This is a genomic window from Paenibacillus jiangxiensis (assembly GCF_046098255.1).
In the GTDB taxonomy this organism is placed as follows: Bacteria; Bacillota; Bacilli; order Paenibacillales; family Paenibacillaceae; genus Paenibacillus; species Paenibacillus jiagnxiensis.
The window spans coordinates 1-115,343 of record NZ_JBJURI010000009.1 but is presented as its reverse complement, the minus strand read 5'-3'; the positions used below and the strand labels follow the sequence as shown (position 1 = coordinate 115,343).

The 115,343-nt window shown below is 47.3% G+C and carries 107 protein-coding genes, 3 pseudogenes and 1 riboswitch; of the genes and pseudogenes, 41 read left to right on the top strand and 69 right to left on the bottom strand.

Features of this window, described 5'->3' with window-relative positions; genetic code table 11:
• Positions 1-49: 49 nt before the first annotated feature.
• Complete coding sequence (locus tag ACI1P2_RS11185) at positions 50-592, bottom strand: hypothetical protein (RefSeq protein WP_355319714.1); 543 nt, start codon at positions 590-592, stop codon at positions 50-52.
• 98 nt (positions 593-690) lie between these two features.
• Here ACI1P2_RS11185 and ACI1P2_RS11180 point away from each other — a divergent pair, with 98 nt between their 5' ends.
• The gene (locus ACI1P2_RS11180) at positions 691-1,605 is read left to right on the top strand and encodes a phosphatidate cytidylyltransferase (protein WP_355319712.1); all 915 of its coding nucleotides are present in this window, start codon (positions 691-693) and stop codon (positions 1,603-1,605) included.
• A 68-nt stretch (positions 1,606-1,673) separates the two neighbouring features.
• On the opposite strand, the gene ACI1P2_RS11175 is transcribed toward ACI1P2_RS11180, so the two are convergent.
• Positions 1,674-4,061 carry a GH36-type glycosyl hydrolase domain-containing protein gene (locus ACI1P2_RS11175; RefSeq protein ID WP_355319710.1) on the bottom strand — a complete coding sequence of 796 codons (2,388 nt, stop codon included), beginning with the start codon at positions 4,059-4,061 and terminating at the stop codon, positions 1,674-1,676.
• A 207-nt stretch (positions 4,062-4,268) separates the two neighbouring features.
• Complete coding sequence (locus tag ACI1P2_RS11170; protein WP_355319708.1) at positions 4,269-4,751, bottom strand: DinB family protein; 483 nt, start codon at positions 4,749-4,751, stop codon at positions 4,269-4,271.
• Between the two features lie 144 nt (positions 4,752-4,895).
• On the opposite strand from ACI1P2_RS11170, the gene infC reads away from it, so the two are divergent.
• The gene (infC, locus tag ACI1P2_RS11165) at positions 4,896-5,420 is read left to right on the top strand and encodes a translation initiation factor IF-3 (protein WP_355319706.1); all 525 of its coding nucleotides are present in this window, start codon (positions 4,896-4,898) and stop codon (positions 5,418-5,420) included.
• Between the two features lie 99 nt (positions 5,421-5,519).
• Here infC and ACI1P2_RS11160 read toward each other — a convergent pair whose 3' ends face one another.
• Complete coding sequence (locus ACI1P2_RS11160) at positions 5,520-6,008, bottom strand: MarR family winged helix-turn-helix transcriptional regulator (protein WP_355319704.1); 489 nt, start codon at positions 6,006-6,008, stop codon at positions 5,520-5,522.
• Between the two features lie 216 nt (positions 6,009-6,224).
• Here ACI1P2_RS11160 and ACI1P2_RS11155 point away from each other — a divergent pair.
• From ACI1P2_RS11155 to ACI1P2_RS11145, 3 genes and pseudogenes are all read left to right on the top strand, one after another.
• Positions 6,225-6,293, top strand: a pseudogene (locus ACI1P2_RS11155) (SEC-C metal-binding domain-containing protein); the annotation flags it as partial.
• Between the two features lie 15 nt (positions 6,294-6,308).
• Complete coding sequence (locus ACI1P2_RS11150) at positions 6,309-7,661, top strand: tetratricopeptide repeat protein (RefSeq protein ID WP_408976204.1); 1,353 nt, start codon at positions 6,309-6,311, stop codon at positions 7,659-7,661.
• 14 nt (positions 7,662-7,675) lie between these two features.
• A complete protein-coding gene (locus ACI1P2_RS11145) occupies positions 7,676-8,596 on the top strand; it encodes a sensor domain-containing diguanylate cyclase (RefSeq protein WP_355319701.1) in 921 nt (306 codons plus the stop codon).
• A 107-nt stretch (positions 8,597-8,703) separates the two neighbouring features.
• Here the strand turns inward: ACI1P2_RS11145 and ACI1P2_RS11140 are convergent, their stop codons facing one another.
• The 6 genes from ACI1P2_RS11140 to ACI1P2_RS11115 form a co-directional block, all read right to left on the bottom strand.
• Complete coding sequence (locus ACI1P2_RS11140; RefSeq protein WP_355319699.1) at positions 8,704-9,741, bottom strand: threonine aldolase family protein; 1,038 nt, start codon at positions 9,739-9,741, stop codon at positions 8,704-8,706.
• Positions 9,728-10,189 carry a MarR family winged helix-turn-helix transcriptional regulator gene (locus tag ACI1P2_RS11135; RefSeq protein WP_355319830.1) on the bottom strand — a complete coding sequence of 154 codons (462 nt, stop codon included), beginning with the start codon at positions 10,187-10,189 and terminating at the stop codon, positions 9,728-9,730. The genes ACI1P2_RS11140 and ACI1P2_RS11135 overlap by 14 nt, the downstream gene beginning before the upstream one ends.
• Positions 10,190-10,400: 211 nt before the next feature.
• Complete coding sequence (locus ACI1P2_RS11130; protein ID WP_355319697.1) at positions 10,401-11,669, bottom strand: PTS ascorbate transporter subunit IIC; 1,269 nt, start codon at positions 11,667-11,669, stop codon at positions 10,401-10,403.
• A 27-nt stretch (positions 11,670-11,696) separates the two neighbouring features.
• Entirely contained in the window at positions 11,697-11,963 is a 267-nt protein-coding gene (locus ACI1P2_RS11125; protein WP_355319695.1) for a PTS sugar transporter subunit IIB, read from the bottom strand.
• Positions 11,960-14,029: a BglG family transcription antiterminator gene (locus ACI1P2_RS11120; RefSeq protein WP_355319693.1), complete on the bottom strand. Its 2,070-nt coding sequence runs from the start codon at positions 14,027-14,029 to the stop codon at positions 11,960-11,962. Before ACI1P2_RS11120 ends, ACI1P2_RS11125 begins: the two co-directional genes overlap by 4 nt.
• A 277-nt stretch (positions 14,030-14,306) precedes the next feature.
• Positions 14,307-14,921, bottom strand: coding sequence for a DNA modification methylase (locus ACI1P2_RS11115; RefSeq protein WP_355319691.1), 615 nt, complete (start codon positions 14,919-14,921; stop codon positions 14,307-14,309).
• Positions 14,922-15,066: 145 nt separating this feature from the next.
• Here ACI1P2_RS11115 and ACI1P2_RS11110 point away from each other — a divergent pair, with 145 nt between their 5' ends.
• Positions 15,067-16,260 (top strand): DNA adenine methylase, encoded by a 1,194-nt coding sequence (locus ACI1P2_RS11110; protein WP_355319689.1) that lies wholly within the window; start codon positions 15,067-15,069, stop codon positions 16,258-16,260.
• A 98-nt stretch (positions 16,261-16,358) separates the two neighbouring features.
• Here the strand turns inward: ACI1P2_RS11110 and ACI1P2_RS11105 are convergent, their stop codons facing one another.
• The 3 genes from ACI1P2_RS11105 to ACI1P2_RS11095 all read right to left on the bottom strand — a co-directional run bounded on the left by ACI1P2_RS11105 (position 16,359) and on the right by ACI1P2_RS11095 (position 21,303).
• Positions 16,359-18,263 carry a DUF2357 domain-containing protein gene (locus tag ACI1P2_RS11105; protein ID WP_355319687.1) on the bottom strand — a complete coding sequence of 635 codons (1,905 nt, stop codon included), beginning with the start codon at positions 18,261-18,263 and terminating at the stop codon, positions 16,359-16,361.
• Positions 18,257-20,068, bottom strand: coding sequence for an McrB family protein (locus tag ACI1P2_RS11100; protein WP_355319686.1), 1,812 nt, complete (start codon positions 20,066-20,068; stop codon positions 18,257-18,259). The genes ACI1P2_RS11105 and ACI1P2_RS11100 overlap by 7 nt, the downstream gene beginning before the upstream one ends.
• Before the next feature lie 365 nt (positions 20,069-20,433).
• On the bottom strand, positions 20,434-21,303 hold the full coding sequence (locus ACI1P2_RS11095; RefSeq protein WP_355319685.1) for a helix-turn-helix transcriptional regulator: 870 nt from the start codon (positions 21,301-21,303) through the stop codon (positions 20,434-20,436).
• 142 nt (positions 21,304-21,445) lie between these two features.
• On the opposite strand from ACI1P2_RS11095, the gene ACI1P2_RS11090 reads away from it, so the two are divergent.
• Positions 21,446-22,186, top strand: a complete 741-nt coding sequence (locus ACI1P2_RS11090) for an SDR family oxidoreductase (RefSeq protein ID WP_408976203.1) — start codon at positions 21,446-21,448, stop codon at positions 22,184-22,186.
• 61 nt (positions 22,187-22,247) lie between these two features.
• Here ACI1P2_RS11090 and ACI1P2_RS11085 read toward each other — a convergent pair whose 3' ends face one another.
• Entirely contained in the window at positions 22,248-23,138 is an 891-nt protein-coding gene (locus tag ACI1P2_RS11085) for a LysR family transcriptional regulator (RefSeq protein WP_355319681.1), read from the bottom strand.
• Positions 23,139-23,261: 123 nt separating this feature from the next.
• Between ACI1P2_RS11085 and ACI1P2_RS11080 the strand changes: the two genes are divergently transcribed.
• Together ACI1P2_RS11080 and ACI1P2_RS11075 are read left to right on the top strand one after the other, a co-directional pair.
• Entirely contained in the window at positions 23,262-24,002 is a 741-nt protein-coding gene (locus tag ACI1P2_RS11080) for an SDR family NAD(P)-dependent oxidoreductase (RefSeq protein WP_355319679.1), read from the top strand.
• A gap of 113 nt (positions 24,003-24,115) precedes the next feature.
• Positions 24,116-24,844: a G1 family glutamic endopeptidase gene (locus ACI1P2_RS11075; RefSeq protein WP_355319677.1), complete on the top strand. Its 729-nt coding sequence runs from the start codon at positions 24,116-24,118 to the stop codon at positions 24,842-24,844.
• 4 nt (positions 24,845-24,848) lie between these two features.
• Here the strand turns inward: ACI1P2_RS11075 and ACI1P2_RS11070 are convergent, their stop codons facing one another.
• The 4 genes from ACI1P2_RS11070 to ACI1P2_RS11055 all read right to left on the bottom strand — a co-directional run bounded on the left by ACI1P2_RS11070 (position 24,849) and on the right by ACI1P2_RS11055 (position 28,200).
• Positions 24,849-26,762, bottom strand: coding sequence for an amidase family protein (locus ACI1P2_RS11070; RefSeq protein ID WP_408976197.1), 1,914 nt, complete (start codon positions 26,760-26,762; stop codon positions 24,849-24,851).
• A 55-nt stretch (positions 26,763-26,817) separates the two neighbouring features.
• A complete protein-coding gene (locus tag ACI1P2_RS11065; protein WP_355319673.1) occupies positions 26,818-27,294 on the bottom strand; it encodes an SRPBCC family protein in 477 nt (158 codons plus the stop codon).
• A 28-nt stretch (positions 27,295-27,322) separates the two neighbouring features.
• Positions 27,323-27,637, bottom strand: coding sequence for an ArsR/SmtB family transcription factor (locus ACI1P2_RS11060; RefSeq protein WP_355319671.1), 315 nt, complete (start codon positions 27,635-27,637; stop codon positions 27,323-27,325).
• A gap of 116 nt (positions 27,638-27,753) precedes the next feature.
• Positions 27,754-28,200, bottom strand: coding sequence for a MerR family transcriptional regulator (locus tag ACI1P2_RS11055; RefSeq protein ID WP_355319669.1), 447 nt, complete (start codon positions 28,198-28,200; stop codon positions 27,754-27,756).
• A 198-nt stretch (positions 28,201-28,398) separates the two neighbouring features.
• On the opposite strand from ACI1P2_RS11055, the gene ACI1P2_RS11050 reads away from it, so the two are divergent.
• Positions 28,399-29,253 (top strand): SDR family oxidoreductase, encoded by an 855-nt coding sequence (locus ACI1P2_RS11050; RefSeq protein ID WP_355319667.1) that lies wholly within the window; start codon positions 28,399-28,401, stop codon positions 29,251-29,253.
• 190 nt (positions 29,254-29,443) lie between these two features.
• Here ACI1P2_RS11050 and ACI1P2_RS11045 read toward each other — a convergent pair whose 3' ends face one another.
• A complete protein-coding gene (locus tag ACI1P2_RS11045; RefSeq protein ID WP_355319665.1) occupies positions 29,444-30,100 on the bottom strand; it encodes an urea amidolyase associated protein UAAP2 in 657 nt (218 codons plus the stop codon).
• 32 nt (positions 30,101-30,132) lie between these two features.
• The gene (locus tag ACI1P2_RS11040) at positions 30,133-30,849 is read right to left on the bottom strand and encodes an urea amidolyase associated protein UAAP1 (RefSeq protein ID WP_355319664.1); all 717 of its coding nucleotides are present in this window, start codon (positions 30,847-30,849) and stop codon (positions 30,133-30,135) included.
• Between the two features lie 88 nt (positions 30,850-30,937).
• A riboswitch (guanidine-I (ykkC/yxkD leader) is annotated at positions 30,938-31,035 on the bottom strand.
• A gap of 499 nt (positions 31,036-31,534) precedes the next feature.
• On the opposite strand from ACI1P2_RS11040, the gene atzF reads away from it, so the two are divergent.
• The 9 genes from atzF (at position 31,535) to ACI1P2_RS10995 (ending at position 41,778) form a co-directional block, all read left to right on the top strand.
• Entirely contained in the window at positions 31,535-33,259 is a 1,725-nt protein-coding gene (gene atzF / locus ACI1P2_RS11035) for an allophanate hydrolase (RefSeq protein WP_355319662.1), read from the top strand.
• A gap of 31 nt (positions 33,260-33,290) precedes the next feature.
• Positions 33,291-34,925, top strand: a complete 1,635-nt coding sequence (locus tag ACI1P2_RS11030; protein ID WP_355319660.1) for a PucR family transcriptional regulator — start codon at positions 33,291-33,293, stop codon at positions 34,923-34,925.
• A gap of 30 nt (positions 34,926-34,955) precedes the next feature.
• Positions 34,956-35,750 carry an ABC transporter permease gene (locus ACI1P2_RS11025; protein WP_355319658.1) on the top strand — a complete coding sequence of 265 codons (795 nt, stop codon included), beginning with the start codon at positions 34,956-34,958 and terminating at the stop codon, positions 35,748-35,750.
• Positions 35,751-35,781: 31 nt separating this feature from the next.
• Positions 35,782-36,585: an ABC transporter ATP-binding protein gene (locus ACI1P2_RS11020; RefSeq protein ID WP_355319656.1), complete on the top strand. Its 804-nt coding sequence runs from the start codon at positions 35,782-35,784 to the stop codon at positions 36,583-36,585.
• Positions 36,572-37,945: an MATE family efflux transporter gene (locus ACI1P2_RS11015; RefSeq protein WP_355319654.1), complete on the top strand. Its 1,374-nt coding sequence runs from the start codon at positions 36,572-36,574 to the stop codon at positions 37,943-37,945. The genes ACI1P2_RS11020 and ACI1P2_RS11015 overlap by 14 nt, the downstream gene beginning before the upstream one ends.
• 52 nt (positions 37,946-37,997) lie before the next feature.
• On the top strand, positions 37,998-39,056 hold the full coding sequence (locus ACI1P2_RS11010; RefSeq protein ID WP_355319652.1) for an ABC transporter substrate-binding protein: 1,059 nt from the start codon (positions 37,998-38,000) through the stop codon (positions 39,054-39,056).
• A gap of 115 nt (positions 39,057-39,171) precedes the next feature.
• The gene (locus tag ACI1P2_RS11005) at positions 39,172-39,744 is read left to right on the top strand and encodes a cysteine hydrolase family protein (protein WP_355319650.1); all 573 of its coding nucleotides are present in this window, start codon (positions 39,172-39,174) and stop codon (positions 39,742-39,744) included.
• 23 nt (positions 39,745-39,767) lie between these two features.
• The gene (locus tag ACI1P2_RS11000) at positions 39,768-40,337 is read left to right on the top strand and encodes a cysteine hydrolase family protein (protein ID WP_355319648.1); all 570 of its coding nucleotides are present in this window, start codon (positions 39,768-39,770) and stop codon (positions 40,335-40,337) included.
• Positions 40,338-40,344: 7 nt separating this feature from the next.
• Complete coding sequence (locus ACI1P2_RS10995) at positions 40,345-41,778, top strand: M20 family metallopeptidase (protein ID WP_355319646.1); 1,434 nt, start codon at positions 40,345-40,347, stop codon at positions 41,776-41,778.
• Positions 41,779-41,876: 98 nt separating this feature from the next.
• Here ACI1P2_RS10995 and ACI1P2_RS10990 read toward each other — a convergent pair whose 3' ends face one another.
• The 5 genes from ACI1P2_RS10990 to ACI1P2_RS10970 all read right to left on the bottom strand — a co-directional run bounded on the left by ACI1P2_RS10990 (position 41,877) and on the right by ACI1P2_RS10970 (position 46,506).
• On the bottom strand, positions 41,877-42,482 hold the full coding sequence (locus tag ACI1P2_RS10990) for a hypothetical protein (protein ID WP_355319644.1): 606 nt from the start codon (positions 42,480-42,482) through the stop codon (positions 41,877-41,879).
• Positions 42,483-42,556: 74 nt separating this feature from the next.
• Complete coding sequence (locus tag ACI1P2_RS10985) at positions 42,557-43,954, bottom strand: sensor histidine kinase (RefSeq protein WP_355319642.1); 1,398 nt, start codon at positions 43,952-43,954, stop codon at positions 42,557-42,559.
• A gap of 2 nt (positions 43,955-43,956) precedes the next feature.
• Positions 43,957-44,610 carry a response regulator transcription factor gene (locus ACI1P2_RS10980; RefSeq protein ID WP_355319640.1) on the bottom strand — a complete coding sequence of 218 codons (654 nt, stop codon included), beginning with the start codon at positions 44,608-44,610 and terminating at the stop codon, positions 43,957-43,959.
• Between the two features lie 181 nt (positions 44,611-44,791).
• Positions 44,792-45,733, bottom strand: coding sequence for an SMI1/KNR4 family protein (locus tag ACI1P2_RS10975; RefSeq protein ID WP_355319638.1), 942 nt, complete (start codon positions 45,731-45,733; stop codon positions 44,792-44,794).
• Positions 45,734-45,861: 128 nt separating this feature from the next.
• Entirely contained in the window at positions 45,862-46,506 is a 645-nt protein-coding gene (locus ACI1P2_RS10970) for a TetR/AcrR family transcriptional regulator (RefSeq protein WP_355319636.1), read from the bottom strand.
• Between the two features lie 138 nt (positions 46,507-46,644).
• Between ACI1P2_RS10970 and ACI1P2_RS10965 the strand changes: the two genes are divergently transcribed.
• From ACI1P2_RS10965 to ACI1P2_RS10950, 4 genes are all read left to right on the top strand, one after another.
• Complete coding sequence (locus ACI1P2_RS10965) at positions 46,645-47,871, top strand: FAD-dependent monooxygenase (RefSeq protein WP_355319634.1); 1,227 nt, start codon at positions 46,645-46,647, stop codon at positions 47,869-47,871.
• A gap of 310 nt (positions 47,872-48,181) precedes the next feature.
• Positions 48,182-48,994 (top strand): AIM24 family protein, encoded by an 813-nt coding sequence (locus ACI1P2_RS10960; protein WP_355319632.1) that lies wholly within the window; start codon positions 48,182-48,184, stop codon positions 48,992-48,994.
• Between the two features lie 74 nt (positions 48,995-49,068).
• Positions 49,069-49,920 (top strand): helix-turn-helix transcriptional regulator, encoded by an 852-nt coding sequence (locus ACI1P2_RS10955; RefSeq protein WP_355319630.1) that lies wholly within the window; start codon positions 49,069-49,071, stop codon positions 49,918-49,920.
• Positions 49,921-50,123: 203 nt separating this feature from the next.
• A complete protein-coding gene (locus tag ACI1P2_RS10950) occupies positions 50,124-50,555 on the top strand; it encodes a winged helix-turn-helix transcriptional regulator (protein WP_355319628.1) in 432 nt (143 codons plus the stop codon).
• 17 nt (positions 50,556-50,572) lie between these two features.
• On the opposite strand, the gene ACI1P2_RS10945 is transcribed toward ACI1P2_RS10950, so the two are convergent.
• Complete coding sequence (locus ACI1P2_RS10945) at positions 50,573-51,571, bottom strand: aldo/keto reductase (RefSeq protein WP_355319626.1); 999 nt, start codon at positions 51,569-51,571, stop codon at positions 50,573-50,575.
• Positions 51,572-51,802: 231 nt separating this feature from the next.
• Complete coding sequence (locus ACI1P2_RS10940; RefSeq protein WP_355319624.1) at positions 51,803-52,108, bottom strand: Dabb family protein; 306 nt, start codon at positions 52,106-52,108, stop codon at positions 51,803-51,805.
• 160 nt (positions 52,109-52,268) lie between these two features.
• Between ACI1P2_RS10940 and ACI1P2_RS10935 the strand changes: the two genes are divergently transcribed.
• On the top strand, positions 52,269-53,144 hold the full coding sequence (locus ACI1P2_RS10935; protein ID WP_355319622.1) for a helix-turn-helix transcriptional regulator: 876 nt from the start codon (positions 52,269-52,271) through the stop codon (positions 53,142-53,144).
• Between the two features lie 79 nt (positions 53,145-53,223).
• On the opposite strand, the gene ACI1P2_RS10930 is transcribed toward ACI1P2_RS10935, so the two are convergent.
• The 10 genes from ACI1P2_RS10930 to ACI1P2_RS10885 all read right to left on the bottom strand — a co-directional run bounded on the left by ACI1P2_RS10930 (position 53,224) and on the right by ACI1P2_RS10885 (position 63,137).
• Positions 53,224-53,934: an SDR family oxidoreductase gene (locus tag ACI1P2_RS10930; protein WP_355319620.1), complete on the bottom strand. Its 711-nt coding sequence runs from the start codon at positions 53,932-53,934 to the stop codon at positions 53,224-53,226.
• 24 nt (positions 53,935-53,958) lie between these two features.
• The gene (locus ACI1P2_RS10925) at positions 53,959-54,990 is read right to left on the bottom strand and encodes a zinc-binding alcohol dehydrogenase family protein (protein WP_355319618.1); all 1,032 of its coding nucleotides are present in this window, start codon (positions 54,988-54,990) and stop codon (positions 53,959-53,961) included.
• 142 nt (positions 54,991-55,132) lie between these two features.
• Complete coding sequence (locus tag ACI1P2_RS10920) at positions 55,133-55,711, bottom strand: TetR/AcrR family transcriptional regulator (RefSeq protein ID WP_355319616.1); 579 nt, start codon at positions 55,709-55,711, stop codon at positions 55,133-55,135.
• A 182-nt stretch (positions 55,712-55,893) separates the two neighbouring features.
• Positions 55,894-58,953: a hybrid sensor histidine kinase/response regulator gene (locus ACI1P2_RS10915; protein ID WP_355319614.1), complete on the bottom strand. Its 3,060-nt coding sequence runs from the start codon at positions 58,951-58,953 to the stop codon at positions 55,894-55,896.
• 200 nt (positions 58,954-59,153) lie between these two features.
• Positions 59,154-60,653: a malate:quinone oxidoreductase gene (locus tag ACI1P2_RS10910; RefSeq protein ID WP_355319612.1), complete on the bottom strand. Its 1,500-nt coding sequence runs from the start codon at positions 60,651-60,653 to the stop codon at positions 59,154-59,156.
• Positions 60,654-60,764: 111 nt separating this feature from the next.
• Positions 60,765-61,001, bottom strand: a complete 237-nt coding sequence (locus ACI1P2_RS10905) for a hypothetical protein (RefSeq protein WP_355319609.1) — start codon at positions 60,999-61,001, stop codon at positions 60,765-60,767.
• 127 nt (positions 61,002-61,128) lie between these two features.
• Entirely contained in the window at positions 61,129-61,629 is a 501-nt protein-coding gene (locus ACI1P2_RS10900; RefSeq protein ID WP_355319607.1) for an RrF2 family transcriptional regulator, read from the bottom strand.
• A gap of 101 nt (positions 61,630-61,730) precedes the next feature.
• On the bottom strand, positions 61,731-62,369 hold the full coding sequence (locus ACI1P2_RS10895; protein WP_355319605.1) for an HAD family hydrolase: 639 nt from the start codon (positions 62,367-62,369) through the stop codon (positions 61,731-61,733).
• A gap of 25 nt (positions 62,370-62,394) precedes the next feature.
• The gene (locus tag ACI1P2_RS10890) at positions 62,395-62,721 is read right to left on the bottom strand and encodes an MFS transporter (protein WP_355319603.1); all 327 of its coding nucleotides are present in this window, start codon (positions 62,719-62,721) and stop codon (positions 62,395-62,397) included.
• Positions 62,697-63,137: an MFS transporter gene (locus ACI1P2_RS10885; protein ID WP_355319601.1), complete on the bottom strand. Its 441-nt coding sequence runs from the start codon at positions 63,135-63,137 to the stop codon at positions 62,697-62,699. The genes ACI1P2_RS10890 and ACI1P2_RS10885 overlap by 25 nt, the downstream gene beginning before the upstream one ends.
• 257 nt (positions 63,138-63,394) lie before the next feature.
• On the opposite strand from ACI1P2_RS10885, the gene ACI1P2_RS10880 reads away from it, so the two are divergent.
• The gene (locus tag ACI1P2_RS10880; RefSeq protein ID WP_355319599.1) at positions 63,395-64,354 is read left to right on the top strand and encodes a LacI family DNA-binding transcriptional regulator; all 960 of its coding nucleotides are present in this window, start codon (positions 63,395-63,397) and stop codon (positions 64,352-64,354) included.
• Between the two features lie 768 nt (positions 64,355-65,122).
• On the opposite strand, the gene ACI1P2_RS10875 is transcribed toward ACI1P2_RS10880, so the two are convergent.
• Positions 65,123-71,368 carry a metallophosphoesterase gene (locus ACI1P2_RS10875; RefSeq protein ID WP_355319597.1) on the bottom strand — a complete coding sequence of 2,082 codons (6,246 nt, stop codon included), beginning with the start codon at positions 71,366-71,368 and terminating at the stop codon, positions 65,123-65,125.
• 542 nt (positions 71,369-71,910) lie between these two features.
• Here ACI1P2_RS10875 and ACI1P2_RS10870 point away from each other — a divergent pair.
• Both ACI1P2_RS10870 and ACI1P2_RS10865 read left to right on the top strand, forming a co-directional pair.
• On the top strand, positions 71,911-72,105 hold the full coding sequence (locus ACI1P2_RS10870; RefSeq protein WP_355319595.1) for a hypothetical protein: 195 nt from the start codon (positions 71,911-71,913) through the stop codon (positions 72,103-72,105).
• A 267-nt stretch (positions 72,106-72,372) separates the two neighbouring features.
• Positions 72,373-73,068 (top strand): MIP/aquaporin family protein, encoded by a 696-nt coding sequence (locus ACI1P2_RS10865; protein WP_355319593.1) that lies wholly within the window; start codon positions 72,373-72,375, stop codon positions 73,066-73,068.
• Between the two features lie 188 nt (positions 73,069-73,256).
• On the opposite strand, the gene ACI1P2_RS10860 is transcribed toward ACI1P2_RS10865, so the two are convergent.
• Entirely contained in the window at positions 73,257-73,622 is a 366-nt protein-coding gene (locus ACI1P2_RS10860) for a winged helix-turn-helix transcriptional regulator (RefSeq protein WP_355319829.1), read from the bottom strand.
• A gap of 170 nt (positions 73,623-73,792) precedes the next feature.
• Here ACI1P2_RS10860 and ACI1P2_RS10855 point away from each other — a divergent pair, with 170 nt between their 5' ends.
• Positions 73,793-74,329: a dihydrofolate reductase family protein gene (locus ACI1P2_RS10855; protein ID WP_355319591.1), complete on the top strand. Its 537-nt coding sequence runs from the start codon at positions 73,793-73,795 to the stop codon at positions 74,327-74,329.
• Positions 74,330-74,438: 109 nt separating this feature from the next.
• On the opposite strand, the gene ACI1P2_RS10850 is transcribed toward ACI1P2_RS10855, so the two are convergent.
• Positions 74,439-76,436, bottom strand: a complete 1,998-nt coding sequence (locus ACI1P2_RS10850; RefSeq protein WP_355319589.1) for an acyltransferase family protein — start codon at positions 76,434-76,436, stop codon at positions 74,439-74,441.
• 369 nt (positions 76,437-76,805) lie between these two features.
• Positions 76,806-77,306, bottom strand: coding sequence for a DinB family protein (locus ACI1P2_RS10845; protein WP_355319587.1), 501 nt, complete (start codon positions 77,304-77,306; stop codon positions 76,806-76,808).
• Between the two features lie 253 nt (positions 77,307-77,559).
• On the opposite strand from ACI1P2_RS10845, the gene ACI1P2_RS10840 reads away from it, so the two are divergent.
• On the top strand, positions 77,560-78,390 hold the full coding sequence (locus ACI1P2_RS10840; protein ID WP_355319585.1) for a helix-turn-helix transcriptional regulator: 831 nt from the start codon (positions 77,560-77,562) through the stop codon (positions 78,388-78,390).
• 164 nt (positions 78,391-78,554) lie between these two features.
• Positions 78,555-79,577 carry an ABC transporter substrate-binding protein gene (locus ACI1P2_RS10835; RefSeq protein ID WP_355319583.1) on the top strand — a complete coding sequence of 341 codons (1,023 nt, stop codon included), beginning with the start codon at positions 78,555-78,557 and terminating at the stop codon, positions 79,575-79,577.
• 120 nt (positions 79,578-79,697) lie between these two features.
• Here ACI1P2_RS10835 and modB read toward each other — a convergent pair whose 3' ends face one another.
• Together modB and modA are read right to left on the bottom strand one after the other, a co-directional pair.
• The gene (gene modB, locus ACI1P2_RS10830; protein ID WP_355319581.1) at positions 79,698-80,357 is read right to left on the bottom strand and encodes a molybdate ABC transporter permease subunit; all 660 of its coding nucleotides are present in this window, start codon (positions 80,355-80,357) and stop codon (positions 79,698-79,700) included.
• 8 nt (positions 80,358-80,365) lie between these two features.
• Positions 80,366-81,220 (bottom strand): molybdate ABC transporter substrate-binding protein, encoded by an 855-nt coding sequence (gene modA, locus ACI1P2_RS10825; RefSeq protein ID WP_355319579.1) that lies wholly within the window; start codon positions 81,218-81,220, stop codon positions 80,366-80,368.
• Positions 81,221-81,450: 230 nt separating this feature from the next.
• On the opposite strand from modA, the gene ACI1P2_RS10820 reads away from it, so the two are divergent.
• From ACI1P2_RS10820 to ACI1P2_RS10810, 3 genes are all read left to right on the top strand, one after another.
• Entirely contained in the window at positions 81,451-82,401 is a 951-nt protein-coding gene (locus ACI1P2_RS10820) for a helix-turn-helix transcriptional regulator (protein ID WP_355319578.1), read from the top strand.
• Between the two features lie 204 nt (positions 82,402-82,605).
• Positions 82,606-84,099 (top strand): hypothetical protein, encoded by a 1,494-nt coding sequence (locus ACI1P2_RS10815; protein ID WP_355319577.1) that lies wholly within the window; start codon positions 82,606-82,608, stop codon positions 84,097-84,099.
• 115 nt (positions 84,100-84,214) lie between these two features.
• A complete protein-coding gene (locus ACI1P2_RS10810; RefSeq protein WP_408976202.1) occupies positions 84,215-85,105 on the top strand; it encodes a hypothetical protein in 891 nt (296 codons plus the stop codon).
• 132 nt (positions 85,106-85,237) lie between these two features.
• Here ACI1P2_RS10810 and araA read toward each other — a convergent pair whose 3' ends face one another.
• The 3 genes from araA to ACI1P2_RS10795 are packed head-to-tail and all read right to left on the bottom strand — an operon-like array spanning position 85,238 to position 89,012.
• Entirely contained in the window at positions 85,238-86,662 is a 1,425-nt protein-coding gene (gene araA / locus ACI1P2_RS10805; RefSeq protein WP_355319573.1) for an L-arabinose isomerase, read from the bottom strand.
• A gap of 36 nt (positions 86,663-86,698) precedes the next feature.
• Positions 86,699-87,394, bottom strand: coding sequence for an L-ribulose-5-phosphate 4-epimerase (locus tag ACI1P2_RS10800; RefSeq protein ID WP_355319572.1), 696 nt, complete (start codon positions 87,392-87,394; stop codon positions 86,699-86,701).
• Position 87,395: 1 nt separating this feature from the next.
• On the bottom strand, positions 87,396-89,012 hold the full coding sequence (locus ACI1P2_RS10795) for a xylulokinase (RefSeq protein WP_355319570.1): 1,617 nt from the start codon (positions 89,010-89,012) through the stop codon (positions 87,396-87,398).
• Between the two features lie 342 nt (positions 89,013-89,354).
• Between ACI1P2_RS10795 and ACI1P2_RS10790 the strand changes: the two genes are divergently transcribed.
• Positions 89,355-90,473 (top strand): GntR family transcriptional regulator, encoded by a 1,119-nt coding sequence (locus ACI1P2_RS10790; protein WP_355319827.1) that lies wholly within the window; start codon positions 89,355-89,357, stop codon positions 90,471-90,473.
• 557 nt (positions 90,474-91,030) lie between these two features.
• Here the strand turns inward: ACI1P2_RS10790 and ACI1P2_RS10785 are convergent.
• The 3 genes from ACI1P2_RS10785 to ACI1P2_RS10775 form a co-directional block, all read right to left on the bottom strand.
• The gene (locus tag ACI1P2_RS10785; RefSeq protein ID WP_355319569.1) at positions 91,031-91,984 is read right to left on the bottom strand and encodes an IS1595 family transposase; all 954 of its coding nucleotides are present in this window, start codon (positions 91,982-91,984) and stop codon (positions 91,031-91,033) included.
• Positions 91,985-92,338: 354 nt separating this feature from the next.
• Complete coding sequence (locus ACI1P2_RS10780) at positions 92,339-92,551, bottom strand: hypothetical protein (RefSeq protein WP_355319567.1); 213 nt, start codon at positions 92,549-92,551, stop codon at positions 92,339-92,341.
• A gap of 202 nt (positions 92,552-92,753) precedes the next feature.
• Positions 92,754-92,957, bottom strand: coding sequence for a hypothetical protein (locus tag ACI1P2_RS10775; protein WP_355319566.1), 204 nt, complete (start codon positions 92,955-92,957; stop codon positions 92,754-92,756).
• A 206-nt stretch (positions 92,958-93,163) separates the two neighbouring features.
• Here ACI1P2_RS10775 and udk point away from each other — a divergent pair, with 206 nt between their 5' ends.
• The 3 genes from udk to ACI1P2_RS10760 all read left to right on the top strand — a co-directional run bounded on the left by udk (position 93,164) and on the right by ACI1P2_RS10760 (position 94,608).
• On the top strand, positions 93,164-93,802 hold the full coding sequence (gene udk, locus ACI1P2_RS10770; RefSeq protein ID WP_355319564.1) for a uridine kinase: 639 nt from the start codon (positions 93,164-93,166) through the stop codon (positions 93,800-93,802).
• 123 nt (positions 93,803-93,925) lie between these two features.
• Positions 93,926-94,216: a ferritin family protein gene (locus tag ACI1P2_RS10765; RefSeq protein WP_355319562.1), complete on the top strand. Its 291-nt coding sequence runs from the start codon at positions 93,926-93,928 to the stop codon at positions 94,214-94,216.
• Positions 94,217-94,233: 17 nt separating this feature from the next.
• Positions 94,234-94,608 (top strand): spore coat protein, encoded by a 375-nt coding sequence (locus ACI1P2_RS10760; protein WP_408976196.1) that lies wholly within the window; start codon positions 94,234-94,236, stop codon positions 94,606-94,608.
• A gap of 200 nt (positions 94,609-94,808) precedes the next feature.
• Here the strand turns inward: ACI1P2_RS10760 and ACI1P2_RS10755 are convergent, their stop codons facing one another.
• A complete protein-coding gene (locus ACI1P2_RS10755; protein ID WP_355319823.1) occupies positions 94,809-96,068 on the bottom strand; it encodes a glycosyltransferase in 1,260 nt (419 codons plus the stop codon).
• Positions 96,069-96,480: 412 nt separating this feature from the next.
• On the opposite strand from ACI1P2_RS10755, the gene ACI1P2_RS10750 reads away from it, so the two are divergent.
• Positions 96,481-96,918: a hypothetical protein gene (locus ACI1P2_RS10750; RefSeq protein WP_355319560.1), complete on the top strand. Its 438-nt coding sequence runs from the start codon at positions 96,481-96,483 to the stop codon at positions 96,916-96,918.
• A 51-nt stretch (positions 96,919-96,969) separates the two neighbouring features.
• Here the strand turns inward: ACI1P2_RS10750 and ACI1P2_RS10745 are convergent, their stop codons facing one another.
• From ACI1P2_RS10745 to ACI1P2_RS10725, 5 genes are all read right to left on the bottom strand, one after another.
• Positions 96,970-97,971, bottom strand: coding sequence for a 5-oxoprolinase subunit C family protein (locus ACI1P2_RS10745; RefSeq protein ID WP_355319558.1), 1,002 nt, complete (start codon positions 97,969-97,971; stop codon positions 96,970-96,972).
• On the bottom strand, positions 97,968-98,711 hold the full coding sequence (gene pxpB, locus ACI1P2_RS10740) for a 5-oxoprolinase subunit PxpB (protein WP_355319556.1): 744 nt from the start codon (positions 98,709-98,711) through the stop codon (positions 97,968-97,970). Before pxpB ends, ACI1P2_RS10745 begins: the two co-directional genes overlap by 4 nt.
• 69 nt (positions 98,712-98,780) lie before the next feature.
• Positions 98,781-100,004, bottom strand: coding sequence for an NRAMP family divalent metal transporter (locus ACI1P2_RS10735; protein WP_355319554.1), 1,224 nt, complete (start codon positions 100,002-100,004; stop codon positions 98,781-98,783).
• A gap of 25 nt (positions 100,005-100,029) precedes the next feature.
• Positions 100,030-100,797 (bottom strand): LamB/YcsF family protein, encoded by a 768-nt coding sequence (locus ACI1P2_RS10730; protein ID WP_355319552.1) that lies wholly within the window; start codon positions 100,795-100,797, stop codon positions 100,030-100,032.
• 230 nt (positions 100,798-101,027) lie between these two features.
• Positions 101,028-101,801, bottom strand: a complete 774-nt coding sequence (locus tag ACI1P2_RS10725; RefSeq protein ID WP_355319550.1) for an IclR family transcriptional regulator — start codon at positions 101,799-101,801, stop codon at positions 101,028-101,030.
• Positions 101,802-102,128: 327 nt separating this feature from the next.
• Here ACI1P2_RS10725 and ACI1P2_RS10720 point away from each other — a divergent pair, with 327 nt between their 5' ends.
• Complete coding sequence (locus tag ACI1P2_RS10720; protein ID WP_355319548.1) at positions 102,129-102,317, top strand: hypothetical protein; 189 nt, start codon at positions 102,129-102,131, stop codon at positions 102,315-102,317.
• Positions 102,318-102,426: 109 nt separating this feature from the next.
• Here ACI1P2_RS10720 and pelA read toward each other — a convergent pair whose 3' ends face one another.
• The gene (gene pelA, locus ACI1P2_RS10715) at positions 102,427-103,392 is read right to left on the bottom strand and encodes a pectate lyase (protein ID WP_355319546.1); all 966 of its coding nucleotides are present in this window, start codon (positions 103,390-103,392) and stop codon (positions 102,427-102,429) included.
• Between the two features lie 433 nt (positions 103,393-103,825).
• On the opposite strand from pelA, the gene ACI1P2_RS10710 reads away from it, so the two are divergent.
• Positions 103,826-104,713, top strand: coding sequence for a PhzF family phenazine biosynthesis protein (locus tag ACI1P2_RS10710; protein ID WP_355319544.1), 888 nt, complete (start codon positions 103,826-103,828; stop codon positions 104,711-104,713).
• 288 nt (positions 104,714-105,001) lie between these two features.
• On the opposite strand, the gene ACI1P2_RS10705 is transcribed toward ACI1P2_RS10710, so the two are convergent.
• The 3 genes from ACI1P2_RS10705 to ACI1P2_RS10695 all read right to left on the bottom strand — a co-directional run bounded on the left by ACI1P2_RS10705 (position 105,002) and on the right by ACI1P2_RS10695 (position 107,228).
• On the bottom strand, positions 105,002-105,262 hold the full coding sequence (locus ACI1P2_RS10705) for a type II toxin-antitoxin system RelE family toxin (RefSeq protein WP_355319542.1): 261 nt from the start codon (positions 105,260-105,262) through the stop codon (positions 105,002-105,004).
• Positions 105,228-105,479, bottom strand: a complete 252-nt coding sequence (locus ACI1P2_RS10700) for a hypothetical protein (RefSeq protein WP_355319540.1) — start codon at positions 105,477-105,479, stop codon at positions 105,228-105,230. The genes ACI1P2_RS10705 and ACI1P2_RS10700 overlap by 35 nt, the downstream gene beginning before the upstream one ends.
• 357 nt (positions 105,480-105,836) lie before the next feature.
• Positions 105,837-107,228 (bottom strand): MATE family efflux transporter, encoded by a 1,392-nt coding sequence (locus tag ACI1P2_RS10695; protein ID WP_355319538.1) that lies wholly within the window; start codon positions 107,226-107,228, stop codon positions 105,837-105,839.
• Between the two features lie 281 nt (positions 107,229-107,509).
• Between ACI1P2_RS10695 and ACI1P2_RS10690 the strand changes: the two genes are divergently transcribed.
• The gene (locus tag ACI1P2_RS10690) at positions 107,510-107,872 is read left to right on the top strand and encodes a hypothetical protein (RefSeq protein ID WP_355319536.1); all 363 of its coding nucleotides are present in this window, start codon (positions 107,510-107,512) and stop codon (positions 107,870-107,872) included.
• Positions 107,873-107,912: 40 nt separating this feature from the next.
• On the opposite strand, the gene ACI1P2_RS10685 is transcribed toward ACI1P2_RS10690, so the two are convergent.
• The 10 genes and pseudogenes from ACI1P2_RS10685 to ACI1P2_RS10640 form a co-directional block, all read right to left on the bottom strand.
• Positions 107,913-109,034 (bottom strand): acyltransferase family protein, encoded by a 1,122-nt coding sequence (locus ACI1P2_RS10685; RefSeq protein WP_355319534.1) that lies wholly within the window; start codon positions 109,032-109,034, stop codon positions 107,913-107,915.
• A gap of 506 nt (positions 109,035-109,540) precedes the next feature.
• A complete protein-coding gene (locus ACI1P2_RS10680; RefSeq protein WP_355319532.1) occupies positions 109,541-109,771 on the bottom strand; it encodes a hypothetical protein in 231 nt (76 codons plus the stop codon).
• A gap of 551 nt (positions 109,772-110,322) precedes the next feature.
• Entirely contained in the window at positions 110,323-110,733 is a 411-nt protein-coding gene (locus ACI1P2_RS10675; RefSeq protein WP_355319529.1) for a hypothetical protein, read from the bottom strand.
• A gap of 9 nt (positions 110,734-110,742) precedes the next feature.
• A complete protein-coding gene (locus ACI1P2_RS10670) occupies positions 110,743-111,468 on the bottom strand; it encodes a hypothetical protein (RefSeq protein WP_355319527.1) in 726 nt (241 codons plus the stop codon).
• A 59-nt stretch (positions 111,469-111,527) separates the two neighbouring features.
• Positions 111,528-112,318: pseudogene (locus ACI1P2_RS10665) on the bottom strand (hypothetical protein); the annotation flags it as partial.
• A gap of 121 nt (positions 112,319-112,439) precedes the next feature.
• Positions 112,440-112,869, bottom strand: a pseudogene (locus ACI1P2_RS10660) (SMI1/KNR4 family protein).
• 221 nt (positions 112,870-113,090) lie between these two features.
• The gene (cdiI, locus tag ACI1P2_RS10655) at positions 113,091-113,465 is read right to left on the bottom strand and encodes a ribonuclease toxin immunity protein CdiI (protein ID WP_355319525.1); all 375 of its coding nucleotides are present in this window, start codon (positions 113,463-113,465) and stop codon (positions 113,091-113,093) included.
• An 11-nt stretch (positions 113,466-113,476) separates the two neighbouring features.
• Positions 113,477-114,004 carry a CdiA family toxin C-terminal domain-containing protein gene (locus ACI1P2_RS10650; RefSeq protein ID WP_355319523.1) on the bottom strand — a complete coding sequence of 176 codons (528 nt, stop codon included), beginning with the start codon at positions 114,002-114,004 and terminating at the stop codon, positions 113,477-113,479.
• Positions 114,005-114,130: 126 nt separating this feature from the next.
• Positions 114,131-114,592 carry a hypothetical protein gene (locus ACI1P2_RS10645; protein WP_355319521.1) on the bottom strand — a complete coding sequence of 154 codons (462 nt, stop codon included), beginning with the start codon at positions 114,590-114,592 and terminating at the stop codon, positions 114,131-114,133.
• Positions 114,593-114,604: 12 nt separating this feature from the next.
• Positions 114,605-115,343: hypothetical protein (locus ACI1P2_RS10640; protein WP_355319519.1), on the bottom strand; the 739-nt coding region annotated here is incomplete at its 5' end.

The window sequence follows — 115,343 nt, the reverse complement described above, 5'->3', positions numbered from 1 at the left end:
ATGGGACTATCCGAAGGTAATCACCTATGGATAGTCCTTATACTTTCGTTCAAGCCGATGGATCATACTCGCTCAGCCTGCCCTCGTAAATCAGCCGCAGCCGCTCGCTTTGCCGGAAATCGTCCGGCGTCACGAGCGCGGGCAGCTTGTTCCAGATATGGATACCGGACCGCTGCAAAATTTCCGCGACAAACTGTGAGCAAAAATAGGAATTGCTGAACTCGACCGGCTCCTTCAGGGCAACACCGATCACGCCCAACAAGTTGTACATATATCTCTGACGGCTGCGGATAAAGATGTGCAGGACTCGTCTCATTTTCTCGACCTCGCGCTCGGTGACACGCAGTTCATAAATGACACAGGTTGTGTTCGGGTACTTGCTGAACGTGCCTGTCTTGATATCCTCCTTCACGAACCCCCCGTTCAGAGGATTGCTGGGATGCTTTCTGCCGAAGCTGTACAGCTCCGACAGCTCGCGGTCGAAGGAAATCGAAGCATGGTTATAAGGCGCTCTTGTATAGGTTTGAATGACCCTCGTGAATAACGTTCCGGTATTCGTAAGCAGTATAAAAACCGATCTCTCCGCTTCCATTTTACAAAATTTCCCCTTACCAACTTTGAACTGTTCCTTCATAATAACATAAGATTCTGTAAATTAATCTCATTTTGCGACAAGTTGGTGATTTGCCTTTGAAAGGTTCGTATTATACGTTAGCTCTTATATTTGCCGCCCTGCTCGCTATCCAGTTGATTTATTATATTGTGAGCAAATTACAGTCTGGCAAGGATTACACCGCCATCGGCTACCGGATCAAAACCTGGTGGGGCATGTTCTTCATCTTCTGCCTGGCTACCCTGTTCAACTCGGTGGTGTCGCTGCTCTCGCTCATGGTGCTTACCTTCTTCGCACTGAAGGAGTATTTCTCCATGATCAAGACGAGAAAGGCCGACCGGCGGCTGTTCCTGTGGGCCTACCTGTCGATTCCCGTGCAGTTTTATTGGATTTATATCGGCTGGTACGGCATGTTTATCGTCTTTATTCCAATCTATGTGTTTTTGTTCCTTCCGCTCCCTCGCCTGATTAACAAAGGCACGGTCGGATTTCTGCGCAGCGTCAGCTCGACCCAGTGGGGGCTCATGCTGATGGTATTCGGGCTCAGCCATCTGGCCTACTTCCAATTCGCGACGCCGGAGTACGGCGCAGGGCTTGTGCTTTATCTGGTCGTGCTCACACAGCTGAACGATGTGGCGCACTACCTGGCCTCGATCTACTTCGGCAAGCGCAAGGTGGTGCCGACGGCCAACCCGCATTTAACCTGGGAAGGCTTTGCGAGCGCATTTGTGATTACAACCGCGGCTTCTTATTTGGTCTATCCTTATCTGACGCCGCTTGACTCGACCTTTGCGCTCATTTTCGGCATGCTGATCAGCCTGAGCGGATTCTTCGGCAGCCTGACGGTGTCCGTGCTGAAGCGGGACCTGTTGATCGCCGATGATGACAAGTTTGATGCGCTGAAGCAAAGCTACTTAAGCCGAGTCGACAGCCTGACCTACACCTCGCCGATCTTTTTTCATGCTCTCCGTTATTTCGTTGATTTCATGTGATACAGGTTACCAAGGAAAAAAGGTGTTCTCCGGTTTTATCACCAGGGAACACCTTTCTTTTATTCCTTTTACACCTCGTCCGGTATTTTAACCAGCACATTATATTCGGTATCCGGCTGCAGGTCTTTCAGAATGCCGTCGGCAACGGGAGCACCATCGGCATACACCTCTATGGCGTTAAGTCCCGGTTCCTTCTTCATGACGATATGAAGATTGGCACCCCTGAAATCCCGTTTGACCGTAACCTCTTTCCACCCGGCAGGAAGCTGCGGCTTGATCTGCAGCCCCTCCGCACAGCCCTGCAGCCCGAACAGCCCGTCGATCAGGCAGCGGTACACCCAAGGAACCGTCCCCGTATTAAAGAGATGGCTGGAACGACCCGCAGTGCGCGGGAACTGGCGGTAGGCTCCGCGATAATAGTTCGGGATAAATACAGGCAGCTGTCCGCGCTGCACAATATCCTCCAGATCCGGACCGGGAAGCATTTTGCGAAGCAGCCGGTAGGCATCCTCCTTCTCTCCGACAGCATAAAGGGCGTAAATGTAGAAGGCCGCAGCATGATTGTAAACCGCGCCGTTCTCAGCAGAGCCCGGATGCTTCTGCGTGACCCTGCCTACATCCTCACGCATTGAGGTGAAGGATGGGGCCAGCTTCTCCACACCATATGGCGTCTCCAGCTGCTCCGCGACTGCTCGCATCAGCTTGCCCTGCTTCTCCTGGTCGGCAGCGCCGCTCAGCATGGACCATCCCTGCGGATTGATGAAAATGCGTCCCTCGCGGTCTGTGCTGATCCCGAATTTGACGTTGTCATCAGTGATGCCGCGCGCGTACCATTCGCCGTCCCACAGATACTGGTTAACGACCTCATTGGTCCTCTTCGCGTCTGCCCGAAATTCCTGGGCCTTATCCGAATGGCCGCTGCTCTCGCAAATCCCTGCCCATACGTTGAAGGCATAGGCCGTCGCGATGGTCAGCCAGCCGGAAACCCCTTTGCCCTTGTAACCGACCATATTCATCGGGTCGCACCAGTCGCCCTGGTTAATATAATTCAATCCCCGTTCATCCCGGTCGTTCATCAGCCAGTACATGGCCTTGTTGATATGCTCGAATACGGGTTCCGTTTCCGAGCTGTCGGCATAAGGAAGCTTTTCCTCCAATATGGAGTAATCGTTCGTCTCATCCAGATAGGTGCTCAAGCAAATGGGCAGCCAGACGCAATGGTCCGTATGCGGAACCTGATTAATGTACTTCAGCTCCGCATCCTTGTGCAGAATGATGCCGTCCGGCATGGCACCGCTTGCATTTTGCTGGCTTAGGGCTATGAGAAAGGCCTCCCTGGCCGTCTGCGGTTTGATATAGCTCATGCCCATATGGTCCTGCAGAAAATTGCGCGTCTGCGGATCGGTTGTGAGGCGGTTCGTTTGTCCATGATAATACATCTGCCGCGGCAGCCAGTGATTGACGAAGTTGTCCAGATCCGGGTCCGGCGTTGCAATCTCGATGCGGCCTCTGCCTTCCCGTATGTAGCGGTCATATTCCCGTTCAGCCGCCGTGAAGCCGTCTTCGCCATCAGCATTGGTATTCAGCAGGTAGCTGCTGCGGATATGGGCAACCTGTTCTTCATCCTTGGCCGGTCCGAAAATGAATCTGTAGGCCTCCTCTTCGCCTGGCGCCAGCTCTATCCGATACTGCAGGACAGCTGCGGGCGTTTCGTATCTTGCATCCCCTTTGGACAGAAGCTCCTGATCCCGGACCGCTGTTGGCATGGCAATGCCGCCCTCTCCTTCGAAGGCCTCCTGGTTCACTTCCCAGGCCGCAGGCTTCCGCTCCGCGATCAGGAAGGTTTTGTCGCTGAATTCCTTGATTTTAGAATAATCCTGATATTTCTGATATGGGGTGATCGAAGTACACACAATGGCTTGCAAATCCTCGTGGTACTGACCGGACTGGTTCATCCATGACATATAACCTACGGTGAAATATGGGTAAATGCTTAACTTCCTTGGCGCTCCCGACAGGTTCTTCACCTTCACACGCCACAGCTCCATAGCGTCTTCCCGCGGCAGACTCAAGCTCATCTCGACATGAATCCCCTTACATTCCACCCTCCATACAATTCTGCTCTTCCCGATTGCAAAAGTGTATTGATCCGCCGGTACGCGCACAGGCTCATACGGAGCAGAGAACACTTCGCCGCTTTCCTCATCCTTTATGTACAGAAAACGTCCGGGATGATGCGCATAATACGGCTGCTCGGGCTGCATGAACGTCTTCGCCTCCAGATTTGGCGCGTGAGAGTACTTGGCAGGCTCCGGCTGCATAAATTGGGCCACGGCATAACCGCGGCAGTTCATATGGATCATCATCTTCTCATTCCAGAGGAACCCTGAAGCCTTGGGGAGGGCGGTAGGGCTAGACAGCTCATAATACTCTTGATCTTCCGAAGCTCTAATCATTTTTCATACCTCATTTCCATAGGTTTCAACAACGATTCAGCAGATTGGAGGCGATATGTGTCGGTGCAGGTTCTATCAATCTACCACGGGTTTCCTGTTCATTATATTACACTGGACCGGACAATAGATAATCCCGATAAAAATAGATGCCTGACTTTCGGCGATGCCGATTGAAAGATGACCCATGCCGGCTGCTGGTTATTTTTCTTATTCTATTATGTTGTTCTCTAGTTGCAGCTTTCGGATCAGAACGATTTGCCCAATATGATATGAATTATGGATTGCAGCATTACTAATTACTTCCCACCAGGCTGCAGACATCGGGAACCCAAGCGCCGGTGCCTCAAGGCTTTCTTTACTCAGCAGATCTTGCCATCGCAGCAGCGCTTGAAGAAGACGCTCTCTCAAATTACTGAATGAAGTATGCTCCGGCAGGATAAAGCTATCGTTGTTGTCTTTTACCGCTACCGCTGCATCCGTGCGGCCTTGCTCAAATCTGGTCAGCCATATCTCATTCCAATACAGCAGGTGCTGCGTGATCTCGGCTATGCTGTAACATTGCGGAGCAGGCTTCCAAAAAGCTTCTTCCTCGGTAATCCTTTCAACCGCCTGTTTAAAAGGCAGATGCCAGCTCGGGTCATCCGCATTAGCCAACAACTGATTTGCAAGAACATCCTTCGCGTGCACCATCCGTACCCGCCTCCTTCTATTCATGTTTCAAGGCATTATCTTCTGATTATACCTGCTGTTTGGAATTAAAGTGACCTGGAGTTTGAATATTAAACTGCCAATGGATATGATAGCTTTATCATTGTTTTGGGGAGGCTTCGTTACGTGGCAGTCTTAATCAACGAGCAAATTAGAGCTTCCGAGGTGGTGCTCACCGGAGTTAACGGGGAAAATCTCGGTGTCGTCTCCAGAGAAGAGGCGCTTGCCATGGCCCGCTCTCAAGGGCTGGACCTAGTCTGCACCTCGCTCATGAGCAGCCCGCCGCCCTGCAGCCTGGTCGTCAAGGGCAAAGGAAAGGCCCTCGCTCAGAAGAAAGCGGGAAAAGCAGACAGCGGCAAGCCTGCGGGGAAGAACGCAAAAGGGAAGAGCGCCACGGAGAAGGTCAAGGAGCTGCGCTTCACCGCTCATATTGAGGAGCATGACTATGATACCAAGCTGCGGCAGGCGGACAAGCATCTGCGCTCAGGCAAGCCGGTGCAGCTGGTCGTCAGAGCGACGGGCGCCAAAGAAGCCGCTGCCGCCAAGGCAGTGCTGGAGCGGCTGCTGGCTGATCTGAAAGAGGCCGGAGTGAAGGAAACGGGTATCCAGACAAGCGGCAAGGGCTCACAGGTGAAGGTCAATCCGCGTTGAACGGCAAAAGCCGCAGCATGGCATTCATACCCATGCTGCGGCTTTTATGTTATACCCGCTCCCTCGGCTCCGCTGGCACAGAGCTGCCCTGGATCATGACTAATCATCCTTTTCGATGCTGGATGAAATTTTGTGGGACAGCTTCACCAGCAGCTCCTTTTCCTGCTCCGTGAGATCAGCGGTCGTCGCGCTCTCCACCTTGCTCCATACCTCTATCACTTTGCTCTCCAGATCGCGGCCTGCCTGGGTAAGAGATACAATCGTGACACGGCCGTCCTCGGCCGAGCGGCTGCGGGACACGAGACCGGCCTCCTCCAGCCGCCGTACCGATTTGGCTACCGTGGAATGATCGAGCCGCAGCGTACGGCCAAGGCTCTGCTGGGATTGGTGATCCTGATCCCACAGCTGCATAAGCATCAGCTCCTGCCCGACGAACAGGCCTATTTCCCGCAGCAGCTGAGCCGCTAATGCCCGGTGCGAACGGGCCAGCGCAAATATCGAAAAACTGACTGGAAAACGCTCCTTTGCGCTTAATTCAGGGTAAACTTCTTTTTCGGCATCGGCTTCGTGTTTCTGTTCCTTGCTCATAAGCAACCTCAACTTTCATGATTTGTTCCGAACACACGTTAATGGATGCCCCAAGACTACCATTTTGAGTGGATTGAGGCAAGCGCGGGAATGTTATGGCTTATGCCGGATTGGGACAGGCCGTGCCTCATTCGCTTTTATTTATTCGATTATACTGTTATTCTGATTACAAAGCTTGTCTAACCGGCCAGAATAAAACATTGGAGTGAATTTAAAATGAGCAGTATCGGAAGGAATGAACCCTGCCCTTGTGGAAGCGGAAAAAAATACAAAAAATGCTGTTTGGAGCAGGACCGTGCTTTGGCGCAAACGAAACAGGCTGCCCCTCCTGCCAGCATGAAGGAAGAAGAAATCAACAGAGAGCTCGCTTCGTTTGCCAAATCCCCCGCCAAGCTGCGTGAATTCGTAGGCCAGTTTGATTGGCCAAATCAGGCGCAACGGCAATTGGCGGAAGAACTGGCACTGGAGCTGTATGCAGAATATAAGCCCAGCTCTGAAGAAATGCAGGAGACCCTCGCCGGAACGATTGTGCTGTGGAACAGCTTTTGCAAGGATATAAACCCCGGCTTCCGTAAACCAGGCGGTTATAAAGGAGCTTTAGAGTTCTTTTTTCTGATCGATTCCACAGATGAGTTGGCAAACCAAAGCAAGCTGGCTGCCAAGCACAATGTTTCTGTCTCCACACTGACCAATTGCCTGAACAGGATGAAGGATTATTTCGAAGAAAAAGGACTGATATTGAATGAACTCGAGAATGACCCAATTCAGCAATCCCCCGCTTTTTCAACGATGGAGCATGAAGCAAAGATAGGCGAAATAACCCGTCTGCTGGAAGCCCAAAATTTTGAAAGCATAGAGGACGCTCAAGCCTTTTTATCCGCTCAGCTTAACAATCCAACAGCTCAGCAGGCCTTCTCACCTGCGACAAGTACGGATAAAGTCCTTGAACTGCTGGTTGCCGCCGATAAAGCGTCATCTCCTGCCAAACGCAAGAAGCTGCTGGATCAAGCGATTCACATGGACCCTGAGCATCCCGACACGCTCCTCATGTTATCAGAGGATGCGCCAACCATGGGAGAGTCCATGAAATTGGCCCACTCTGCCATAGAATCTGCAGCCAAAAAATTGGGCGAGGCTTTCTTTGAAGAAAATCGCGGATATTTCTGGGGTCTTATCGAAACCCGGCCGTTCATGCGCGCCAAAGCCGCTTATGCCCATTTATTAGCATTGTCCGGCAGGCTGAGCGCGGCTTGCGAGCATTACGAGCAGCTCATGGAATTGAATCCGAATGATAATCAGGGGAACCGCTACGACCTGCTTATGCACTACTTGGAATTGGAGCGATTGGATGACGCGGATCGGCTGCTTAAATCTTACGGGGATGAGGTTGCCTGTTTTATTTTGTATGATAAGCTGATATTGGAATACCTGAGAAACGGTGTGACTGAACATCTTACTTTCTTATATCGATTGGCACGGAAAGAAAACAAGCATGTTCCCGCCTACCTTCTCAGCCAAAAAAGGCTTCCTGCGGACATGCCGTATGCTTATTCTATGGGCAGTACGGAGGAAGCTGTCACCTACGCCATTTCACACGCACGAATTTGGGACCGGCTGTACGGCTTAAAAGATTGGATGGCAAAGACAAAATAAGGCGAGGGGTATATGTGAATAATGATGATCTCGCTGCCAAACTGGCTTGCAACCCTTTTGATGCGGAAAAACTAAAACTGATTATTGACTCGATACCGGCAAACGTCTTTTTTAAGGATACAGATTGCAGATATCAAATGGCCAGCCGGGTATGCGAACAGCTGAATGGCGGCGATGAAGACTGGAGCATTGTTGGCAAAACGGATCTCGAAGTCCAAAACGATCCTGAACTGGCGAAGTTTTATTATGAAGACGACAAAAAGATTATCGAGTCCCGCGAAGGAAGTCATTATATCAGCGAGATGATTTTTGATGGAGAGAAATACTATTACGAGATCACCAAAGAGCCCGTTATCGATGCCGGGGGAAACGTCATTGGGGTGGTTGGCCTGGTCAATGACATTACCGAGTTAAAGAGACTTCAGGAAGAATTACGCCTGATGAGCGTTACCGATACACTCACTGGAGTATATAACCGCACCTATTACGAGCAGAAACTGGCCGAGCTTTCAGCAAACGGGTGCACCTCTTTGTCCATTATCATGTGTGACGCCAATGGTTTAAAGTTTTTCAACGATAACTTCGGGCATCAAAAAGGAGATGCACTGCTGCTCGAAACTGTGTCCATGATGAGGGATACAGTGGGCGATACCTGCGAAATCATGCGAATTGGCGGAGACGAGTTTGTGATCTTTTGTCCGGATTACTCCGAAGATGAGTGCAAAGCATGGATTGAAGAAATGCGGAAGCTGGAAAAGGAAACTAAAGTATTCGGTTTGCCAATAAGCAATTCATACGGCTATGCAGCAGTCAAGGGAGACGGATCCGATTTGCAGGCTGCCCTTGGGGCGGCTGAAGAAATGATGTACAAGGAAAAGGCCAAGATCAAAGCGGATTATCTGCAAAGGTTGGAGGAACTCTGTTCCCTAAAATAGGGAAAGGTTACGCCTCGCATTTCGCGACCCTATCAAAGCTTTCTTGTTAATATGGGAAGATACAACGGCACTTTGATGGTATTACCAAGGTGCCGTTTGTTTATTTGCTAGTACAGCCGCTTAATATCCTCAATCAGCATTTCAATATTCTCCCTCTTCGTCGCCCAGCTGGTGCAGAAGCGGACCGCGCTATGCATCTCGTCTGCTTTTTCCCAAAAAGAAAAAGAATAGTTCTCCTTTAGCTCTTCAAGCAACTTGTCCGGCAAAACCGGGAACTGCTGATTCGTGGTGGAATGATATTGAAAAGAAATTCCCTGCTCAGTCAGTGCATCCCGGAGCAGTACGGCCATATCCACCGCGTGTTTGGAAATTTCAAAGTATAAGCCGTCCTCAAACAAGGTTTCAAACTGAATGCCAAGCATTCTGCCTTTGGCCAGCAGTCCACCCTTTTGCTTGATATGGTAGCGGAAGTCTTTCTTCAACGCTTCGTTAACGATGATCACGGCCTCACCCATCATTGCCCCAATCTTGGTCCCGCCAATATAGAACACATCGCACAGTCTGGCGATATCGGCCAGAGACAGATCATTGTCCTCCGCAGCCAAAGCATACCCCAGTCGCGCCCCGTCTATGAACAAAGGCAATCCGCTCTCCCGGCAAAGCCGGCTCAGCGCCTCCAGTTCGGATTTGCTGTAGATTGTTCCGTTCTCGGTAGGCTGGGAGATATACACCATGCCAGGCTGCACCATATGCTCATGGGTAGCGTCGTTCCAATGTGCCTCCACCAAATCTTTTACCTGCTCTGCCCGGATTTTCCCGTCAGCGCTCGGCAGGGTTAACACCTTATGTCCGGTGGCTTCGATGGCTCCGGTCTCATGTACGGCGATATGCCCCGAGGTTGCGGCAATCACGCCTTGATGCGGACGCAAAATGGATGCAATAACAGTCGTATTGGTCTGCGTGCCTCCAACGAGAAAGTGCACATCCGCATGCTCTGTGTCACATGCTTTTTTAATATAAGTCCTCGCCAACTCACAGTGCGGGTCCGTGCCATATCCGCTGGTCTGTTCGTCATTCGTTTCCAGCAGCCGCTTTAAGATGCGCTCGTGGGCGCCCTCTGTATAATCGCATTCAAATCTGATCATCCGGTTTTCTCTCCATTCTCTCCAGCTTGTCCAGCTTTTTCTGTATTGACATGATTGAAGCATGCAGCTCTTTCATTTCTTTGGCGGATAATTCACGAAATAATCTTATAATCTGTTCGTCAGATCTTTCGTTGAGCTGGTTATAAAATTCCGTTCCCTTAGGTGTTAAACGCAGCAGGCTGATTCTCTGATCCGTGTTGGAGCTTTCCTTGACCAGCAGCCCTTCTTTGCAAAGCTTGTTCACGATTCGGCTCATATAGCTGCGGTCGATATTGAGCGCATCCACCAGCGTGTTGGCAATGCAGGCCCCGTTCAAGCCAATCTCGATAATTACGCGTGCTTCTGTAAAGGTATATCCTGTGTCCAGCACGTGTCTGTTCAACACACCAAGAATATTCGTATACCGCCTGTTAAACCGCCGGATATCCGCGATCACGTCAGCATCGATATGGATGGGAACCCCTCCTATTTAGTGGACTAAGTCAACATAATAATATTTAATTTTAGTGGACTATGTCAACATAATGATTTGAAATATATATAATCCACAGTGCAAAAAGGGGCTCCGACTGCCAGACAGCGCAAAAAAACACCAGAGGTTATTCCCCTGGTGTTCTGCTTGAAATTCCACAATAGCTGCCGATGTGAAAGCGGTCTTATCAAGCCGCGCCGAACAGCTTCATAAAGCCCATAATGATAATGCCGACTACACCGAAATCCGTATCGCCGAACGTCGTGCCGCTGAAGCCTACGCTGGACATGAAAACGAGCATGATTGCAGGCAAGAAGCTGATCAGCAGACCGTTGGCGAACGCGCCCAGCATCGCTCCGCGCCGTCCTCCGGTGGCGTTGCCGAATACGCCGGCGGTCGCGCCGGTGAAGAAGTGCGGCACAAGGCCCGGAATGATAACCTTCAGGCCGACGAGCGGCAGGATGAACATGGACAGCAGACCGGCAATGAAGCTGAAGATAAAGCCAATGATAACGGCGTTAGGCGCGAACGGGAATACCGTTGGGCAGTCCAGCGCCGGCTTGGTGTTGGGCACCAGCTTTTCGGCAATGCCTTTGAACGCTGGCACGATCTCGGCGATCAGCATGCGCACGCCTGCCAGAATGATGTAGACCCCGGCAGCAAACGTAATCGCCTGCATCAATGAGAATACGATAAAGTTCGAGCCGTTGGACAGTTCGGTTTCGATATATTCACGTCCGGCGAACAGAGCGACCACAATGAAGAACAGCGTCATCGTCAAGGAAACCGCTACCGAAGTATCGCGCAAGAAACCAAGCTGCTGCGGCACTTTGATCTGCTCGGTTGTCTTTTCCTTATTGCCGAACCATTTGCCGATGGTAGCGGCAGTAAAGTAGCCGACGGAACCGAAGTGACCGACCGCAAAGTCATCGCTGCCGGTGATCTGGCGCACATACGGCTGCAGCAGCGCCGGGAAAATCACCATACAAAGACCGAGAATGATGGAGCCGACCACAACGAGCGGGAATCCGCTCAATCCGCCGATGGTCAGCGATACCGCGATCAGACACGCCATGAACAAGGTATGATGGCCTGTCAGGAAAATATATTTCAGCGGCGTGAAGCGTGCCAGAATAATGTTGACGATCATGCCGAATACCATAATCAGGGCCGTCATGGCACCGAAATCACTTTGGGCGGCTGCGACAATCGCCTCGTTCGTAGGCACAACACCTTCTACCTGGAACGCATGGTTGAACATTTGACTGAATATATCCAGCGAGCCTGTCAGCACCGTAGCGCCGGCGCTGATAATCACGAAGCCCATGATGGTCTTCAGCGTACCGGACACCACCGTGGCGGCGGGCTTACGCTGAAGCAGCAGTCCCGCCAGGGCGAACAGTCCGACCAGGATGGCCGGAGTGCCCAGTATGTCATTCATAATTAAGTTCATCATATCGGCTGGACCTTCTTTCAGTGATAATTAAGATAAATGAGGTTCAAGCTTGGATTTGATCTCCGGAATGCTCATCATGTTCTCCAGCGATACCACCGTACGGCTGCCATCGTTGAGTTGGGCCATAATATCTGCGGCGCCAATGAAGAGATCCGCCTGTTCCGTTTTGGCTGAAGACAGATCGGTATGGTCCACATCAGCCGTTTTGCCCATCTCGCCGAGCGCCTTCTTGATATTCATCTCCATAATGAAGCTGCTTCCCAATCCGTTACCACATACGACCATAATTTTCATTGTTGTTGTTCCTCCTTGGAATATTGTTGGATATAGTTCAAAACGACCGACTTGTCGCTGCTGTTCAAAATGTCCTCGATATTGGACGGCTCGCCAAGCAGCTGCGTCAGCTGTACGAGCGCTTTCAAATGCGAGGAACGGTCTGCCGCCGCCAGAATGATGACCAGTCTGACCGGCTTGCCTGGACCGAACTCCACGGCCTCGTCCAGCCGCATGAAGCTCATGGACAGCGAGCGTACCCCCTGATCGGGCCTGGCATGGGGAATGGCCACACCTGGCGTAATCACCACATACGGACCATTTTCTTCAATGGATCGAATCATGGCCTCGACATAACGGGGCTCAATGGTCCCTATCTCCAGCAAAGGCCGTGATGCCAGCCGGATCGCCTCTTTCCAGTCGGAGGCCCGGGTTTGAAATATGATATTCTGCTCTGTGATTAATTCATCCAGCACTGGTTTCTCCGCCCCCTCCAAGGAATGCTTGTTTGTTTTGTGTGCCTGCGCATAAATATGCTGTTGGAGCGCCTTTCCCAGCTCCTCCTCATCAGAGATGACCGCATACTGCGCTATGATTTTCATTAAAGACGACGTATCCATGTTCTCCACCGTATAACCGTACAGCTCGTTCATCACCTGCTGGCGCAGCTTCTGCTTATCCTGCAGCTCGAGAATCGGCGGCACTACGAACAGCGATTTGTCTGTTCTCAGATGCACGGTGGAGAAGACCATGTCATATTCCAGATTGCTTTCGGCAGCATCGCGGACGGATAGCGCATCCAGAAAGAGAATATCCGGGAACATCTCGCGCAGCGTGTAGATCAGAATATTGCTCATCCCGATGCCATTGGCACAGACGACAATCGCGCGCTTGCGGTCATCCAGCATCGTGCCCTGCCTGCGCAGCCAGCCGCCGAAGTGAATCGTGAAATAGGCGGCCTCGCTCTCCGGCACTGGATGGCCAAGCACCCTCTCCAGCGGCTGCAGCGACTTCCGGGTCAGATGATACAGATCCGGGTACACCTTGCGGATGCGTGCGGCCATCGTGTTCACGACATGAATGCCATAGAGCATCCGGTAATAGGCCGGGCGGAAATGGATATACAACTGCCGGTAAAAGGTCTCGCGGTCGTGCAGACTGACGCAGGCCCAACGCTCGAACTCATCGGTAATCTCCGTCATCAGACGCCGGATCTCATGGTCTTCCTGCAGCGGCGAAATATCGCGGGTCCGGTTCATGCCGAGCAGATGCAAGGTGGCATACAGACACTCGGTCCGGCTCCATTTGGCGTGAAAGGCACCGCTGGAGGTCATCCGCTCCACCAGCTTGTATTCGCCGGATGCCGTTAGCTCTTCCCAGCTCTTGTTGTCGTCCAGTACTTCTCCTTTGCCGATAAGCTGATCCGTACAGAGCATCAGGTAGGTCAGCTCCTGCAGCCGCTCATCCGCGAAGGTCATGCCGAGCTGGCGCTCGATCTGCTCCAGCTGCTGTTGGATGGCCTGAATCTGCTCCTCCCGGTCGGGCCAGAGGCTGCGGATCATTAGCTCCCGGCTGGCACTGTGCAGGATATCCGGCACCCACTCTTCGACCAGCCGTCTCTTCGCCCGGCTGCTTCCCTTGAAGGAATAGCCGTCTATCTTCGAATATTGCACCTGCAGCTTGCGCTCCTGCATGTTCCGCTTGAGCCGCTGCAGATCTTTGAGTACCGTATTGCGGGAGACTGAGGCAATGGACTGAAAATGAAACACCGATAAGGGCTCTTCCCCGAGCAGAATCATCAGGCCGAACATTTTCTCCCGGTCCACCTCGGAAAAAGTATACGAACGCCGGGTCAGCTTCTCCGGCAGATCCTCCTCCCGAATGCGGTCCGTTAAAAAGTAGCCCACCTGCCGCTCATAACCAACGGGTTGATATCCATGGTATATCAGCCAATCGTTGATTTTACCGATGCTGTACTGCAGCTGTCTTCTGCTGAGCTCCGTCCTTTCCTGAAGCTCATCCATCTTGAGAGAGGAAGACTGCTGCAGGAGCTGCAACACGTCAGCGCTTCGTTCGTCCAGGTTCATCTTGATGCCTCCCTTGATTCAAGCGTACAACAGAACCCGCGAAATCCCCACTGTTTTTGAGTCCCATTCTTGTTGTCACGTTTGCACACAATTATATACTTCAAAATTTTAGGAATAGGTTAGGGTTTGCAATTAGGAGGGTTATCATTTATCATTTATTCTTCCAAACACCGAGAGATTTAATATTCCCCTTATTACTTTGCAAATAAAAAAAAGAATACCTTATCTCCACAGGTATTCTTTCTCGTTCTTTTATAAACTGTAAAGCCAAAGCTAGCTAGCCCTTCTTAAATATCAGTAAGTGTTCATGGACAATTTGTATGAATTTACCATTATATTCCTTTCGGCTAGAAGCAACATTATGTTGTATTTTTATTATATGGGATTCTAACAGGCCAGGATACCTCATATCTTTAATAATTGAGTGATAATTTCCTTGCTTTCTATAATCTCCTACCAAAACAGCCAGTCTACCATCAGGGTTCAAGTTATTTAAAAGTTTTGCATTCACCAGGTCCAACTTATCAATGTAATCTTGATAGCTCTTAGATCTTGAAAGGTCATCTTCATGAATAGCACCCCATATATATCCAGAATATTCAATCATATTGTAGTACGGTGGGTGACTAAAAATGAAATCTGCATTTGTCGGAACTTCATCCTTCAAAGCATTCCACCCACCCCATCGAGGGTTCAAATCAAGGTGAATGGAATCAGTATAACCCAACTCTTTCGCTACATCATAACCTGTTCCTCCACCAGCAAAAACCTCTAAAAAAGTTTTTGGTTTGTAAAATTTTAAAAGATCACGAATTATGTACCCCGAACAATTTCCTCTATATCTTGATTCCCCCCATCTGCCTCTCTCTGGATAAGAAACTACACTCTTCATGCCTTCTCCTCCAAACGCAAAAAAGCACGCCCAAAATAAAAGTAGGCATGCTTTGCTCGAATACTTTATAATTAGATTTACTTTATACACAATATATCACTCCAGCATGAAAAAATAAAGATTAGATTTGAGGCGAATAACACTTATGGATAAAATCACTATGCTTGATCTCAATGTAGAGGTTCCTCACTTTATTAAATATATGGGCTCAAAGAAAAAAATTATTAATTTTGTTATAGAAGCTTTAAATGAAGTCAATACAGGTGGTCCTGTTTGCGACTTATTCGCTGGCTCAAGCGTACTTTCAGGTATTCTACGAAATCAAGCAAATATTATAAGCAATGATATTCAGTCCTATTCTGCTGTCCTTGCAAAAGCGTATCTAACCAATTACGATTGGAACTCTCATCCATTCTTAATACAAGAAGTAGTTGAGTCAGCAAGCAAGAGGGCCAATAAATTTCTAGAAGCTTTTTCGATGCTGAAGTTTGATTACGAAAGAGACTTTACAGTAAAAGAATTTGTAGATCTGGAGGATAAGCAACGCCAGCTTATTCATAAAGACTTCGGTTCTTTTGATTATCATCTTTTCACAAAGAACTATTCCGGGACCTATTGGTCCTTCAATCAATGTGTATGGATAGATGCTTACAGAGCTACTGCTGAAGAGTTCAGAGAAACTCCTTTTTATAGTTCTATCTTGGCTTCTTTAATGTTCGCCATGTCATATAATTCTCAAAGTACAGGACATTATGCTCAGTTCAGAGATGCTACAAGCCAATCTTCAATGGAGGATATCCTGACGTATAGAAGAAAAGAAATTACTCCTTACTTCATTCGAAAAATGGAGGAGTTGCAACATACGTTGGGTAAAAACTGTTATTCTTTCGATGTTTTTTCTCTTGATTACCGAAATTGTCTTGACCAAATACCTGAAAATACAGTGGTCTATGCTGACCCTCCTTACGCCTTTGTACATTACTCAAGATTCTACCATGCAATTGAAACATTAGTGCGATACGATTATCCAAAAGTTCGTTATAAAGGGCGTTATAGAGAAGATAGACATCAGTCACCTTTTTGTATTAAAACACAAGTAGAGGAAGCATTTTATGAAATGTTTTTAAAGATTAGAATAAAACAAGCCAATCTTGTTTTAAGTTACAGCAATACTGGTATGATTGATCTTGATGATCTCATTAGATTAGCTAAAACAGTACTGGGTAAACAGTATACATTAGAAGTAAGGACCATTGATTACCTTCACAGTACAATGGGCAGAAGAGAAGACAAAAGTAGAAATGTACAGGAAGCATTAATCATTGCTAAGAGAATATGACCAATGAATTAGAGAGGACGGCACCTGCCGTCCTCTCACACTGCATATACAATTGAAATTGATAGAAGACCCCTCACTATTGTTGAAACCAGTATAAGTTATAGACTAAATCCAGTCTCCTCGTTATATTGAGTATCTTTCGCTACAAGTGCATCAAGTACCTCTTTTAAGTAAGATTTAACCTCTGCAAGCTGTCCCTCACAACTGGGACCCGGTCGTAAGGGGAATGCACCTACTGAAGGGATTCTATAAGGATAATCTTCCTCAGGTTGCCGAACGAAAATGAAATTATCTGTTAAGACAATATCATCAGGATAAAGAATGTAAACTCCCCTAGATCCTAATATAGCATCTCTGTAAGCATGCGCCGTATGGATATCATTTTGTTTAAATGCACCTTTTTCTCGCTCCTCCCGAAGCATAGCGTTCAACTTTGTATAATCGACCTTATATTTTGAGTCAAAATGAAGCCAATGAACTTGATTTTTACAAATAATTTTAATACTGAAATCAGGGTGGTAGATTCCACCGTCATATGATCCTTCCCATTGATTTTCAAGAGCCTTCTTAAAGTCCCGATTGTAATACAAATAGATTTCTATTCCATTGTATGATAACGGTATTCTACACTCTACTCGATGCTTTAAAGTAAGCAAGAAGCCCTTATCTGTGTTTTCGATTAAGTATTGTTCTACATTTGAATCATGGTCGCATAACTCCTCCAGTACCTCCAGTAGTTTAAAAAAACACCAATATTCGTATAACTGGTGTATTGGGCGTAGATCTCCGTTTATCGTGTCAAATTCTTCAACTTCACTCTCCAGTTTAATGCCCATATCAAACTGTTGCATATATTGAAGCATATCCTTATACCCCATTTTTTTCTGCATAACCATAGAATTAGGCAAGTAAGTGAAGGGACCTATCTCTTTGAAGAGGGGTAACTGCAAATATTCTTCAATAACCCTCTCACAAGATTCCAAAAAAATATAACTAGGCTCAAACTTACCTTGGTCTAGACTAGTTTTCAATGTATAAACTAAAAATTCCAATTCGTTTAAACAAAACTTAACATATCGATTCTCAGGAGTATCTATTGTTGAAACTATTATTTCTTCAGGTATTAATTCAGGGGACAACCCGTTAAAATAATTCTTAAGAGATCCACCAAAATTAAATGGACTATTTATAAAATTACTTTGCAACTCAACAAAATCTACATTTGTTACATGGGAAGGTAAATCCCATTCTACATCATGAATAGTTTTATTATGAGGAGAAGAAAATATTGTTTGTAGAGCTGTAGGTAATCTTTCCTTTTCCATAAGCCTTCGAAGATGCAACAGAAGAACCTGATTGGACACATCCTCAGTTCCTCTTAGACCTAACTCAATTTCTGTGGGATTATCTAATTTAAGAATCAACTCCGAATGAAACCCAGCCAGTTCTGATAACAGAGCCCGGAAATCCTCCTCGTAATTCAACTTATAAGTGATGATCTCAACTTCAACTTGTTGGTCAGTAAGTTCCTCTGAAAAAATAAACTTTAAAACACCAGCAAAACTTTTAATTTGCAATCGACCAGAAATTAAAGTACTTCCGTCTTGTTCGACCCAGATATCCTTATTATTGAAAGTCAAATGTGGTTTCAATTTCAAATTATTGAATGGGAATAATGGATTATTCGTTTCAATTCTTCTTCTCACTATCTCTTGTTTAGTTAATGGGAGAAGCATAATAAAGTCATAGTTACATTCCTCCCGCATCCTTATAGGTTGAAATAAATCTGACCCTTCATCTTGAACGGCCATAAGCGAAAAGTGGTTACTAAACATATGCATATCAATATCTGGTATTGAGTAAAATCCAAAATTTGGTAAGTCCGTTATTTTAAAAGGATCTCCTTCACCGAGCAGGCCATTAACTCCAACACTAAATATTATAGGTTTATTATGGATAAGGGAGCTCATCCGAACTGTCCATTTTGAAATAGGTCTTAACATACAAAACCACTATATCCAAGCGTCATTAAATTTACCTCCATTGATTCTATTTTAGCAAGTGTCTTAGGAAAACGAATATTTCCATCAAGCTTACAAAGCGATTCAATTTCTTTCAAGGTTTTGGAAAGCTGTTTTCTATTTCCATGCATTTTGGGTAGTATTTTTTGGAGTAGTATTTCATCAAATATGCGATTGTCATTATTTAACCAAGAAATTGTTTCGTTTGAACAATAATACAATTCCTTGGCTTTTAAATAATATTCTGAGCATTCAATAACGACTCTATATCCAAAAGGAAAATTCCTCATTATGAAATAAACCTCCTCTAAAAACTCAAGAACACAACTAGGAATTAATGTTGATTGTCCGCCTAACTCTACGGTTTCATAACCATCTTTACCTACAAATCCTTGTCGAAATTCTTCAAATGTTGAACCAATTAGATATTCATGCATGTGAGAGAGGCTTAACTCACAGTTGAAATCTATTCCTCCAGATCTTAATGTTATTGGAGATAAGGTGTTCTTTTCGATAACAAATGCTCTATCCAAAACTTTAAGGGAAAACATATATGTGGTCTCATCGATATTAACCGTTCTTACAAAAAAAATATTTGGTGGAACAAATAATCCATTGTTAGTTTTAGCTTCTAAAATGTAGGAGGTAAATTCGTGATTATTTTCATAGTATTTAAGCATTAAATCCAAATCAGCAACCGAAAGTAGTGGATGTGCATGTAATCCTCTATGTCTGGATGTTTCCATCAATGATAGAAACTTAGCAAAATACATTTCTACGTGTGATAGATTCATCTCGTCAAATAATACAAAAAAGGGAATGTTTTGGTGTCTTTTCGAGTTTGCCTTTAGCAACATATTGATAAGCGGTGTTGGTTGATACACTTCACCACTACTTCCAAAAGGATTTCGATATCCTACAAGATGGCGACCATCCTTCCATCCAGCCTCTACTGCAATAAATGTTAAATTAAATTCAGGATCATCCGTCGGATTTAGCGCAGCAGCAAGTTTCCTGACCCCATATGTTTTACCAGTACCACTCGAGCCAGTTATTATTAAAAAAGGCTTGGTAGAGAGTGAGACTGCGAGGTGAGAATCCATTTGCCTGGTCTCTGTTTCCCAACCAGCCCGGAAAGTAATTTTTGAGGTTTCCTCCATTTTAACACTCTGCCCATTCATCCAATTACTAAATTCTTCAAAAGGAATGTTGAAAACCTTGTGGAATCCATAAAATTTACATTGATCCAAAAAATTACGATAGAACTCTTGATTCGTATACGTAGGCTCATTCCAACCAATCTTAGCTAATCTATCTCTAAGAAGTCGCATTACTAGAAGCCCTACTTCTCCGGACGAGAGTAAATCGCTAAAGTCATAAGGAACTTTATCAAACTCTAGCGCCCACTGAGGCGAAACACCAGAGTCCACCATTAAACCTCTGAGATTTGTAAAAACCTTTTCACTCAGAGAAACCTTTTTAATTATACCTTTTCTGAGTTCTGTACCGGAATTTTCAAAAACATTTATAAGCTCAATATGCGAAAATATAACTGCTGTTAAGCAAAAGGCTCCTAATTGTTCAGTATAAGGGCGAATTTCAGTCCAATAGGTGGGTAAGTCTTCTGCTATATTTGTCCCTAAAGCAGCACTAATTTGAGGCATATCTATAGAACGGCTAGGAGTATACAAGCCATTCAAAAAGTTCTCCAATTGATCATTTTTTAAAAGGGGAATAATTTCCCTTACACCATATTTGGTTAATGAAACTCGTAGATTATTGATCATATGTATCTCCTTTGTAAATTTACACCGTAATTTTGTCAAAATTTTTGGGGAGTTATATGTGATTAAACCCTTAACATTATACCACAATGAAATATTTGGTTATTTCTAACTTTTCTAAATGATCATTATTTTTAAGTAACTGAAGTGGTGAACACGTGTGGATCTTCTGTTTTAAAAGACCTTAGTCTTTTAGCCTAAAGGATCTTAAAAACAGAATTTATAGTAATTGTCCAACTAGACCAGAAAACGTACAGAATCACACGTTCCTCCGTTCACTTCATGCTAAGATATCCCCGTCATAACAACAATCATCGTTGTTGTTTCCCGTTCAATCCACATCTCATAATCGGTTTTATGGTTCTACCTTACAAAACTCTTTCACCCTGATCCTCCATCAGCGATTGAATCTTCTCGGCCGTGCCGTCCGGGAGCGGCACATGGACCGATATTTCAAGCTCCGGAGATTCTAAAGGCTGCAGCGTGAGATGGTCAAATTTCAATATGCCTGCTTCCGGATGATACATGATTTTATGAGCATCATAGGCATCCAATATGTCATAGCTCTGCCAATATTCTTTGAATTCGGGGCTTGCCTCGCTTAACAATCCAACCTGTTCAGCCCACCAAGGATCATCCACATATTTGGCATATTCCGCCCGGAATCTGGCAATGGTCCGCTTGGCGTGAGCTTCCCACTGATCCCCTTTCAATGCACGAAAATATTCCGATGTGAACGTGATCCAAAGAAAGTTCCGCTCTCTTTCCGACTTGCCCGCCAGATCCACAAAATCGCCCTTCAGCGCACGGAATGCATCATTCCAGGCAAGAATGTTCATTCTGACATCCATAACCGTAGCGGGAGATGTCCCCAGGCTGTCCAAATGCCGCTGAATCACCGGGCTGACCTGCCCATTCAGAGAACGGGGGCGTTCTGGAGGAAGCTGACGGTGAGCCAGCAGAAACATATGCTTGCGTTCCGTTTCATCCAGCTGCAGCACTCTCGCCAAGCTTTCAAGCACTTCAATGGATACATGGATTTCCCGCCCCTGCTCCAGATAGGTATACCATTCAAGACTGATGCCTGCCAGCGTCGCTACTTCAGCCCGCCGAAGACCCGGAGTACGCCGCCGCCCTTCAGGCAGGCCAAGCTGCTTGGGAGATATACGGGCCCGGCGATTACGTAGGAATTGAGCCAATTCACTGTAGCGGTTCGGTTGTAATTCCGATATGTTCATCCCCCTCCTTATGTTCATCCATACTAACTTGGTAGTGACAGTACTAGAATAAATGCACCTCTGAATATTCATTCAACTTGATTATACAATGGGTATCGAACAGATACAGCGCAAAATAATAAAGGAGCGATTCCCAATGACCATGAACCTGCAAAATAACACCATCCTGATCACCGGCGGTGCTACCGGTATCGGATTTGCGCTTGCCACCAGATTCCTGAAACATGGCAATAAAGTGATCATCGCCGGCAGAAGAGCCGATAAGCTGCAGGAGGCCCAAGCCATCCATCCTGAACTGATTACGTATGTAAGTGATGTATCGAAAGAGGAGGAGCGTGTTGCACTTGTTGAAAAAGTAACCCGCGATTTCCCTCAATTGAATGTTGTACTCAACAATGCCGGAATCATGCATTATCTGAATTATGATGGTGTGGAGCCATGGCCGCAAATTGAGCTGGAGATCAAAACAAACCTGGCCGCACCCATTCATATCACCCGGTTATTCACATCTCATCTGCTTAAGCAGAAAAATGCGGTGATTTTAAATGTGACTTCCGGGCTGGCACATGTACCGCTCGCTGCAACGCCCGTGTACAGCGCCACAAAGGCAGCCCTGCATTCCTATAGCCAGTCGATGAGACACCAGTTCAAGGGCCAGATTAGCGTCATCGAGATTTCCCCGCCGCTTACAAATACTGACTTGGGCATTCCCAGGGCAAATACTGCAGGGATTTCTGTGGACCTCTTTGCGGACGAAGTTATGGCCGGATTGGCAAGAGGCGAAGAGGAAATAACTTATGACTTTTCCAAAATTTCCGCGAATGCTTCCCGCCAGGAGCGGGACGAGCTTTTCAAACAGCTGAATGCCCATAACCTTGCCTAAGAAGAGTGCTTTATTTTCCTCAACAGCGTTTCCTGTTAACCCATTTGAATCGCCTCGTCCATCATAAAAGTGGTCGGGGCAATTCCTCTTTCAAATACTGATACAGCCTCTGGCCCGATGATTGGAACGGATACGCCGATTCCTTGCACAGCATCCCAATGGTCATATGGATGAGACTTCCGCCGACTCTCCTGAACGTGATCCTCTTCGCTTCCGGCTCCACCATAATTTTTGGTACCAGTGCCAACCCTAACCCGTTCTCCACATAAAACTTCAACGCCGTCATGCTGCCGATCTCCATGGTGTCGAGCATCATGTTTCCCTTTTCCTGCAGCACCATCTCCAGCTTTCTCCGATACGGACAAGTCGCTGATGTAATCAGCAGCCGATACCCTTGAAAATCCTCCGGTACAATTACCTCTTTATCAGCAAGCGGGTGTCCCTCGGGCATTAATGCCACAAACTCCTCCTGAAATAAAGGCTCATAAAATAACCCCGATCCCAGCTCCGGTGCCGTACAAAGCGCAAAGTCGATTTCCCCGTTAAGAATTCGCTCGCTAAGAGATGGGGTGTTCGAGATATCCACGGAAATCCGCATATTCGGGTACATAGACATGAACCTGCCAAGAATCGCAGGCAAACGGTAGCTGGCCGTTGGCTCCGTGACTCCCAGCCGTATATGCCCTGATTCACCTGATTTCAGATCCGACAGGCTGGTCTGAAGGTGCTCCATATTTTTTATAATTTGCAAGCTCTGATCGTAAAACAACCTGCCTGCTTCCGTCAGGCCGATTTCTTTACCTCGTTCTATCAGCTGAACGCCCAGCTCCGATTCGAGCTTTTGCATTTGCATTGTGACTGTGGATTGCGCATAATTCATTTTCTGCGCGGCACGTATGAAGCTGCCATGCTTCACGATCATCTGAAAGGTTTGCAATGCTTTGAGGTCCATGGCCCAGCTCCCCTATTACAATTCAAAAAAATTGAATTCTTCCTTCAAATAGTTCAATTATACAAATCACAGACTGCAAATTACAATGAAATCATCTTAAGACAACTGAAGGAGTGAGCTCCTATGGAACTGAAAAACAAAGTGGCTCTGGTTACGGGTGGCGGTACTGGGATTGGCAGGGCAACCAGCTTTGAGCTGGCTAAACGTGGGGCGATGGTGATCGTAAACTATTCACGCTCTCAATCCGACGCAGATGAAACGGTGCATCAGATTAACAACGAAGGAGGGCAAGCTATTGCCGTTCATGCTGATGTATCCAAAGACGAGGAAGTGCGGTCTATGATCCAGGCTGCCGTCCAGCATTTCGGCACAATCGATCTGCTGGTGAATAACGCAAGTATAACCCGACATATTCCGATGGATGATCTGGAATCGGCAACGGAGGAGATATGGGATGATCTGTTCGCTGTGAATGTGAAGGGCATGTTTTACTGTGCACGGGCTGTTGCCCCTTTAATGAAAAAGAAGCAAAAAGGCGCCATCGTCAATGTTGGCAGCATCGCCGGACAGACTGGACTAGGCTCCTCGCTTCCCTACGCCGTATCCAAAGAGGCCGTTCACGGCCTTACGAAATCGTTGGCACGGGCCCTCGCCCCCGAGATAAGGGTGAACTGCATCGTACCCGGAGCTGTAGCGACAAGATGGTGGACGGGCAGGGAAGCACAAATGAGCAGCCTCGCTCCCCATCTTCCTTTGCAGCGCATCTCGACACCCGAAGGCATTGCCGCCATGATCTGCACCTCCTTGGAGCAGGAGGCCATGACCGGCCAAATCATCACCGTGGATAGCGGTCAGACACTGTAAATTATTGCAGCTGGCCAAGGGTGGAAGTCCGGCAGAAGGTGACAGCAATCCGGTTCATGGTCTGAATCCGCTGAATAGCTTGGTATATAAAATGAGACAAGGCGGTGGATCATATGAACCGAAAACGATGGAAGGGAACAACTCCTTTCAAGCCGGCTTCCTCCAAAGGACACGTCAAGCCAAGCGTACACCCGGGATGGAACTCTGATAACTGGTCGGGATATGCGATCAAGAAAACGAAAAATAACTCGTACACCAGCATTTCCGGGTACTGGATCGTTCCCAAGGTAAAACCCACGAGAAAAAACAGCTACTCTTCGGCCTGGCTTGGCATCGACGGCTTCAGCAATCCTTCGCTGATACAGACAGGAACCGAGCATGATTATGTAAACGGCAAAGCTGTATATTATCCATGGTGGGAAATCCTGCCCGCCCCCGAAACGAAAATAAATTATCCTGTCTCCCCCAGGGATCTCATGTATGCAAAAATCGAAAAGCTGCGCAACGGAAAATGGTTAATCGTGCTGGCCAACAAAACAAAGGGCTGGGTCTTCAAAAAGGTCACACCATACACCGGACCGGCTGCCAATGCGGTATGGGTTATGGAGGCCCCATCTGTAAACAACAAAATAACGAGGCTGGCCAACTATGGGAAAATAAACTTTAAAAAGTGCCGTGCCAATTGCAAAAATCCGCTGCTGAAGCCTCGGAACCGGGGGATTATGCTGCAAAACGGCCGGGTCGTGTCCACACCTTCCCTGCCCGGCAAAGCCAAAGACAGCTTCTCCGCCGCCTACGGCTCCAAAATGCCGCAGCCGCCCAAAAAGGGCTTCTGCGGTTGACCATTTATTCAAAAAATCGCGGCCACCAGACATCATACAGAACCGCATACAAAGCATCGGCCGCTGCATCCACTTCACGCTGGGTGGCAAGGTTGCTGTGATAGGCGGCGAGCGCCGTGTCCAGCTCTTTACCGCTCACATCGGTTGCTTCGGCGTCATCGATCAGCGCTTTGAGCCGCTCTTTTACAGCCATACCTGGTGCAACGCGGGCTTGCGTCGCCTGCTCGAGCGCATGTCCCATCCCGATCAGATCGGCCTCGGTAAAGGCATCCCCCGTAATCTGCAGATGAATCGGGAGTCCATTACTGCCATCCGCTGTACGGTACCCAACGGGAACCGTAATGCTGGGATAACCCGCCATAGCAGCAATCATCGTTGTTACCTCTTTAAATCCAATCAGCGCGTCCAGGTTGTACTTGGTCAACAGATAATTAATGCCGTTCTTCCTCGAAAACCGGATGTCCGCCGCTCTATGCTCCTGCGCGGTCAGATCGTCCTTCGAGCCTGGCGTCATGTCATAACCTGCGCACTCCTGAAGAGTAGTTTGACCATATATTAGTACATCGAGATGCCTGGCGTTATAATCAATGACGTCCTGCAGGCTCTGGATCACCGTCTGATTGTCGCTCGCCAGGATCGGTTTTGTTTGGGAATGGATATATTTTTCAATATCCTGCTTGAAGTCGTAAAACAGCACCTTCGTATCCGGGGCTGCAGGCAGCTCATCCTCCATATCGCCTCCATCCGCCGCATAGACAATTTTAGCCCCTTGCTCTTCAAGAACGCGCAGCACCTTTTGAAAGGCGGCATAAAGATCAGGGGCGTTCTCTTTATCCGGGGACTTGTAAACGCCAAGAGCTTTGCCTTTAAGACCGTCCTTGCTCAGATATTCTGTATAGTCCTTCATATGCTCTTTCAAATAAGCCTCATCCACCACAATCTCATTGTCCACACCCATGTTGACATACTGGTCGCCCGGGTCATATCCCTGCATCGCGGTAAGCAGCAAGGCCACATCGGATACGTTCCGCCCCATGGGTCCGGCCGTATCCTGACTGTGCGCCAGCGGGATGATCCCGCTTCGGCTGATGAGTCCGACCGTCGGCTTCAAGCCGACCAGAGAGTTTTTGGTTGCAGGCGACAGAATGGAGCCCGAGGTTTCCGTACCGACTGTAATCGCGGCAAAAGCGGCAGCTCCGGCCGCACCGGAACCGGAGGACGACCCTCCCACATTCAGTACACCAGGCAAATAAGGGTTCAGCACCTGACCTTTCAGGGTAGAGTAGCCGTTCCGCATGCCTTCCGTAATGAAATTGGCAAATTCGGAAAGATTCGTTTTGCCCAGAATGATGGCGCCGGCTTTTTTAAGCTGAGCAACCATAAATGCATCCCGTTCAGGAAAATGGTTCGCCAGCGCAATAGAGCCTGCCGTCGTGGGCATGCCATCTGCCGCCGCCGTACCGATGTTATCCTTGATCAGCACAGGGATGCCAAACAGCCCCTCAGCTTTGGAGGCATTTTCTCGTACGGCCGCATCACATTGCCTGGCTAATTCTATGGCGTGCGGATTGATAATAGCAATAGCGTTCAGCTTGACGGTATGCCTGTCATACAGTTCAATTCTGGCCAAATACATTTGCACCAATTTCTCATAGGTAAGCTTCCCGGCCTTCACCATAGCCTGCAGGTCTGCGATCGTGGCTTGATCCAGATCCGCTGTCAGAGCATCGAGCGCAACGCGCAGGGTGAGCCTCGCTTCATTTATCTGTGCAACCGTGCAGTCCGGTGTAATAAGCTTTGCCCTGGCCATGGTGTACTTCACATTATCCGAATAAGGTGCTGGAACATTGTCCAGGTTCACATTTCTTGCTTCTACAACGACAGCTTTCAAGTCATGCAGGGCGGCTGTTATTGTCAAAACATTCGTCCTAAAGCCGCCTTCCGTTCCCCCTCGTCCCATCCGAACCCATCCTTTACATGAATTTTTTCATATAGTCAGCGTATTCCTTATACCACTTTTCCCATTCCGGTTTTCGCGGGCCGAAGTCTTGTTCATCCAGCAATGCCTTGATCACATCCAGACATACATGCCACCCCGCAAGATCCCTAGGCGTGTGACCTATGATCTTCTTAATCTTCTCGATCAGCACCAGCCTGCAGCCCTCCGGCTCGGGATACAGCTCAAACCGCACCTGGTCCTCTCCCCACGTGTACTCCAGCACCGAATGTATTTTCAGTTCGAGAATCCGCATCTCTTCATAGGTGCCGTCCTGCATGTCGAACTTGATGAGTCCTCCTTCGCGGAGATCAGCGACCTCAAGCTCGGAGAACCATTTCTTCAGCTTGTCATTCTCCGTGAGTGAGGCCCAGACCTTCTCGACCGGATGCTTCAGATGACGCTCGAAGCGGGCAACATACCCGTCCCCCTGTTGCTCTATTACCGCTAACATATGTCTCCTCCTCGTCTTTGATCGTTTTTTATTCTTCCTGATCCAGGTGCCTTTCCAAAACATTCAACTTGTCGGACCAGAATTGACGATACGGCTCAAACCAATGATGCGCCTCCTGCAAAGGCTGAGGATTCAAGCGATAGATGTGATGCTTGGCATCCTTGCGCAGACTGACAAGGCCGGCTTCTCTTAATATGCGCAAATGCTTGGAAATACCCGGCTGGCTCAAGGACAACAAATCAACCAGCTCGCTGACAGAACGCTCCCGGACCAGAATCAAGTCCAGAATCTTTCTCCGGTTTGGTTCGGCCAGAACTTCAAATATTTTGTCACTGTTATTCATAATTTCATATTACCCATTGGTTATATTTCCGTCAAGTTATGTGATGAATTCCAAAGCAACAAAAAAAGAAACCTGAGCGCATTGAGTTCCATATACGCGACTCGGTTTCTTCTTGTTCAATTTGTAACTTTCTGGTGCAGGTTAATGCTGTTGAATCTTTCCTTCGGCGGACCTGCCGGTTCTCTGGACGCTTCCTCTGTACATTTCCTGTCTGGCAGTAAGCCTTCCTCCATCTTGGCATCGATAAAATCGAGCACCGTTTGCAGGTCCTGCATCTGTTTTTGAATCCGTTCCCGGTGGCTCATCATCAAATCGTACAGCTCCGGAAGCTCCTCCATTGTGGCGTCGGGGGGCATATCCAAATAAGGCTTCATATCCTCCAGCGGCATGCCTGTTTTCTTCAGGCAGTTGATGAGCTGCAGTTTGTACAAATCCTCCTGACTGTATATACGGCGTCCGTTGTCCATTCGCTGCACACGCGGCAGCAGGCCGATCTTTTCGTAGTATCGAAGGGTATCCTCTGACAGTCCGGTCAACTGCGAAGCCTTTTTGATGGTAACCATATCAAGCCCCTCCTATCTGCTCATGTATGTATTATAAAACCTGGAGTCAACTCCAAGTCAACGGAAAATACCGGATAAAAGCTGGAAATGCCGGATAAAATAGTTTGGCTCAACCTGCTTGACCTGGAGCCGACTCCAATATATATACTAGCCCCAGCAACCGGTTTTACAAGGTTTCATAATGAGGAGGAATCCATAATGAGTGAACATAAATCAACCAAAGTTGCACTGATTACAGGAGCAGGGGCCGGAATCGGTCTGCAGTTGACACGCCGCCTGCTGGGTGAGGGCTGGGAGGTTGCGGCTCTTATCCGGTCCGGATTTTCCGAAGAAGACAGCATGATCCGCGAAGCCATCAGCAAAGGCCAGCTGCGGGTATATAAAGCAGATCTGACGGACTTCAGCCAGCTGCGGCGGGTGCTTAACGAGGTCAATGGCAAAGAAGATCATATCGACGTTCTCTTCAACAATGCCGGGGGAAGCCTGCCCGAGCTGCGCTTCTCTCCACAAGAACGGGAGCTGCATTATGAGCTGCAAACGGTCGTGCCGTATATCGTATTCATGGAGCTGAAAGAGCTGCTGCAAAAAGGGGCCTTAAAAACGGTGGTGAACACCTCCTCTGTAGCTCTCCGTTACGCTAAACGCTTCAAGCCTGATGAATTGCCGCGCCCGGCAGGATTTAAAAAGCTGACCGGTCCCTATGCCACGACCAAGCTGGCCCTGTCGCTTTGGACCCGGGAGCTCGCCGCGCCGATGGCGGCAGAAGGGTTTCGTCTGATCAGCGTAGACCCTGGTTCCAATAACACCTTGAGAAAGACGAAAGACTCCGGGCTCCCTCCTGTTGTGAAGCTGTTGATGGGGCTGTTCTTTTCCCATCCGAGCCAAGGGGCCAACCTGTTGTGGGATGCGGCGTTCAAGGGAACCGGCTACCCGCCGGGCTCGTTTGTGGTGAAAGGACGGGCAGCGGATCTGCCATACGCAGAGACCGGCCCCAAAATTCTGAGCATGATGCAAACGATTTATGAGCAGGAATTTCAACCTGTCGCAAACTGAGTGAGAAAGCGTGTTCCAACAATCAGAGCGCTCATTTCCCTTGTACAGGAGAGCGGCCGGAATTACAGCTGGTTAATCGCGCTTGAAAAAAACTGCTTTGCAGCGAATCACACCCTTACCATACAAAAAGACCCGGTTAGTGCTGCTCTCATCGCAGGCTGACCGGGTATGCTTTTGTTAAAATATGCTTCTATTCATTCCAGATCAGTACACGAATCGGTGTTGGGTTGTAGGCGTTACATGGGTTGTTCAATTGCGGACAATTGCTGATAAGCACCATGGAACGGCAGCTGGATTGAACCTCCACGTAACAATCAGGTCCGGACACGCCGTCTTCGAACGTGAGTCCCCCCTCCGGTGTAACCGGCACATTCATGAAGAAGTTGATGTTCGGCGATAAATCACGCTTCCCGTACAAGTGGCCTTCCGGATGCATCGATAACTCCAGCATAAACGTATCCCGGCAGTTGTGCATGTAGCCCTTCTCATGCGCATATCGGACCGTGTTGCTCTGAGACGAGCATGAGCCCCCAAGCGTATCATGACGGCCGCAGGTATCCGCTACAATGCGGGCAAGTTCCTTGCCGGATTCAGCGAACAGCGAGGAGCCTGTCGTCAAATAAATGTTATTTTGCGCATTAATCGTTTGGACTGCACTGTAGTGATCCTCCGGATTATCCGCGTCGTATAACAGCGTATCCGCCGCCTGGTTCCCTTCCAAATCAACAATACGCAGCACTTGTCCCGGCTGCAGTTCATGCATCCAGCCCTGTCCTGCAGAAATAATCTTGTCGTAAACAGCCGCCTCGGCCATCCGGGGGCTTTCCACCCGATAAAATGCCTTCATACTTTTAACCCTCCTTCACTTTTTGTATATACTCAGCTTTGAAGCGCGTAGTAATTCCAGGTATTATCAAATGCCCGGCGGTTCTCTGGACGATAATTGACGCAGTGATCCTGGGAATCGACCGGCAGCGCAGGAAGCACTTCGATTTTGACCGGCACAGACGGATATTGCCCGCCAGGATCAAGCGGATGGGGAGTATTCGAAAAAATAACGAGAACGTCCATTTCTGTACGGAATGTAACGACTTGTCCAGCCAAGCAGTGGTTTTCAGCAAAATGCATATTTCCTTCTTCATCGCAGAACACCTTGGAGAACCAATTGACTACGGGTGACATGTCCCTGTTGCCAAGTCCGCTGCGCACCAGCTCCACCGCCAAATTTTCCTGGCCGCTGCGCAACCATTCGTTGCGCTGTTCCTGATAGCTGCTTGGCCCGTATTTTTCATCGGTTGAAGCACGCGTCGTATAACCTCCGAGCGGATCATGCCATCCCAGATCGTCTTGGACAATGCTCGCCAGCACCCGTCCATTGTCGCTCATCAGTACGTTTCCCTTCGTTAGATGCGCCGTGTGCTGGGCCTTCAACGTATCCGGCATGTTGTACCTCTCCGTCAAATCACGGGCATGATACATCAGCATCGAAACATTTGCTCCCTTGTCAAGAGCTGTCAGACGGACCAGCCTGCCTTTTCCGATCACGCCGGACCACTTCCCTCCCGGGTGCATCGTTTCACTCCAGATTACCTTCATGGTGGTTCACTCCTTTTCCCTGTGATTTACACCGAATATGAACGAAAAAACAATAAGGAGACATCTTGAGGCATGACGCCTTTCCGATATCTCCCAGGTTTTTGTCCTTCCGTGTAGTCTCGCTTTCGAGACCGTTTACTCTCGGACCAGACTCTGTTTCCAGACGGAACCCTAGTAAACTAAAAAACTATTCGGTTTACGTCGACGGACGTTATGTTAGATAACATAACAACAAATTCGTCCGCTTGTCAAACAATAAAAATTTTCCTTAGTTATAAAATAATTTTTATTTATCCTTTATCAATTACAACTGAACCGCCTTGAATCCAACTCTCCCTCCCTTTACTTCTTATCCAAAATCTTGATTTACCACTCATATTCAACGCTTCAATACAAATGCGAGCCCATTTTTTTGTGAAATCTTCACAAAAACCGATCAGTAAATCAGATTCATTCTGTAAATGAACAATAAAAATAATTCAGTTTATTTGTGATGTATTGACAGCTTTCGACAACAGGAACAATAATTAAGAGCATAATTTGATGTCAAATTAACTAACAAAAATCCATCAGAAACAAAAGAAGATTAACACCAAAGTTTTTTCGTGTCATAAATAATGACCTGAAATCCGATTCATTCTTTTAAAACCGCAGCTTGCGAATTTCATTAGAAAGGGGTTCACAGTTGGAGAAGCTGACCATTGCCACATTGAAGACTATGTATAAGAACAAAAAAACAACACCACAAGTCCTGATTCAGTCCATTATTGAAAGAGCGGAACAGAACCAGCATTTAAATATCTGGATCGTCCCTCCTTCCCTGTCATTCATTCAGCCTTATTTGGACGGTCTGATTGACAAAGATCCGGAGTATCACCCGCTCTGGGGAGTTCCTTTCGCGATTAAGGACAATATCGATCTGGCCGGGATACCCACTACAGCGGCATGTCCCGCTTACGTCTATACGCCCGAACAAAGCGCGGAAGTTGTTGCAAGGCTTATCGAGGCCGGGGCCATTCCGGTCGGCAAAACAAATCTGGACCAATTCGCCACAGGACTGGTCGGCACTCGAAGTCCTTACGGGGAGACGCATAACGCTCTGATACCCGAACTGATCAGCGGCGGCTCCAGCAGCGGCTCGGCGGTGGCGGTCGCCAGTGGACAAGCCGTCTTCTCGCTCGGCACTGACACGGCTGGCTCGGGACGCGTTCCTGCCGCATTGAACAGTCTCATCGGCTACAAAGCGTCGATTGGCGACTGGCCGGCGAAGGGGGTTGTACCGGCTTGCGCCACTCTCGATTGTGTGACCGTATTCACGTCCGCGCTTGAGGACGCCTATCTTGTCGATTCCGTCGTGCGCGGAGTAAAGGACAAAGATAACAGCTCCCACATTTACCCGACTATCGCTTCAAGCAAACCACGAAAACTACTGCTGCCGAAAGAGCCTCTCTTCTTTTACGGAGACTATCAGGACAGTTACCGGGCAGCCTGGGACAAAGCGGTCAAGCGTTTGGAGCAATGCGGAATTCCAATCGAATATATTGACTGCGATATTTTCAGTAAAGTATCCAGCATTCTGTATGACGGTCCCTGGATCGCCGAACGCTGGTCCGATTTAGGAGCATTTGTGAACTCGCATCCCGGCGAGATCTTCCCGGTGACGGAGCAAATTCTCCGCTCCTCGCTTGACCGGGGATATGATGCCGCCTCGGTATTTACGGCACTGCACCAGCTTCGCGAATACAAAGAGCAGACGGATCAGATGATGCAGGACGCCATTCTCGTGATGCCGACCTGTGGCGGAACATATACGCGGGAGCAGGTGGCGGCCTCCCCGATTTCCACGAACAGCGACATGGGCTATTACACCAACCATTGCAACCTGCTTGATTTAAGTGCTATTGCTCTCCCATCCGATTACGCGGATGAGCGACTGCCTTTTGGCATTACCATGTTCGCCATGAGGGGTCAGGACCGCATCCTCAAAGGTGCAGCCATCGAATTTATGAAGACCGATGCCATCGAACTGGCCGTGTGCGGCCTGCATATGCGGGGCTTCCCGCTGGAGAAGCAATTATTGGAATGCGGCGCCGCCTTCGTTCGGCCTGACCGAACAGCCCCCTGCTATCGCCTCATCCGACTGGATACAATCCCACCCAAGCCCGGCCTGATTCGTTCCGAGCTTGGAAGCTCTATTGATCTTGAAGTGTGGCGGATTCCCCTGCATCAACTGGGTGAATTCATTCGCAGAGTCCCTGCCCCCCTCGGACTTGGAAAAATAAAATTACAGAGCGGCAGCGAAATCACAGGCTTCATATGCGAGCCCTATGCCGAGATTGACGGAGAAGATATTACTCAATATGGCGGCTGGGCGGCCGCAGAGCGGAGCAGCAAGCCAGCGACGGGATAAACATTCACCAAAAGGAAAGAGAGCGAGAACCATGACAACTACCGGCACCTCCCCCGAGCATACGTCCATCGCCTTCCGGTGCAGAGACCTGTTTCATATGACATCTCTGCCCAATCTGAGACTGCTCGCGGGCGAAACTCGACTGGACAATATCATCAGCCGGGTCAACATCATGGAAGTTCCCGATATCCAGAACTGGGCACAAGCCAATGAATTCCTAGTAACAACGGCTTATTCGCACCACCACAATATGGATGCTTTTCTGGAGATTATTCCGAAGCTCGTCGAGCGGGGTGTAGCAGCGCTTGGGATTAAGCCCAAGCGGTTTATTACGGAAATTCCCCGGCAAATCATTGACTGTGCGGAAGCACATCAATTGCCGCTATTCGAGCTGCCGGAGTCAACAATCTTTTCCAATGTAGTCCGCGAGGTCATGGAGAAGGTCATTTCACTGGAGACGAGAAGTGTCCTGCTGCTGCAGCGTCGGCTTGAACAAGTATCCGAGTTGATGCTGCACGGACGGGAAATCCCGCAAATTATCGAAACGGTCGAGGACATGATTGGCAACCCGCTCTGCATTCTCGACGCCTTCAACCAGCTTATCGCTTCACCCCGTCATGAAGCCTATTTCCAACCGTTCCACAGCCGCTTGCAAAGCTTTGACTCCAAGTCGTCCCCTAGACACAGCGTGATTACGGTTCCGGAGAAGACCTCCCCGGAAGGCAGCGTCAACCTTCATGTGTTTAACCTTTGGGAAACGGAGAGAGATCCAGTGCTCGTATTGCTTGCCGAGAAGAATGGAGTATGCAGCGAGCTCGATTTATCCACCGTTTCCCGTATCCTGCTGCTGCTGAATATCAGATTAAGCGGAGAGAACACGTACAAGCTTGTTAAAGCCAAGTACTTTGATGATTTTTTGAAGGATTGGCTGGCAGGTGTCATCCCCAGCCCAGAGGATCTCGACATTAAAGGACAGCTTTACGGCTGCGCCAACCTCTCCTCCAAAAGCTACCGTGTAGCCATCGTCAAGTTTCATTCCGGTTCGCCGCCAGCTCCGGATGGCGCGTTGATCGCCGAGTTAAACCGCTCTACAGTAAATAACACCCTGTTTACCAGCATTGGCGGAAAGATCGTCGCGATCCTTCCGCAGCTTTCAGAGGGCGGCATATCGCTCTCACCGGAAGATGCCGAACGGCTCCTCCGCCAGATTGCGGATGCATGCGGTACGGACGCCTTCTCCTTATGCATCGGTGAATCCAGCGAGCCCATGTCCATGAACAAAGGCTATATCGACACGGAATACTTATATGTCGCGTCCTGTGTCAGCAAGGAACAGGTCAAGCTGATCACCTGGGAGCAGCTCGGTGTATATGCCATCTTGAGCCTGCTGCCCAAGCATCCGAACATCGATAAATTTCTGGAACGTTACATCAAACCCATGGTTTTATACGACGAAGCACATCATTCCAGTCTCATCCAGACACTGAAGGTCTATTTTCAAACGCGCTGCAACATTAAGCTTACCGCTCAGGCGATGTACACCCATTACAATACCGTCGTGTACCGTCTCGACAAAATCAAGTCTATGCTGGATATCTCGTTTGACGATCCGGATGCGCTGCTTCAGCTCCAGCTGGGCTTAAAGATCTATGAAATGGGAGAGTAGAGCAGACAACTTATGAAAGGGGATTTTTGAATGAACCATCGAAGCCTGTTTCGGATCCGCCGGGATATCCATCCGCGCCTGTTCAACTCCATTATGGCCACTACGTTTTTATTGCTGATTGTTCTGTGGTATGTAGGAAGCAATTTCTCTGGCATTGATTCGATCTTTCTTCCGACTCCGCAAGCAACCTTCTCTTACCTGTTCAAAACAATTCAGGACGGAAGCATCTGGCAGGACATCGGCATCAGCTGCTACCGCGTGTTGATGGGATTCCTGATCTCTGTCGTCATCGGTGTGCCACTGGGGCTTCTCTCCGGCACCTACAAGGTTGTGAACGCCGTTATGAAGCCGCTTATTGAATTTTTCCGCTACTTGCCGGTATCGGCTCTAATCCCGTTGATCATGGTATGGACCGGGGTCGGTGAGACCGCCAAAATCACGATCATTGTCATAGGCGCCGTTTTCTCCATGACGGCCATGATCGCGGATATTGTCAAGGGCATTCAAATTGACCTGATCAACACCGCTTATACGCTCGGTGCTTCACAAGGACAGGTCATTGGGCACGTGATCATTCCCGCCATCATGCCTAACGTCATGGATACGATGCGTATGGTGATGGGCTGGGCTTGGACGTATTTGATTATGGCAGAAATGCTTGCCTCCAGCTCCGGCCTTGGCTACAACATTATGATTGCGGAACGCTTCATGAAAACCTACATCATTTTTGGCGGTATATTCGTGATTGGCCTGCTCGGGCTGCTGTTCGACCGTATATTCGCCCTGATCAACAAGCGCCTTTTCCATTGGGCGGAGGATATCTAAAACAGCAATTTCGCAAAAGGGGGAACCTTCTATGCTGCAACAGGCGCCAAACGCAAAAATCTCCTGCAAAAACCTGAACAAAATTTACCGGTCCAAAAAATCAGAAACGTTCGCGTTGAAGGATATCAATATGGATATCGCAGACAATGAATTCATTAGTGTGGTTGGTCCTTCCGGCTGCGGTAAATCAACCCTGCTCCGCATCTTTGCTGGACTGGATGAAGCTACCACCGGTGACGTTATGGTGGATAACCGGATTATGACAGGACCCGGTGCGGACCGCGGCATGGTGTTCCAGGCTTATACGCTTTTTCCGTGGCTGACGGTAGAGAACAACATACGCTTTGGCTTGAAGGTTAAAAAGATGCCAAAAGCCGAAGCCGACCAGATTGTCGAGAAGTATTTGAAGCTCGTCGGCTTGACTGATTTCCGCCACAGGCTGCCAAAGGAGCTTTCCGGAGGCATGAAACAGCGTGTGGCTATCGCCAGGGCACTTGCGAACAGCCCCGAGGTGCTGCTTATGGATGAACCGTTCGGCGCACTTGATCCGGATACGAAGGGAAACATGCAGCTGCAGCTGCGCGAACTATGGGAGAAAGAAAAGCATACCGTCATCTTCATTACACATGACATCGAGGAAGCGGTCTTTCTGTCCCAACGAGTATACGTCATGAGCGCCCGCCCGGGACGAATTATTGCGGACATTCCGATTGATCTGCCTACCCGCCGTGATCTTGATTTGAAGGATACCCAGGAGTTCATTCAAATCCGGAAAAAGATTCACAGCCTGCTGCACTCCGGCGATTTCAGGAACGAGCTTCATGCGGCAACCTAATCTGATTTCAACCTTCCGCGAGGATGTGCCCTTTCTGAGGAGCTTCCTGCTGCTGTCTCTGCCGATTGGGCTGCAGAGTATGCTTACGAGCATAACGAATACGCTCAGCTCGTTGATGGTAGGTCAGCTCGGAGACCTGCAGGTATCCGCCACCACCCTGGCCGGTCAAATCTTTTTCATCTTGAACCTGATCATTGTCGGGATCGTCAGCGGAGCTACCATTTTTGTGTCGCAATATTACGGCAAGGGAGACTTGGAACAACTTAAAACCGCGTCTGCGCTTGCCTTTTCTCTCATCCTGGCCGTCAGCGGACTGTTTACGATCATTGGGCTGTGCTTTCCCCAGCAGGTGCTGAAAGTATTCTCTAATGAAAATGAAGTGGTCCTCCCGGCTGCGCATTACCTGCAGGTTGTCTGCCTGAGTTATTTGCCAACAGGAATGTCGCTCGCCTGCACCATGATTTTTCGCAATATTGGACAGCCGGGATTCCCGCTGCGCATTGCCGTCCTGACCATCTTCGTCGATGTAGTGCTCAGCTACGGGCTCATCTTCGGCGTCTATGGCCTTCCGGCTCTCGGTATTCAAGGTGCAGCTTGGGCAATTGTCGCTGCGAGAATGATTGAAATGCTCATCATGATGAGCGTGCTGTACAGCAAATTCAGGAGCTTTGCACCACGGATCAACGATTTGCTCTCAGCCAGAAAGCAGTTCCTGTCCGTCTTTTTCAGAACCTCCTTCCCGGTCATTATGAACGAGACGATATGGAGCATTGGCTACGCCTTGTACAGCGTAGTTTTCTACCATATGAGCTACACGGTAGGCGCGGCAGTAGGCATTGCCAAGGTGCTGGAGCAGCTGCTTATTGCCTTCTTTATCGGTGCCGGACAAGCGGCTGCGATCATTCTCGGCCAGACGATCGGTGAAGGCAGCCCGGAGAAAGCCCCCTACTACTCGAGGCGAATGGAGTCTTATACCGCCATACTCGGTGTTCTTACCGGCATTCTTATGGTCACGGGCGCACCGTTTATGCTCCAATTATATCAAGGAATTTCGGACGAAGTACGCAATAACATCATTCTCATAATTATTTATCTGGCTGCTATTATGCCCGTCAAAGGCATGAATTTCATCCACATCATGGGCACACTGCGAGCGGGTGGAGATACGAAGATGTGCTTCATCATTGATAATTTGACCCTTTGGTGCGTATCACTCCCGCTGACATTCCTGACTGGCTACACGCTTGGTCTCGGGATTGAAATTGTGTTTCTCTTCGTCATCATTGACGATCTTTGCAAATTCGCCCTTGTCCGGATCAGGATCCGGAGCAACAAATGGATTCGCAATCTGGTGAATTAACTTGCCGGATGATAATCAACTATAAAATTTTTGTATTGGAGGCGGAGAAACGATGAAAAAACAAAACAGACCCGGATTAATAAAAGCTGGAGCCACCCTTCTGCTATTGGTGACGATGGTGACCAGCTTGCTCGCATGCGGAAACAGTAATTCCGCGAGCGGGACGGCAAGTACAGGGGGCAGCAGTTCTGCAGAGGCCCAAGAACCTGTCGTTGTAAAAACGGCCTATGCGCCGTTTATCGGGGGCATCGGGGTATACGCAGTGAATGACAAGCAATTTGATCTGGCTCATAATGTGGATTTGCAGATCGGCGCCTTCGGCAACACTTCGCCGCTCATGAGCGTTATGACCGGGGATGTCGACATTGCTTTTACAACCCTTCAGTCCTACCTCATTTCGATTAACGCCCTGATTGAAGAAGGCTCCGATATTTCCAGTCTGCCGAAAATCGTTTATCTGCACAACGCTTCTACGGGAGCTGACGGGATTGTAGCCGATGCGAGCATTAAAACGGTTGCCGACTTGAAAGGAAAGTCCGTTACTGCCCAATACGGGGAAGTCACGCACTATATGCTGGCGAAGGCACTGTCAACGGCCGGACTTACGGTCGAAGATGTCAATCTTGTCGACATGGGGCCTGGCAAGGGAGGCTCTGCTTTTGTCGCAGGCAGCGTCGATGCCGCAACGACATTCGAGCCCTACCTGTCGCAAGGTACAACTGCCCGAAACGGCAACATTATCATCTCGACCGCAGACATGGAGAATACGATCCTAGACGTTATAGTCGTGTCCGCCAAGAACGCGGAAGAAAAACCGGAATGGCTGCAAAACACGCTTAAAGCAGTTGAGGATGCCACGCAGTATGTAGAAAGCGATCTTGATGCCGCCGCCGAGCTGACAGCCGACGATCTTCAGGTTAGCGCCGAGGAAGTAAAGACGATGTTCCCGACTGTTCACCTGTACACGCTGGAAGATAATCATGAGGGGATGGACGCTGGTGGATGGCTGTATGAAACGATGCAGGATGTCGTGAATTTCTATAATTCCATTGGTGTCATTAAAGAACCTTTTGACGTAAATGAGCTCGTGTCCACAGACTTCCTGTGGTGACAGAGGATCGAAAAATAACCATTCCTTTCACAGTAAGACCAAAAACATAAACGCGGGCCGGGCTGACGTTGTTTCACCGAATGGCCCGCACCCAACCATATTGGAGGCGGTAATTATGATTACGATTCCCGAGCATAGCGTATATATCCTCATCGACGTACAAAATTCCGATCCGGCCAAACATCCGCGTGGAATTCCGGAAAAACGGCTGGCCTACTTAAAAAATGTGGAGCGCGTCACCGAATATTTCCGGTCACGCGATGACGTGCCGATCATCCATATTCGCGAAATTCACCGCAAGGATCTGGTCGATTTCGGACGCGAGCTTGACGGGGCGGAGAACATCCACTGCGTCGAGGGCACTCCGGAAGCAACCTATTATGAGCCAACCGCCCCAATCGAAGGTGAATATACGATTGACAAGCGCCGGTACAGCGCCTTTTTCGGCACCGATCTTGAAATTCTGCTGCGCGGACTAAAAGCCGTGCATCTATTCTTGGTCGGAGGCATGACCGACATCTGTGTTCACTACACAGCCGTTGACGCGCATCAGTACAACTATCACGTTCACGTATTCAAAGAAGCCTGCGGTACGCCAAGCAGCGACGAAGTCGCACAGGCGGCCCTTGACAACATTGAGTATTTTCAAACCGGCTCCGTAATTTCCGTGGAAGACTTGTTCAATTAGTACCCCAGAAGGAGGAGACTTGTATGGCTAAAATACCTGAACATAGTGCGCTTCTTGTTATCGACATTCAAAACGATACGGAAAGCGACGCCATTCCCATCATGGAAGGCGGCACATGTATGCTGAACGCCCCGAAGGTTATTAAACATTTCCGTGAACTTCATTTACCGGTTATCCAAATCCGCGAGCTTCACCGCGCCGACCATAGCGATTTCGGACGCGAACTGGACGGTATAGAGAAGGTTCACTGTCTGGAGGGAACTCCAGCCGAAGAGTTTCATCCATCCACGGCGCCAATCGAAGGAGAGTATATTATTACAAAGCGCCGGTACAGCGCCTTCTTTGCGACTGATCTTGATCTGCTGCTCCGCTGCCTTGGTATTAAGCGCCTTTATCTGATCGGCGGCATGACCGACATCTGCGTCCGCTTCACCGCTGTGGATGCCCATCAGCATGATTACCATTTCCACGTCGTATCCGACGCCGTTATAGGTACAAGCCGGCAGGCTCACGACATGGCGTTGAAAAATATGGAATATCTGCAAACAGGCGCAAATATCACAACCGCAGACGTGCTTGCACTGATCTGTTAACCGGCATATGGAACATTCAAGAGAGCTTATACAGGCAGGTTGGAAACGGATTGCCGACCTTGTTGACTTGCGCCGGCAATCCATGACGGAGCTGAGCAATCGGATATGGGAACTGGCCGAAACGAAGTTCGAGGAATTCGAATCAGCCAAACTGCTGGCGGACAAGCTGGAGCAGGAAGGGCTTGTGGTCGAGCGGGGCATCGGCGGGCTGCCCACGGCATTTAAGGCCTCTTATGGGACTGGCCGCCCGGTTGTTGCGATACTCGGCGAATACGACGCCTTGGACGGCTTAAGCCAGAAAGCAGGTATAGCCTTTCAAGAAGCGATTTTGGAGAGAGGCAGCGGCCATGGATGCGGCCATCATTTGCTGGGAACGGGATCTTTGGCTGCAGTGCTTGCCCTGAAGACTTTTATGGAAGAAACCGGACTCTCCGGAACAATCCGCTATTACGGATGTCCAGCCGAGGAAGGCGGCTCCGGTAAAACATTTATGGTAAGAGAACGAGCTTTTGACGGTGTGGATGCGGCCCTGACCTGGCATCCGGGCTACAGCAATGCCGTCGTTTCCCAGACATCCTCGGCCAATTTTCAGATCCGCTACCGATTCCATGGACGAAGCTCCCATGCGGCGGCCAGTCCCCATACGGGAAGAAGCGCACTGGATGCGGTAGAGCTGATGAACGTAGGAGCCAATTATCTAAGGGAGCATGTTCCTCCGGAAGTGAAATTTCATTATGCCGTTACGGATACCGGCGGATTCTCTCCCAATGTCGTACAATCGACAGCAGAGGTCATGTATTTGATCCGTGCTCCGGAGGTGCCTCAGGTGGAGGATATTTACGCGAGGATTAACGATATCGCCAAGGGGGCTGCCCTCATGACGGGAACGGAGCCGCAGATTCACTTCGAGAAGGCTTGCTCCAACCTCATACCGAACGTGACACTGGAGCAGGTAATGTATCAATGCTTTGATGCCCTTGGGGTACCTGAGTTTACTGAGGAAGAGCAGAGTTACGCAAGCTCGATTGTATCGACACTGCAGCCAGAACATGACGTCCCGGAATTCAGCCTGCCGGCGACATTGGAGCCCTATGAGCCTGTGACGGGACGTATGCTCGGATCGACGGATGTCGCCGATGTCAGCTGGGTTGTTCCTACGGCTCAGCTGGAAACAGTATGCTATGCCGCCAATACGCCGTTTCACTCATGGCAGATGGTCGCGCAGGGCCAGTCAACAGCCAGCCACAAGGGTATGCTGCATGCTGCCAAAGTAATGGCAGCAACTGCAGCGGAATTACTTGCTCATCCGGATATCATCGAGGAGGCCAAATGTGAGCTGCAAAACCGGGGCGGCATGGAGGGTTACGTTTGCCCGATTCCCGCCCATATCCAACCAACTGTAAAGGTGTCCGGGGAAAGCCCAAAACTGACAAAATCATAGGTGGATCAATTATCGGAACAGGTGCCCCCCATTTCCTCAGAAGGGAGGGCACTTGTTCCATATACAGAGATAAAGACCTTTTTAGTTTAGGTGTGCTATTAGTTAGATGGCTCAACCGGCACTGTTGGCGCGGTTGTATCACTTTCAGCTGTCGGGTTTTTTTCAAGGGAAATAACTTCGCCGGTTTTGGAATTCACAAATGCGATGTAGACATCCACGTTGTCATCCTTACCTGCAACAAAGATATCGACAGTCTCACTGGCCTTACTGGTTTCACTGGATCCGATTTCTCCGTTATTAGCCAGTACTGCCCGCTGAGCTTCCACGATCTGAGCATCGGTGAAGGATACAAAATAAAACGTTCCTTCCATATCCTCTCTCGTGCAGAAGATCGGGAAAGACTTCATGCCGTCCAGGGATACATCAAATTTCTCTTCAAGCGCTTCCTTGGCAATGTCCACCGCTTTGTTCTCGCTCATATCCTCGCTTGTTTTCTCAGGGACGGCCGCGAAACCTAGAGCTTTGGCGGCAGGGACCGCAGGACGGAATTCGCCCTCGAACTCTGTTTGCTGATGCTGACCGGTCACCTTTACACTGGGAGCCGTATCATTGGCAAACGCATAGGTTGACAATACACCGTTTCCCGCGATTAAAGTAACTGCTGCTCCTACCGTCAGTGCTGTGGCGTAAAGCTTTTTTTTCATTTTTTCATACCTCCGACATAAAAGGATTGGGATTTCGTAGCTACAAGGCCATTATGAGGGGGGCGTATTATAGACTAGTGTTCGAGTTGTAACGAAGCTGTAAAAATAACGGACACCTTTGTATACTCGTGTTCTTTGGATTCAATGTGCAGCCGAGCATGATGGAGCCGGGCAATCTGACTGCAGATGGACAGCCCCAGCCCGATACCTCCCAGCGCCCTGGAACGGGATTTGTCCACGACATAGAAGGCTTCGGTAATTTTTTCGATGTCCTTGTCCGGGATGCCCTTTCCATAGTCCATGACCTCAATGAGGATACCCTGCTGCCGCGAATAGCCTTTTAGGTGGATTTCCCCTCCGTTGTCAGAAGCCTTAATGCTGTTTTCAACCAAATTCATCAGCAGTGTCTGCAGGAGGATGGGATCTCCGTATATCCTCTCTGCCACGCACTCCTTCACCAGTGTGATCTGTTTTGCCTCCAAGTAATGCCGTTCCATCTGTTCCACATAAGCAAACAAGGCTTCAATCTCCACAGGCTGCAAACTAATCTCCTCGTTCTTCAAATACAGCAGCTCCATCAATTTTCCCGACAGCAAATCCAGCCGGGCCACATGCTCATGAATGTAATCAACCGCCATCCTGCGGTCTTCCTCCGTGCTGTTGGCATGATTTAAAAACTCGCTGTACCCCTTGATCGCCGTAATCGGCGTCTTCAGCTCATGAGTCAGGTTATTGATGAAGGTTTCCTTGTCTTCGTTCGCTTTTTGAATCGTTTCAATATTCGTGGACACCGCATCCACCATTTTGTTGAAATCCCCAGCCAATTCGGCAATTTCGTCGCTTCCGCTGACCTTAACTCTTTGTTGATAAGCTCCGGCAGCGATGTCCCTTACCCCTTTGTTAAGATTTCGAATCGGGACGGTCAGCCGGAACAGCAGCAGAATGAGCACGACGGATAAAACCACGGAAATGACCACACTCAAGGCAATAAAATAGCTGATCAGCGTATTGTAATAATCCTGCAAATAAGCGGAGCTCCTGGATATGACCAGCTTGAGCCCGTTAAACTCCATGCTGCCGCCCACGAAAATCCACAGTTTCCCGTCGAGCTTCCTGTATACAGCTTCGCGCTGTTCCCCCTGCAGCTCTTCCCGCATGCCCGCAAATTGATAGGCATTGGAAAAGACCAGCCGATCCCCGTCATACACCTCAGTCAGGATGCCCTCTTCATAATAATTTTGGGCGATCCCGGGAATAACGATCTCATAGTCCATACTGCCGGTATTGCTGGCAAAAGCCTGCAGGATGTAGCTTAACGTTTGCTCAATGCTCTCATATTCGCTTACACCTCTGGACATATCCATCTGCTCGTTTAATTGGTAGCTTTTTTGCAGCAAGGCGTAGGCCCCGATATCAAAAGCGATCAAGAAAACCAGCAGCACACACAAATACGTTTTCTGCCAAAATTTCACCTTTACACCTCTAGCCTGTAACCGTATTTGTACACCGTCTTGATGTGGTGCTCCCAGTTCAGCTTTTTTCGCAGCCGCTGAATATGCACGTCCACGGTTCTCGTTTCCCCATAAAAATCAAAACCCCAGGTCTGCTCGATGATCTTTTCACGGGAAAGCGCGATATTTTTGTTTTGAATGAGAAAGTCGAGCAGTTGAAACTCTTTATTGGTCATCTCCACGACCTGTCCGTTCACCGTGACGATATGCTTGTCCAGATCCACTGTCGTCCCGTCCAGACTGAATTCACTTGTGTTCTTCTGGTTTCGGCGCAGCACCACATGAATCCGGGCGATCAGCTCCACCGCCTCAAACGGTTTGACGATATAATCCTCCGCCCCTATCTCCAGGCCGTGCACTTTATCTGAAACGGCATTTCGCGCTGTCAGGAAAATCACAGGAATGCCCCGTTTCACAAAGCTTCCCACGAGATTAAATCCATCTCTGCCCGGAAGCATCACGTCCAGAATGACCAGATCAATCCGCGTTTCATTTAACAGCCCCGGGATTTGCTCGCCGCTGTACAATTGAACGTACTCATGCCCTACCATTTTCAGATTCACAGCAATCAAGTCATTGATTGCCTTCTCATCATCGACGATCAAAATTTTGGCCATCATATCACACTCCACCGCCATAATATCAAATCAGCGATTGAAAGTTATTATAGAGTTGTAAATTTTTTGGGAATGTGGTCCAGAGAAAGCATATATTCATCTACCAGTGATGCCGCGAAGCAGCGTGAAAGTCTGAATCTAAAAAAAGAGCCTGAACTTGTCAGACTCTTGAATATGATGCTTATTCTTTTACTAGTCCACGAACAAAAGCCTCGAAGCTGGATGCAAGCCGAGTGATTTTGGAATTGTTCTCCTTATTAACATGGACAACCTCCGGTTCGCCGTCATTGCCGGATTCGCGGTAATCCAGCATGACTACCTCGGATTCGGAAGGGCAGTCACAGATGATCACGCCAAATTCCGGGTAGCCCTCCTGCTCAATTCTGAAGCGGCTGCCCGCTTCTCCGCACAGCGAATGCTTTTTCTCCCGTCCAATGCCGAGAATGCCAGAAATGATAATATGCTCATTCTCGCCTGAGACCGGATCAGCCACAGGGAAGCTGCGGCTGCGGGGGATGCCCCCGTTATGCTGCTTCATCATCTGAACATAAGAGGCGGGCAACCTAAAGACGAGCTCTTCTTCCACAGAAGCGATCTGCTCATCGGTCGGCGGGGCCATCACATATTGTCTAATCGCCAGGTCACTGTCCTCCCAGAAGTCCGTGAAATCAACCTCCGATTCCAGCGCAGCTTCAGGTGTGCCATCAGCATAGGCGGAGACACGGGCACGAACATCGGCAGGGTCTGGGGCCGCTTCTTCCACCGGCTGCTGCGGCATCTTATCCCGGATCAACTCCAGAAACTCCTGAATTTCCTCATCCCCGGGCTCCAACCGGTCTGCCGCTTCGAACGCACACAGAGCCTCTTCATATCGATCCAGATAATAGTAGGCAAAACCTATACGATACTGCCATAATGGGTCCACTTTACCCTCATCCGCCACAGACAGGAACTGCTCGACCGCCTCTTCATAGCGCTCCAGATTATTCAACGCCCTGCCCAAATGGTTGGTCAGCTCATAATCCCTTTCCTCCGCAGGAATGCCCATCACGGCATTTACGATTTCCTCGAATTCATCCTCTTCATGCCACGCTTCCAGCTTTGGCAACAGCTCGTCCTGCATCCACTCGGCCTCCTAGTTTCGTTCTTTGTACAATTTTAACATTTCCGGCGGCCCCATCTCCAGCCTGCAAAGCATATATAATGGCTTTCACTTCTCTCTATCATACCCTTAGTCTGGCAGGAGAGCGGCTATTTAAGGACAAGCGGTAAAAAAATATCGTCCACAATTTCTGTAATGATTTGTTCAGATAACTCCTCATGGGTGACAAGCACTTCGTAACGAATCAAATCAAAGGGAAGGGATATAACTCTCTCTTTCATGGTTTGCAGAGTCACCTCTCCCCGTGCCTCAGCATTTTTCAATATCGTCTTCATAGCCAGGGTCAGCTTGTCCTCCTTGCTTCGACTCACCGTTTGCGGCAGAGAAGAAATGATCTCCTTATCCGGATCATCGACCAGAATGCCGTGTATCGTTTCAGAACCGATCGCTCGCATAGCAGCCGCTATTCCGTTAAGCAAAGTGATCACATCACTACGCAGTTCACCTGTGTCGGGAGCTTCAAGGGAAGGTCTTGGCACAAATTTGACGGCTGCGGCGACGATAAGCTTGGTTTTATTGGGCCAGCGGCGGTATACCGCATTTTTGTTGGTTTTCGCTCTTGTGGCAACTGCATCTATAGACAGACGGGCATAACCAACCTCCTGCAGCTCGTCCCAAGCGGCCTGCAAAATTGCATTCTCCAGAACCTCTCCGCGCCGCCGTGTCGCTGTATTCCGGACCTCGTCCTGTGGCGGTTCGGGAGCTGCGGAGCTCTCATTTCTATTTCTCTCCATCCTTATTTCCCCCTATTTCAAAATATTTCCATTCACTTCGAACATTTTTACATTTGCATTTCTGATGAATCTATAATAACATCGATTTAGGATACTTGTAGTACCTTATTATAAAAAACAAAGAGAGGTGCTTTAACAATGACTGATAAATCAATCTCCCGGGCTTCCGGAAAAACGGTACTGATCTCCGGCGCAAGTATTGCCGGTCCCACTCTTGCCTATTGGTTGTGTAAATATGGCTTTGATGTCACCGTGGTCGAACGCTCGCAGACGATTCGGGGCGGCGGCTATCCCATCGATGTGCGGGGAACGGCGATCGACGTGGTCGAGCAAATGGGATTACTTCCGCAGCTTCAGGAAGCCCATATCCATTCGAAGAAGATTTCTTTTATCCATACCGACGGCAGTATTGCCGGTGCAATTAAACCAGAGGATATCTCCGGCGGAGTAGAGGAACGGGACATCGAACTGCCGCGCGGCAGACTAACCGAGTTACTGTACGATCTGACAAAACAGCAGCCGGTCCGCTACCAGTTCAATGATTCCATCGCCATCCTGAACGATGACGGCAGCGGTGTAGATGTCACCTTCAAGAGCGGCAAAAGCGGCAGATATGACATCGTCATCGGGGCGGATGGCTTGCATTCGAATACGCGCCGGCTCGTGTTCGGTCAGGAGGAGCCGTTCACCCGATACCTCGGTTACTGTTTTAACGGTTTTACCGTTCCGAATGATCTCGGTCTGTCCCATGAGTCTATTGTCTACGCCACACCAGGGCGGTATGCGATATTGTCGGCCGCTCGCGACAGCGACACACTGCATGCTTTCCTGAACTTCGCGTCCGAGAAACCACCGATCTCAGATCGGCATGATGCCGACCAGCAGCGCAGGCTGACTGCAGAGATGTTTGCCGGGCACGGCTGGGAAGTTCCCCGGCTTGTACAGGCGATGATGGAAGCGGACGATCTGTATTACGACGTTGTCGCTCAAATTCACATGCCCCATTGGTCGGCAGGCCGCATAGCGCTGGTGGGCGATTCCGCCTTCGCACCCTCTTTCCTGACCGGACAGGGAACAAGTCTTGCGCTGGTGGGCGCGTATGTTCTGGCCGGCGAGCTGGCTTCCCATGATGAGCCCGAAGAGGCTTTTGCAGCCTATGAAGAACGCATGCGCCCGTTTGCTGAAGCTAATCAGGCCTTGGTTGATAGCGGTGCAGCCTTCCTCTTCCCACGCACCAATGAGGAGCTCGATGCCCGCAATCAGGCGCTCGCTACCGTCCAGTCATCAGCTCGGGACAGCATGCCTGGGGATGAATCCAGAGACGTTCACAGCTCACTTCGCCTGCCTGATTACCCTGTAAAGTAAACATTTTTAAGAAAAACGTCTATCGACATACATTCAAAGAAACCAGGCTGCGCTTGGCGGAAGTTTTGCTTGGAATCAACCTCTACCTTCTACCTGACACGTTCATTGGATCGTTCTGTTCCCATCGGACAGGTGCTCCATGAACGTCTTTTTGTTTATCCATAGCCAAAGCAGTGGCAGCAGCTTATAGAAATTGTGGTTCATTAAAATACAGACAGGCGTTATAATCTGGAGTGGGTGGCAAAATTCTGAAAACAACGTGGGGGATCATGTCAACCACTCAAATTATTCAGATAGGGGAAGAACACATTTGGCCTACACCATTAGCAATTTAAAAGAAAACAAAAATGTTGTGATCAAGGAACAGCTTGGCGGTTTTTCGGTCATCGAATACAAGGAGGACTTGAGCAGCACGACGCTCGCAGAGGCACAGTCCAACTTCTTCATGAGCCAATCCAACATGCGCAGCAAACAGCTCATGATCGAGCTCAACAACAACGAAATTATTTTGAATGCAGGGGCAATGCAGTACATGGTCGGAAATATCGAAATAATCTCAGGCGTTAAAGGCGTAGGGGGACTGATGAGGAATCTCGTATCCAGTGCAGTGACTGGAACCAGTGCCATCAAACCGCTCTATAGAGGAACCGGTACGATCTTGACTGAGATTACCTATAAATACATATGGCTAATTGATATAGACTACGATCATATTGTGATGGAGGATGGAATTTTCCTTGCATGTGAAAGCTCGCTTCAGCTCGCGGTGACCGCGCGCAAAACGCTGTCCTCGGCAGCATTAGGCGGAGAGGGAATGTTCAATCTAAGTGCCAGAGGCAAAGGAATTCTGGCTGTAGAGGCGCCGATTCCCACCGAAGAGGCAGTGGTCATCGAGTTGCATAATGACGTGCTGAAGGTGGACGGCAACTTTGCCATGATGTGGTCTGACTCACTGGACTTTACGGTCGAGAAATCCAGCAAAACCCGCTTGGGGTCTGCCATGTCGGGAGAAGGGCTGGTCAACGTATACCGAGGAACAGGTATGGTCTGGCTGGCTCCGCAGACTCCATACACGAACATTATATTCCAGTCTAATGTGCCATTTTCATCTGGAGCTCGCTGACTGGATATGCTAAGAGAAAAGTACTCCGAATATTCGAGGATGTGCCTGCTGATTTTACCAAGGTGGTGACATATATGAAAACAACTCGATCTACATCCGCATTGGGCGAGTTCATCAAATCACGCAGGGAACGGCTTCAGCCTGAAGAAGCGGGGATTGACCCGCTGCCGGGACGGAGGCGCACCCCCGGGCTGCGCAGGGAAGAAGTAGCCTATCTCGCCAATATCAGTGTGACTTATTATACCTGGCTGGAGCAGGGCCGGGAAACGAACCCGTCACCAGAGGTGCTACTGAATATCGGCAACGCGCTCCAGCTGGACGAGGATGAGCAGAAACATCTGTTTGATCTGGCAAATGTCGACCCGGCGAGCGCAGGTGCTGAGCTGAACAGCGGAGAGCCGGATATCGGATTTTTGCAAACTGTTGTAGATCAGCTGCATTATCCTTCTTTCATCACGGATGCAGGCACAGATGTGATCGTCTGGAATCGGGCGGCAGAGCTGATTGTAGCAGATTTCGGCAGTCTGCCGGAGAGCGAACGGTATATGATAAACATTACGTTTCTGCATCCGGATTACCGTGAACGACTGGTGAACTGGGAGGGCTTTGCCCGTTACACCGCAGCGGTGATGCGTGCCAGCTTCGACCGTTACAAAGAAAACCCGCTCTATATGGAACGGTTCGAACGTTTGAGACGGGAAAGCGAAGAATTTAATTATTACTGGGATCTCTATGAAATTAAGCAAAAAAGTGTAGCAACCTCATTATTTCGCCTTCCCAACGGACAGGAGATGGAGTTCGTAATCCATTCCGCAGGAGTGATTGATGGCAATCCGGACTTGCACTGGTGCTTTTTTGTTCCGGTACCCGGCACGGACACGGAAGAGAGGCTGCTGCGTGTTCTGGGGGAAGGCTCGGCACTTTAATAGAGCAATTGTTACCGTAATCTCTGATGAACCAGTTGATATTTTACCCATGAGCGATCCTTAATAGCACTCTCCGTTCAGCGGTTCAATGGTCCGATTGATCCTTCCATCTTGATGACCCCTGCTCTGCCTTTGAGTTGCCTTCCCTTTCGGATTTGACGTATGCTTTGAAGAGAGACTTCTGTGGGAAAGGGGCTTGTGCCATGACGAAGGAAAGCCGAATTATTGACGGTAATTCGCCGGATCTGATCACGGAAGCCGACGAAAAGCAATCGATCCTCAATATTGAAGAAGAATGCGACATCAATATTGGAGAAACAATCCGCGTGCTTGGCGGAAAATGGAAACTGTCGATACTATATGAATTGGTTGATGGCCATACCCATCGGTTCAATGAGCTGCGGCGCGCGCTTCCGGGAATATCGCAAAAAATGCTGACACAGCAGCTGCGCGAGCTGGAAGAAGACGGATTGGTTATCCGGAATGTTATTCCGGATAACCCCCCTAAGGTAGAGTACTCCATGGCTCCTTACGGGGATACGCTGGTTCCAATGTTTGACGCCATGTTTGAATGGGGTTCCAACCACCGCAGGCGTAAAGCCCAATCCGAAAAGCTCTCAGGAAAACCATCCTGAGAGCTTTTTAATACTGCTTATTTTTCACTATCCAGCAATGCCATCTGATGCTTATCATAGCGATCCCCCGCCACATCCCTGGGATCAAATAAACTGCCTACGGCCTGCAGTTCTTCAGAGGTAAGATCGATTTCCGCTGCCCGCAACGCATCGTCCAACTGGGGCCGTTTGCGGGCGCCAATCAGCGGAATAATGTCCTCCCCTTGTCCGAGCACCCAAGCGATCGCCATCTGCGCAACATTCATTCCGCGTACTTCAGCCACTTTGCGCAGCTTCTCCACAAGCTCTAGATTACGCTCCAAATTATCCCCCTGGAAGCGCGGGCCAGACACCCGGAAATCACCCGGATTGGCGGAGCGCTCCTTCGTCCATGTTCCACTCAGGAGTCCACGGTCCAGAACTCCGTAGGGATTCAGCGAGATCCCCAGCTCACGTAATACGGGCAGGATCTCCCGTTCAATGCCGCGACTGAAGAGTGAATACTCAATTTGCAGCCAGGAGATCGGGTGCACGGCATGCGCCCGGCGGATCGTGTCTGCGCCTGCCTCGGACAGTCCAATATGCCGCACATAACCTGCCTGTACCATTTCAGCAACCGCGCCAACCGTCTCTTCGATCGGCACATTTGGATCCAGCCGGGCAGGCTGGTACAAATCGATATAATCGGTGTTCAAGCGCTGCAGCGTCATGGTCAGAAAATTCTTCACGGACGCCGGCCGGCCGTCGACACCGCCAAAACCGCCTTGGGGATCGCGCAAAACACCAAATTTCACGGCGATAAAAGCCTGCTCGCGCTTACGCCCTTGCAGCGCTTCGCTGATCAGCATTTCATTATGACCGGACCCGTAGAAATCTCCAGTATCCAGCAGCGTAATACCTGCCTCCATCGCGGCATGGATTGTTGCAATGCTCTCCTGCCGATCAGCATTTCCATACACGCCCGACGACATCCCCATGCAGCCCAGCCCGACGGCTGACAATTCCACGTTGCTATTTCCAAGTTTGCGTGTGCGCATCCTTTTGTCCTCCAAGATTATAATTCTAATCGCGATTAGTTCAACCCGGGTATGGTCCCAGTATAAAACCCGCATCAGACTCCCACAAGGAGGCACTATTTCTTCATCTGGTAACATTCAGGTGACTTACTGCAGATTCCTAAGCACGTACAACAAACAAAAGTAATGCCACAGGTACGCGAAAGGAGCTGACCATTATCACTCGGCCAGCTCCTTGCCCTATTTCTCTGTTCAATTGAACGGATAGTCTGCCACAACAACACCATCCACCCAAGGACCGATGTTCTGCAATAGCTGCAGATGAAGCGGATGCTGCCCATAATCCCGGCAGGCCTGCTGATCCTCGAACGTTACCCGAATGGCCAGAGAATATCCGTGTGTATTCTCTGTCTCCTCCGATACATTGATCCCGGCGCTAAGATCAACGATGCCCGGAATGGATGCCTTGAAGGAATTTACGGTTTTCAGAGCATCTTCATGGTCGAGGACCGTGCCGTTGTGCTCCTTGAATTTCAATAGAACGATATGTTCATACATGGTTTGCAGCCTCCCTGTCTATATTAGAAAAAAGTGAATCTTGATTTCATTCCTGCAGATCACATAATCTATTTTATATACAATAAGTATAATCAGGAAGAGATCCAGCGATCCTGGGATTGCGAATCCCACTCTTCCTTCGGATAGGAGGCATACCAGCATGGCCAATATTCCGCTGGACAGACACCAGGAATTAGCCCGTTTCTTGCGAATACGGCGGGAACGGATTACACCCGGACAGGTTGGGCTGCCGGACAACGGCCGCAGACGTACTCCTGGACTTCGCCGGAGTGAAGTCGCGATGCTGGCTGACGTGGGGCTGGACTGGTATACCTACCTGGAGCAGGGCCGCCATATCAACGTCTCCGACGAGATTCTTGGGCGAATAGCCGAAGTGCTCATGCTGGATGCGCCGGAACGAAACTATCTGTTTTATCTGGCCCGCAAGCGCCCTCCTATTGAGGAAACAAAATCGGCTTCCCAGGTTACTCCTGCCCTGCAGGGCTTTCTGGACAGCCTCGGAACCTCCCCTGCAAACGTCATGGATTCCCGCATGAACATCATTGCATGGAACCCGGCCTACTGTGCCATAAACGGCAACCTTGCAGCCTTAACCGACCAGGAACGGAATTTTGTATGGATGACCTTCACATCCGAACGCTTCCGCTACATCAAAGGAGAAGAATGGGAGCAACATGCGCGGCGGATTGCGGCTCAATTCCACGCCGGGTTTGCCCGGCACGTTGATGATCCCTGGTGGTCCGAGCAGTTCAATGCTTTATCCCAAATCAGTCCGGAGTTTCGTGAGTTTTGGGAAGCTCATGATGTGCTGGATGCCATTGATGCCCCCAAAACTCTTCGGTGTCCCAACGCCGGCATGTTAAATTTTGACCATGTGTCCTTTCAGTATCTGGAGGATCCAAGCTTGACGGTATCCATACATGTTCCTCATCAGGATGGCACCATCGAAAAAATGCAGCGGCTCCTGAGCGACTATGAACTAAAGAGCAAGGAACGGCATGCGCTCTCTACCTGATTTAATATCTGGTGACAACTAAAAAAGGGTGTGGATTAGCGGCCTAATTCACACCCTTTCAGTTACAACAATTTAGGTTTTACCATGGAAGCTGGTCATCCATGTAAAAGAATCCGCCCGTCGGCCCATCCTCAGGCAGGGTCGCCAAGCGAACCGCCGTTTTTGCTCCATCCTCCACGGACAATTCCGCCTTTTCTCCACCCATGCGGGTTTTGACAAGGCCTGGATGCACGGAATTGATCTTCAGACTCGTGTCTTTCGTTTGTTGCGCCCAGTAGGCGGTCAGCATGTTCAAGGCCGCCTTTGAAGCAGAATAGGCCGGGGTGCCGATCCGCTGCACAAGCTCATTGGAGAGCATGAACTGGATGGAGCCCAAGGCGCTGCTCTGGTTGACGACTCTGCCCGCCTCACTCTTCAATAACAGCGGCAGGAGCGCTTCTGTAATATAGAAAGGCGCAAACGTATTTACCTCAAACGTATCCCTGAACGCATCCCCGTCGTATTCCATTTTTTCCGCATGGATACCCGCATTATTGACCAAAACATCCAACCGGCCGTAAGTATCTTCAATAAATCGGGCCATCTCCGCGATGTGGGTGGCATTCGTAACCTCAAGCTCTACGCCAACCGCTTGCAGGCCTTCCTGTTTCAGTTCCGCCGCCGCCTCATCCGCTGCCGCTTTCGTGCGTGCGGTAACCAATACGGTCATGCCCTGTTGGCCCAACTGTCTTGCAACTTCCAGTCCCAGTCCTTTGCTTGCACCAGTGATTAACGCGATTTTGTTTGTCATGATTCCCATTCCTCCTATTTTCGATTAAAAGCCTTCAAGAACCACTTTGCCGACCGTCCGGCCCGTTTCCAGCATGGCGTGTGCCTTGCGCAAATTTTCCGCATTAATCGGTGCAAGCTTTTGGGCTGCGGTCGTCCGGATAACACCCCGATCTACGAGCCGCGCCACTTCATTCAGCAGCTTGTGCTGCTCGATCATGTCCGCAGTTTGAAACATCGAGCGGGTAAACATGAACTCCCATACAAACGTTGCGCTCTTGTTCATCAGCAGTGTCAGATTCAGCGCTTCGTCAGTCTCCACAATAGAACAGATTTTCCCCTGTGGCGCAATTGCTTCGGCCATGTTCTGCCAATGCTTCTCTGTGCTGTGGAGACAGAATGTATAGTCCGCCTGATCGATCCCTAACGCCTTAAGCTGCGGAACGAAGGGCTCGAAATGGTTGATGACGTAATCCGCGCCCAGCTCCTTCACCCACTCGGCGGATTCCGGACGGGAGGCCGTGCCAATCACCGTCAGCCCGGCATATTTGGCCAGCTGAACAGCAATTGACCCGACACCACCACTGGCGCCGACAATCAGAAGGGTCTTGCCGGCATTTCGGGATGGATCCATCGGCACACCCAGCCGGTCAAACAATCCCTCCCAGGCCGTAATCGAGGTTAACGGCAATGCCGCCGCCTGAGCAAAATCGATGCTGGACGGCTTCGCACCAACGATCCGTTCGTCGATGAGATGAAACTCGCTGTTTCCTCCAGGCCGCACAATGCTGCCGGCGTAAAAGACCTCATCGCCTGGTTTAAACAACGTGCTGTCCGGCCCGACCTGCTCGACCACCCCCGCAACGTCCCAGCCGAGCACTTTAAGCTCGCTCTCGACCCGATCCTTCGGGGACCGCACTTTGTAATCCACCGGGTTGACGGAGATGGCCTTTACTTTCACAAGCAAATCCTTTCCCGTTGGAACCGGCTTTTCCAGTACGGCGTCAACGAGACTCTCCGGATGCTCAATCGGTAAATATTTGAACAGCCCAACCGCTTTCATGGTTTCTTTCGTCATGGATAAACACTCCTTCGGAATCTTGTCTTTTTCGAGAACGATCATTCTACATAGACCAAACGATTAGTTTGGAGAAAAAGCAACCAACCGGAAATTGAGAATGACCATTCTAATAAGTTTAAAAAAAATAATTTGCGCCGCCTTATGGCTCCAGGATTTGCATCGTCATTTCAGCAATCCGCCAAAGCTTCTCTTTCGGAACCGAAGTCCGCGTCATGACTCTAATCCCCGTCACAGCATTATGAAGATACTCTGCCAATTCCATGGCTTCGTATTTTTTTGTGAATTCGCCGGAATGCTGCCCCCAGGATACGATTTCCGCAAACAACCTTTCTGTATCTGTAAATACTTTTACAGCCTTTGCGTCAACGTCCGCATCCCGCGCCGCCATTTCGACGGCCGAATTTACACACATGCAGCCTGGCGGCGAATCCTCCTCGCCGTTAATGATGAAGCTGAACACGGATTGGAGTGCTTCCTTGGCCGTCTCGGACTGCTTAACCCCCGCCGCCATTCTGGTGCCGATTCGCTCTCTGAACCGATCCATCGCTTTGAGGAACAAGGTGTGTTTATCGGTAAAGGTATCGTAGAGACTTCTGCGATGAATTCCCATATGCTCGACAAGATCATTCATCGAGGTCTTCTCGTATCCTTGCTCCCAGAACAGCTTCATGGCCTTCTCCAAAACTTCGTTCTCTTCAAATTCTTTGCTTCTGGCCATTTCATTTCCCTCCTGAAGCGATCATAGCATATTGAGAATGACCAGTAAAGAATTATTTTTACCGATCGTTCTCAAATTAAGTGTGGGCATATTCTATTGATTCTAGGCAGCTCGTATTGTCCACCAAAAAGGCAGGACTCTCACTAATGAGAGCCCTGCCCTTGGGGTAAAGAACAAGCAGATTAATTCCGCAGACGATTCTCGTTGTTAGAAGGCCCGAAGGCTCTAGCGTCCGGAATCTCAAAAGACATGGTTGTTCCTTCGCCGCGTTTGCTTACGATGGACAATCCCCGCCCGTATAACTGCTTTAATCGCCGATTTGTATTGATAATGCCGATGCCGCCTTTTTCACTAACCGCGGTGCTTAGCAGCCTGTCCACCTGCTCCTGATCCATGCCTTTTCCGTTGTCGATGACTTCAACAAGAGTACAGTCGTTCCGGCGTGAAATGGAAATTCGCACTGTCCCTCCTGCCTGCTGGCTCAAGAGGCCGTGGTTCACGGCATTTTCCACCAAAGGCTGAATCGTGAGCGGAGGGAGATACAAGCGAATGCCTGGCTCTACCTCCCATTCAATCGACAGCCGGTCACCAAACCGCACTTTTTCGATATACAGATAGGCTTTGACTAACTCCAGTTCATGAGACAGGTCAACCAGTCTGCCCGTGTTGAGAGAATTAAAGCTGATCCGCAAATAGGAAGCAAAGGCTTCGCCCAGTTTGATCATCCTATCCGTATCGATCTCACCTAACGCCATCAGCGAATTTAGCGTGTTAAACAGAAAATGCGGCTGAATTTGCGCCTGTAAATAAGCGGCTTCCATACGCAACCGCTCATGAACGGATTGCCTTAATGTGACCAAGGCTCGAATCCGGTATTTCAGCTCCAGCGCATCTACGGGTTTGGTGACATAATCACTCGCTCCCGCCGAGAAACCTGTGTAAATATCGGCCGGCTGGCTGCGGGCGGTAAGCAGCAGGATGGGAAGCTCCGACATAGGGAACTGTTCCCTTACGTTCCGGGTCAATTCGTATCCGGACATGTTCGGCATCATCACATCGGCGATGAGCAAATCCCACTGCTGCGTGCCCAGCAATTCCAACGCTTCCTGACCTGATTGCGCCGTCACGATGACATAAGGCTCTGTCGACAGAATGCTGACCAGCACTTTCAGATTGATCGGATCATCGTCAACAGCAAGAATACGGACCCTGCTCTCTTCCAAGAGCGGCGGAGACATCGCTGCGGAGGCTTCCTTGTCCCCAACGTTCAAATCGGGGAATAGAAAACCTGCAGTCGTCTCATCCCCTCTTGCCATCTCCTGCACTGTAGAAATGGACATTTGCGGCACGGAAAGTGCAGACTCATCCGCCACGGGCAGATCAAAGCTGAAAACAGACCCTTCGCCGGGCTCGGAGCGAACCGTCAATGTGCCGCCGTGCAGCTCAATGAGCTGCTTGCTGATGCTTAGCCCCAGTCCGATTCCCTGCCCGTCATTGACTCCATAAGCACCACGCTCATAAGGAAGAAAGACACGTGCACGGGTTGCTTCATCCATGCCTATCCCGGTATCGGCGATATGTACATGTACTCGCCCCTCCCCTATTTCGACCGACACGGAGACCGTCCCTTCTTCTGTGTATTTCAGGGCGTTGTGCAGCAAGTTATAAAACACCTGCACCAGCCTCTTTTCATCGGCCAGAACGGGAGGAATTACTTCCGGTATATCCATATGCAGGCTGACCGGCTTGGCTTCTGCCATATACTGCAGCATGGAGAGGATGCCTGGTACGATGGACTGTATTTTCAAGGGTTCCTTCTGCAGCACAAGACGATGCTCCTTAAGCCGGACCACATCGAGAAGATCGCCAAGCAGATGGGACATCCGCCTGCTGATCGTAATAAGCAGCTGCATATCATCAAGACTGTTTTTCTCCAGCCTGTCTTTTTCCTTGGCGACCACATGATGGGCGATATTCATAATGCCGTGCAGCGGAGTCCGCAGCTCATGCGAGGTATTGGCCAGGAATTGGTCCTTGATCCGGTCGGCCTCTTTCAGCTTTTCGTTCAGTTCAATATTTTCCCTGGATTGCCGGAAATACTGCTTGAACCAATAAGAAGCAAAACCGATAATCGCTATAGCCAGGTCGATCGGATAATAGACGGTGGTTACATCTCTGAAAGCCTCTGCCGTACTCCAGATAAAATTAGAAATGATTCCTGCCGAGGTGAGCAGCAGGAAGATCATGTCATGATCCGTCTGCTGCTTGATGACCATCATTCCTATAATATAGAGGAACCAGGCAAACGACATGAAATAGAGAACGTAAAACAAGCTGGAAAGCACGATGCCTTCCACATAAGCGAACGGTATGATCAGCAGCAGAAGCGTAAAGCCCATACTTATCGCAAAAAATACGCGCAGCCATCCTTTATGAAAATAGGCCGGCATAAATTTTTTGAACAACAGCAGAATTAACGGAATTTGCCACAGCATGCTGATCCATTTAATTTTGATCGCCCATGTATAATGGATCATCGGATACCAATTCAGCAGGATGGTATCGTAGTTGCTTAGAACCACAATGCTGGTGATCAGCAGCAGCAACCCTGTAATCAGCAATGTCTTCTCTTTCGGATTGAACGCATAAATAATGAGAACATACACTTCATGAAGCAGCAGTACCAAAAATATAAACAGCTGTAACCCGATGGAGTTCCAGCGGACAATGTCAATGGACGCTTGAGAGCCAAAGCGTACGGGGTTGATGATTCCACCCTTGTTGGGATTGTCGAAGTTGGCCGCACGGACCCGTACATCGATCTCGGTAGTTCCCTTTATATCATAGGTTGGCGTAAATGAGACGCTTTTGGGGGCATAATCCTGTTTGGAGGTTGCCACCCTGCCAATGCTTCCCGTCATTTCTCCGTTGATTTCAACTTCAGATGCCGTCGTAACCCCCCTGAACCAGAAAGCGATGGGCTCCCGCAGCGGATCCATCAAAATTCGCAGCCGGTACGTTCCGTATCCGATGGAGTTCCCGGTGTCCGGGTGAAGCACATCTCCCCAATCTCCCGGAACCGTGATATTCAGAGGTTCCGGCCCTTTCTCAAGCAGTTCTTTTCCAGTGTTAAGTGATTCGGGGTAGAACTTCCATTCTCCATTCAAATAGACGGGGGAAGACTTATCCAAATCCGTCCCGCGGAGGTCAAGTACACCGTCAATGACACGAGGGTGATTCATAACAGGGAATATCTCGGACCACATCCACCGCATTCCGGTCAGAGCGCCCAAGATCAGGAGCAGGATCAATATATATTTGTATCGGTTTTTTTTGTTCGTTCGCATATAAACAAAATTCGACACGAACGCGAGAGACTCCTTTATGGCAAAGAAAGGAGCATGCCGCAGCAGCTCCTTTCACCAACTCTCACTATAAAATTTTAGCTAAAAACCGTCTTTTTTTCGCTCAGACCTAGCGCCTGCGATGTTGCCGTATGAATTTCACGGAAAAGTTCAGGGTTTTCCGTCAGTGACACGCCATAAGATGGAATCATTTCTTTTATTTTCTGTTCCCACTGTTTCATGTGCTGCGGGAAGCATCTTTCCAATATCTCAAGCATCACGTTCACGGCAGTAGAAGCCCCCGGCGAGGCGCCCAGCAATGCAGCCACTGAACCGTCTGCGGCGGTCACCACTTCCGTACCAAATTGCAGTGTTCCTCTGCCGGTTGCTGTATCCTTGATCACCTGCACACGCTGACCTGCTACTACGATGTTCCAATCCTCGCTTTTGGCCGTCGGGATAAACTCGCGCAATTCCTCCATCCGCTGTTCATTCGATAACATAACCTGCTGGATCAGGTATTTGGTCAATGCCATCTCTTTAACACCGGCCGCCAGCATCGTGATGAGATTGTCCGGTTTTACAGAGAGGATCAAATCCAAATTGGAACCTGTTTTCAAAAACTTGGGTGAGAAGCCGGCAAACGGCCCGAACAGCAATGCCTTTTTACTGCCGATATATCTTGTATCCAGATGCGGTACTGACATGGGGGGAGCGCCCAGCTTGGCTTTTCCGTATACTTTGGCATGATGCCGCGCCACAACCTCCGGATTGTCACAGACCATAAACAGCCCGCTTACCGGAAATCCTCCAATATGCTTTGACTCGGGAATCCCGGTTTTTTGCAGTAAAGGCAGGCTTCCGCCCCCGCCGCCGATAAAGACGAATTTTGCAGTATGGTGTTCGATGTTACCGCTATCAATGTTCTGTACCTTCACTTTCCATAAGCCGTCGTTGGTGCGCTTGATATCCTTGACACTATGCTTGTAATTGACTTCGACGTTTCTACTTTTTAAGTGGTCAAACAAAATGCGTGTTAAAGCCCCAAAATTAACATCCGTTCCGGAGTCGATTTTGGTGGCTGCTATCGGTTCATTGGATGTACGGTCCTCCATGATCAGCGGAATCCATTCCTTCAGCTTATCAGGATCTTCAGAAAATTCCATACCCTGGAACAGAGGATTTTTTGATAGCGCTTTAAATCTTTTCTTCAAAAAATTTACATCCTTTTCACCCTGCACCATACTCATATGAGGTATAGGCATGATAAAATCCTGCGGATTACGAATTACGCTGCTACTTACAAGATAAGACCAAAACTGTCTGGAAAGCTGAAACTGTTCATTAATGCTTACAGCTTTGCTGATATCTATAGATCCGTCGGATTTCTCGGATGTATAGTTAAGCTCGCACAGAGCAGCATGCCCCGTACCCGCATTATTCCATTCGTTAGAGCTTTCTTCTCCAGCGCCTGCCAGTTTCTCAAACACTTTGATTCCCCACTCGGGCGCCAACTCTTTCAGTATTGATCCCAAAGTTGCGCTCATGACTCCTGCACCAATTAAGATAACGTCTGTTTTTATCTGTATGCTGCTCATTACAACCCTTCCTTATCGCCTATATTTGAAAAAAAGGGTAGACGCTCCGGCTTAACTGTTACAAAAGCAAGGCGCCACCTAGGAACACACAAAATCTTTCTTAATTATAAACTATTTAAATGTGGTTAAAAAGTGACAATTCCGATCTAATCCCTCGGAGCATGCAAAAATCATGCCAAAATGCAAAAGAGCCTCGGCCGGAATAACTTTATTGATCAGGATATCCTCCGGAATACCGTCACCAGATGGCAGTTCACCGCTTATTCGCGCAACATGTGCTTCTGCTCCCTTAGGAATGCCAAAATATAAATCAAGTGCAATGAAGCGGCGCCAGCTTCTTTGCTCCACAACGACATTGCTGTGCCAAAAAAAGCACAGTATAACCCGAAAATAAAATGCAGTTATGGAAACTGCAATCAATTATGTAACAGTATGTGCCGTTCAAAAAAATAATGCAATCAGTTTTCGCATCCATCTACTGGTTGAACTGAAGATCCTTCATGACCTCTGCTAATGTATGCTGCTTAAGCAGCATAATCGTTTGAATTTGGATATCGTCCATAATGGAATGCAGCCTCGTTTCGAGCTCTTTCAAGCCAGGATCGCTATTGATCTGTTCTTCCGATACACAGCAGTCTTCCATCGATTCATCCTGCTGCTTGCGATTGGCAGTGCAATCGTTATTGTTGTCCGATTCACCGTACGCCGAATTTAATGCCAGAAAAATATCCGCAAGGGTAATTTGATCCGGATCACGCTGCAAAATATATCCGCCATCGCGGCCTTCCTTCGCTTCGACAATCCCTGTTTGCACAAGCTGTATTAGAACTCTGCGTACAAAAGTAGCATGTGAGTTGACCTTTTTGGCAATAGCGGCGCTGGACATCGCTTTACCGCTTTGCGCAAGACAAATCAGGGCATGAACGGCAATGCCAAATCGAGGCGGTCCGATTTTAATGCTGTGACGTACACTCATGTTAATTCCCCCTCTGTGCAGTTTACCGTAATTTCGCAAGTCAAATCAAGAAAGAGCGGGAGTTGCTTCTCCCGCCCTAAACGTTCTTCAGCACTGCATTATTATACTATCTGCTCAATGTACTGTTTAAATTCTTGTATGGTTGTGAACAGCTGATCGGGCTGAAGCGACCGCAGCAGCTCCGGATCGGCCGTCTCCGCCCACGCGGCGGATACAATGGGAACTCCCGCTTCCCTTGATGCTTCAATATCGCTTGGAACATCTCCTACGTACACACTTTCTGCTGGCATGATGCCTAGCTGCTCCAACACGCTACGAATCCCCTGCACCTTTCTAGGCCCTTCCGGAGACCCGGTTTCAATTACGTCAAAATAGGAACGGACACCGAAAATGTCCAGCGTAACTTCTGCGCTTCGCGCTCCCTTCCCTGTAACCATCGCCAGCCTTATATTCCGGCTTTTGGCGTAATCGAGCACCTCGGTTATCCCCTCAAACGGAGCACCGCATATCCCATGCAAATCACGGTAATGGTTCAAATAATCCTCAATACCCTGATCATAATGGGCCGGAATCAACGCCCGGATCGTTCCCTCTTCCGAAGGGCCGAACGTATCGATAATTTCCTGGTCGCTCAGCACTCTGCCGGCCAGTGGTTCAATCGCTTTCTTGAAAGCGGCAATACACAAAGGCAGTGTATTTCCAAGTGTTCCGTCAAGGTCAAAAATGATGCATTTCAGCATGTTCATTCTCCTTTTCATCTTTAATTCAAGCCGATTCAGTGCCTGCAAACCATCGTTTGTCCTCTTTATGATAAGTCATCACTGTTAACGCAAAACCAAGCCCTGTCAAACCTGCGGCGATCCACGTTAAGCCTGCAAATCCCAGTCCAAGCTCCAATAGAAAAGCTCCAAGCGTCGCCCCGATCGCATTTGCCAGATTGAATACGGAAGAAGCTAATGTCCCCGCCAGCGCTGGCGCCTCTTTTCCGGCGATGACAAACTTGGCGTTCAAAAGCGGAACCGCTCCAAATACTCCTGCACCAAATAGAAAGCTGAATACAAACACGGTCACGGAGGACAACGGGATAAACATCGAAGCAGTATGGCACGCTGTCGCCTGTCAGGCGCACTCAGCTGATAAGCAGCAACCAGAGTTATGCCAAAAAACGGGGCATGCATGGCTGCAGAAATCAGCCTGGCCAGCAGCAGTACGGTAAAATTGGGGGACAAAGACGCAACAAGATTGCTGATCACAAACACAGCCATTAACCAGCTTAATGAAGTCCTGATCGAAAATCTGTTCGTCAATAAGCTTATTAAAGGTCCGAACAGAGCAACACTGATCGCATAAATGCTGAGCAGCAGACCTGCCTGGGAAATGGACACATCCAAATCTGCGGATAGCTGTGACATCAGCCCGGTAATTACAAATTCAGTCATTCCAATCGCAAATGTCCCCAGCATAAAAACCACGAGAATGTTGGGCACAGAAACTGGCAAACGCTTCATTCCGCTTTCTCCTCTTACAGCACGCGCGCGGCGAAAATGTTTCTTTGCAAGGCTTGCAAAAACAATCTAATTTATGAAATGCATTTCATGTCAAGCCTTTCATTTTGTTAAAATATCAGAGAGTATATGCTTCGTAGGAATAGCTCCCTGATATCTCAAGAAAAACCTCAGTTAAACGCGGTCGGGTTTCTTTGAATGCACGTCGATAGACGTTTTTTCTATACTATTAACATGCTCGGAGAGAGGGAGAGAGGGTTATGGCGAATATCAAAGATATCGCAAAGATGGCAGGAGTGTCGGTCACGACGGTATCACGTGTAATCAACGGCCACCCTTACGTAAGCGAAGAAAAAAGAGAAGCTGTTATGCGTGCCATGGAGGAAACGAACTATGAGCGGAACATCAATGCCGTTCATTTAATCAAAGGAAAAACCAATCTCATAGGCGTCATGGTTCCTTCTATCAAAAGGCCCTATTTCGGCCTTGTCGTCGAAGGAATCGCCGAGGAAGCCTTGAAGGGCAACTATAAACTGGTCCTCATCCAGACCAATTATGAAGAGGAACGGGAGCGGGAAGCTTTAATGATGCTGAAGCTCAAGCAAATAGATGCCTTGATTATCTGCTCGAAAATCAGTGATTGGGACATTGTAGAGGAGTATGCAACATACGGTCCGATCATCGCATTCGAAGACGCAAGAGGCCGCAACGTATCCTCCATTTTCATCGACCATTATAAAGGTTTTATGGAGGCGCTCACATACTTGAGCGGTAAGGGCCACCGTAAAATCGGCTACTGCCTGGCCCGCAAATCCGGAACCAGCAGCAAGCAAAGGGAAGCGGCGTATTGGGATTTTTTGAAAAACTCGGGTGAGCCCTTCGATCCAGGTTGTGCATTTTATGACGCCATTCATTTCGAAGATGGTGGATGGATCGTAGAACGATTAATGACGATGCAGGACCCGCCGACAGCCCTGCTTGTGACGAGCGACCAGGTCGCGGCCGGCATTCTCGCCTGCTGCAACGAACGAAACCTTGAGGTCCCTTCCAAGCTCGCCATCGTCAGCTTTGATAACCAGCCGATAGCCAAAGTCCTGAATATCACGACCTTCGCCATTCCTTTAACGGAGATTGGGAGAGATCTGTTCCGCAAAGTAATGACCAGAGAGTTCGATCAGCAGGAAATTCCGGTGAAGTTGATTGAGCGACTAACTGTATGAAGCTGGGGGCCTTTAACTTAAGGAGGGACTACAGAGAAAAGATAATAAGATTTGAACGGACAAGATGTCTGGTGCTATGAGTAAAGTCCGAATTTATCAGCAACGAGTTGTCACCAGAATTCGTTATTACCGGAACAACCCCAATCTGCCCCCACAAAAAACTTTCAACCATTTGGGTACGTTTCAGTTTTAACGGATCTATCGACGGAAATCCAAATCTAAACAGAAATTTCCATTTCTTAAAGCTTAAATTTTTCAAATAACTTAAAATGATATTGGGGGTTATTATTTGTAGTCAATTTTTATTCTCAAGTTACTAATCTCACCAGGAGAAGCAATAGGTTGTTGCTGTTTGGCCCATCGTTGTTGCCACCCCCGTCTCGCTGTGTGCTTCTTAAGATTGTTGGAATAAATGAGTCATCATTATAATTATTTTACATTATCTTCTTTTCTCAAAAAATGCTTGGCCTGGGTCACGCGAAAACCTTGCTTATTAATATACTAACTGTTGGGATGCTGATTATGGATAGAAGTGCACAAGCTAACGATAGTGTCATACAAAACATAGTTGTTTGCCCCTCTCGAGGCCTTCTAGCAACAGATTTCAATACATATCATACTCCCCCTTTCGAATACTCTCTTAGATAAAAAAGAGGCTAGCCAGTTTTCTTAGCTAGCTAACCTCTTAATACTGGTATTATGACAATCCCTCTGGATTATATCCATAATGGATTCCAGGTCCCTTTATTAAGTTTAATTTACAAATATTTAGCTCATCAACCAATCCGGTATATTCCACTTTGATCTAGCAATTTTAAACCTATCTTTATAATTAAAATTATCTGGATCACGAATAATATTATGCTTTACTAACCAACCTACAACCAAATGCCCTTCGCTATCGTCTCTCTTTTTTGCTGTTTCATACCACCAATCTGCTGATTCCGAACATTTAAACAAATTCTTGATAAGTAAGTCTGCGTACTTCCAATTAGTATCTTCCAAATCATTATCCCCAATTACTGACAAAGCCAAGTTTATAACGGCTGTATCACTATTAACTCTCAAAGAGTATTGTAATAATAAATAAATATTGTAAGTTGGAAGCGTTCCTCTTACTTCATTTCTTCTAAGCATATATGCTAATGAAGTACCAGATTGTAAATATCCTTTATTATAAGATCTCACAAATAGTTTAGTGGCTATATCATAGTCATCAAGTCTATAAGCCAGCATGCCTAGCGCATGACATTCATCTGATGACAAATTTTCTATTGCATTGTTAATAAATTTATTAGCCTTTTTTATATTTTTTCCCACTTTATTACCTTTTTTCAATCTTATACCATATTCTAACATTGCTTCTTTTACTCCATTTTCAGCGAGCCTTCTTAATCTGTTAATCCCATTGGAAATGTGCTTTTGTACTCCATCTCCATTAATTAATCGTGTAGCATATACAAGGCTCGCTACTTGGTCACCTTCTTGAATTAGCTGTCGAATAAGCTTTTCTCCCTTATTCATATCTTTTTTCAAGTAAAAGCCATCAAGTAAAAGTTCAGAATAGACTAATATTGCTCGATTACTTTTTTCAGCAACTAGCTCCTCAAATAATTGGGTGGCCTTTTCATAATTTACCTCCATCTTATTACCAAGAGCCAAATATCTTGCAAATAACAATTTCGCTTTATCTTCCCCATCATTAACTAGTTGAGAAATTAAACTTAATCCTTCTTCATACTTATTCGTTATTACTTCTGAAGATAAATAAATCTTTGCCAATTCATACTTGCCTTGAAGAGAACCTCTTAACACCGTTTCCTGTAATAAAGATATTCCCCTCTGTATATCTTGTTTTACGAACTCCCCTTTAATTAATTTCAATCCATAATCCACCATGCACATATGGTCTTTACCTTTAATTGAGTTTTCTAAAAGTTCAATAGCATATCCTGAATTAGGTTCAACCTTGTTACCTTCTAGGTGATACTCAGCTAAAATTTGCATTGCTAAGTAATCATTTTCTTTTGCTGCTTTTTCTAAAAGAAAAATACTTTCGGAGTCATCAGTGGCTTTTATAATGCCATCACTTATCAATTTAGCTAAGAGTCTCCTCGATTCCTCGTGATTCTTACTCTCTGCTTCTCTTAATAATTTTTCGCCTTTTCTAAAATCTTTGGGAACATCTTCAGGACCAACTAATATTGTTTGTGCTAAATAATACATAGCATCGAGATTTCCATTATCCGACAGAGTATTTAATTGCCCTAACCCTTTTATAATATTCTTTTCTAGACCATTCCCAATAATTAGTCTTCTTGCTTCTTCTATAAACGCTTCTTCGTGTTCTGCATCAATTAACTCAAATAAAATTCTTTTTCCTTCGTCAACATTTTTTTCTAGGTAGACCCCATCTAACATCAAACGAGCGAGCTGAATCCCCGCACCTTTATCACCTTTTCTATATGCGTTTCTTACCAGTTCTTCTCCCCGTTCTTTATCTTGTTCAACACGATTCCCAAATAAAAGCATTTTACCCATTATTCTCATTGCGTTTGATTCTTCAATTGCTGATTCCTCTAACAGTTGTATTCCATAACTGACATCAATATTTAATTTATCTAAGACTACCGCATGACCAAGCACTGTTTTAGCCAATTTATTTCCTAAGAGCATTGATTTATTTAGAAGTTGCAATGCATCACTTTCCTTACTTGGTAAGCCTAAACCATGAAGATATCTATAGCCCAATTCTCGCATTGCTTCAGAATCATTTAATTCTACAGCGTAGTTTAGGTATTCTAGTCCTTTTTCTATATTTTTATTAACATAATCACCATCAATATAAATTTCCCCTAGAAAAACCTTAGCCTTAACACTGCCCGCTTTTTCTGCTTTTTCTAAAAGATTAATAGCCTTCTTAATCTCAGTTTCATTAGTACTTTTTGAAGTTGTTAACAGTAGCTTTGCAAGAAGATATTCTGCATCTCCATCTCCTAAAGAAACCAATTCGTATAAAATATTCATAGCTTGACGAAGATCTTTATTAATACCGTATCCATATGCATACCTTAAAGCCAAACTTTTCTTTGCATACTCATCACCAAGTTCTGCAGTTTCGGTCAGTATGGATAACCCCAATTGAGTATTCTTAATGTAGTATTCTCCATCAATAAGCAGTTCTCCATAAAACGTTTTGGCATTTAAATAATCTCTTTCAACAAGTCTATCCAAAATGTCTTTTGCTTCTTCAACATCTTGTTTAATAAATTCCCCATTAAACAAATGTATAGCGTAGTCAAGTTGACATTCTTCAACTCCCTCATTCGCTAGTTCTTTTAACAATTTTATTCCACTCGGAACATCTCTTATTGAAATCGGCCCTGTAATCAATACTTTTGTGTAATATACTTTTGCATCAAGATTATTGTTGACAATTAATTCTTCAAGTAATTGAATACCTTCATTAACTTCTTCTTCTGATTTTCCTAACCTGACTTTATATCTTGCTAATGCAAACTTTGCCTGAACATTACCTTTTGAAATCGCAATATTTAGTAACCTGTTCCCTTCATCTAAATTTCTTTCAATCCAGTGACCGTATAGATATCTGGTTCCCATGATTCTTATGGCTTCTACGTGACTTTCTTCTATAAGTTCAAAGAAAAGTTGGTTTGCTCTTTTAAGATTTTGTTCAAATTTTCCACCAATAAGCAATCTTATAGCCAACTGTATTTTTCCTGATTTGTTACCTAAATTGGTTGACTCTTCAAGCAATTTCATAGATTCTTCAATCTTGTAAATATCCTCACTTTCCTCAAATAGAAGCACACCCAATATTGCTTTTGCATCAGCATCTCCTAAATTTGATGCTTTTCTCAACAACTCTTCTGCTAACGACAGATTTTTTTCTACCTTTTCACCTTTCATATATATTAAACCTAAAAAAACCATTGCTCTAATGTTACCACTTTCAGATGCCTTTGTTAGAAGCCTAAGCGGTAAAATTAAATTGTTATGAGATTCCTGAAGCATATATTTCCCAATCAAATATAGTTTATTTTCTTTCTTAATTTTAATTAGGCTTTCTATAAAACACTCTACCATTTCCTCATATATTGTATTCTCGATTAGTTTCTCAGTTTCTATTTTTCTTAAAAATTCACTAATAAACCTTGTATCAATTTTTTCTTCAGTTGAGATCCATTCAAAAATATATCTGATAAAATTCTCTACATCTCTAGGACTAAAAAAAGTAGTCAAAAGGAATCTGGGTAAATCCTGTCTAATGAATCTTACTCTGCCAAACTTTATATTGCTTAATTGATTTTCGATTTTCCTCAATTCATATCTAATGGTTGGCATTCTAACAGCAATATCTCTGAATTCCAAAAAGCTCTGAACATAATCCAGTGACAATGGCTCGATATTCTCGAAAACAGAAAATAATAATAATGATTCTTCAAGTATTCTATTATTTAGACTGACCCTTTCTACCTCAGCATATTCTGGATCAACTATGAGGTGGGCATTACTAATATCGTCAATAGTCCCCTCGGTTAAAGGCGAACTGGAATTTAATATTTTATTTAATTCTAAAATTTTACCTTTAGTTTTTAGATAAACTTTATCGTTTAAAGCTTTCTCACTAGAGTCTTCATCCGATAGTTTCGTAAATAGCGGAATTATATCTCTATTAAATGGTTCTACATCAATGACATTTGCGTGCTCTCCGTTAATAAGCCAATTAATACATTCATTATTATTGTCACTTACAAGTATTATCGAACACATAGATGGAAGATCTTCTATTAAATATTTAATTTTATCCTCTAAATGTCCAACCACTTCTAGTGAATCTAACACCAAGCAAATTTTTCCATTTTCTTTCATTGCCCGTTTTATTGCTTCGTAAAAATAAGGTTTTAAAAGCATATAATTTGAAACGAATGACTCTTTATCGGTAAATTTAGTTTCCTTATTATCTGGTTTAATAACTTCCATAATTTCATCCATATCAATATTATTGATTATGGCTAGATTGCATTGTTCTATAACAGTAATGATAAATTCTAGGATGTTATTTGAGTATTTGAACGAAAACAATAAAAATAAAGGATTCTTATACCTTTTACCGATGTCTTCCATAACCGAAGATATGATTGCCGATTTCCCTACACCCCTAATACCTTTTACCAATGTAAATCTGTTTTTTTCTAAACTTTGTATAATTGCATTAATTTCATTTTCTCTTCCTTTAATGGAATTTTTATGGCTAGAATATTCTTCATAAGTTAATTTTAAAATTTGAATTATTTCTTTTGATTGAATTAGATTAATATCTCCAGTAACCCCTATTCTCCTAAATGTCTCTATATTAACTATAATAGGTAAAGCAAATAACAAAATTACCTCTTTAATAAGACTATGTTTACTTTTTAATTCAATTCTGATTTCATTGTTTTGATTTATATACTTAATGGTTTCTTTTGAATCTGATAATAGTATCTCCACAAAATCATCACTTGAACTTTCAAATTCGTTAAATAAAGCAATACCAAAAACATCATCATCATTTTTAGTTTCTGTGTTACCCCGATTTATTGTTTGTAGTTTATTTAGCCATATTTTGATTATTTCATATAATTCTTTTATATTTTTTATCAAATTGATATCATTCTCTATGTTTGAGAAAATCTGATCGATATTTTCAATATAATTGAATACTTTGTTATCAAGATCTTTAAGTATCTTGTCCATCATTAGCAAACATACTTCAACATCGTTTTCATAAATTGCGTATTTACTACTCTTATTAAAAATCTCTTGCATATGCTTGTTAAAAAAAATACTTTTGGAAAATTTTAGATATTTACTGTTGTTAAAAGTAGGCTGGTGAGAAATAATATATTGATCGGTGTATTTTTCAGTGCTTATCTCACTAACAAAATTGTCATAACTTAACTGATAGTTCAATGAGTCTAGCTCTGATTGGTTATAATCATTTTTAACTTTTCTATTTTGTTTTTCTTTTTTTTTAATATCATAAATCCTCACACCATTCTGCAGTCCCAACTCAACATTTGGTAGATACTTTTCATGGTTTCGAGAATATTTTCGGTTATTTACAGTGATAGTGCCTTCATAAGGACTATAATCTATAATTGCGTATCCATTTAAATATCTTTGATCGTCAATCCATATGTTGGCGGATGTGTTTGAAGGTGATATTGACACAAACACTTCTCCAAAAACATCACTTTGACTGTAATTACTCCCTTTATGAACATGACCACAAAAAACCATGTCATATTCTCTTTCAATAGACGGTTTGACTGCTTCTATATCAAAGTCTTTAAGAAAATCAAATTGATGATGCATCAATGCTATTTTAATATCACAATTCTCTATGTAGTTACGGGATTCAGTAATCTGACGTGTGCCCAATAAGATGTTTCCATGGTCTTTATCGCTATCGTAGCACCTCCAAGCAGTATTAAAAGCAGATATACCAACTTCGACACCTTCCAAATTATGGATATAACTGGAATGGAAATTTGTTATATGACCAACAGTATTTTTATGAATTTTTCCTTCAAATTGTTTAAACGGTAAAATTCTTTTAATTCCCTTAGTCATATTCTTATCAATGAAACCAGACACTTTCGGTTCATCGTCTAAAAAATTCGAAAGACCAATTTCATCAATTTCATCATCTGCATCTCTGTCAATATCATGGTTGCCGGGTATGAATATAAACCTCCCCATATCCATTTTAAGAGATGTAGTTAAGGGCAAAATAACATTTTTCTCAAATTCTTCAAATGCCCGATCTATGCTCTCGAAACTTTTTCCACCTTGATCAATTAAATCGCCGGTAAAAAAAATAAAATCAATTTTCTTCTGCGAATTAAATTCACTTAAGTCTCTAATAAGAGCTCTAACAATAATTTGTGATAAGTCTTTAATCCCCTCTTTTTTAATATGGAAGTCTGACAAATGAACAAATCTCATATTTATCCCTCCTATCCTTCATACATATTTTAGTATATCAATGCATATAAAATAATTCCATCAGTTCTTATAACATGAGATTCAAGTCAAACCTAACATTCTATCGAGACACTGCAGGCAAACTTCATAAAGTGGTAAGAGACTCATATACTTTCTAAAAGAAGAAAGCTAGATTTACATATATTAAGGAGAAAAAAGCAAATTATTAACCGATAAGTTAATTCCCGTTACATGGTATTTCGATGTTCTCATAAAAAAAGGGAAGAAAGCACTTCAACAATTTGAGTAGAGGTAAATGATCTGATTTGCTTGAGTTTGAAGTAGCTTGGACTATCGTGTCGACCGGTTCACGGGCCACAAAGGTTACATTGCTGCCTTCTCCGTATCCTGTAAAACCTTCATCCGTTTCAATCCTGACGATGCTCGTTTTTTAATAATCAAGATTACCTACTATCCTTTGTGAGGGGACTCCTTCGACTAAATGAATCAGCTATCTTTTGGGAACACTGCTAAAGACGCACGAATCCAAAGGAGGTAAATCGATGAACGAGAACGAGAAAAGAAAAAAGCAGCTCGAACAAGCTCGTGCTAAAGATTCGACAGATGAAGGACGGAGCGGCGCCTTCATGATGCTTGACGCATGGAATCAGGATGGTAATCCCGGCGCAGTGGACGACGAGTTCGGCCCGGAAATGAAACAAGAGGATCCGCCGACACTCAATGGCAAGCCGACGTAATACATGAGTTTTCGTTTTATCCAGATGCACGAAGAGGGGCGGCAACGCCCCTTTCTTTTTATGATACGGCTCACAAGGTGAGTCCCTATAATATTTCGCTGTCATTTATAGTATGGTCCTAAAATCATCTCCAGGTCGTACATTGTTGCGCAAAAAAGTTCTCCGGATGATTCCCCTCTTTTTACGAAAATTCCAACTTTTTGTTCAGTTTTTGTCGATTTCCTTCGTTTATAATGGAATTGATTGATATTTTTTTAGGAGGTAGTTATGAATTCTTCGTTCAAAAAGTATGCAGCCGAATTCATTGGAACATTCGTGCTTGTTCTGTTCGGCTGCGGCAGTGCCGCTACGGCGGGAGGGGATCTCGGAAATTTGGGAATCGCCTTGGCATTCGGGCTGTCCATTGTAGCCATGGCCTACGTGATCGGTCCGATTTCGGGGTGCCATATTAATCCGGCGGTTTCACTCGCCATGCTTATTAACCGTAAACTCACAGGTGCCGACTTCATCGGATACGTTGTTGCGCAAATCGCCGGTGCTATTGCAGGCTCTGCCATTCTGTACGCCATCTTCGTCTCTGCGGGCATGCCCACAACGGGGCTCGGCCAAAATGGTTTCGGTCCTGGCTACGGGATCGGGATTTCAGCGCTGATGGCCGTCATCGTCGAAGTTGTGTTGACCTTCGTATTTATTTATACAATCCTCGGTGTGACATCCAATGAGAGCAATGGAAACATAACCGGCCTGGTGATCGGGCTGACGCTTGCTTTTGTACATATTTTGGGCATTGGCTTAACGGGAACATCCGTCAACCCTGCAAGAAGCCTGGCACCGGCGCTGCTGGTTGGCGGGACAGCTTTATCCCAAGTGTGGGTGTTCCTTATCGCACCGCTTGTCGGCTCCGTACTGGCTGCTGGGGTATACCAGTGGCTGAACATCAGCCGTAAGGGGAGCCGGGCGTAAGAAGAAAGGCGTCTGTCGACGGTATTCACACAGAAGGCAGACCGTGCTAGTGGAAGTTTTTCTTGCGATATAAGAAGAATGCTTCGGCTTTACTGAAAACTTATATATTCTCCAATCTAAAAAGAGGGGCAGTCCCATAAGTCATTGAAAATGGCTTATGGACTGCCCCTTATTTTATAAAAACGGATTCACTGGCTAACCTTTTCCACTTCTTCGCCCGTCTCGTTCCTATCTTCCTTTAGGTATGCGCCGTGCTCCTGAGTCCACGTCCACATGGCCTCAAATATCGGCTGCAAACCCTGCCCGGATTCGGTAAGCTCATATTCCACATGCAGCGGTACGCCAGGATAAAGAGTACGAGTGACGATTCCCTTCTCCTCCAGCATCCGCAACCGATCTGTCAAAGTTTTCGGACTAATGGGCTGCAGCTTGCGGCGCAGCTCTCCAAAACGCCGGGTCCCGTTAAACAATTCGAATAAAAGAAGAAGCGTCCATTTGCCGTCCAGAATCTCCAGGATAGGTTCAACGGTACCAGGACAGGATCGGTCCATCATAGCGATCACTCCGTAGTTCATTTTTTGAAACTATTGCACTTTTTTGTAACTACTTTTCAAATGTACCACAGCTCAATTATTATGTAAATCGAGAGATGGGGGGCTAGCCCGAACCGGGTGGCCGCATCCATCCGAAAAATATTGAACAGAACACAAGGAGGAATATGATTATGAAAACTATATTATGGGCAACTTTAACCGCCAACGGCAATTATGCGCAGTCCACCCCTGATAACCCGCCTAAAAAAGAAGCGCTGGACGACTTCGCGGCACATGCCAAAGCTGCGGGAAATTTCATTGTCGGACGCAGAACGTTTGAGCAGATGCAAGCCCCCGGCAGAGTCTCCCAGGAGGAACAGGCCAACGCGGATGGACCTTTCGCCGGGATGGATATCGTTGTCATATCCAACAGCATCCATGACATTCCGGGTGCAACGGTCGTAAGGTCTCCTCAGGAAGCCTTGAATTACTTGCAGCAAAAAGGCCATCAGACCGCTCTTATCAGCGGCGGAGCGGATATCCATAACTCCTTTCTAAACCAGGGACTTGTAGACGAAGTGATATTTAATGTGGCTCCTGTGCTCGAGGGCAAAGGGCTGAATCTTTTAATCGACCAAAACAACTACGGATATAAGCAAGTTCAATTGTTGGACTGCAAACCTCTGGGCGGTGGAGTCGTTCAACTGCGCTATTCGATTGACCGATAGATCAGCCTCACACGTTTACTCGCAGCCTCTATTGGAGCAAAAAAAGCCCTGAGCCCTTTGCCGATATCGGCAGGAAGACTCAGGGAATGATAGAGCATTATAATGTCCATTACTTACCAGCCACTACGTTCGCCACCAGGGTCGCATATGCTTTTGCTCCAGACGGATTCAAATGCACACCATCACTGGCGAAGAAGGCATCCTGTCCTTTGCTTGCGCTGTACCAGTCGACCACCGTTACGCGGGGGTCCTCTGCGGCAGCGGTGTTCAGCGCACTGTTGACAATGCTTTCCCATGGGCGGGGCACACGGGTGTTCACGAGAATAATTTTCTTGGCGCTGCTCAGCTTGGACAGCAGGTCATCCAGCTGTTCCTTTGTGAAGGAGCCATTTGTACCCAGCTCAACAATCACCTTGGAACCGAGCTGTCCATTGCTGCTCAGCTGCCGAATAACTGCGGAGGCTTCATTCATCTGCCTGCCTACCTTGCCGTCAATGATAATGCCTGGCATCGTCTGGCGAAGGTATGGCTCGATATCCAGCATAACCGAGTCTCCGATAGCGGTAACGCCTTTGCCGGAAATGATCCTGCTGAGCTTCTTCCGATTGTCCGCTGAGCCGGAATCTGCAGCTGTGCCGCCTGGATGTGTTGTGTCTGCTGGATCCTTCACGCTTGCCGGATCCTTCGTGCCTGCTCCGCCGGATGAAGAAGCTTTGGAACCGGATGAATCTGAGTCTGTGTCCTTTTTGTCCGTATAATCCTGCTTGCCGTCAGAGGTATCCTTCTTGCCCGCCGCTTCGGTGACATGATCTTTATTCTGTGCAGTCGTTTCATGCGACACATTCGTCGGGGACGTAGAAATGACGGGTTTTGCGGAAGAATCCGTCGGTACATCCCTATCCTGTCCTCTTACCGTCAGTGCATGACCAAGAGTCGCCGAGAACAGAATGAATACCAGTGCTGCCACGCCGCCGTACAACCAGAAACGTGTCGCGCGCTTCTTATATGTACGCTGCAGCACATGGCGAAAGCCCTTCTGCCGGATCGGCTGCTCGACATACCGCCAGGACAGCTCAGCCAGCGCCAGGCTGACGGCAACCTGGATGACAGCCTTCAGGATGGACGGATCGTCCGTATTTACCTGCGGTGTACTAAGTATAATGACCGGATAATGCCATAAATATAGTCCATACGATCTCTTGCCCAGCCAGCGCAGCGGCCTGCAGCCAATGATAGCGGCCAGACGGCTCGCCGGATGGGCGAGCACCGCGATCAGCAGCGCGGTAATGATGGCGATGATCAGCATGCCGCCGCGGTACAGGAAGGTCTGGTATTCATTCGTATGCCATACCAGCCAGATAAGCAGCAGCAGGGAAAGCGCTCCTGCCGTATCCAGGAAAGTCAGCGCCGGTGGCGACACCTGGGTCTTAAGCTTCCTGCTTGGCCAGACAACCGCCAGCGCCGCTCCGACCAGCAGTGCAAAGATTCGCGTATCGGTGCCGTAATAGACACGGCTTGGATCCTCGCCCGGTATGTACAGTAAGGCCATAAGCAGCGCCGAGATCAGCGACAGGCTGAGAATCCAGACCGACAGCTGCCCCCGCTTCGACAGGAACTTCAGGCCGAGCAGCAGCAGGAACGGCCAGATCAGGTAGAACTGTTCTTCGACGGCCAGCGACCACAGATGTCCGAGCGGTGATGCCGGCCCAAAGCTCTCAAAGTACGATACTTTATGAAAAATAAACCACCAGTTGCTAACATATAACAGGGCTGCCGGTATGTCTCCGCCAAGCGCTGACAATCTGGAATGGTCCCCGATCAGGCACCACAGCGATACAACCGCCACCATGACGAACATGGCCGGAAGCAGACGGCGGGCACGCCGCACCCAAAAGTCAGCCATATCAAACCGCCGATTGCGTTCCCACTGACCAGCCAGAATATCCGTGATCAGGTAGCCGGACAATACAAAGAATATCCCTACACCAAGCAGCCCGCCAGGCGCCCAGTCCGTGTTCAGATGATAGATTACAACAGCCAGCACCGCAAATGCCCGCAATCCATCCAATCCCGGCATATAACGATGAGGCTTGAGCGGCTTAGTCATAAATTAACCGCCCTTTATGTATAATCACTCCCGATAATCCGGTGAAAATGCTCGTCTGCGTTGACTTCTCTCTTTTCTCCATCCATGGAGTTCTGTCTATGATGCCACTCATTATTCTTATCCTCTCTTCGGGTAATCCTGTTCAGGCCCCTCGCGCCCGAACCAACCATTTCTCATTATATCTAAGTACACTATACCATTGATCTCAAACCAGTTAAAAATGGTTTACAGCAAAGCAACAAATTAGCAAAAAATAACTTCCGGTTTTCAAACAAAAAAGGAACCGTTTTCCGGTTCCTGCTCCTTTTTTCCTATTATCATCGTACGCGTTAATAGAATGACTGTTAATACGATTCTTCTTATACATTTTCAAAGCGGAGGCGTTTGTACCCCAAGGTGTATCCAGCCTTCCTTCGCAGGGCCGTATACTGCAGGCACTGGCAGCCCCGCTTGGCGCATAAGAACGGTAACCTGTCCGCGATGGTGAACAATGTGTTTGATCAATCCCATCAAGATCGTGGCATTCGACTCCATTCTGCCGAATGCATTTTGTATTTGCACCAAAGAATCATCCGTCCATTGCTCTTTAAGAGCGTTCACAACATTAGCGCTTACCGTTTGAAAGGTTTCCGCGATTTCCTTCGCAGAGGGCACCTCGCCCGGATTCGGGACCTTATCTATCGAAAGTCCGAACTCAGTCAAATAATCCGGGATATTCGTTACAAAATGCCATGCAATTCTTCCCAGCGTCCGGCCTTCGGGATATACTTGCTGCTGCAGCGCCTCATTTGTCAAACTGTCTAAAACTTTCCGGGTTAATGCGGCCTCGTTCTTCCATTCTGTGATAAAACCCTCAACTGTCGTATACATCCAATCATCCCCTCGTTTTTTATATGTTCAGTGTCAAAACATAGTTTAGCCTTGCTAACACCAATCTTAATCTCTAATAGTGACAATCGCTGTCATAGTTATAATTTTTTTTGCGACATGTCTGTTGCCAGATAAGCAGTCGACAGCAAAGCCGTTTGTATTGCAGTGGAGGGGTATTTTTTCTATAATGGCTTCGTAACCTGTTATTGATAATGAATCTCATTTAGAAGCAATGGATTGGGAGGCTCTCCGGATGTCGCGGACCTATGAGGAACTTGCACAATATTTTGCCACTACACCCCTTCAACTGTTTGGTGTGTACCGTACACAGCTGGAGTGCAACCGCATCTATAGCGGACATGTTCATAAGCCTACCGCCAAATGCGCTGTCATCGTCCCGCTCGAGGGGGAAGCCACATTCGTCTTCGACGAAGTGGAGCATTACATGATGAAGCCCGGCCGCATCCTGATCGGAGGAGCAGGCAGACGGCTGCAGGTTATTTCGGGTGCACATGGCTTCCGGTACTGCCTGACTCATTACCTGCCGGGCGGGGTTGACGAAAAGAAGGGTTATCGGCGGCCAGGAGACATTTCCTTTATGGAGATAACACTAGATCCGGAGCTGCTGAGGCTGGTGGAGCTGCTGCTGAACGCCGCTTCCTCACCTGATTCGATGGACAAGCTGAAGCAACGCTCGCTATTTTATCAGCTTATCACCAAAGTGCTGCAAGCGGAGCGCTACCACCAAAACAAGGACAGCTATCCCGTTATTGAGGACGCCATCCGGTACATTCAGTCTCATTTTGCCGAGCCGCTGACACTGACCAAGCTTGCCGAACGTTACCAATTAAAGCCCAAATACTTCTCCTATCTGTTCACCAAATATACCGGAACAGGCCCCATTGAATATCTGATCCATTACCGGATGAATAAGGCACACGAGTGGCTGTTAACAAAGCAATTTTCCGTAGCCGCTGTTGCCAAGAGCATTGGATATTCCGACCCGTACTATTTCAGCAGATTGTTCAAAAAATATAAAGGGGTTGCACCCAGTCAAGTAGACCTCAACAGCACAGAAACATGAACTGCGGCAATGTCATCTTGCCCGTACGATACAGTCTGTCGCGTGAAATTGTCCATCATCGTTCAGGAATCTCTTCATTCTCATTGGATGCGTGTGATGATACTATGAAGAATGTAATTGATAACGATTATCATCTTCCAAAAATAGAGAGAGGGCACACAACTATGAAAGTTCGTCACACCCCATCGTGGTCTGTCTTTTTTACTGGCATGATCAGCTTGCTGCTGCTTCTGAGCGCCTGCTCAAGCAATACGCAATCTGCTGATGGAAAAACGTCCAGCCCGCCGCCAAACACGGCCGGGCAAGAAGCAGCGGGTTCCACTGCATTCCCGCGCACGATCGAAGCGGCCAACGGCAGCATCGTCATTAAGAAGAAGCCGAAGCGTGTCGCCGTCGTTCATTGGGGATACGTCGATTCCATCCTGCTGTTCGATTTGAAGTCGGTCGGCCTCGCGCTGCCGTTCACGAAGAACGACTCTTCCCTCGGTACCGACACGTATAAGCCATACGTCGACAAGCACGAAGAACTTGCTATCGTTGGTGAGAACACGACTGTCAACATGGAGGCACTACTGGAATATGCGCCAGACCTCATCATTGCAGGCAATGCGACCAATGCCCAGTTGACGGATCAGTTGGAGAAAATTGCGACAACCGTTGTCATTGATGAAGCATACACCGACGTATGGAGCAATTGGCCGGCGCTGGTCACGATGTTCGGAGAAATATTAGGGCAGGAGGATGTCGCGGAGCAGTTCATCACCGGTTATCAAGCCAAGCTGCAAGACGCCAGGGAGAAGCTGGCCGATGTCAAGGGAACGGTCGCATTCCTTCAGGTGCGGAACAACGCCGTATGGCTGGGCGGAACTAACTTCTTAACCCCCTATTATGACAAAGGCCTCGGATTGAAGGCACCGGACAGTCCGGTGATGACGAAAGGCGCCGAGCTGACAATGGAAGGATTAAGTGCGCTGAACCCGGACCATCTGATTCTGGGCTATTTCAACGATGACAATCCGTCGGCAGCCTCCCTGACAGACGAGTGGGAGAAGACCGATGTCTGGAAAAGCCTGAAGGCGGTTAAGAGCGGGCAGACACACGCCGTCAACGGTGCTCTCGCCATGAGCTACGGCCCGCTCGGCAATACCTATGGCATCGAGGCCGTACTGGAAGCATTGGACAAATAAAGAACGGTATCACAAAGAAGCTTTCCCCTTCGGCGGGGAAAGCTTCTTTTGCCTGCACCTACGCATCAAGTTACTGACGCCACGCTTAACGTTAATATCCCTCTCTAACATAATCCTGAACTACTCCTTCTGCCTGGTCAGAAACAGCAGGATAAAGGAAATGATCATCATGGAGCCCGTCCAGGCCCATGCCATCGTCATATTGCCGGCATCCACCGCCACAAATATGGCCGTAGGAATGGTCTGTGTTTTCCCCGGAATATTGCCCGCTATCATTAATGTCGCCCCAAACTCGCCAAGCCCGCGAGCAAATCCGAGAATATAGGCGGAAGCAATCGAACGGTAAGTCAAAGGAAGCGTGATGTACCTGAACACCTGCCATTCATTAGCTCCGGTGGAGCGCGCAGCCTCTTCCAAAGCCTGATCTACGGCAGAAACCCCCACCTTCATCGTTTGATACACCAGCGGGAAAGCCACTACGACCGCAGCGATCACGGCTGCCCACCAGGTAAATATAATTGGCGCGTTAAATAGCCATTCAATCCATTGTCCAAACCAGCTTTTGCGCCCCAGTATGACCAATAGGATAAAACCTACCACTGTAGGCGGAAGAACCAACGGCAGCATAAAGGCTGTCTCAACCACTGTTTTTCCTTTAAACGTTTGGCGAGACATCCACCAGGCGGCAGCCACACCAAGTACAATAACAATTAGACTGGACAGCACCGACACCTGCAGAGACAGCTTAATCGGTACCCAGAATCCCTCCCAATTTATCATGGCCACAATCAATTCGGGATGGAAAATCCGTACTTCACAAAAACGTCAAGCGCTTCTTGGGTCTGCAAATAGTTGTAAAAATCTTCGGCCTCTTTATTATGCTTCGTCGCCTTTACAATGCCAATCGGATATTCAACTGGTGTGTAGGATTTGGGATCCACAGTAAAAGCAACTTTTACTTTATCCGAGGTTAATGCGTCTGTTTTATAGACAAACCCAGCATCTGCATTTCCTGTTTCTACATATTGAAGAACCTGTCTTACGTCTTTCCCTTGCACCATTTTGGACTGCAGAGAATCCCAGAGCTTCGCGTTTGTGAGCGCTTCTTTGGCGTAGCCTCCCGCAGGTACACTTTCAGGAATGCCAATGGCAATGTTCTTCACATCGGACTTGGACAAATCGGCGATGCTTGCAACGGGTGCACTTCCATCTGCCGCAACAACAGCTACCAATTCGTTGCTTAATAAGTTTTTCTGTTGATTGGCATCAATAAGTTGGTTATCCACGAGTGCTTTCATGTTCTTGGTTGCGGCAGACAGGAACAAGTCGGCAGGCGCTCCCTGCTCAATTTGCTGCTGCAGCGCGCCGGATGCGCCGAAGTTAAAATTCAATTTGATATTCGGATTTTTCGTTTCATAAGCCTGCTGAATCTCCTTCAGCGCATCTGTCATGCTTGCTGCCGCTGATACAGTCAATTCAACGCTTTCAGCCGCTTCCGTGGTTTGAGCATTCGTCGTTTGAGCATTCGTGCCTAAAGCTTGTGAACCGGCACTATCTTTCGCTGCCGTACCGCAACCCGCCACCACTAACATTAGGGCTATAACAATCGATAAAACCACACTAATCTTTACATTTTTAAACATAAGACCCCTCCGAAAAGATACCCAATTATAACTAAACAAGGATATTATACTTTTTCGGAAGATCTTTTGTAAACCAAATATATCTACTTATATCTAATTTTAATATAACATTAAAATTTTAAACATTTGAGCGAGCAGGGATTCACGTACAGCGCTTGGCTTCATTCAATTGTGTTATAATTAGACTCAAAAACCAACCAGCTTTTACAGCTAACCGGGAGGATCATGATATGTCCAGCGACATGTCTTATACAACAGAAGAAATCGCCAAGCTTTTAAAAATATCAAAGCTCACCGTATATGATCTCATCAAAAAAGGGGAACTGCCCTCATATCGGGTCGGCAAGCAAATGCGGGTGGATGCCGCTGACCTGGAGGCGTACAAACAACGGACAAGAATGGTTCCGATACCGGGCCCATCTGCTGAGGTTCATTCACCCGTACATGCCCAACCGCCGGCTTCCTTCAGCGCAAACCGCCCCATCGTGATCACCGGGCATGACATTAGTCTGGATATTTTGGCCAAGCACATGGAACAGGCAATCCCCGGCGTTCGGCCTTTGCGTTCGTTTGTCGGCAGCCTCGACAGCCTGATTTCCATGTACAAAGGTGAGGCAGATATCGTGAGTACCCACCTCCTGGACGGAGATACCGGGGAATACAACCTTCCCTATATCCGAAAGCTGCTTGTCGGTTCTTCCTATGTGGTCGTCAACCTGCTTTCCAGAAATGCAGGACTGTATGTACAGCAAGGAAATCCATTCGGTCTTACGCAGTGGTCCGACTTAAGCCGTCCAGGATTGCGATTCGTGAATCGGGAAAAAGGGGCGGGGGCCCGCGTATTGCTTGACGAACAGCTCCGACTTCACGGTATCAAGCCTGAGCAGCTTGCCGGATATGACAATATACAGACCAACCATCTCGGTGTGGCGACGAAGGTCGCCTCCGGCGAAGCCGACGTTGGCGTAGGCATAGAAAAAACCGCCTCAATTGTCGGGCAGATTGAATTCATTCCTTTGATCCGGGAGCGCTATGATCTTGTGATGCTTAAAACACCGTCGAGTCAGACCTGGATTCCTGCTCTCTTGCAAATTCTGCAATCCGACACCTTCAAAAAAGAGCTGCAGGCGATTCCAGGGTTTGATTTCTCCCGTACGGGAGAAATCTTGTTTGAAGCCTGAGGACCAGCGCGTTAGTAGGCTCAAAAAAGCAAAAGAGGACACAGCCATTTTCACGGCCGTGCCCTTTTTTGCTTTATATGAAAATCAAAGGCGGATAAGACGAAATAGTGAAATCTTCCTAGGACCCTCTTCCCAATCTAGTAAAATAGGGATATAATCATCTCGAAGTAATATATTTCCAGAATAGAAAGGAGTTTTGTGCCAATGAGGAAAACGCTTTCTATGTTTGTCGTTATGACTCTGGTTTTCACCTTTGCTTTTGGCTTCAATGCGTTTGCCGCCGAGCCCGCGCCGGAGGACAGGAATATCCCTGATGCCCTTGCCGCACAGAAGGTGCAGCAGCCGAGCGAAGAGGTTATTTCCACCCTTGCCAAAGGCACTCCTGAGATGGATTTATCTAAATTGGAGCAGCATCAAGTAAAGACATCCGCAAGTTTGGAGTCTTCCTCAACAGATTTGGAATCACAAGACGGACTGATTGCGGCAGCACGCTCAATCAGCGCTGCAGAAGCGACTTATACATACACGGACAACATCAGCGCTACAGCGGTGACTTATACGTACACGGGCTACATCGAACGAGAAGGTTCGTCCGCTTATTTATACCCTTATTACGTACAGCCGGGAAGTATTCTTCAAGTTCAACTGGATAGTCCGGCATCGGCGCAGCTTGATTACGATCTTTACCTCTACGAATTTGATATGACCACAGGCGAGTTGAACCCGAATCCGATAGATTACTCCATTTACGGAACATACTTGAATAATTATGGCAATGGAACGAAAACCCTGGCCGAAAATGTGGGCACAAAGAATGCCACTTCCGGTCAAAAAGCCTACTTGATCGAGGTCCATGGTGCAGTTGGAGGCAGCATTAACGAGCCGTTTTATTTAACCGTCTCCACCAGCTCAACCTATGATGCTTACGAGACGGACGAGAATGCCTTTCATGCCTATTCTCTCACGGTAGCGACAGGAGGTTCTACTCTTGCAAGCCGCTCCATAAATTCTGAGGTGGATCAGGATTGGTATACCGTTACCGTTCCGGCAAGCAGAAATTATGACACCATGCATATTGATTTAGATCAGGCGTCCGTGGGCAATGGCTACAAAGCAGAATTGTACGGCGCTTTAAGCAATAACCGGATGGCTTTGCTCCCCTCCAACAATGGCAATGTGTCACTGGGAACAGGCACTTATTATCTGCGCGTATATACGACAAACACCTATTCGGATACCAACTATTCGCTCCATCTGCAGCCGGTATTAAGAGCTGACAAAGTAATAATAACGGGCTATAACTCCCAGGGTGGCCCGAACGATTATCCGGGCTATGCATACGGACGGCACTACCGGATTACAGGAAACAGCTTTACTGTAACAGGTGTTGCCACTACCTCGGATGGCTATGCCGTTGCCAATACGGAAGTCGAGGTCACCTGGGTCAACGACTATTGGTCTGAAGGCAGCGGCAACAGGGTTCGCAGCGGGAAAGCAATGACCGGCAGCAACGGTCAATTTTCCGTGACGTTATCCCTGCCCCCTTCTACCGGCAGCATAAGCCAATTCCTGCCTGGTGCAATAAGCTTCACTCACTATTATGACCTCTGCGGTGTGGCTGCGCAGGTAACAAGTCAACCAAGCGCGATCACCACGGATGTTGTATATCATTTTGCCTATAGCATCTACGAGGGTTAATTCAACAATAAAAGAGCAATGGCGGTGAAAAAAAGCCGCTCATTGCTCTTTTAATATAAATGATTGAGAAGAATGTTCCGATAACAATGGATAGAAGAGGAAAATCATATTGATTATGAAAGGGACGGTGCAGGATTCTATGAAGATTTACAGCTCAACTCAGCATAGCCTGAATTTATACGAAAACCTGAAAAAGCACACCGAGAAACCCGACTTGGTCACAGGCACGGTTCCCGGACTGTGGCATGCCCCCGACACAGTGGAAATCAGCCCTGCTGCCAAACAATTGGCAGCATCCGATATCGTGAATCATTCCGCCACCTATGTTGGATCTGCTCAAATCCATGATTCGCTTAACCGCCTTCTCCAGGATCAGCCTTCAGCGGTGAAAGAAGCTGTGTACGGCATTATTCAATCCAATTTCATTACAAACGTAACCGGCGAGGAGGAAAGAGCAGCATTATTGGAGTTGGGACTCACTCAAGCCCAGTATATAGCGGACAATTACATGAAAGAGGACAAAGCAGCGGAATTTATGGACACGATCCGGCAAATCGGAGCCATCTCCAAAACCGGAACCGTCGATCCTGAAACGAAAGCGGTTCATTACGAAACACCCCCGCAAAGACCTGTCGGGGCCCCGGACGACTATATCAATTTGGGCGATATGATGCGGAAATTCGAACCGGAAACGCTGGACAAGCTCGAGGAAGCTGTGATGAACGGAAAGGATTGGAACAGCATTCTTCAGTCTTTTGCCAAGAAAGTGGCGGCTCGCGAGGATTGGGTGAAGCAGTACAGAGAGGAAACGGCCAACCGCAATGAGCAGTTGAAGGAAAGCCTCGGCGAAAACAGATTTGCGAATGCTTCTACTGCCGGTTTGACGGACTTTTCCAACGATATCAAGGGTATTATTTCCAGTATCGGACTTGGTAATACGGGATTCCTGAGAGATAATCTGGAGGCTTTTATCCGAACACTGGGAAGCACAAATAAGGTAAAATGAACGGAAGCCGGAATACGAAAGGAGCTGCCATGGCAGCTCCTTCGTCTTTTACATGAAATATTGCAATTTTCGCCCGAAGCGCTCGCTGCTTCAGTTGTACTTTTAGCTTCGAGTCACCGTAGTATATTTTTATTACTTAATGACTACATATTCCAGGTTAACAAGCTTGGCATAGGTCACAATTTGGTCTGTTGTCAAATTCAGTGAAACCACCGTATGGTGACCGCCGCCATTTTCGATCCAAGCTTTTACCCCATCCTGGAAGTTTGGCTTCACTTCCCAAAGCACACGGGCCACCGGAAGTTTGGGCGCCGGAACCGTCGGCTCAAATGCAGTAACTTCGTTAATCAGGAGCTTATAATGAGTGCCAAAGTCAGCCATGGAAACAACAACGCCGTCTCCAGCCTTGCCGTCAAATACCAGGCGCGCCGGATCTTCACGATCGCCAATCCCCAATGGAGACACGATAATTTTTGGTTTATTGCTTGCCAAAGTCGGATCAACTTCAAGCATATGAGATTGCAGGATGGCTTCCTGACCTGCAGCCATTTCATAGGTGTAATCCTCCATAAAGCCAGTGTTCTGGTTATGGCTCATCACTTTAAGCAAGCGATCAAGGGCTGCCGTCTTCCAATCTCCTTCACCGGCAAAGCCATATCCCTGTGCCATCAAACGTTGGACAGCAAGGCCGGGAAGCTGCTTCATGCCATGCAAATCCTCGAAATTCGATGTGAAGGCATTGTAACCGCCAGCATCAAGGAAACGCTTAAGGGCGATTTCATAGCTTGCCTGTACTTTTACACTGGCTTCCCAGTCTTCCTTGCTGTAAGTACCGTAATCAAATTCATACAGCTCCGCATATTCCGCAAACAAAGTATCGATCTCTTCATCTGTAACCGCATTCACATATTGAACAAGGTCTCCGATCCCAAAGTAATCAACGGTCCATCCAAATTGAATTTGGGCTTCCACCTTATCCCCTTCGGTAACACCAACGTTGCGCATGTTGTCACCAAAACGAGCGACCTTGATGTTAAAGCTTTCGTTATATGCAACGGCTACGTCCATCCAATCTGCAATTTGCTGTTGCACTTCAGGGCGTTCCCAGTAGCCTACTACAATTTTATTTTGTTTCTGCAAACGGGCATTGATAAAACCATATTCACGGTCGCCATGAGCGGCCTGATTCAGGTTCATGAAGTCCATATCAATCGTTGCCCAAGGGATGCTTTCATTGTATTGTGTGGCCAGATGAAGCAGAGGTTTTTGCAGCAATTTGGTTCCGCGAATCCACATTTTCGCAGGCGAGAACGTATGCATCCAGGTGATGACCCCGGCAACCTCGTCACGATAGTTGACTTCTTTCATGATGCTTGTAATTTTATCTGCACTCACCGCCAAATCCTGCAATACAAGTGGGTAAGGCAAAACACCGCTGTTATTTAATGCATCCGTCATGGTTTGGGCATGTGCTTTGACCTCCGCCAACGCTTCTTCCCCATAAAGATGCTGTGAACCTACGACAAACCAAAACTGTTTTGTTCCTGCTGCTGACATCGTGATCATCCTCTTTTCTTCATTGGATAGTTTGGATTATTTCTGCCCGTAATAGGCGTCTTTACCATGTTTTCGCAGATAGTGCTTATCCAGAATAGGCTGCGGCAGTTCTTGAGCAAAGTGGTTTAATTCCCGTGCAAATAAGTTCATTTTACAAACCTCTTCCAGCACAACACTGTTTACTACCGCTGATTTGGCGTCTTTTCCCCAGGTAAACGGTGCATGACCATGGAGCAGGACACCGGGAATGGCCATAACATCCAGCCCGCGCTGCTCAAAGGTTTCGATGATGACACGGCCCGTTTCCGCTTCGTAACCACGGTCGACCTCCTCTTGGGTCAGGAAACGGGCGCAGGGTACGGGACCGTAGAAGGTATCTGCATGCGTAGTCCCCATCACGGGAACATCAAGGCCGGCTTGAGCCCAAATGGTCGCCCAGGTCGAATGGGTGTGCACGATGCCGCCGATTTCCGGGAAATGCTTATACAGTACGGCATGAGTCGCAGTATCGGATGAAGGCCTCATTTCGCCTTCAACAACATTTCCGTCCAAATCAACCACGACCATATCGCCGGGTTTCATCTTTTCATAACTGACACCGCTAGGCTTGATCACGAATAGCCCGCTTTCACGATCAACAGCACTTACATTTCCCCAGGTATATTTCACGAGTCCGTGTTTGGGTAATTCCAGATTCGCTTCATATACCTCTTCTTTCAGCTGTTCCAGCACTTCAATCCCTCCAATTCTCCACCAAATGGTCCACAGCGGCTTGCTCAATCGCCAGACCTTTTTTGTATCGTTCGATAAATAGTTCAAATCCCTTAACATCAAATCCATCCGGGTACATTTCTTGCGCCTCAACGTCTTTAAAGACCTTTGTGTCGAGGAAATCTTCCAGACTTTCCTGCTGATCCTTGTTCGACATGTAAGAAGCCAGGATCGCCATTCCCCATGCCCCGCCTTCGCCGGCGGTTGCCATCACGGAAACTGGAACATTCAGTGCAGCAGCCACGATCTTCTGGCCAACCACAGGGGTTTTAAATAAACCGCCATGGGCCAGAATATTATCAATCGCGACGTTTTCTTCTTTTGTCAAAATATCCATACCGATTTTCAATGCGCCAAAAGCAGTAAACAGATGAGTCCGCATGAAATTGGCTAAATTAAAATTACTCTCTGGTGAGCGGACAAACAGCGGCCGCCCTTTATCCAAGCCTGTAATATTTTCACCTGAGAAATAACCATAGCTGAGCAAACCGCCGCCATCCGGGTCTGCTTCCAAAGCTTTATTCAGCATCACACTGAATATTTGATTCGTGTCCGCCTTTTGTCCCATAGCCTCGTAGAATTCACGGAATAACCCGATCCATGCATTGATATCACTTGAGCAGTTATTCGCATGTACCATGCCAACCGGACTGCCGTTTGGCGTAGTGACCAGATCAATTTCCGGATATACTTTGGAAAGCTCTTTCTCCAGTACAATCATGGCAAAAACCGAGGTGCCTACGGAGACATTTCCGGTCCGTTTTCTCACACTGTTCGTAGCAACCATCCCTGTGCCGGCATCACCTTCTGGAGGACAAAGCGGAATGCCTGGCTGTAAATTTTGTGATACATCCAGAAGTTTGGCTCCAGCTTCACTTAATTCACCAGCTTGCTCGCCTGAAATGTAGACCTTGGGAAGAATATCCTTAAGCTTCCACGGATAACCCTTGGCTGCAATGAGTTCATCAAACTGCTTAAGCATCGATTCATTGTAATCCTGTGTGGATTCATCAATGGGCAGCATGCCCGAAGCATCCCCGATACCAATGGCTTTATTCCCGGTCAGCAGCCAGTGGATGAATCCCGCCAAGGTCGTTATAAAATCAATTCGATGCACATGCTTCTCTTCGTTTAAAATGGCTTGATAAAGGTGAGCAATGCTCCATCGTTCAGGGATGTTGAATTGGAATGTATCCGTTAATTCTCGGGCCGCGGCACCGGTGGTTGCATTACGCCAGGTCCGAAACGGAACAAGCAGCTCACCTGTGCTGTCAAAAGCCATATATCCGTGCATCATTGCAGAAAATCCGATAGAACCAATGGTTCGAATCGTGATTCCGTAGTTTCGTTCAACTTCCTGCTTCATTTCACTGTAAGCTTCTTGCAGACCCGTGATGATGTCCACCAGGCTGTACGTCCAAAATCCATCTTCCAAGCGGTTTTCCCACTCATAACTTCCGGATGCGATAGTTTCAAAATGATGATCAATTAACACGGCTTTGATACGTGTGGATCCGAATTCGATGCCAAGTGATGTTTCTCCCTTGGTAATCGCTTGTTTAATGCTCGATTGATTCATGATCACGTTGTCCCCTCTCTGACAGCGTTTTTCAAAAGAAGGCGCTTTCCTTTGTAGACAGCCTTAGTATAGTTTTCTGTGCGTACATTTGTCAATATTAATTATATGTTATACATACAACTATTGAGACGATAATCCCGCTGTTTTCTCCTTAATCATTATATAAAGATACTTATGTGATTATGAAAGCGGATCATAAATATAAACATTTGCAACATTTTTACAATTTGTACGTACTTGATGCAAATTCTTTTCATCCACTTAAAATAATGCTAAGATGTACATACAAATTTTCTGAATGAATCCATTATAATGCGAACAACTTTGAAAGAAGTGAAAGAAGTGAAGCCAAAGTATCAGGTCATCATTGATGATATAAAAAGCAACATCCTTTCAGGGGCATACAGCTTGGGAGAACAAATTCCTACGGAAGCTGCCTTGCAGGATATGTATAAAGTTAGCAGGCAGACGGTCCGCAAGGCCATTTTAGAATTATCTAACGAGGGTTTCTTAAGAAGTGAAAAAGGCTCCGGCACTTATGTCAGCAATCAATATCGATCCAAATCCGCCGGGAGCGCCAATAATAAAACGATCGGTGTAATCACGACCTATATTTCGGATTACATATTCCCCTCCATTATCCGCGGAATTGAGGGCAGATTGAATGAAGATAACTATTCATTGCTGTTAGCCAGTACAAATAATGATGTTGCACAAGAAAAAAAAGCTTTGGAAATGATGCTGTCCTATGGTGTGGACGGTTTGATTATCGAACCTACGAAAAGCAATCTGTACAACCCTAATATCGCTTATTACCTGTCGTTCAAGGAACAGGATGTTCCGTTCATCATGATCAATGCTTATTATGAAGAATTGGAGGTTCCTTTCTTTTGTCTTGATGACGTGCAGTCCAGCTATCTGGCAACTAAAGAATTGATCTCTAAAGGACATACTCAAATTGGAATCATTGCAAAAATGGATGATTTACAAGGAAAGTATCGAATGAAAGGCTATATCAAAGCGCTTGGAGAAGCCAAATTACGATTTCACCCGGAGCAAGTGCTTTCATTCGATACAGAGACGAAGCAGAATCTGTCCGCCAACTTGAAGGAATTCTTAAATGAAAATCGGGAAACGTTGACCGCCATTGTGTGCTACAACGACGAGGTAGGATTGGAAGTCGTACATGTATGCAGACAGCTCGGTATATCTATTCCGGACGAACTATCCATTATTGGCCAGGACAATTCTTACATTGCCAAAAACGCGAATATCAAACTAACAACATTGACCCACCCGCAAGAACAAATGGGACGAGATGCAGCGGATTGGGTGATTAAGAAATTGCAAGGAAAAAAGGACCTGCCAAACAACACCTATTATCAGCCTGTGTTAATCGAGGGCGAAACGGTAAGAAAAATGTCTATCGACGTACATTCAAAGAAGCCAGACCGCGTTTAGCGGAAGTTTTTCTTGTGATTATAGAATTGTTCAGCTCCGCTGAAAACTTATAACTCAACTTTCGCAGAGTCTAAATCCACTTAAACCTTTGTAGCTTCTGGGTTCTGCCGCCCGTCGATCGTGGCAAGGCATGTGAACTCGCTGCCCGGAAGCTTTGCACGATTATCCCATTGGATCAGGTGAAGAAAAACAGAAAACCAGGAACCGAAAATATACTTTAGGCGCGTTAAAGAAAATAACAGATCCAATGAGGCGCAAAAATGCCTGTTGTTATGCTATTCAGGACCATCGAATGGGTCTATTATTCTTTTGATCGTGCCTTATGGAGAAGTAGATCGGTTCGAGATCATGAGGCGATCTTAGGAGAAAGCAGCGCGTTTAGGTGGTGTGAAGCAGACCGAGAGAGAAGGAGGGAGCGGAGAAAAGCCCTGAAAAAATAAAAATCCTGGCCCTCGTTGCCGCTTGAACCTGAATTTTTCCGATGTCCTCGTTCATCCTAATCCACACCGTTCAAGCCACGCACATCATGCTCACCTTTCCTCGTTCAAGCCCTGTGATCAGGACGCAGCCGCAAGAGGCTGAACCGGCTGGCGCGCGATCAGTCGGCGGTAAGGGATCGCCGGAATCGCCACGCCCATGTACAGCAACTTCTGCCACATCGATTCTTCCGCTCCGGGCAGGCGCAGTCGGCGGCGTACGGTGTACTCGTTGAGGTACGCCTGCAGGTGCTTCGGACCCAATGCTACATACGTACTCTTCAGCGATTTCCACGCCTCGCTCACCATACTCCGCAAGGGTCTATACAGCCGATAGACTTGAGGAAACGACTGTACCACCGATGCACTGACATCTACCTGTTCATGGATAAACGCAGCGAGTTCAAGTCGATTCGCTCCGTTCCCATCTCCCCTCATCTGCGGCACCAGGTGGATTTTGACCTGCTCCGGCTCACCCGACTCCGTGACCGTGCACCCGGCTACGACTGCCGAAGCCAGCGGATGAGGAAACTGTGGCCGGGCCGGATTACGCCCATACAGGTCGCTGTTCACCTTCACGTCTCCGCAGAGCAGCTCCCGGGCATCGAACTCCCCGATGGCATGGCGGATTTTTTGCAGCGTCAGCCAGGCGGTCTTGTAGGTGACCTGGATCACCTCACTCAGCCGCATCGCCGAGATGCCATCGGGCAGCAGAAACAACTCCAGCGCCTGGAACCACTTGGTCAGGGGGAGATGGGTTCGTTCAAAAATCGTGCCGACCAAAGCCGACGTTTGATGCGCACACCTGGCGCACTCGAACATGGGAATGCGCCGGGAAGTCAGACGACTGCAGCGGGTGTGAGCGCAACGCGGGCAGACGAAGCCGTTCGGCCACTTCATCGCGATCAATGCCTCCATGCAGTCCTGCTCGTTATGATAACGACTGCTAAAGGATTGAAGTTCCGTTTCCGCTTGGATTTCCATGTCTGCTCGCCTCCGAATCAACAAAATACGAACATAAGTTCTTTTCTCCATTATACCAAACATATGTTCCTGTTTCAAGCCAGACATCCCACTTGAGCCACCTTTTTTTCTTATCTCGTTTCTCCTTCCCCTTTCCTTCCCCTAGTTCCCCAACCCCCACATTCTGAACAAAAGGGATAATCATGCAAAGCTGTATGGAGAGGCAACAGGCAACAGGCAACTGGTAACGGACACCAGACACCAGACACCATACCTTATACACCCATCTCACTCTGGATAATAGACTCTGAGCGGGGCGAATCCCCTTCTCCCAAGATAGCTAAAAAAAGCTGTCTGCTGATTCAGCGTCAACTCCAGCTGTGGATCCCCGTTTTGCCCAGTTACACCATGGCCTGTTTGCCGATTTCATGCTGCGAAAGTTGAGTTAACACTGCCAGTACTCAACGCATAAATATCAGATTCAGTAGCAGGATTATTTTCCAGTTCCAAAGTACTCTTCATAATCTGAGTAGCAGCTTCTTCTATCATTATCTCCGTTAGTCCTCTATCCATTGGATCTAAATCCTCAAGAGCCTCGGTACAATATCCAGGAAAGCCGAACATGCCTATACCATTCACTTTCTCCACCCCTTTCTAACCTTCGGACCGTCCTTTGCGTTTCTCTACCCCATCTCATCTCCTCAACCGTGCGTAGCATTTCTTCTCCACGTTCTTCACTTATCTTCCCTGCGTGTCGCAGCAATACTCGTGCAAGAGGGTCTTCTACGTTATCCACAGAATCATTTAGTTTCCTATTCTGCATAACCACACCTCCCCAGGATTATCCAATTTCCACGCCATTATTTAAAATGTTAGTCTTTAAAGAACCAGGGACATCATCAGAATTCCATTTACTCTTGGTAAAAGCTATAGACATGACGGGTGCATCTACCGTCTTTCTGGAAAGAGTGTCCACCATTTTTTGTATCACTTGTTTATCACTTTCAGTAAGTGTTTTTATTTCGCCAAACTTCCTTTTAATCACGACAGAACACCTCCGTATTAAAGATCGGTTAACTCAATTATAGGAGATTCAAATGGCTGATTCTACGTTAAAAAAGCAAAATCTCCCCGTGAATTTGAAGAGGCTTTTAGGCGAATTATAATCGTTATCTAATGGGTGAAAAAAAGTTCATGCTGTGCTACAATACTCTAATTGTAATGTAACTTAGGGAGGGTTATTGAAACACCATGCTCATTATTGGTATAGCCGGCGGCACCGGCTCCGGCAAAACGACGGTAGCCCGCTCCGTCATTGAACGTCTTGGAACAGGCAAAGTGACCTTCATATCCCAGGATAACTATTATAAAGATCATTCCTATCTCAGTATGGCCGAACGCGAACAAATCAATTATGATCACCCGTTTGCTTTTGACAACGAGCTGCTGATCGAGCATCTCAAGCTGTTGAAGGAAGGACAACCCGCGCAAGCCCCCGTATACGACTTCTCGGTACATGCCCGCTCCACCACCGAGACTCTGGAACTCAAGCCGAACAATATCGCTATTATTGAAGGACTGCATGTGCTGTCCGATGAACATCTGCGCCGTATGCTGGATATCAAGGTGTTTGTGGACACCGACCCGGACGTGCGCATTCTGCGCCGTGTGGTACGGGATATTCAGGAACGCGGACGGACGATTGAGTCTATTCACAACCAGTATCTGACTACCGTGAAGCCGATGCACGAAGCTTTTATCGAGCCCTCCAAAAAATACGCCGATCTGATCATCCCCGAGGGCGGCGAGAACGAAGTAGGCATTCAGCTGCTGTCCGTACTGACTGAAAAATACCTGTCCGGTGACCGGCAATGGTCCGGGAATCAGTGAAATTTGTCATTAAGCTGCCATGGAAAACTCCAGGGCAGCTTTGTTTTTTGGGATGATTGTGCCTGCTTTGAAGCATGCTAAATAGAGGAAGGGCAAATTTTTATGGAAAAGGAGTCCTCAAACATGCAGCAAAACCAGACACAGGGCCAGGGACAGCAGCAGCAGTTGGTCATGACCGTTCCCCCGCAGGTGATCACAACTAAGGACCATTTATATTTGAAGGATCAGCTATCGTGGGAGCTTGTAGCGATGAAAAAATGCAGCCACTTTGCCGCCGAATGCTCCGACCCGGAAATCGCACAGGCCATTGAACAGGCCGGCCAGATGCACCAGCGGCACTACAATCTGCTGCTCAAGCATCTGCAGAATGACAATTCCGCGGAAATGGAATGGGTACAGCAGCTGCAACAATGACAAGGAGGATGAGCGGTATGAACCAAAACCAGAATCAGAACCAAAGCCAAAACGCCAATATGATCAAAAACCCGAAACCGCCATACGAGCCCCAAGTCAAGGGCCCCGCAATGAACGACCGGGATCGCCTCAACGATCTGCTGGCAACGGAAAAATACCTGACAGACAGCTTTAACGTCTCCGCCCGCGAAGCAAGCCACCAGGCTCTGCATCAGGACATCATGACCGTGCTGAACGAGACGCACCAATGCCAATACGACCTGTACCAAATGATGTTCCGTAAAGGGCATTACAAGCTGGAAGCGGAAGAGCAGCAGAAGCTGGATCAAACCTTTCAGCAATTCAGCAACTATTCCTCACAGTTCCCCTATCAGGGGACGAATGTGCAATAAGACAATCGACATTTCGTTGATTAAAAAGCAGGCTGCCGGCAAGATCCCGGCAGCCTGCTAAAGTATTTACCCACTTCCCCATCCTTCTGTATTAAATCCTTAAGCCTTTCTTACTCCGCTTGACGACCGTCGATTTCGGCCCGGAACCACATTCATCACATATTGTTCACTTTTCCGGCCGAATCGATTCTTAAGAAGTGTTATGAACTGCGTTTTAGATAGCTTGAGCTTTTTTTCAGAGATCTCCCTCTGATCACATAAATGATCTTTTTCATGACAACCGGCGACTTTCTCGCTGCCGGCCGCGCTTTTCTCCTTAACACATGCTGACGCTTGCTCCGTCTTAATTTTCTTATGGAGCGGCAGGAGCGGCATTTGCCGCAGGTTATTCTTCTCTTCCGCAGTCCTGGTCTTAACCGTAGCCGTAACTTTCTGCGGCGCTTCGGCTTGACAGGAGTTGCGGGAATTTGCGGCAGGAATCTGACCGGGATTGGAGGAACCGGATTCACCTGAGGCTGAATGACCACCGGCTGGGCTGCTGAAGCCGGCGGCCCAGGATGGATATTCACCGGCCGGGTTTCCGGTGCAGGCGTTTCAGGCCGAGCAATCACCGGAGGCTGTACTGCAGCGCATTCCTTCTGCGGCCCGCACTGAGGGTTAGCTGCAGGCGCTGGTGTACATGTTTCAGCCCAAGGCGTCATGGCAAGAAATGCTTGGTACATCGGTGCCGCAGGTGAATGGTCATCCCACCACTTGCTGTCTTCTCCGGCGAAATGCACAATTTTATTGACCGGATCGAGATCATCGTGAGCGAATGTATTGAAGCGCTGATCCAATTGCATATAGTTGGAGCCAAATATGAAATTCAAAGCATCCTGATCAGGCATGGTCGTCGCAGGATAATGGCGCAAGAAATGAAGCAGTTCATCATACCACGTCTCTTTTTTGCGGATATTGTCCAAATGAAACAGAATGACGCCCGAGTTAAAATATACGTCTCCGTTCAGCCCCATGGTGAGAAAATAATCGCCCAGATTATCCTTCCCCTGGTCCAGGATCGCTCCCAGATAACATTCTCCCAGATCAATATTCCACAATTCGCTGATATCCATATTGACCCACACGTCGCAGTCCACGTAAATGACCCTGTCGGCCTGAAGAATGTTCGGCAGCAATAAACGGTACATACTGGCCTTAGTCCAATGATCAATTTTATGCACTTGAGCTGAAGCTTGAAGCATATCCTCAGGAACCGTAACATGATAGAAAAAGATATAATGATGGAAGCCCTTGGCGAGCTGAGCGAGCTTTAATCTGCCTTCTTCAGTTAAGGTTTCATCATGCAGAATATGCACATTGATCGTTTGCTTAACATTAGAAAAAATGGATGCAAGTACGACAGCCGCATGTTTCGCATATTTCCCGTCCCGGTCATTGAGCGTTAAAACCAGTTCAACCATCAAGCATCACCAACTCCTTAAAGTATCATTGGGTATAGCCATCTGTTTCATTGGACTACTTTAAGTGTATGTTTGCCCTTGAGACCGGATTGGACTACTCCCCAGCAGCCTTCGATTTATTGTGAGACCTTGATATTAAATACTCTGGAGTTCCCATAAAACAAAGAATATTATTTTTAAAAAAAGGGGGGAAGTTCTCATGAAAAATATATCACCGCTATGGATTGTATTTGGCATAATGATTATCTTAATTGTACTTTACTTTATGACCTCATCAAGATCCGGGTAAAATTCTATAATCAAGAAACGACTTGATTGCGTAATTTTATTGCATTTAAATTACGTAATAACGTTCATTTTTATAGTGCGCATGATATAATTTCTCCATGATATCTATGAGGAGTTGATTCCCGTGAACGAGGAAATATTGAAACAAATACTTCAGAAGCTGGAATATCTTGAAACTACGATGGCCACAAAAGATGACTTAGCCATGATGGCTGACAAGATGGCTACGAAAGAGGAATTAGCCGCGATAGCTGCGAACATGGCTACGAAAGAGGAGTTAGCCGCGATAGCTGCGAACATGGCCACAAAAGATGATTTAGATGCCACGAATGAAAAATTAACTCAGCTCACAAGTGATGTGGCCTTGATTGCGAAAAAGCTGGATCTAACCTTCGAACAGGTGGCTAAAAGTGCGGAGGCGATCTATGAGACCGCAGCAACACAAGAAGAACATAAGGACATCCTGGATGAATTATCTATTCGATACATCGAACAAGCAGCTGCTGTACGCCGAGTAAAAAAGAAACAAGCTGATGCCAGTCAAGTACCGACGCCAGCTTGAGTCCGAGAGCTTTTTCAATATCTACTAATTCTTTTTCAATGTCTACTAATTCTACATAACTCTCATACTAACGGACGCCCTCAACCCGCGTATCTCCTCTTCCCGCTCCAGATAGAGCCGTTCCGCCTCTTCTCTCGTAATTTCCCGGAGCTTCAATCTTTGTCCGGGCTTTAACTGGGCGATGAATGGCACATCTGCGGCGGCGATTTGCGCAATGCGCGGATATCCGCCAGCTGTCTGTCTGTCGGCCAGCAGGATGATCGGATTGCCGTCGGGTGGCACCTGCACCGTGCCCAGGGCGACTGCCTCGGAGATCATTTCGAGTGGCTGCTGCAGCTTGAAAGCAGGCCCCGACAGCCTATAGCCCATGCGGTCCGATTGCGGGGTCACCAGCAGCGGCTCCTCCCACAGGCTTTGTCTGCTGCTCTCATCAAAATGATCAAACTCGCTGCCCCGCAGCGCCCGCACGGTTACCCATCTGCCCTGTCCCGGGATGCCTCTCTCCTTTGCTGACCAGGATACGGAACGGAAGGAGCTTCCGGGAGCTGATTCGAGCTTGCGCATAATGCGCAGAGAGGCTTCCTGCGGCGGCTGAACCTCCAGAACATCGCCCGTCTGCAGGGCCTTGCCCCGAAAGCCCCCGATGCCGGCCCGCAGGTAGGTGCTCTTACTGCCCATCACCTTCGGCACGGCGTACCCGCCGGTCACCGCCAAATAAGCGCGGCAGCCTGATTTCGCACCGCCAAACTGGAGGACGCTGCCCGCCTTGAGCAGGACGGGCCGCCACATGGGGACAGGCTGACCATCCACCGCCGGTGACAAATCTCCCCCGGTAATGGCGACCAGCAGATCCTGTTCGACCCTCAGGGAAGGCCCCATCAGGGTCATCTCCAGCGCCGCCTCCCCTTCTTCATTGCCGACCAGCAGATTCGCCACTCTCAGGGCGTACATGTCCATCGCTCCGCTCACAATGACGCCATGCTTCTGGTATCCATATCTGCCAAGATCCTGAATGCTGGTGAGCATGCCAGGACGCATCACCTCAAGGCTCATGCATTCTCCCCCTTATACCGTACAAATTCCTCCGGGGAGATCGCCCGAAATTTAACGACATCGCCGGATTGAAGCAGGCTCGGAGGATTGGCGTTCGGCCGGAACAGCTGCAGAGGCGTTCGGCCGATCAGCTGCCACCCCCCGGGGGTGGAGATCGGGTAGACACCAGTCTGCATGCCTGCAATTCCGACCGAACCGGCTGGAATGGACGCGCGCGGGGTGGAGCGTCTTGAAGTAGCGATGCTTTCCGGTAAGCCGCCCAGATAAGGAAAGCCGGGGGCAAAACCGATCATATATACAAGATACTCGCCGCCGGTATGTATATCGATGACTTCCTCCGGCCGCAATCGGTGATGTTCCGCTACATCCGCCAAGTCCGGTCCAAACTCTCCCCCGTAGCACACCGGAATTTCAACCACATTGGGTTCCCCATGGGCGGACTTCCCCATGCCGGACAGCAGCTGTTCCAGGACCAAGGAGACGATTTCATAGGCTGACCTGTTACCGAATTCAGGCTGGTCCTGGTGTGACATTTTCACTTGAAACGGATCGTAAAAGACCGTAACGGCTGCAAATGCGGGCACACATTCGATCATCCCCGGAAAAGGATGCCGTTCAAGGTGGTCATGCACCATTTTGACCCTGCGGTGAATCTCCGGATGAATGCGGTCCCCAAGTTCCAGACGTATGGCCGCTTCCCCGAGGGGAGACATGCTCAATAGCAGTTCGTTGTTATTCATATTTATGAGTCCTCTCCTCAAATCGCAAGCAGGAACTACAAGACGCCGGATTATTCATCCTTCCATCAATCATTCAAACAGTTTTGGAATTTCGTTAACCAGCGTGTATCCGCTCATATAGGTCATAAGAACAACGACAAGTCCTCCAAAAATAGCAAGCCACAGCGGATGCTTATAATCGCCGATGATTTTCTTTTTGTATGCGGCGATCAGCAGTACCGCCAGAGAAATCGGCAGAATCATGCCGTTAAAGGCTCCGGCCAGCACCAGCACTTTGACCGGTCTGCCGATGAGCACAAAAATCAGCGTGGACACCACTATGAAGCCGATAATGTACCATTTCTGATTTCTCTCGATCTTTGGGCTAAAGGTGCGAATAAAGGATACGGAGGTGTAAGCAGAGCCTATAACCGAAGTTATCGCCGCTCCCCACATGACGATGCCGAAAATCTTGTATCCGAGCTCGCCCACCGCCAGTCTGAACACGGAAGCCGGCGGGTTCGCCGGGTCAATTGCCAGCCCTTGGGCGACAATACCGAACGCGGCCAGAAACAAAATGACACGCATGACGCCTGTAACCAGAATGCCATATATGGAGCTTTTGGTTACCTGTGGCAGGGCCGATTTACCGCGTATGCCCGCATCAAGCAGCCGATGTCCCCCTGCAAAAGTAATATAACCTCCAACTGTGCCGCCAACGAGCGTCACAATGGCCAGCATGTCGATTTGATCCGGAACAAAGGTTTTTACGACCGCTTCCCCCACCGGAGGAGCGGAAGAAATGGCAACATATAACGTCAGAAGAATCATGACGATCCCGGCGATCTGGGTAAAACGGTCCATCGCTTTCCCGGCATCTTTAATCAGGAAGATAGCGATCGCGATCACCGCGCTGAGTATGGCTCCCATTTCCGGAGAGATGCCGAACACCACGTTCATGCCCAATCCGGCCCCGCCGATATTCCCGATATTAAAGGCAATACCCCCGAATACGATCAGAAAGGCCAGAAAATAACCGAGCCCCGGCAAAAGTGCATTGGCAATATCCTGCCCCCGTTTCTCGGACACGGCTATAATCCGCCAGACATTCATCTGAACCCCGATATCCAGCAGAATGGAAATAAGGATCACAAAACCAAAGCTTGCCGCAAGCTTTTCTGTAAATACGGTAGTCTGGGTTAAAAAGCCCGGACCGATCGCCGACGTAGCCATTAAGAAGGCCGCCCCCAGCAGTAAGCTCCAGTTCGTCTTTACTTTCGGGCTCTGCCCCTTGTCATTCGTCTTCAACTCCATATACGACAACCCCTTAACCGTATAATTATGATGTTGTGCCTGCAGCCAGCAATTCAATGCCTGCTTCTTCACAGCTCTTCCGGATTTGCTGGGCAAACTCCAGCGCCTGCGGACCGTCGCCGTGGATACACACCGTGTCCGCTTGAATACGGATTTCCTGCCCCTCTCTTGAACGCACGACGCCCTCCTGAATCATCCGGATCACCTGCGAGATGGCCTGGTGATGATCCTTGATCAAAGCATCCGGCTGGCTGCGCGGCGTTAATGAACCGTCCTCTTCATAGGTGCGGTCCGCGAACACCTCCTGCGCCGTTTGCAGCCCTATGGCTTCTCCCGCCCGAATAAGCTCGCTTCCGGAAAGGCCGAATAAAATAAGGCCGGGATTCACCTTGTACACCGCTCTAGCAATGGCATCGGACAGGTCCTTCCGCTTGGCGGCCATATTATACAGCGCTCCGTGCGGCTTCACATGCTGCAGGCTTCCGCCCTCCGCCTTGACCAAGGCCTCAAGCGCCCCGATCTGGTAAACGACCATGTCATAGGCTTCCTGGGCGGTAATCTCCATATTGCGGCGGCCAAAGCCGATCAAATCCGGCAGACCGGGATGCGCCCCGATCGCGATGCCGGCAGCAAGCGCAAGCTGTGCTGTTTTCCGCATCACTGAAGGGTCCCCCGCATGAAAACCGCACGCAATATTCACGGATGTGACGTACGGCAGAATCTCTTCGTCCATGCCAAGCTTATAGGAGCCAAAGCTTTCGCCGAGATCGCAATTCAAATCAACACGATACATTTTCTAACCTCCCTTTCCACAAATTATGATTTCCATCCTACAAAAATCTTTCGGAGATGCAGATTTGTTCCGAATTTCGAAACAATCATTCCGTTTTTTAGACTGATTATAGCGAATCCGCTCCACTTCGACAATAAGATGTAAGAAATTATTACAAAGTTACGATTTGAAGCAAAACAAAGAGCCCGCCTTCCCGGAATAAAACCAGGAAAACGAGCTCTAAAGGCCTCTCACATCCCCGCATGAGCGGACGATGGATAGCCCATTTTCAGCGAAATGTCATGTGCGGCCCGCGTGACCTTCCGAATCAGCTCCGGCATACGGTCCTCCCCGAACCGGGAATCAGGTCCGGCAACACTGAGGCCGCCAACGATACGGCCCTTATAGCCAAATATGGGCGCCGCCACGGCTGTAGTGAAATTTTCAAGCTCCGAATGGCTGATGCTGTAGCCTTTGCGGCGTGATTCCCGCAGCGTTGACCGCAGCCGGTCCTTATCCGTAATCGTCCCTGTGCCGATGGGCTTCAGCTCAATCTCGCTCAAATATTGTTCAATCTCCCGCTCAGGCTGGTAAGCAAGAAGAATCCGGGAACAGGCTCCCGCATATAACGGCGCTCTGCGGCCAATCCGTGTATATAATCTGACAGGCTGGGTGGATTCCAGCTTCTCCACATATAGCGATTCGTTGCCATCCTTCACGATCAGATTGACGGCCTCCTGCACATCATCACGAAGCGCTTTCATAACCGGGAGCGCAGCCTGACGGATATCCAGCCGATCCGCTACGAGCTGCCCGAACTGCAGGAACAGCAGCCCAAGCGAGTAGCCTCCATCCTCGTCCTTGTGCAGAAAACCCATATCCTCCAGCGAGCCCACCATTCTGTGCACCGAGGTTTTGGGCATGCCCGTCAGATTCACCATTTCATTTAGACTTAATTTGCTGCTGGTGAGAAACAGATTAAGGAGGTCCATGGATTTCACGACGGTCTTATTTTTGCTCTGCATTTTCCATCCCCTCATCTTGATCCGGTTCTTTGAAATACCGTAATTATACCTCGTAAAACCAGTATGTTTCAAACGCTTCTCTCTTTCTTTCTCTTTTCTCGTTGGGCAGATTCTTCCTATCCATGGCTCCTTGTTTTTAAAGAAAATATGGATCTTTCACAAATGACCACGTAATAACGCCATTTTCTTATACTGAAACAACTTCGCATATGCTATAATATCCCCATGATATCGCCAAAAGCGGGTTTAAAAATATTGCTCTAACGAGGTCAGATGTAAGGCGGTCATTTTTAAAATTTGTGAAAATGTTAATAGGAGGGGTGCGACATGACAACTAAGGTATATGTTTCAAAAAATGGTGTTGTATCAGAGGCGATAGGTTCGCAGCCGAAAGATGCTCTTTTGTTTGCACCTTCCAAGAAGAGCACCTCACAGGTGATTCAGGAGCAACGCGCCAGTCGGCTGAGAAACAGTCAGTTTATTAAAGAACGCTTCGCAGAAGCTTTTAAGAGATAAGTCAACAGCTTGATTCAATAATGTATCCGCAAATTCTCCAATAGGCCACCCTACAGAAGCTTATCAGTTCTGAAGAGTGGCCCTTATTTTTAACATGGTGTTATTCCATTTAATTTACCAGTCCCGAAGGCCAGTTGCCGTACCAGGAGTAACCTGTTCTTCTCTCCTGGTCGATATCGCTGAGCTTGTATTTTACCACACCGTCGCGGCCCACAAAGATCGGCTTATTCGTTCCGATTTCGTAGAAACGGGCCCAGATCGGCGGAGCGCTGGGATCCTGCACCACGATCACATCATCACTGCTCTTGACCACTTTGATGCCGGTAATCTTTACCTGCTTAAACCAATTCTCGGCGGCTTGAATGGCAGCGGTAATTTGCGGCGTGGCAGGTCTTGTTTTCAGGAATTTGACAATTCCCACGCTTTCACTGGCACACAGCGATGGCACTTCATAGGCTCTGGCCCCTGCCGGTTGCAATGTGACAGAATCATGCTGCTGCCCCCAGACGGTTAACTGTCCGTTCACCTTCACCTGGGTTGCCAATATAGCGCTCACTCCTTTGGCAACCGCCGCTCTGCTTCGATCGGCCACAGCTGTGTCTACAAAGGAAAAGTCACCCTTTTTGCTGCTCACCTCATCCAGAAGAATCATGACGTTAATCATGGCGTTGTCATTGTAGGTAATGTGCTTGTGATAGCCTGTCCCCTGGTACACCTGCGGCCATCCCCCGTTGCTGTACTGCATGTTCAGGAGGAAATTGATGCCTTTGATTGCTGCTTGCGAATATTTGCTGTCTTTTGACTTGGTATACTCGCTGGCCAATCTTCTGATTTCCGTATATGTAGCTTTGTTATCGATCGTTGATTTGGCCCATTCCCCGCTGGTGACAGAGTAATCCTTTTTCCAGCCCCCATTCGGCTGCTGATTTTTCAGAATATCCGCGATGCTGGCCGTCGTGCCCGAGGCATCAGCGGCGAGTACCGGTGAAGAAGGCTGAAATGCGAATGCGGTGACAGTCAGGACAAAGGATAGAACCAATACCAGAGTGCGTTTGTTCCGCTTTACTTTTAACATCATACTCAGCTCCTTTTTGTATTTGTAAGCGATTTCAATATTGCTTGTACATTATCTTAGTTCAGCCCTTTCTATTTGTCAATGTTTCCCATACGTGGTTTGAATTCCATTCGGTTATTGACGCTTTAGACGTTCTATTTCGCGTTCGTTAGTTACTTGTTTTTTCCTATTAATTTCTGTATCTGTCTTGTTCATTCTGATATCCTTCTTAATATCATGTACTTCTGCTTTCAAGTTGTGAACCATTTCATTCGTACTTTTAACGATTTCGATCCATTCATAACCGCTGACAGTATTTTATCATTTGACTTGCCATTTGCTCAAAGCATTGGGACTTGGCAGCGATTTGTCAAATTGTTGGTTATAATTGGGGTATCCATATTTTCAGTTATAGGTAATCTGTTGTTACAATCCAATCATCCGAGGTGTACAAATGAAAACAATACAGGTCTGCCACTATGACGCATTCAGCAATGTTCCCGATAAAGGAAACCCGGCTGGAGTTGTGCTGAATGGGGAAAATCTTAACGAAGTGCAAATGAGAGAGGTAGCGCAAAAGGTAGGGTTTAACGAGACCGCCTTCCCGCTTGCATCGGACAAGGCCGATTTAAGAATCCGCTATTTTACGCCAGGCCACGAAATCAATCTGTGCGGCCATGCGACGATGGCATCGATTTACGCGCTGAAAACAAAAGGCCTTCTGGGAGACAAGACTGATCTGACCATTGAAACAAAGGCCGGGATACTGCCGGTGAAAATTGCTGCAATGGAAAAGGATCAACTGTATATCACGATGCGCCAGGCTGCTCCCGAGTTTCGGGAATTCAAGGGCTCCCTACCTGCGCTGGCCCATTCGATGGGCATTGAAAAAGAAGACATTGAGACAGATCTCCCGACCCTCTACGGCAGTACCGGGACGTGGACTTTGCTGGTTCCCATTAAAAGCCTGGCTGCCTGCAAACGGATGAAGCCCGACAACAAGCTTTTTCCGGATATTTTGCAGGAAATGCCCGGCGCCTCTGTCCATCCTTTCTGTCTGGAAACCTATGATGCGGGCGCACATATGCATGCACGCCATTTCTCCTCGCCCTTCTCCGGCACGGTTGAAGACCCGGTTACGGGCACGGCCTCCGGTGTCATGGGAGCTTATTATGCAAGATATATAGCGAAAAGGCCAGAAGCCCCGCTCCATCTCCTCATTGAGCAGGGTCAGGAAATTCAGCGGGATGGCAGAGTCCGGGTGGCCGCCCACGGTGAAACGATCGAGATTACGGGAAATGCCGTGCATGTTAAGGATTTCGAGGTGACCATTCGCCCGTAAACTCCTGTTCATCATAGGCAAAAAAAAGCTGTCCAGAATCTCCTCGCGGTCATCAAGGAAAAGCTGGTCCGCCAACCTCCGCATCCCGCGGCTTGTAAAGGCAAAGCCCGGGGCCAGATAGGGATGCGCATCCAGCAGCTTACATTGGAAAGGTGGCTGGGCTATTGCCAGCTAACTTACTTTCTGCCCTATTTCATCTATCAGTGGTGATTCGAAGCGGCTGTACGTCCGAAAACTCAAAAAAGCCGGTTTCTCCTACTTTAAGGATTGGCCGGCTCATTATTGGGGTCAATAGATATCCCCACGATTAGCGATAGTCACTATGTAAACCATTTGTTCCGTATGATTGACTTCAAAAATTACCCTGTATGTACCCACTCGTAGGCGCATAAGTTTTTCTCTTCCCTTGAGTGGTTTAATATCTCCTATTGGCGGGCGAATAGCTAGTCCAGCTATCGCATTTCTAATGCGCTCTTGTACTTCTCGTTCCTGTTTAGCAACAAACTTTACAGCATCACGGCTTAGTGTCAGTTGGTAAGTTAAGCTCACTCATTGCTTCCTCCCATGACATAAATTCAGTAGCACTCTTCAATTGTCGTTCTTCCTCTTCGCTCAGAGGAACATCATCTGGCTCCATCCGTGAAATTTCATCCCAATCTGGTCGGTGTCTTATAGTTAGATACTTTAGATAGTCATATGCTGACTGGCTAGCATCGTCTGGAAGAAGTTCAATTAATTTGATTAACTCCTGTTTGCTGATGGCCATGGTAACCCTCCTCTAAACAATGATCACTATCCGATAAGTTTCAATTCATTATAGCATATCACTCACGATGATTTCGAAGTGGCCATTCGCCCGTAAACTCCTCAATATAGGCAAAAAAAGCTGGCCAGAATCTCCTACGGTCATCAAGGAAAAGCTGGCCCGCCACCGCTGACAACAGCTTCGGAACCGCATATTTTATGCCGGACGGCGCTGAGGCCGAAAGGCCACAGCTGATCAGCACAGAGTAGTTGCAGGAAAAGAGTCCGTGCAGCAGCGAAAAAAGGCCAATCAGAAAAACTCTGATTGACCTTTATCCTATGCGGCAATTTGCAGAAAACGCTAGTGGGCTTTGTCCGCTCAGTCGATCAAGCGATGCGCGTACCACTTTTTACCCCGGAAGCGCCACAGGAAGACCGCTCCCCGCACGCCCCATTCCAGGTTCATCGCCAGCCACACGCCGAGAATGCCAAAGCCCAGCACAATGCCCATAATGTAGCCGAGCACGACCCGGAACAGCCACATCGACAGCATGGAGGTGATAGACGTAAATTTCGAGTCTCCCGCCGCCCGCAGCGCCGAAGGGAGAATGAAGCTGATCGCCCAAAGCGGAACCTGGGCAATGGCATTGATCAGCACGACCCAGAATATATCGTCCACAATCTCCGCCGGAGGCTGAAACAGACCAACGAGCGGATAGAACAAGGACATGAGCAGCACGCCCATGAAGATGAAAGAGAAAGTTCCCAGCCACAGGAAGGCTTTCGTGAATTTCTTCGCATCATCAATGTTTCCCCGTCCCATACACTGGCCGACAACGGTCACTATGGTGAGGGACAAGGCATTCGCAGGAATCTGGAACACTCCCGCCAGCGAACCGGCAATGGCGTTGGTTGCGATGGCATACGTGCCCAGGCTGACAATAAAAATCTGAGTCAGAATCTTGCCGCCGTTAAAGAACATTTGCTCCGCGGCAAAGGGAATGCCAATAAACATAATTTTCTTCAGCATAGCATAGTTCACACGCAGCAGATCCCTGATCCGGACGTGCAGCTCGGCGTCCATTCTGACCAGATAGAAAATGGCACAAACGGCCGCAGCGTATCTGGCGATATTGATGGCCAGCGTCATCCCCTGCACGCCCATATCCATGATATTGATGAACACGACATTCAGGAGCACGTAGGACAGGTTCATGATCAGGGAAAGCGCCAGCGCCGCCCTTGTTCTCCCGATTCCCCGCAGCACACCGCAGACCGCCTGCTCTATCGCAACCCCCACATAGGATATACCGCTTCCGATCAGATACACTCTGGCTTGATCCAGCACATCCGGCGAGGCTGTGCCGAACAGAAGGTTCAAAATCGGGCTATGGAGCAGGATCACCAGCAGGCTGATCGCAACCGACAGCAGGGTTACTGATGCCACCGAGCCGGAGGCTGCCTTCGATACCATCAGGTCATTGCCGCTGCCCTTATACTGGGCCACCACCACCGTTCCCCCGGTAGCGACAGCGACAAATACACTCACGAGAAAAATATTCAGCGAGTCGATCATATTGACCGCACTGACCGCCGCCATGCCCGCCGAGCTGATCATCGCGGTGTTGACAAGGTTCAGGCCGATCAGGAACATCTGATCAATCAGCAGCGGGATAAATAAGGCCCGGATCTGCTGGTAGTCAATGGACTCCCCGGTCAAATATTTTTCCAGGAAAAACGGTTTTCTGTTTTTTAGCTTGGGCTTACCCATATCATCACATTCTTTTCATCATTTGGGAAATACGCTATTTTTATATATGCCGCGCATTGCAGTTTTGGACCCCGTAACTTTACATTCTTATAGGAGTATACACCCAAATGGAATCCTGTCAATGATTAGGAGGCAATTCATTAATTTCAGCATACATATTTCGCATTGATACGTAGATAGGTACCACATATAAAACGATTACACGCTACACTTGGCATATCAAACGGACTCAGGTTATACATCCACATTGAAATTTCACATTTATTATGGAGTGAGCGCTTATGCTGGAACCAGTTTGTATTGTCTTAGGTCCTTACGATGAAGATGACCTTGGCTATGATCTGACCCGGGGATTTTTAATTGATGATCACCATGCCATTTATGTTTCGGACGGTTACTTGTGGCTTCGCAAGGTTAACCCTGCAGTTCAACATCACCGCTTGTATCTGGACGATCCCAGTGCTGCCGGATTAATTCTGGATAGTAATGTTACGGCGTCGGACAAAGACGTTGTCAGTCAAGTTTGCAACAAACTCACATCGATGAATGCCTTGGAATTTCTTATTACAGAGTTACATAGTTTAGCCGCCGGCGATGTTATTTTTAACGTCCGAGACAAAAAAGCTTATCTCCCCTCATGTTGAAGTGGAGATAAGCTTTTGAAAGTTCATTTAAGCCGTGTCTTTACTTCGGCTGACTAATTTCTTTTCCGTTATTTGCAACTAATATGGATGGGCCACTTCTACGCGTGCCATTTGCTCTATTTTGAACATTACCGACAATAAATTTCCCGAACGGCAGCTTATTGATCAGGAATGAAACGATGATGGCCCCCGCCACTCCTACAATAAAGATGTAAATCTGATAGCCGAGCATACTCATATACGGCAACGGCTTTAACGTGTAAAAGAAAAGCAAATGGAGCAAAAAAATACTGAATGAATAATTACTGATCAGATATATAATTCTGGGGACCGTTTTTATTCTCGATGACAAATAAATAATCAAGAAAATCATTGAAGTTGTGTACAATAACATGTCGAACCGCTTGGATGTGCCCTCCAAAAGCAAGGACTGCTGCAATACTGCCGACAGGCTATAAAACAGAATTGGCGCCAGCAAAACTAAAATCCGGTATTTCTCAAGTTTCATTTTTAAAGCGTCATAGTTCTTGCCACAGTAATAACCCAGAGCAAAGTAAAAAATCCAGCCAGGAAACGGAATCCAGTAACCCTTCCCCCAAATATAACCATGCATTGGAAGCGCAGAGCTTGGCTCCACTAAATTGAAAAACATCAAGTACCCTGCATTGATTACAAACGATACTGTCAATACCACGGCCGGGGACATTTTGAGCAAAAACCTGGATAACAATAAGTGCAAGATATGGAATTGGATGATGATAAGTATAAAATAAGCAACGTAGTCGCCAAAGATCAGATTTTTGGCAACCGCAAAAATGTAAGCCCCCATTGCACCAGTGTACGAATGAATACCTTCCAAATATGTATGATCTGCCAGCGGATAAACAAACCCCAAAATAATGTAGGGCGGAAGCAGAATTTTAACCCTCTTCTTCAAAAATCCATCCGGGACAGAGGAACTATAGGACTTGGCATTTAAGAACTCGGAAATAAATACAAAAGTCGGAGTCGAAAATAAAAAGGCCATTCGAATTAAATCTGTAAGACCGCTTCTCTCTCCCGGGAAAAACTCATATCCAAAGTTATAAGTGTGGATCACCACGACCGACAGACAGGCTATTGCCCGCAACCAGAAAATTTCGCCAACTAACTGTTTCTGCACCCTATCCTGCCTCCCTGCTAAAAAATACCCTTGTATCATTTAGCATTTTTATTTAAATTGTTTTGCGCTTGCAAAACCAATTTAGTGAATTCACGTTCACGACAGATCGGCGGTTTGACGGTATCAGGCTTTGTCCTGTAAAACGAATAAATCCCAAAAGAACGAGCATCTTGGTACAACGGGTCTAGGAAAAAGGTCATGTGAACCAAATAATCCATCATATGGTAAGTTAACTATTGAAAAGTATAACCCCCATAGCAACCAAAATCAACCCGTTGAAAGCAATTTCTGATTTCGTTTCAGAAAAAGTCCCCCTGAATTTCTGCTCGTTATCAAAGGAATGCATTTGTCTGTGTGCAGGCAAAAAAGGCTCATTCCTCCTCATCAATTGAGTTGGAATAATGAGTTTACACATAAATCTTGACAGGCCCCGTTGCAATGATATTGCGTTATTTAGGGTATAAGATTCAAGCATTGATGCACGTACAAGCGAAATGACGAAATCTTTATACAGGTATTACATCGATCATAAGTGTTTTTGGTTGAATGATAGGTTCATTCATCCCCCCTCCAATAAAGAAACCTTGAAAGGCATAGAGCCAATCAAGGTTTCGCAATACAGTACTTAACCTTATTGATGTTCCTTTTTTTGCTAAATCAATCGCCACGGCTAGTTTAATTTGAAATATCTTACTCAACCGTTTTTGGAAATCCTTCAGATTATAAGCTTCAATCAAAGGAGCTTCCGAATGATTGACTCTGCTAATTTCAACTTTAGCAATTTTATCAAGGTCAACTAAAATGGTGAATATTTCCTCACCCTATTCAGGTGTCCAATTCAAAATATATGCACTTTTTAATTCTCCAAAAGTAGCCCTTAACACATTCAATATTGTTTCTGCTTTTCTGTCTTGAACCGAAACCAAATTTGAGGCTTCTAATTCCTTTCTGAAATCCTGTTCTTGTTTACTTCCTATAAGTTTCTCTTTATCACCCCCCGGTGTAGCAGTAACTAGATTTCCAGTAATACCGCTGCAAGGAAACACAACAACAGCAAAAAAACAGGTCAATTACGGTTGTATTTGACCATAATCGACCTATTCAATGTAACGGAATAGCGTTATTTAGGTTATAAAATTAAAGCATTTGATGTGCGTACAATCGCAATGAAGAAATCCTTATACGGGTACTACATGGGTTATATGTGTTATTGGTTGAATGAAGGGTTCATTCGGCACTGGGTAACTCGGTAGCCCCCACGGAAGAAATACCTTTAAAGGCAAGTAAATTAGAACTCCTCTAGTGAAATTGCCTCAATGGAACTGCAGTAGAACTCAATAAAGTTATACCCATCATTTTCACCATAACCACTATCATCATGCACATGGTATCGTTGATTTGTATCCCATCCTAATTCTTCTTTATCGTGTACTATTAAACTCCTTGTCAAATAAAGATTCGTTATTTTCCTTACACTAAAGTCGGAAACATTAGCATACCTTATTTTTATTTTAAATCGTCGCCCTGTCTCAATAACCGAGACGAAAAAAGACAAAGTGAGTACAGTCGTATAATTATCTTCAAAATCAATGTCTACATCATAATCAATTCCAATTATTTCCTTGTATGTCCAAGAGCCAAGAGCATTTAACTTATCAGTAATAGTATCGTAATTTTTTATAGCAGTCAAAAAACACATCTCCCCTCATTAATCAATAAATTTTATGGTATTTGTCGCTTCATCAATTACACCTTGTCTGAGTCTGCCTGTAGAAAAGTCCATAAAATACTTTATCTCTGATTTCACACTTTTCCCTGCATCTTGATAAACGTATTCATGCATATGTGGGTTTGTATGATGAGCAGAATTCCCGTGGTCAGAATAATCGATTCTATACTTTTGCTTGCCTGCTTGGTCATAAATCACCCGAGATTTCTCAATCTGTCCACTTGAACCAAGACGACTAAAATCGACTCTAGCCCCTGGAGTTCCTTGCATGGGGGCGTAATTGTTTTTATAGTACTCATCAGGCAGGAACGGTTCTTTAGCAATATCGTCAATTTGACCCGTCCCCTTAGTATTTTGATTATTTTGGGTGCCATGGTGATTTACTCCTGAACCGCCCGCTGAAAATCCATTGGCTCCGGGTGGAACACTATTGCCGGTTGGCTTCCCACCACGGCCACGACCTCCACCAAATCCAATCCCCATCTCATTCTGTAGTGCACCAGCATAAATGCCGAGCGCTTGTATGACTGATACTTCTTCTCCTGTGTTATAATTCTTACCCTTTAGAGCTGCTTCCATTTCTTTCTGGTAAAGACTATCCGCATCAATTGAATTGTTTCCTTTGGTAGCTTCATTATAGGCTAAGGTAAGTTGGAGCCCCTTCTGATCTGCTAGTCCAGTCTCATCATTAATAAAAGTCCACATATCGTCTTGCCATACCCGAGTGTATCCGCTAGTATCGCTTAGATTAAAGGAATCCTCGGTTGAGCCACGTAGTTCTCATATTCCGTTTTCCAGCGTTTCCTCACATCTCCCGGAACTTGCTGATACGCATTAGTTATAGCTGTTGATTCTGTCAGCAGGTTCTGAACCAGCTCCAGCGTGCCGTCAGACTGAGCTATATGACGCGCACTCGTATACACTTTCCCCAAAATCCACTTGTTATAGTACGCTTGCTTGGCCTGCACGTGCTCATACTGGCTGATCAGCCCCTGCATCGCCAAACTGGCCAAATGTTTCAGCGGGTGCAAACCGCCTTTAGCAGCTCCACCTCCAGAACGACTCGTTCCTGTGCTGCGGACAGGAATAGCTGCGGTTGCCATCAGAACCACACCTACTGTCACTCCTCCAGGTCCTGCTGCCATCGCAGCTCCCGCCACCGCTCCCATCGCTGGGATGGAGCCGAGCAGCTTGGACACCGTACCCAGCAAGGAGTTAGCTTGCTGCTTCTCAGCGGGTGTCGTCACTTTGGCAGTGACGGGCGGGCTGCTGTCGAAGCAGCGCTTTCTGCTTTCGCAGCTTGTGCCGCTTCATACGCTTTGATGCTCATGAGCGGCGGCTCTGGTACAGGCGGAAGATCTGCCACAAAGACAGGAGCCTTCACTGTCCCCTCTTGGTAAATCATCGGCGCCCTGGCATCCGTCTCGCCGTCGAGCACCATGCTGCTGGCCCCGCCTTTTAAATACAGCCCCGTCCCGGCTTGAAGCGACAAGGTCTGGCCTGTATCCAGTTTGATGCTGCCGCCTTTTACCTCAACATCCCTCAGGCTGCTTACTGCAAAGAACACAACAACTGAAAAAAGCAGGTCAACCACGGTTGTATTTGACCATGTTTAACCTGCTCAATATTTAAGTTTTACTCTTCTTTTACAAATTTCTTATTCCCAGACATAGAAATCATACATATCCGCTCATTACTACATCAATACCAATATTGTGTACAAGCAAATCTGTGAGTGATGGAGCGATTTTAACTGCATCTTCCCTATCTAAATCTCCAAAACCAACCATATACAAACCAAAGCCTTCCTTACCATCTAAATATAATAGCACATTACCACCCTCATCATCCCCAACTGCAAGTGAATTTGGAATATATTTTTGAACAAAATAAGATTCATTCATTTCTACACAGTCGGATGGCCCCCAGATACGTATATACATTTCATTTTTCACATTAATCTCTGCTTCTGTTGCTATCCGTACAATCTCTAAGTAATCTAAGGGTACCTCTATAGGTGAGAAGGTGATTAATTTCTTCCTCAGTCGCTGGGGACTCTTTGGCATCTACTGAAAACAATGTACTCATCTGCTCAAAAATATTCATCTCAATCAATCCTTTTATATGAAACTTTTAACTTGTCCAGCATTTTATACTGTTTCTCCATTACTTTTTCAATTTTTTCCCTTTATAAACCAGGGGCAATCGATTACTCTCCCTTACATATGTTCCCCTTAGAATCTAATCACATAAAAAAGCTCACTCCCTCTTATTGATTGTTCAAGTTGGAATGAGCTTGAAAGTTATTTTACTTCTCCACTTTAGTTTTATTTTATTTTATTCTCGATTTTTGAAATATAATCCTCAACTATAGGATGTTGATCAGGGTAACGAGTAAGATAGTCAACAGATGCTTCTTTTAAATACTTAATAAAAGCATTATTATCTAAAATTACAGACTCTTCCTCTGGCACAATAGGATACTCAAAATAATATATAACCCCTGTATCACCAAAATAATCTTCTTCCCATGGCTTGAACTCATGAGCAAACACACACCATACTGCTTCTACTCCATATCCTTCTCCTTTAGAGTAACTCTCTAAAATAGTTAAAAACCTAGCATCACCTAGTACTTTATAATAATAATCTAATATCAATTTTTTATTTTTTTCAAAACTATATTCTATCTCATGCTCCACTACTATCACCTCTACTCATTTCTTGGGACTATAGGAAAGACATTGGTTATTTCTCCTGTCGCTTCATCTATATAACCCTCAAACTTATAACCCTCAAACTCTAATCCATTCGATGAACTTCCCCTAACGACACGTCCGTCTACTTTACCATTTTCCATAGCCTCTTTCCCCCACTTAATTATATTTGCATCCGATATCTTTTTGGGATCATAGACAGTTTTTGGTTTTGGAATACTTTTCAATTCCCCTACAATAATATTCCCTTCCCGATCTAATGCCGGAATTCCATACTTTATCTCAGTTATTCCATCAATATCAGGATGTTTCCTTTCATAAATTATACAATCTTCGAGATTCCACCCTTCATCGTTAAATGCTTTTTCGAAGTTCTCCCTATTATGTCCCCCAACAACTCCTTTATTTTTCTTTCTCACAATACCCTGTACATTAATTATATGATCCTCGAAATCAACAGAATAAGTGAAAACATTCTTCCCTTCCACCTTAGCATTCCGACCAATTTCGGCATTTTTATACATCTGGGAGTCATCCATATCAGAGAATGAAAAAAGACCACAACACGGGCGGTTAGCTCGTATTGTAGCTTTGTTTTGTATTGTACAGTTTTGTTATTGGGTTGTAAAACTGAATCATTGGTTTCCATATTATTCAGGAAGTTTAGGTTTTGCGTCCTTCAGGTTAAACCATGCCTCAATATGATTGCACAGAGGTTCTATATCTTCAATTGCTGTTTCACATATATAGCCATACCTTTCTTGTAAAATCCTCCTCACATCATAATGCTCATAATATTCATTTGTAGATTTTGCCTCACAAACTTCGCTGGGTTCAATAATATAATTTTGATGCTTTGTATCTCTACTCATATACATACTCCATTTTAGTTTCCCTTCATACTCCTCTATACACTCTTGCAATCTATTGTATATATTACCGCCATTAGAGAATCTAAAGTAAAATCCTGGAGTTGTTTTATATATATCATCTTCAGAATACATATTAAATCTAACCCAATCAAATATACCAAGCTTCGAAATAGTATGTGCCATTCTCTGATCCCGATTTATTTCCGATGAATCTTTAAAATAAAAACTTTTTCTGTTCATCTCATATCTCCTTTACTCTAGCACTTGATTTGTAATATCTATCTTTCCACCATTGTCTTTGCTTAATCTATCTAAATATGTTTCTTTCAGTACTGGCTCATTGCTATATCGAGGGTCATAGATATATTTACCGTCTGAGTACACTGTGTGGTACTCAAATTCAACCTTCGATCCATATTCATACACTTCAATTTGTCCATACTTATCTGAAGAGCGTATTGTTAGTATCTCTCCTTTGCCCCCTGATGCATTGGCCAAATCATCTGCTATTTCAGAACAATCATAATTTAGATTCGATCTATACTTTGCATTATTTTCTGACATCATCTTGATTACTGACTCATTACCAACAGATTTCCCCGTCCCCTTAGATGGCAATTGGCCAGCTGATTTAGGATTACTTCCTCCTTGCCCGTCAGTAGAAAAATAGCGATACGAAAATCCACTACTCATGCCTCTAGAACCACTGCTTATTCCTCTTGAACCCGAAAGATCAGATGCAAGTAACATTAATGAGCTAGCTTTATGCAGTTTACTGGCAGCCTCTAAACTCATCTGATCCATTTCTGCCACCGTTAATTTCGATAGATCCTGACCTTGCTCGCGTAGTTCATCTAGTTTTTTAAGGAGAAAGTAATTACCATCTAAATATGCCCCAGTTCTTTCAGATGCCTGAGTACCACGTTCCCATACAAGATAATAGTTCTGGCTGATATAAAAACCTTCTGCATTTCTATCTATGTGCTTCAAT

Coding starts and splice junctions, on each gene's coding strand:
- ACI1P2_RS11185 (WP_355319714.1), bottom strand. CDS start 592: ATGGAAGCGGAGAGATCGGTTTTTATACTGCTTACGAATACCGGAACG.
- ACI1P2_RS11175 (WP_355319710.1), bottom strand. CDS start 4,061: ATGATTAGAGCTTCGGAAGATCAAGAGTATTATGAGCTGTCTAGCCCT.
- ACI1P2_RS11170 (WP_355319708.1), bottom strand. CDS start 4,751: ATGGTGCACGCGAAGGATGTTCTTGCAAATCAGTTGTTGGCTAATGCG.
- ACI1P2_RS11160 (WP_355319704.1), bottom strand. CDS start 6,008: ATGAGCAAGGAACAGAAACACGAAGCCGATGCCGAAAAAGAAGTTTAC.
- ACI1P2_RS11140 (WP_355319699.1), bottom strand. CDS start 9,741: ATGATCAGATTTGAATGCGATTATACAGAGGGCGCCCACGAGCGCATC.
- ACI1P2_RS11130 (WP_355319697.1), bottom strand. CDS start 11,669: ATGATGAACTTAATTATGAATGACATACTGGGCACTCCGGCCATCCTG.
- ACI1P2_RS11125 (WP_355319695.1), bottom strand. CDS start 11,963: ATGAAAATTATGGTCGTATGTGGTAACGGATTGGGAAGCAGCTTCATT.
- ACI1P2_RS11120 (WP_355319693.1), bottom strand. CDS start 14,029: ATGAACCTGGACGAACGAAGCGCTGACGTGTTGCAGCTCCTGCAGCAG.
- ACI1P2_RS11115 (WP_355319691.1), bottom strand. CDS start 14,921: ATGAAGAGTGTAGTTTCTTATCCAGAGAGAGGCAGATGGGGGGAATCA.
- ACI1P2_RS11110 (WP_355319689.1), top strand. CDS start 15,067: ATGGATAAAATCACTATGCTTGATCTCAATGTAGAGGTTCCTCACTTT.
- ACI1P2_RS11105 (WP_355319687.1), bottom strand. CDS start 18,263: ATGTTAAGACCTATTTCAAAATGGACAGTTCGGATGAGCTCCCTTATC.
- ACI1P2_RS11100 (WP_355319686.1), bottom strand. CDS start 20,068: ATGATCAATAATCTACGAGTTTCATTAACCAAATATGGTGTAAGGGAA.
- ACI1P2_RS11095 (WP_355319685.1), bottom strand. CDS start 21,303: ATGAACATATCGGAATTACAACCGAACCGCTACAGTGAATTGGCTCAA.
- ACI1P2_RS11090 (WP_408976203.1), top strand. CDS start 21,446: ATGAACCTGCAAAATAACACCATCCTGATCACCGGCGGTGCTACCGGT.
- ACI1P2_RS11085 (WP_355319681.1), bottom strand. CDS start 23,138: ATGGACCTCAAAGCATTGCAAACCTTTCAGATGATCGTGAAGCATGGC.
- ACI1P2_RS11080 (WP_355319679.1), top strand. CDS start 23,262: ATGGAACTGAAAAACAAAGTGGCTCTGGTTACGGGTGGCGGTACTGGG.
- ACI1P2_RS11075 (WP_355319677.1), top strand. CDS start 24,116: ATGAACCGAAAACGATGGAAGGGAACAACTCCTTTCAAGCCGGCTTCC.
- ACI1P2_RS11065 (WP_355319673.1), bottom strand. CDS start 27,294: ATGTTAGCGGTAATAGAGCAACAGGGGGACGGGTATGTTGCCCGCTTC.
- ACI1P2_RS11060 (WP_355319671.1), bottom strand. CDS start 27,637: ATGAATAACAGTGACAAAATATTTGAAGTTCTGGCCGAACCAAACCGG.
- ACI1P2_RS11055 (WP_355319669.1), bottom strand. CDS start 28,200: ATGGTTACCATCAAAAAGGCTTCGCAGTTGACCGGACTGTCAGAGGAT.
- ACI1P2_RS11050 (WP_355319667.1), top strand. CDS start 28,399: ATGAGTGAACATAAATCAACCAAAGTTGCACTGATTACAGGAGCAGGG.
- ACI1P2_RS11045 (WP_355319665.1), bottom strand. CDS start 30,100: ATGAAGGCATTTTATCGGGTGGAAAGCCCCCGGATGGCCGAGGCGGCT.
- ACI1P2_RS11040 (WP_355319664.1), bottom strand. CDS start 30,849: ATGAAGGTAATCTGGAGTGAAACGATGCACCCGGGAGGGAAGTGGTCC.
- ACI1P2_RS11030 (WP_355319660.1), top strand. CDS start 33,291: ATGACAACTACCGGCACCTCCCCCGAGCATACGTCCATCGCCTTCCGG.
- ACI1P2_RS11025 (WP_355319658.1), top strand. CDS start 34,956: ATGAACCATCGAAGCCTGTTTCGGATCCGCCGGGATATCCATCCGCGC.
- ACI1P2_RS11020 (WP_355319656.1), top strand. CDS start 35,782: ATGCTGCAACAGGCGCCAAACGCAAAAATCTCCTGCAAAAACCTGAAC.
- ACI1P2_RS11015 (WP_355319654.1), top strand. CDS start 36,572: ATGCGGCAACCTAATCTGATTTCAACCTTCCGCGAGGATGTGCCCTTT.
- ACI1P2_RS11010 (WP_355319652.1), top strand. CDS start 37,998: ATGAAAAAACAAAACAGACCCGGATTAATAAAAGCTGGAGCCACCCTT.
- ACI1P2_RS11005 (WP_355319650.1), top strand. CDS start 39,172: ATGATTACGATTCCCGAGCATAGCGTATATATCCTCATCGACGTACAA.
- ACI1P2_RS11000 (WP_355319648.1), top strand. CDS start 39,768: ATGGCTAAAATACCTGAACATAGTGCGCTTCTTGTTATCGACATTCAA.
- ACI1P2_RS10995 (WP_355319646.1), top strand. CDS start 40,345: ATGGAACATTCAAGAGAGCTTATACAGGCAGGTTGGAAACGGATTGCC.
- ACI1P2_RS10990 (WP_355319644.1), bottom strand. CDS start 42,482: ATGAAAAAAAAGCTTTACGCCACAGCACTGACGGTAGGAGCAGCAGTT.
- ACI1P2_RS10980 (WP_355319640.1), bottom strand. CDS start 44,610: ATGGCCAAAATTTTGATCGTCGATGATGAGAAGGCAATCAATGACTTG.
- ACI1P2_RS10975 (WP_355319638.1), bottom strand. CDS start 45,733: ATGCAGGACGAGCTGTTGCCAAAGCTGGAAGCGTGGCATGAAGAGGAT.
- ACI1P2_RS10970 (WP_355319636.1), bottom strand. CDS start 46,506: ATGGAGAGAAATAGAAATGAGAGCTCCGCAGCTCCCGAACCGCCACAG.
- ACI1P2_RS10965 (WP_355319634.1), top strand. CDS start 46,645: ATGACTGATAAATCAATCTCCCGGGCTTCCGGAAAAACGGTACTGATC.
- ACI1P2_RS10955 (WP_355319630.1), top strand. CDS start 49,069: ATGAAAACAACTCGATCTACATCCGCATTGGGCGAGTTCATCAAATCA.
- ACI1P2_RS10950 (WP_355319628.1), top strand. CDS start 50,124: ATGACGAAGGAAAGCCGAATTATTGACGGTAATTCGCCGGATCTGATC.
- ACI1P2_RS10945 (WP_355319626.1), bottom strand. CDS start 51,571: ATGCGCACACGCAAACTTGGAAATAGCAACGTGGAATTGTCAGCCGTC.
- ACI1P2_RS10940 (WP_355319624.1), bottom strand. CDS start 52,108: ATGTATGAACATATCGTTCTATTGAAATTCAAGGAGCACAACGGCACG.
- ACI1P2_RS10935 (WP_355319622.1), top strand. CDS start 52,269: ATGGCCAATATTCCGCTGGACAGACACCAGGAATTAGCCCGTTTCTTG.
- ACI1P2_RS10930 (WP_355319620.1), bottom strand. CDS start 53,934: ATGACAAACAAAATCGCGTTAATCACTGGTGCAAGCAAAGGACTGGGA.
- ACI1P2_RS10925 (WP_355319618.1), bottom strand. CDS start 54,990: ATGACGAAAGAAACCATGAAAGCGGTTGGGCTGTTCAAATATTTACCG.
- ACI1P2_RS10920 (WP_355319616.1), bottom strand. CDS start 55,711: ATGGCCAGAAGCAAAGAATTTGAAGAGAACGAAGTTTTGGAGAAGGCC.
- ACI1P2_RS10915 (WP_355319614.1), bottom strand. CDS start 58,953: ATGAATCACCCTCGTGTCATTGACGGTGTACTTGACCTCCGCGGGACG.
- ACI1P2_RS10910 (WP_355319612.1), bottom strand. CDS start 60,653: ATGAGCAGCATACAGATAAAAACAGACGTTATCTTAATTGGTGCAGGA.
- ACI1P2_RS10900 (WP_355319607.1), bottom strand. CDS start 61,629: ATGAGTGTACGTCACAGCATTAAAATCGGACCGCCTCGATTTGGCATT.
- ACI1P2_RS10895 (WP_355319605.1), bottom strand. CDS start 62,369: ATGCTGAAATGCATCATTTTTGACCTTGACGGAACACTTGGAAATACA.
- ACI1P2_RS10890 (WP_355319603.1), bottom strand. CDS start 62,721: ATGTTTATCCCGTTGTCCTCCGTGACCGTGTTTGTATTCAGCTTTCTA.
- ACI1P2_RS10885 (WP_355319601.1), bottom strand. CDS start 63,137: ATGAAGCGTTTGCCAGTTTCTGTGCCCAACATTCTCGTGGTTTTTATG.
- ACI1P2_RS10880 (WP_355319599.1), top strand. CDS start 63,395: ATGGCGAATATCAAAGATATCGCAAAGATGGCAGGAGTGTCGGTCACG.
- ACI1P2_RS10875 (WP_355319597.1), bottom strand. CDS start 71,368: ATGAGATTTGTTCATTTGTCAGACTTCCATATTAAAAAAGAGGGGATT.
- ACI1P2_RS10870 (WP_355319595.1), top strand. CDS start 71,911: ATGAACGAGAACGAGAAAAGAAAAAAGCAGCTCGAACAAGCTCGTGCT.
- ACI1P2_RS10865 (WP_355319593.1), top strand. CDS start 72,373: ATGAATTCTTCGTTCAAAAAGTATGCAGCCGAATTCATTGGAACATTC.
- ACI1P2_RS10860 (WP_355319829.1), bottom strand. CDS start 73,622: ATGATGGACCGATCCTGTCCTGGTACCGTTGAACCTATCCTGGAGATT.
- ACI1P2_RS10855 (WP_355319591.1), top strand. CDS start 73,793: ATGAAAACTATATTATGGGCAACTTTAACCGCCAACGGCAATTATGCG.
- ACI1P2_RS10850 (WP_355319589.1), bottom strand. CDS start 76,436: ATGACTAAGCCGCTCAAGCCTCATCGTTATATGCCGGGATTGGATGGA.
- ACI1P2_RS10845 (WP_355319587.1), bottom strand. CDS start 77,306: ATGTATACGACAGTTGAGGGTTTTATCACAGAATGGAAGAACGAGGCC.
- ACI1P2_RS10840 (WP_355319585.1), top strand. CDS start 77,560: ATGTCGCGGACCTATGAGGAACTTGCACAATATTTTGCCACTACACCC.
- ACI1P2_RS10835 (WP_355319583.1), top strand. CDS start 78,555: ATGAAAGTTCGTCACACCCCATCGTGGTCTGTCTTTTTTACTGGCATG.
- modB (WP_355319581.1), bottom strand. CDS start 80,357: ATGATAAATTGGGAGGGATTCTGGGTACCGATTAAGCTGTCTCTGCAG.
- modA (WP_355319579.1), bottom strand. CDS start 81,220: ATGTTTAAAAATGTAAAGATTAGTGTGGTTTTATCGATTGTTATAGCC.
- ACI1P2_RS10820 (WP_355319578.1), top strand. CDS start 81,451: ATGTCCAGCGACATGTCTTATACAACAGAAGAAATCGCCAAGCTTTTA.
- ACI1P2_RS10815 (WP_355319577.1), top strand. CDS start 82,606: ATGAGGAAAACGCTTTCTATGTTTGTCGTTATGACTCTGGTTTTCACC.
- ACI1P2_RS10810 (WP_408976202.1), top strand. CDS start 84,215: ATGAAAGGGACGGTGCAGGATTCTATGAAGATTTACAGCTCAACTCAG.
- araA (WP_355319573.1), bottom strand. CDS start 86,662: ATGTCAGCAGCAGGAACAAAACAGTTTTGGTTTGTCGTAGGTTCACAG.
- ACI1P2_RS10795 (WP_355319570.1), bottom strand. CDS start 89,012: ATGAATCAATCGAGCATTAAACAAGCGATTACCAAGGGAGAAACATCA.
- ACI1P2_RS10785 (WP_355319569.1), bottom strand. CDS start 91,984: ATGGAGAAAAGAACTTATGTTCGTATTTTGTTGATTCGGAGGCGAGCA.
- udk (WP_355319564.1), top strand. CDS start 93,164: ATGCTCATTATTGGTATAGCCGGCGGCACCGGCTCCGGCAAAACGACG.
- ACI1P2_RS10765 (WP_355319562.1), top strand. CDS start 93,926: ATGCAGCAAAACCAGACACAGGGCCAGGGACAGCAGCAGCAGTTGGTC.
- ACI1P2_RS10760 (WP_408976196.1), top strand. CDS start 94,234: ATGAACCAAAACCAGAATCAGAACCAAAGCCAAAACGCCAATATGATC.
- ACI1P2_RS10755 (WP_355319823.1), bottom strand. CDS start 96,068: ATGGTTGAACTGGTTTTAACGCTCAATGACCGGGACGGGAAATATGCG.
- ACI1P2_RS10745 (WP_355319558.1), bottom strand. CDS start 97,971: ATGAGCCTTGAGGTGATGCGTCCTGGCATGCTCACCAGCATTCAGGAT.
- pxpB (WP_355319556.1), bottom strand. CDS start 98,711: ATGAATAACAACGAACTGCTATTGAGCATGTCTCCCCTCGGGGAAGCG.
- ACI1P2_RS10735 (WP_355319554.1), bottom strand. CDS start 100,004: ATGGAGTTGAAGACGAATGACAAGGGGCAGAGCCCGAAAGTAAAGACG.
- ACI1P2_RS10730 (WP_355319552.1), bottom strand. CDS start 100,797: ATGTATCGTGTTGATTTGAATTGCGATCTCGGCGAAAGCTTTGGCTCC.
- ACI1P2_RS10725 (WP_355319550.1), bottom strand. CDS start 101,801: ATGCAGAGCAAAAATAAGACCGTCGTGAAATCCATGGACCTCCTTAAT.
- ACI1P2_RS10720 (WP_355319548.1), top strand. CDS start 102,129: ATGACAACTAAGGTATATGTTTCAAAAAATGGTGTTGTATCAGAGGCG.
- pelA (WP_355319546.1), bottom strand. CDS start 103,392: ATGTTAAAAGTAAAGCGGAACAAACGCACTCTGGTATTGGTTCTATCC.
- ACI1P2_RS10710 (WP_355319544.1), top strand. CDS start 103,826: ATGAAAACAATACAGGTCTGCCACTATGACGCATTCAGCAATGTTCCC.
- ACI1P2_RS10700 (WP_355319540.1), bottom strand. CDS start 105,479: ATGGCCATCAGCAAACAGGAGTTAATCAAATTAATTGAACTTCTTCCA.
- ACI1P2_RS10695 (WP_355319538.1), bottom strand. CDS start 107,228: ATGGGTAAGCCCAAGCTAAAAAACAGAAAACCGTTTTTCCTGGAAAAA.
- ACI1P2_RS10690 (WP_355319536.1), top strand. CDS start 107,510: ATGCTGGAACCAGTTTGTATTGTCTTAGGTCCTTACGATGAAGATGAC.
- ACI1P2_RS10675 (WP_355319529.1), bottom strand. CDS start 110,733: ATGTGTTTTTTGACTGCTATAAAAAATTACGATACTATTACTGATAAG.
- ACI1P2_RS10670 (WP_355319527.1), bottom strand. CDS start 111,468: ATGTGGACTTTTATTAATGATGAGACTGGACTAGCAGATCAGAAGGGG.
- ACI1P2_RS10650 (WP_355319523.1), bottom strand. CDS start 114,004: ATGTATAAAAATGCCGAAATTGGTCGGAATGCTAAGGTGGAAGGGAAG.
- ACI1P2_RS10645 (WP_355319521.1), bottom strand. CDS start 114,592: ATGAACAGAAAAAGTTTTTATTTTAAAGATTCATCGGAAATAAATCGG.